This window comes from Pseudoduganella sp. HUAS MS19 (assembly GCF_053615455.1).
On the sequence record NZ_CM132133.1, the window covers coordinates 3,403,909 to 3,519,251 of the forward strand.

The following is a 115,343-nucleotide window of genomic DNA, read 5'->3' on the forward strand; positions in this document are numbered from 1 at the left end:
CGCCTACGTTTCGGTGGGCGCAGCGGAGCGTGCGATTTCGCAAGGTGTGTCGGTGCGCCTTCTGCCAATTGACGGCATTGCGGCAAGCAGCGCGAATATCCGCAACGGAAGCTATCCTGTGTGCCGTGTATTGACGCTGGCAAGCAGGGATGCTCCGACCGGTGTCGCGCGCAGCTTCTTCGCTTTCTGCCTTTCCGCCCAGGTGAACGGTATCCTGTCGGCCTTCGACTTTGTGCCTTACCTCGACTAGCCCAGGGACGCCGTCCAACTCCCGGCTGCCGACCGCCGGGATCGACTACAATGCTGCCCCTATGGAAAGCATTCAATCTCAAGGGGCTGCGATCATCGGTGGCGGGCCTGCCGGCCTGATGGCCGCCGAAAGCCTGGCGGCAGCCGGCGTGCGTGTGGACGTCTACGACGCCATGCCTTCGGTCGGCCGCAAATTCCTGCTGGCCGGCCGCGGCGGCATGAATATCACCCATTCCGAGCCTTACGAAGCGTTTGTGGCCCGCTACGGCAACCGTGCCGCGGCTTTGCGTCCCATGCTCGATGCCTTCGGGCCCGACGCTTTACGCGCCTGGGTGCATGGCCTGGGCATCGATACGTTTGTCGGCACCTCCGGCCGGGTTTTTCCGACCGAAATGAAGGCAGCGCCCATGCTGCGGGCCTGGCTGCACCGCCTGCGCGATAGCGGCGTGCATTTTCACCAGCGGCATCGATGGCTGGGCTGGGCGCCAGATGGCAGCTTGCGTTTCGAGACGCCCGAAGGCGAGCGCACGGCGCGGCATGGCGCCACCTTGCTGGCCCTGGGCGGTGCAAGCTGGGCGCGCCTCGGCTCGGATGGCGCGTGGCAGCCGCTCCTGGCCGGGCGCGGTGTTGAGATCGCGCCCCTGGTGCCCGCCAATTGCGGCTTTGATGCAGGCTGGAGCCCTCATTTCTCCGGAAAGTATGCGGGCCAGCCCTTGACCACCGTGGCAATCGGTGGCCGCAAGGGCCAGATGGTCGTCACTGCTACCGGCGTGGAAGGCAGCCTGATCTACGCGCTGTCGGCAGGCATCCGTGACCGCATTGCGGCGCACGGCAGTGCCACCATCGAGCTGGACCTGTTGCCGGACTGGCCCCTGGAGCGCTTGCAGCAGGAGCTGTCGCACCCGCGCGGCTCGCGTTCGATGTCGAGCTTCCTGCAAAGCCGCGTGCATATCAAAGGCGTCAAGACCGGCCTGTTGCACGAAGTGCTGGACAAGGAGGCCTTCCATGATCCGCAGCGTGTGGCAGCGACCCTAAAAGCGCTTCCGGTTACGCTGCGCGCGCCGCGCCCCATCGACGAGGCGATCAGCAGTGCTGGCGGCGTGCGTTTCGAAGCATTGGATGGGACGATGCTGAAGGCGATGCCGGGCGTTTTCGTGGCCGGTGAAATGCTGGACTGGGAAGCGCCAACCGGCGGCTACCTGCTCACCGCCTGCCTTGCCAGCGGCCTGGCCGCCGGCAAGGATATGCAGCGCTACTTATTGCACCCAGCTGACGCCGCCTGACCCGCTGCGGTTGACGTTGCGCTCGGCCGGGTTGCCGAATACGCGGATATTGCCGGTTCCCTTGACGGTGAGGTCGGCCGACTGCCGGGCAAAGACATTGGTGGTGCCGGAACCGAGCAGCGTTACGGCCACCTTGTCGGTCGCCAGGTGCTGCGCATCGAGCTCGCCGGAGCCGGTCACTTCGGCCGTCAGTTCCTTGCAGCTGCCGCTGGAGGTGATGGCGCCGGAACCCACCATTTCCAGCATCATTTTCTCCCCGTGGCCGGTATTCAGGTTAAGGTCGCCGCTTCCATGCACGCCGGCTTCCACGTTCTTGTAGCGGCCATTGAAGGTGAGGTTGCCCGAGCCTTGCAACTGTACGCTCAGGTGCTCGCCGCTAAAGCCATTGACGTTGCTGTCGCCGCTGCCATTGACCACCAGTTCGTGCAGGGACGGCAGCACCAGCTCCACTTCGATCGGACGGCGCGGATGCAGCAGGAGACCCTTGGAGCCGATGCGAAGGGTTGCGCCATCCTGTTCGGTTGCGATATTGCCGAGCAGGCGCTGTTCGCCGCGCACTTTCAGGGAAGCGACGTCGCCTTGCTTCAAACGCAGGTCGATCGGGCCAACCAGTTCTACATTGGTAATCGTCGCGCTTACTTCGCGCACTTCGGTGCGGGCGGCCCGGCCGGCGACGCTGGTGGGATTGGCGGCGCCCTGGGCCCGCAGCATGCTGTAGGTGACGGCAGTCAGCAGGACCGCCAGTAGTGCCATGCCAAGGCCAATCTTGAGCAGGGAACGGATGTTCATCGCTTTTCCTTTCAGCGCCCGCGCAGCAGCGAAACGTTCATCTGGATGTAGCGCTTCAGGCCAATCAGCGAATAGCGCGTAATCACGATGCTCACCAGGCTAAGCACGATACCGAGCAGTATCAGTCCGATCCCGACCGCAGTCTGCGTGGCGCGCGATTCATTATCGAGGTCGGAAGTGATGCGCACACCGCCTTCGGCCATTGCTTCTGCGCCTTCCAACCATTGTTCAGACTTGCTGTCCGCCTCATCCCACTCCTTGCGCAGGCCGGCCGACGGTTCCTGGAACACTTCAATGCCATGGTCGCTGATCGAAATCTTGGTCTGCATGCGTGCGTCGGCCCGGTCGCCCTCGTCGTCGAAAATGACGAGGTGGCGCAGCGGACCGGTCAGGACCAGTTCGTTGGCCCCGGCCATGCCGCTTGCGGTGATCGCAATCCCACTGATGTAAAGCACGAAGGCGCTGGTGTACACCGATACCAGCAACGCCGAAAAGACCGCGGCAGGCACCACCATGAAGAGGTTGAAAATACCAAGGCCGATGAGGGAAAACACCATGCGCGCCAGGCCGGCCGGCCCGCGCTTTTGTTCGAAGGCGCTGCGGTGGGCGTTGGCGCGCAGCGTCATGGCGATCTTGCGCGGTGCGTCCAGCCCGGCGGCAATTTCCTCTTCGGTCTTGCCGGCCGTCATGCCGTCGACGAAACACTGTTCGTAGTAAGCCATCGTCCTGGCCGCCACCTCGGGCGGCAAGCCGGCGAGGGACTTCTTCAGTGCGTCAAGGTACTCATTCTTACTCATTGGAAACTAATGCCTCCCGTTGTGCCATGATTGCACTGTATCGTCCGCACCGGAGCGCCTCCACTTGTTTACGACAGGATGCAGAAATGGGGGAGCAGGCGACTGAAACAGGGGACAGGCGGGACATCAGGGTTTCGCGTTCGCGAGCAGGCGGGCGGCCTGGACGCCGCTGCGGACAGCCATTTCGAGCGTGGCGGGGTATTCGCCGGCCGTGTAATCGCCCGCCAGGACCAGGCCCTTCGCCGGCGTTTCGTTGGATGGACGCACGAGGCCGGGCGTGCAGGCGTAGGTTGCGCGCTTTTCGGTGATGACCTTGCTCCAGGCAGGCTGCGCCAGTTCCGGCCGCGCCAGGTCGGCCGCGAGCTGCGCGGCGACGGCCGCGGCCAGTGCTTCCTGCGGCAGGAGGGCCGCCTCGCTGGAGACGCTGATCACGACGGCAAACAGGCCATCCTGCCTGGCGTCGAGCTGGCCGCGGTCGAAGACGAACTGGCCCCAGCGCTGGTTGGCCGGATCGTCAACCAGGGCATAGAACGGGATGTCCAGGCGTGTGCCGGGCGCGTAATGCAGGTAGCAGGTGGTGATCGGTTCGGGTGTGAACGCCGCCAGCTGGCTGGCCAGTTCGGCGCAGTCGCTTGCAGCCCCGGCGTCGCTGGCCGGCATGGTGCCGAGCAGGCTGGCTGCCGCGGCGGGCGAGGTTGCGAGCACCATGCCATCGAATTGTCCACTCCAGTCGCCGCCAAGGGTTGCGCCGCTTGCTTCGACTGCCCAGCAGCCGGCGGCGGGGCCGATTGCGCTCACCTTGGCGCCCAAGTGGATGGTGTTGCCTTTGCCCTGCAGCCAGGCCGCAGCGGCATCCGGGAAGAGGGCGGAGAGATCGGCGCGCGGCACCAGCATGTCGGACGCGGCGCGGCCGGCGCCGAGGCTGTCGCGCAGGACGGCCAGGAAAACCTGCGCCGATGCGCGTTCAGGCGGCGTATTCAGGGCGGCAAGGCACAAGGGGCGCCACATCAGGGCCACCAGCCGTGGCGTCTGGTCGAAGCGCTCCAGCAACTCGGCCACGCTGCAGTCGTGGTTCAAGCGCCAGCCCATCCAGCGTGCTGTGGTGCTGAAGCGCGCCAGCGCCATCTTGTCCTCGCGCGCCAGGCCGCGGGCGCGCAGCAGTGCAATGCCGACATGCAGCGGCGCCGGCAAACGCGGCGCCACGAAATCCATGCCGCCGCTGCCGGGCGGGTAGCGCATTTGCAGCGGCAGGGTGAGAACGGCCGAACGCAGATCCACGCCCACCGTGCGCATGATGCGCAGTGATTCGGCATAGGCCCCCAGCATGATGTGCTGGCCATTGTCCAGCCCCCGCCCATCAAGAGAAACGCGGCGTGCGCGGCCGCCCGGGATGCGGGCAGCCTCGAAAACGGTTACCTGGTGGCCGGCGCGCGCGAGTTCCACGGCGGCAGAGAAACCGGCCCAGCCCCCGCCGGCAACGGCAAAGTGCTTAGCCACGAACCCAGGTCTTCCACGCCAGCCACAGTTTGCGGATCGGCGTCAGCGAAATGCGCTGTTTGAGGACATGGTAGCCGTCCTCCTCGATTTCGTTCAGCAGGGTGCGGTAAATGGCCGCCATGATCAGTCCCGGACGCTGGGCGCGGCGGTCTTCCTGCGGCAGCAGCGCAAACGCTTCATCGTATGCCTTCTGCGCACGCGCTACCTGGAACGCCATCAATTTCGAGAAATTTTCGGTCTCACGCGCATTGAGCAGGTCCGCAGCCGTCACGTTGAACTGCTGCAGTTCGTTGATCGGCAGGTAAATGCGGCCTTTGCGGGCATCCTCACCCACGTCGCGGATGATATTGGTGAGCTGGAAGGCATGCCCAAGCTTCTCGGCATATTGCAGGGTCTCGGGGCGCGTTACGCCAAAAATCGATGCCGACAGGATGCCGACCACGCTCGCCACGTGCCAGCAATACTTCGACAGTCCCGCGTAATCGAGGTAGCGGGTCTGATTCAAGTCCATCTCCATGCCATCGATGATGGCCTGCATATGCTCCTGCTTCAGGTCATAAACCGCAAGATGCGGCTGCAAGGCCTGCGTCACCGGGTGCGTCTGTTTGCCCTCGTACATCTGGGCGATCTCATTGCGCCACCAGGCCAGCTTGATGCGCGCCAGGGACTCGTCGCTGCATTCGTCGACGGTGTCGTCGACTTCGCGGCAGAACGCGTACAGCGCCGTGATGGCGCGGCGGCGCTCCGGTGGCAGGAACAGGAAGCTGTAGTAGAAACTGGAGCCGCTGGCGGCGGCTTTCTGCTGGCAGTATTCGTCGGGGGACATGTTCTTATGGCTTGGGTAATGCTGACAAAGGCGCTATTTTATAGTGAAGAGGGCTTCATCCGAAGCGCGCGCCAGAAAACCTTGAACCAGTCGCGCTTTCCGAGCTTGGGCCGGCGCAGGAAAACGTCGTAATCGACTTCCTCGATTGCCTCCAGAATACGCAGGCCGCCCTGGACCACCATGCGCAGTTCCAGTCCGATGCGGCCCTTCAGCCGGCATGCCAGCGGGGCGCCGGACAGCATCAGGGCGCGGGCGCGGTCGACCTGGAACTTCATCATGGCGCGCCATTTGGCCCGGTTGTCGGGGCGCGCCAGGTGGGCCGGCGACAGGGCGTAGCGTGCCAGGTCTTCCATTGGCAGGTAAATGCGCTCCTTATGTTCGTCGATCGCGACATCTTGCAGGAAGTTGATGAGCTGGAGGGCAGAACAGATGGCGTTGGACTGGCGGATATTCTCTTCATCGGCTGCGCCGTACAGGTGCAGCATCAGCAGGCCGACCGGGTTGGCCGAGCGGGCGCAGTAGTCCAGCAGGGAAGCGTAGTCCTGGTAGCGGTGCACCACAATGTCTTGCTTGAAGGCCGACAGCAGGTCATAAAAGGGGCGCAGCGGCAGTTGATGCCGCTCGATGACGGCGGCCAGCCGCTCAAACAGCGGTTCATGGCCATCCTCGGCACGCTCAATGCGGCCAAGGGCTTCTTCATACGCTGTCAGGCCCGCCAGGCGCTGCGCAGGCGTGGCATCGCCTTCGTCCGCGATATCGTCGGCGCTGCGGGCGAAGGCGTAGATCGCTTCCACCGCCGGGCGCAGGCGGCGCGGCATGAGGATGGAAGCGACAGGGAAATTCTCGTAGTGGTCAACGGACATAGAGGTGCTGTTCTAAATTAATGACGCGAAAGTCATTTGCAAGTACGGTTGACCCGGCTATAATTTTTTTCTTACTAAACGGAAAGTCATTTAGTTCCAAACGGGAAATAATAATGGCAAACATGCACCCCCGGCAATTGCCAGAGACACTAAAAAGGAATTCCATCGTGTTCGTAGCGAAAAAACTACCCCTGGTTGCGGCCTGCGCCTTGCTTCTCGCAGCCTGCTCGAAAGAAGCCCCCAAAACCGAAGAAATCCGGCCGGTACGCGCCATGGTGCTGCAAAGTTCGGACATCGATGTCAATGCCGAGTTTTCCGGTGAAGTCCGCTCGCGGGTCGAATCGCGCCTCGGCTTCCGGGTTGGCGGCAAGATTATCTCCCGTAAAGTCGATGTGGGCAGCGTGGTTAAACGCGGCCAGCTGCTGATGGATCTCGATCCGCAGGACTTGAAGCTGTCGCAGGCGCAGTCGATGGCGGCCTTGCGCGCCGCCGAAACCACGCGCGACCTTGCCAGCGCCGAATTGAAGCGCTACCAGGAGCTGCGCGAGAAGAACTTCGTGAGCCAGGCTATCCTCGATGCCAAGCTGTCGGCCTACAAATCGGCGCAGGCGCAGGTCGATTCAGCGCAAGCGGCGTACCGGGGCATGAGCAACCAGGCCGGTTATGCCAGCCTGGAGTCCGACATCGATGGCGTGGTGACCGCAGTCGACGCCGAAGTAGGGCAGGTCGTATCGCCCGGCACCCCAGTCGTGCGCGTCGCCAAGACCGATGAAAAGGAAATTGTGTTTGGCGTGCCGGAAGACAAGGTCGATACGCTGCGCAACATTTCGGACGTACATGTGCGCCTGTGGGCCAGTCCTGACAAGTCCGTACCAGGCAAGATCCGTGAAATTTCGCCGGTGGCCGATCCGTTCACCCGTACTTACGCATTCCGTGTCTCGATCCCGGCCAGCCTGTCCGAAGCAAAGCTGGGCATGACCGCCCTGGTGGCCTTTGCCTCGCGCTCGCCGCAGCCGCAGATCAAGGTGCCGCTGACGGCACTGTTCCATGAGAAGTCCGCCACCTCGGTATGGGTGGTCGAAAACGGTACGGTGCGCCTGGTGCCGGTGACGGTAAGCGGTGTGTCGGGCAATGACCTGGTGCTGGGTAGTGGCGTCAAGCCTGGCCAGACTGTGGTCACTGCCGGCGTCAACCTGCTGAAGCCCGGCCAGAAGGTCACCATCCTCGGAGCCGCCAAATGAAGGGCTTCAATCTTTCGCGCTGGGCACTGGAGCACATTCCGCTCACGCGCTACCTGATTGCGGTGCTGCTGCTGGGCGGTATGCTGGCGTACAAGAACCTGGGGCAGGACGAAGACCCGCCTTTCACCTTCCGTTCCATGGTGGTGCAGGCATTCTGGCCCGGCGCCACCTCGCTGCAGATGGCCGAGCAGGTCACCGACAAGCTGGAAAAGAAGCTGCAGGAAACGCCGTTCATCAACGAGATCACCAGCTATTCCAAGCCCGGCCAGACGCTGATCATCCTCAGTCTGCGCGAATCGACGCCGCCCAAGGAAGTCTCGCAGGCCTGGTACCAGGTGCGCAAGAAGATCGGCGACATCAGGTCCACGCTGCCTTCCGGCGTGCAGGGCCCGGTGTTCAACGACGAATTCGGCGACACCTATGGTTCGATTTTCGCGCTGTCGGGCGACGGCTTTACCTACGCTGAGCTGAAAGACTATGCCGACCTGGTGCGCCAGCAGCTGCTGGGCGTCAAGAAGGTCTCCAAGGTTGAACTGTTTGGCGTGCAGGACGAGAAGATCAACATCGAGTTCTCGCACAAGAAATTCGCCCAGCTCGGGCTGACCATCGAACAGATCGCCAACCAGATCGCCACCCAGAACGTGGTCGAAGCGACCGGCGTCGTGGTGACCCCGACCGACAACCTGCAAGTGCGCGTGTCCGGTGCGCTGCGCACGGTCAAGGACCTGCAAGAGCTGGAGCTGCGCGCCAACAATACGACGTTCCGCCTCGGCGACTTCGCCACCATCAAGCGCGAATACCTGGACCCGCCGCGCGACAAGATGCGTTTTAACGGCAAGGAAGTGATCGGCCTGGGCGTGTCGATGGAGAAGGGCGGCAATATCATCCAGATGGGCAAGGAGCTGGAAAAGACCGTCAACGCCATGCGGGGCAAGCTCCCGGTTGGCATCGAGCTGGAACGCGTGTCGGACCAGCCGGCCGCGGTCACCGCATCGGTGGGCGAGTTCCTGAACACTCTGGTTGAGGCAGTGTTGATCGTGCTGGCGGTGAGTTTCCTCTCGCTCGGCCTGCACACCAAGCCGAAGCTGAGCCTCGATGCGCGTCCTGGGTTGGTGGTGGCGCTGACCATTCCGCTGGTACTGGCGGTGACCTTCCTGTTCATGCGCATTCTGGACATCGACCTGCACAAGATCTCGCTCGGTGCGCTGATCATTGCGCTCGGTTTGCTGGTCGACGACGCGATCATCGCAGTTGAAATGATGGTGCGGAAGATGGAGGAGGGGCATTCGCGGCTGGAGGCGGCAACCTTCGCCTACACCTCCACGGCCATGCCGATGCTGACCGGGACCCTGATCACCGTGGCTGGCTTCCTGCCGATCGGCCTGGCCGCTTCGGCTGCGGGCGAGTACACCTTCTCGCTGTTCTCGGTAAACGCGATCGCCCTGGTGACTTCGTGGATCGTGGCCGTGGTGTTCACGCCGTATATCGGCTACATCCTGCTCAAGGTCAAGCCGCACTCGGAAGGCGGTGGCCATCATGAGCTGTTCGATACGCCCGGCTACCGCAAGTTCCGTTCGGTCGTGAACTGGTGCGTGGATTACCGCAAGACGACCATCGTGGCAACGCTGGTGATTTTCTTCCTTGGCGTGTACGGTTTCAAGTTCATCGAGAAACAGTTCTTCCCGGATTCCAGCCGCCCGGAGTTGATGGTGGAGATGTGGTCGCCGGAGGGGACGGCGTTCGCGCAGACCGAGCGGCAAGCGAAGAAGTTCGAGGACTTCATCCGCAAGGAGCCTGGGGTGGCCAGTGTGACGACTTATGTCGGCACCGGCAGCCCGCGTTTCTACCTGCCGTTGAACCAGATTTTCCCGCAGACGAACGTGTCGCAGACCGTGGTGCTGGCGAAAGACCTGCACTCGCGGGAAGAGCTGCGCAAGAAGATCAGCAATATCTTTAAGACCGACTTCCCGGAAGTGCGCGGCCGCGTGCAGTTGCTGCCGAATGGTCCGCCGGTGCCATACCCGGTGCAGTTCCGCATCACGGGTACCGAAGTGGATAACGTGCGTTCCATCGCCGACCAGGTGAAGGACATCATGCGCGCCAATCCGAATGCGGTGGGCGTCAACGATAACTGGAACGAATCGATCAAGGTGCTGCGCCTCGACCTGGACCAGGACAAGATGCGCGCGCTGGGCGTGACTTCGCAAACCGTGATGCGCGCGGCGAACACGATCCTCTCCGGTACGCCGATTGGCCAGTTCCGCGAAGGCATCCGCCTGATCGACATCCAGGTGCGCCAGCCGCTGGACGAACGCAGTACCATCGCGGTCCTGAACGACACCTATATCCCGACCAATAGCGGGCGATCCGTACCGATTTCGCAACTGGCGCGCGTGCACTTTGTGTGGGAGCCTGGTGTTGTGTGGCGTGAAGGCCGCGAATGGGCAATCACCGTGCAGTCGGATGTGGTGGAGGGCGTGCAGGGGCCGACCGTGTCGGGCCAGATCAATCCGAAGCTCGATGCGCTGCGCGCCAAGCTGCCGCCGGGCTATGAAATCAAAGTGAAGGGGGCGGCATCGGACAGTAGCGCTGCGGAAGAGTCGATTGCAGCCAATCTGCCGCTGGCCGTGTTCATCATCTTCACCTTGCTGATGCTGCAGCTGCACAGCTTCTCGCGCGCGCTGCTGGTATTCCTGACCGGGCCGCTGGGCGTGGCAGGGGCGGCGATGGCGCTGCTGGTCATGGGGCGTCCGCTGGGCTTTGTGGCCAACCTGGGGATTATTGCGCTGTTCGGGATGATCATCCGTAACTCGGTGATCCTGGTGGACCAGATCGAGCAGGATATCAAGGCTGGCGTGCCGGCCTGGGATGCGATCGTCGAATCGGCCGTACGCCGTTGCCGGCCGATTATCCTGACCGCTGCTGCGGCGGCGCTGGCCATGATTCCCTTGTCGCGCTCCGTATTCTGGGGGCCGATGGCGGTGGCGATCATGGGCGGGCTGATTCTGGCGACGGCGCTGACCTTGCTGTTCCTGCCCGCACTCTATGCGGCCTGGTTCCGCGTGCCAAAGCCAAACCGGTAAACCAGTGTCAGACCCGCAGGGTCTGACACTGACATGCGGCGGCTGCGGGCAGGTGTCTGACCCTGTGGCTTTGACACGGGGTTGCCGGTTTTGCCCAAATGTTGCGCAATACGCAAAAAAGCACTACCGCACTCCAGAAACACCGTATAGAATGCCGGGTTGAAGTTGAAAGCCCCGGGCGACCCTGTTTTCACTTAATGGTCGCCCTTTGCTTTTGTGCAAATATGCCGCGAGGATGGCGAAATTGGTAGACGCACCAGGTTTAGGTCCTGACGCCAGCAATGGTGTGGGGGTTCGAGTCCCCCTCCTCGCACCATAAGTACACTTATTTTTATTGGACGATTTTTACAATGGCCACTGCAGTTGAAACCCTGGGCAAACTCGAACGCCGCATGACGATTACCTTCCCACTGTCGGACGTGCGTTCCGAAGTGGAAAAGCGCCTGAAAGTGCAGGCTCGCTCCGCACGTGCTCCTGGCTTCCGTCCAGGTAAAGTGCCAATGAAGATGGTTGCCGCACAATACGGCTACCAGATCGAAACTGAAGTGCTGAACGACAAGGTCGGCCGCGCGTTCAATGACGCCGCCAACGAAAACCAGCTGCGCGTAGCCGGCTTTCCACGCATCGAGCCGAAGCAGGACGCACCAGAGGGCCAACTGTCCTTCGACGCAACCTTCGAAGTGTATCCGGAAGTTGAAGTGGGCGACCTGACCAAGGTGGAGATCGAAACCGTCAAGTCCAACGTGACCGACGTAGAAATCGACAAGACCATCGACATCCTGCGCAAGCAGCGCGTGCACTTCCACGTGAAGGGCGAGAAGGGCGAACACGGCGACGGCGGCGAAGCCATCGCTGCCAACGGCGACCGCGTGACCGTGGACTTCGTCGGCTCCATCGACGGCGTTGAATTCCCGGGCGGTAAAGCTGAAGGCTACCCGTTCGTGCTGGGCGAAGGCCGCATGCTGCCTGAGTTCGAAGCAGCCACCGTTGGCCTGAAGGTCGGCGAATCGAAGACCTTCCCGCTGTCGTTCCCTGAGGACTACCATGGCAAGGACGTGGCCGGTAAAACCGCCGAGTTCACCATCACCCTGAAGAACCTGGAATGGGCGCACCTGCCGGAAGTTGATGCTGAGTTCGCCAAGTCCCTTGGCGTGGCTGACGGCGACCTGACCAAGATGCGCGAAGACATCAAAGTGAACCTGGAGCGCGAAGTTGCCGGCCGTGTCAAGGCTCGCAACAAAGAAGCCGTGATGGACACCCTGGTGAAGACCGCCACCCTGGAAGTGCCGCAGTCGCTGATCGCGCAGGATACCGAGCGCCTGGCTGAAATGACCCGCCAGGATATGGCTCAGCGCGGCATGAACGTAAAAGATGTACCATTCCCTCCAGAGCTGTTCAAGGACAAAGCCGAGCGTCGCGTACGCCTGGGCCTGATCCTGTCCAAGCTGGTGGGCGACCAGAACCTGCAGGCTACCCCTGACCAGGTGAAGGCGCAGATCGAAGACTTCGCACAGAGCTACGAAGATCCACGCGAAGTGCTGAAGTACTACTACTCCGATCGCCGCCGCCTGGCTGAAGTCGAAGCACTTGTATTGGAAGAAAACGTCGTTACTTACGTCCTGGGCCTGTGCAAGAACGTCTCGAAAGAAATTCCTTTCGACGAACTCATGGGAAGCGTACAAGCTTAATAGCTTGATTAACCGCCAAACCGGTACCCCGGGGGTCTGACCCGCAGGGTCAGACCCCAGTAACGCGGCGTGTGCCGACCGGGGTCTGACCCTGTGGATCAGACCCCGTTTTACTGGTTTTGCAGCTCAAACAAGGAATTGGAATGAATCGTAATCCCGCACTCGATACGGAAATGCTCGGCCTGGTGCCGATGGTGATCGAACAAAGCGGCCGCGGTGAGCGCTCGTACGATATCTACTCGCGCCTGCTGAAGGAACGCGTGATCTTCATGGTCGGTCCGGTCAACGACCAGATGGCCAACCTGATCGTCGCCCAGCTGCTGTTCCTGGAAAGCGAAAATCCGGACAAGGACATCTCGCTGTACATCAATTCCCCAGGCGGTTCCGTTTCCGCGGGCCTGGCGATCTTCGACACCATGCAGTTCATTAAGCCTGACGTGTCGACCCTGTGCACCGGCATGGCCGCCTCCATGGGCGCCTTCCTGCTGGCCGCAGGCGCCAAGGGCAAGCGCTTCTCGCTGCCGAACAGCCGCATCATGATCCACCAGCCGTCCGGTGGTTCGCAAGGCATGGCGTCGGATATCGAAATCCAGGCGAAAGAGATCCTCTACCTGCGCCACCGCCTGAACAGCATCATGGCGGAACGCACCGGCCAGTCGATCGAGCAAATCGCCAAGGATACCGACCGCGACCGCTTCATGTCGTCCGATGAAGCAGCGGAATATGGCCTGATCGACAAAGTCTTGACCAGCCGCGCATAAGCGTCCTTGCAAGTCGACGCCCGGACGCTACAACGTTCGGGCGTTTTGCTTTTATTTCGGGTAGCATGTGGTTGTGCGCAGGATTTCTTGCTTGTGCGCACGGTAAACTTGCACCAAAACTAAAGATTAGTCCCATGTCAGAGAAAAAATCCTCCAGCGGTGAAAAACTCCTTTACTGCTCGTTCTGCGGCAAAAGCCAGCACGAGGTGAAGAAGCTGATTGCCGGCCCGTCCGTCTTCATCTGCGACGAGTGCATTGACTTGTGCAATGACATCATCCGCGACGAGACGTCCAGCATCGAATCTGTCACGGGCGCGAAATCGGACCTGCCAACCCCGCAGGAAATCACCGATTTGCTGAACCAGTACGTGATCGGCCAGACGACTGCCAAGCGCATCCTGTCCGTGGCCGTGTACAACCATTACAAGCGCCTGAAGCACCTGGGCAAGAAGGACGACGTCGAACTGGCCAAGTCCAACATCCTGCTGGTGGGCCCGACCGGTTCCGGCAAGACCTTGCTGGCCCAGACGCTGGCGCGCATGCTGAATGTGCCGTTCGTCATCGCCGATGCCACCACCCTGACCGAAGCGGGCTATGTGGGCGAGGACGTGGAAAACATCATCCAGAAGCTGCTGCAAAGCTGCAACTATGATGTGGAAAAGGCGCAGCGCGGCATCGTCTACATTGATGAAATCGACAAGATTTCCCGCAAGTCCGACAACCCGTCGATCACCCGCGACGTTTCGGGCGAGGGTGTGCAGCAGGCGTTGCTGAAGCTGATCGAGGGCACCATGGCTTCCGTGCCTCCGCAAGGCGGCCGTAAGCACCCGAACCAGGACTTCGTGCAGATCGACACCACCAACATCATGTTCATCTGCGGTGGCGCGTTTGACGGCCTGGCGAAGATCATTTCCAACCGTTCCGAAAGGTCCGGCATCGGCTTCTCGGCTGAAGTGAAGAGCAAGGAACAACGCTCGAACAGCGACCTGATGATGGACGCCGAGCCGGAAGACTTGATCAAGTTCGGCCTGATTCCTGAACTGGTGGGCCGCCTGCCGGTGGTAGCCACCCTGGCCGAGCTGACCGAGGAAGCGCTGATCGAAATCCTGGTCGAGCCAAAGAACGCCCTGGTCAAGCAGTATTCGAAGTTGCTGGAAATGGAAGGCGCCGAACTGGAAATCCGTCCTGCTGCCTTGCACGCCATCGCCCGCAAGGCGCTGGCACGCAAGACTGGCGCCCGCGGCCTGCGTTCCATCCTGGAACATGCGCTGCTGGACATTATGTTCGACCTGCCAAACCAAACGAACGTCACCAAAGTCGTAATTGATGAAAATACGATCACCAGTGGCGCAAAACCCCTCCTGATTTATCAGGAAACCCCAAAAGCTGCAGGGGAAAACTAAATAGGGTTTTGAATCCCTGAGGCAAGGCGTTACAATCGGTCTCAATAACCAAAACGCCGGCTTCAGTCGAAAAGCCACTCGCGATCACCCGTCGCGCGTGGCTTTTTTTGTTCTAAATCGGCAATTTGTTTAGAGTGCCACTGCATTTTCTCAAAGCAAATATAATTGCAGCATAGGGCTTGTGAATTAGCCGCTGGGGCTTATATCAGATCCAAGCTTTTAAAATAAGGTACGCCATGACAACTACCAAATTAACTGAGCAAACTCAACTGCCTCTGTTGCCACTGCGTGATGTCGTTGTCTTCCCGCACATGGTAATTCCGTTGTTCGTTGGCCGACCAAAGTCCATCAAGGCGCTCGAAGCTGCCATGGAGCAGGGTAAGAGCATCATGCTGGCGGCGCAGAAAGCCGCTGCCAAGGACGAACCTTCGCCTTCGGATATCTATGAAATCGGCTGCGTGGCCAACATCCTGCAGATGTTGAAGCTGCCTGACGGCACCGTGAAGGTGCTGGTCGAGGGCGCACAGCGTGCACGCATCAAGAAGATCACTGATGGCCCAACCCATTTTATTGCCGACCTGATGCCGCTCGAATCGGAGCAGGGCGATGAGTCGGAGATCGAGGCCATGCGCCGTGCGATCGTCCAGCAGTTCGACCAGTACGTCAAACTGAACAAGAAGATCCCGCCCGAGATCCTGGCTTCGCTGTCGGGCATCGACGATGCCGGCCGCCTGGCCGATACCGTGGCCGCCCACCTGCCGCTCAAGCTTGAGCAGAAGCAGGTCATCCTGGAAATCATCGAAGTCTCGAAGCGCCTGGAGCACCTGCTCGGCCAGTTGGAAGGCGAGCTCGATATCCTGCAGGTGGAAAAACGCATCCGCGGCCGCGTCAAGCGCCAGATGGAAAAGTCGCAGCGCGAGTACTACCTGAACGAACAGGTCAAGGCCATCCAGAAGGAACTGGGCGAGGGCGAAGAGGGCGCCGATATCGACGAACTCGAGAAGAAGGTCGCCGCCGCCAAGATGCCGAAGGAAGCGCTGGAAAAAGCGCAGGCTGAGCTGAAGAAGCTGAAGCTGATGTCGCCGATGTCGGCCGAAGCGACCGTGGTGCGCAACTATATCGACACCCTGGTGTCGCTGCCATGGAAAAAGAAGTCCAAGGTCAACAACGACCTGGCCAATGCCGAGAAAGTGCTCGACCACGACCACTACGGCCTGGAAAAAATCAAGGAGCGCATCGTCGAATACCTGGCGGTCCAGCAGCGCGTGGACAAGCTGAAGGCGCCGATCCTGTGCTTCGTCGGTCCGCCGGGCGTGGGTAAGACTTCGCTGGGCCAGTCGATCGCCAAGGCCACCAACCGCAAGTATGTGCGCATGGCGCTGGGCGGCGTGCGCGACGAGGCTGAGATCCGCGGCCACCGCCGTACCTATATCGGCTCCATGCCGGGCAAGGTGCTGCAGTCGCTGTCGAAGGTGGGCGTGCGCAATCCGCTGTTCCTGCTGGACGAAATCGACAAGATGGGCGCCGATTTCCGCGGCGATCCCTCGTCGGCCCTGCTCGAGGTGCTCGATCCGGAGCAGAACCACACTTTCTCGGACCACTACATCGAAGTCGACTTCGACCTGTCCGATGTGATGTTTGTTGCGACCTCGAACTCGTACAACATCCCGCCGGCATTGCTGGACCGCATGGAAGTGATCCGCCTGTCCGGCTATACGGAAGACGAGAAGACCAACATCTCCTTGCGCTACCTGTTGCCCAAGCAGGTCAAGAACAACGGCCTGAAGGACGAGGAAATCTCCGTCAGCGAAGCGGCGGTGCGCGACATCATCCGCTACTACACCCGTGAAGCGGGCGTGCGTTCGCTGGAACGTGAGATCTCCAAGATCTGCCGCAAGGTCGTTAAGATGCTGCTGCTGAAGAAATCGGACAAGAAGGTCAGCGTTACGCCGAAAAACCTGGACAAGTTCCTGGGCGTGCGCCGCTACGATTTCGGCGTGGCCGAAAAGACCAACCAGATCGGCCAGGTGGTCGGCCTGGCGTGGACCGAAGTGGGCGGCGACCTGCTGACCATCGAATCGGTCAGCATGCCGGGCAAGGGCAATGTGATCCGCACCGGTACGCTGGGCGATGTGATGAAGGAATCGATCGAAGCTGCCCGCACCGTGGTGCGCAGCCGCGCCTCGCGCCTGGGTATCAAGAACGAGGCTTTTGAGAAGAAGGACATCCATATTCACGTGCCGGAAGGCGCGACGCCGAAAGATGGTCCATCGGCAGGTATTGCGATGACCACGGCGATGGTGTCGACCTTCACCGGCATCCCGGTCCGCGCGGACGTGGCGATGACCGGCGAGATCACGCTGCGCGGCGAAGTGCTGCCGATCGGCGGCTTGAAAGAGAAGCTGCTGGCGGCGCATCGCGGCGGCATCAAGACCGTGCTGATTCCTGAGCAGAACGTGAAGGACCTGGCCGAGATTCCGGACAATGTGAAGAACAAGCTGGAGATCGTGCCGGTGCGCTGGATCGACAAGGTGCTCGAAGTCGCGCTGGAACGCCAGCCGGAACCGATCACCGAGCCGGTGGCGCCGGTGGAAGTGCCGGCGGTTGCTGCGGCCGATGGGAGCAGTGAAGTAGTCAAGCACTAAACCGGTAAAGCAGTGTCCGACCCGCAGGGTCAGACACTGGTACGCGACGGTCGCGAGACGGGTGTCAGACCCTGAGGGTCTGACACCGAAGTACCGGTTTTTATACGGAAAAGGGCGCCAGAATCGGCGCCCTTTTTGTTTTATAACTTGTTTTGCCCTTGACACAGTGCAACCCCGGCCTGTTTAATACGGCCCTGAGATTTTTATACGCACCACAACGCGGCATAAAAAACGGTATAAACGATATAAACCTTTGTGACGGGGACTGTAATGAACAAGACCGAACTGATCGACCACATCGCGACTTCCGCTGACATCTCCAAGGCGGCTGCTGCGCGCGCCCTGGACGCAGTGATCGATGGCGTAACCACCACCCTGGCCAAGAACGACAGCGTCACCCTGGTCGGCTTTGGCACCTTCTCCGTGAGCGAGCGCGCAGCCCGTACCGGCCGCAATCCGCGCACCAAGGAAGAGATCAAAATCGACGCAGCAAAAGTTCCTAAATTTAAAGCTGGTAAAGCTTTGAAAGACGCTGTACAATAATGGCCTTCGGTAAGCAGTGATGCTTACCGGGCAGTTTAAGCGGGCGTTTAGCTCAGTTGGTAGAGCGGATCCCTTACAAGGATTAGGTCGGGAGTTCGACCCTCTCAACGCCCACCAAGCTTAAATAGAAGTGTTGTGAATGCTGGAGCGGTAGTTCAGTTGGTTAGAATACCGGCCTGTCACGCCGGGGGTCGCGGGTTCGAGCCCCGTCCGCTCCGCCAGCAAACGCACACACACTACCTGGAGCGGTAGTTCAGTTGGTTAGAATACCGGCCTGTCACGCCGGGGGTCGCGGGTTCGAGCCCCGTCCGCTCCGCCAGAATCCCGAGAAAGCCCCACATGTCCCCAAGACAGTGGGGCTTTTTCATTTGCTATTGGAGCAACTGCCCTGTAAAATCGCGCGAGCAGTTTTCACGCCTCCTCTATACGGAAAAAAATAGCTGACATGTTTGATTTTGTACGCACGCATCAAAAGCTGATGCAGATTATCCTGGCGCTCCTGATTGTGCCTTCGTTTGTGCTGGTCGGCGGCGTCAGCGGCATTACGCTGTTCGGCGAAGACGTGAACACGATTGCCAAAGTGGCCGGCTACCCGCTTACCCAGCAAGAATGGGAAGACGCGCAGCGCCGCCAGCTGGACCAGATGCGCCAGCAAATGGGCAAGAACTTTGACCAGAAGCTGTTCGATACCCCTCAGTTCAAGCAGAACATCCTGGACCAGCTGATCGCACAGCGTGCCATCAATGCGGAAATCCGCCGCGCCAACCTGACTGTGAGCGACGACAAGATCCGCCAGCAACTGTGGGCGATTCCCGGCCTGAAGAAGGAAGACGGCAGCTTCGACACGGAGGGATATCGCCGTATCCTGGATTCGATGGGCCAGAGCGTCAACTCGCACCAGAGCCAGATGCGCAATGACATGGTGCTCGAACAGGTTGCAGCCGGGGTCGAATTGAGCGGCTTTGTTCCGCGCACTGTCTCCAAGGCGATTTCCGATTTCGGTTCGCAAGAGCGCGAAGTGCAGGAACTGGCACTGCCAATGTCGCAGTTCCTGCCGAACGTAAAGGTCACCGATGAAATGGTGAAGGCCTTCTACGACAAGAACGCCAAGCTGTTCGAGATTCCGGAATCGGCCAAGATCGAATACGTAGTCCTCAATGCAGAAGCCGTGGCCGCACAAGTGAGCGTGACTGACGAAGAGATCGCCGGCTACTACAAATCGAACGAAAAGCGATTCGGCACGGAAGAAGCACGTCGCGCCTCGCAGATCCTGATCGCTGCCGAAGGCAATAAGGCCGCGGCCAAGACCAAAGCGGAAGCCGTGCTGGCCGAAGTTCGCAAGAACCCCGCCGACTTCGCCAAGATCGCAGCAGACAAGTCCGACGACGCCGGTTCCGCGGCCCAGGGCGGCGATATGGGTGTGCTCGCAAACGTTTCCAACCCTAATCCTGTAGAAGCTGCAGCCGCCAAACTGAAGCAGGGTGAGATCAGTGGCCTGGTCGAATCCGATTTCGGCTATCACATCGTTACCGTGACCGAACTGAAGCCAGCCCAGGTAAAACCGCTGGAAGAGGTGAAGGGCGAGATCGCTGCTGAAATCAAGAAGCAGAAGGGCGCCAAGCTGTACTCCGATCTGTCGGAGCAGTTCTCCGACACCGTGTACTCCCAGTTCGAGAGCCTGAAACCGGCCGCCGACAAACTCAAGCTGAAGATCGAAACCATGGAAGGCATTTCCCGCCAGCCAAATCCGGTCCTGGGTGCTGCTCCGTTCAACAACGCCAAGTTCCTGGCTGCCCTGTTCTCGGACGATTCGCTGAAGAACAAGCGCAATACCGAAGCGGTCGAAGTCGCGCCGCAAACCCTGATTGCCGGCCGCATCGTGGATTTCAAGCCAGCCTCCAAGAAGCCGTTGGCTGAAGTTGAAGCGGCCATCAAGCAGCAGGTAACGCTGGAAGAAGCAGTGAAAGCCGCGAAGAAAGCCGGCGAAGAGAAGCTGGCCGCCGCCAGGAAGTCCGGCGACGCCGCCGGTTTTGGCGAAGTGAAAACCATCTCGCGCGCCAAGACCGACGGGATCAACCCTGCGGCAATTGCCGAGGTGATGAAAGCTGACGTCTCCAAGCTGCCGGCCTACGTCGGGGTGGAGATCCCGGGCCAGGGTTACGGCGTATACCGCATCAGCAAGGTGGGCCAGCCGGCAGAGCAGGACGCTGCGCGTCGCGAGCAGGAAGGCCAGCGCATCAACCAGATCGTGTCGCAGCAAGAGATGACTGGTTACATCGACGTGTTGAAGCAAAAAGCCAAGGTCAAGATCGTGCGCCCGGTCGAAACGATCAAGAAGCAGGCCGAATAACGGTTTAAACCCTCAAGGAGCCGGGATCCGCATAAGCGGACCCCGGCTTTTTTCTTATGTGCGGGAAGTGCTTGCGGCTGGTGCTGCGCGCCGGGGTTTTCTATGCGCCATGCAGCCTGCGCGCTGCGGCAACAAAGGAGTCGGGGGTGATATCGGGCAGCGCTACTTCAATCGCCTGGCCGAACTGCACGAAATTACGGTGAATCGACTTGAGATAGGCAGGGTCGTAGTGGTCGACCAGCAGCTCGTCCACAAGTGCCGGCATTTCTCCGGCATTTGCCATCGACTGCCAGCGCTCGATGCGCTCGCGTCCGTGCAACTGCACCAGGAATTCAAGCTGGGCATTGAGGGCAGGGGCGTTGCAGGCGAAGTGCTGGTAGTCCTCGATCAGCAGTTTGACCCGATCTTCGCGCGACACCTGCAAGGAAATGCAAGGCGAAGCACGCATGCGCTCCATCAGCGCGCCTGGTACGCGCAGGCTGCCGACCTTGCGGCTTTCGGCTTCAACAAACACCGGCAGGCTCGGATCGTAGCGGCGCAGGCGGTCCCAGATCGAGGTCTCGAACGCCTTCTGCGATGGCTGCGGCTGGCAGGGAATGTTGCCCAGTACCGAGCCGCGGTGCGCTGCCAGCTGCTCCAGATCCAGCACCTGGGCGCCGATTGCTTCCAGCGTATCGAGCAGGCGGGTCTTGCCGCTGCCCGTGGTGCCGCAGATCACGCGGAAATCGAGTTCCGGGGTCTGTTCAAGCCGGGTGTTGATGGCGGTGCGGAAGGCCTTATAGCCGCCATCGAGTTGTACCACCGGCCAGCCGATCTTGGCCAGCACGGTCGCCATGGAGCCGCTGCGGTTGCCGCCGCGCCAGCAGTAGATCAGGGGCTTCCAGCCGCGCGGCTTGTCCAGCCACAGCGTTTCGATGTGGTATCCGATATTCTTCGACACCATCGCCGCACCGACTTTCTTGGCTTCGAAAGAGCCGACTTGCTTGTACATGGTGCCGACGGTAATGCGTTGCTGGTCGTCGAGCACCGGGCAGTTGATGGCATTTGGCAGGTGGTCGAGCGCGTACTCGGACGGACTGCGCGCATCGATGATGGTGTCGAAATCGTCGAGGCGGGCCAGGACGTCTTCGATAGGCAGGATTTCCGGATACTTCATTTTGCTTTCAGTATTGGCTGGAGATGGGGCCAGATATTGCCCAGGATGATAGGGTGGGCCGCCGCCAGCGGATGCATGCGGTCCGGCTGGAACAGCTCGGGCTTCTGCACGACGCCGTCGAGCATGAAGGGCGCCAGCGGCGTCTTCAGGTCCTTGCTCAAGCTGCCATACATGGCGAAAAACTTGTCGGCATAGTCGCGGCCATAATTGGGCGGGATGCGGATGCCGACCAGCAGCACCTGGGCGCCGGCCTTGCGCGATTCGCCGACCATGGCGCGCAGGTTGGATTCGGCGGCGCTGACCGGCAGGCCGCGCAAGCCATCGTTGGCACCCAGTTCGATGATCACGATACTAGGCTTGTGTTTGCTCAGCAGGGCAGGCAGGCGGGTGCGGCCGCCGCTGGTGGTTTCGCCGCTGACGCTGGCGTTGACCACGGTAGCCGGCAGTTTCTGGTCCTTTAACTTCTGGTCGAGCAGGGCGACCCAGCCGGCACCGCGCGAAATGCCGTACTCGGCCGAGAGGCTGTCGCCCACCACCAGGACGGTTTTTGATGCAGAATAGGCGTTTGTGGCGGCGCTGAACATCAGGAACAGCACCGCGAAGCAGCGGACTATATTTTTGAACATGATCATGCGAGATATTCCTCAAAGCTCCAGCCAATTGGCCAAGGCGGCTATTACCGTATCGGGCCTGGGCAAGCGGGTGGCCGACGCCAGTGGCGAGCTGACCATCCTGCATGGGGTGGATTTTACAGTGCAAAAGGCGGAAACGCTTGCCATTGTGGGGGCCAGCGGCTCCGGCAAATCGACTTTGCTTGGCCTGCTGGCAGGACTGGATACGCCGAGCGAAGGCAAAGTAGTGCTCGATGGCGTCGACATTTTCGCGCTGGACGAGGATGGCCGTGCCGCCTTGCGCAAGGAAAAGCTGGGCTTCGTGTTCCAGTCCTTCCAGCTGCTGCCGCATTTGACGGCAGTCGAAAACGTGATGCTGCCGCTGGAGCTGGCGGGCGATGGCGCTGCGCGGGAAAAGGCCGAAGCCATGCTGGGGCGCGTCGGGCTTTCCAGCCGCTTGAAGCATTACCCGAAGTTCCTGTCCGGCGGCGAGCAGCAGCGGGTCGCCCTGGCGCGCGCCTTCGTCACGCAGCCGCCCTTGCTGCTGGCCGACGAGCCGACCGGCAGCCTGGATGCAGCGACCGGCGAATCGGTCATCCAGTTGATGTTTGAACTGAACCGCGAACACGGGTCGACCCTGGTGCTGGTCACGCACGACCCCCATATCGCGGCGCGCTGCGGACGCGTGATCACCATTGCAGCGGGTCGGATCGCCTGATTCCTCAGCGGCCGTGATGGGCGGCCAGGCGATTGACGGCCGTGCGGATGGCGGGAATCAGTTCGCTGGCGGTCAGGCCGATCGGCCCCGCGCCCTCAGTCACCAGCACATCGGCTGCCATGCCGTGCAGCCAGACGCCGGCCAGCGCCGCCTCCCACTCGGGCCAGCCCTGGGCCAGCAGGCTGCCGCACAGACCCGACAGCACGTCGCCGGTTCCGGCGGTGGCAAGGGCCGGGTTGCCGGTGGTGTTGAGTACGATTTCACCGTCGCGCGCGGCAATCGCCGTTCCCGATCCCTTCAGCACGACCGTTGCTGCCAGCCGTTCGGCCAGCGCGCGCGCCGCGCCAAGACGGTCGGTCTGGACCTCGGCGGCCGTTCCTCCCAGCAGGCGCGCCGCCTCCAGCGGGTGTGGCGTCAGGATGCAAGGCGCCTTGCGCTGCGCCAGCTGGGAACGCAATGCCTCGGAGCCCGCCAGGAGGTTAAGTGCATCGGCGTCAAGCACTACCGGGCTTTGGCTGTGCAGGGCACTGGCCAGCATCTCGGCGCTCGCCGCGGACGCTCCCATGCCGGGGCCGATCACCAGAACCGCGCTATTGAAGTCATATTCCTGCGCGCTGCGGCACATCAACTCGGGCTGGGAGGCGTCAAATGGCGGCGGCTCGCCAACAAAGCACGCATAAACGCGGCCGGCGCCGCTGGCCAATGCCGTACGGGCGGCCAGGATTGGCGCGCCGGCCATGCCGCGCGCGCCGCCCACGACAGCTACACTGCCATTACTGCCCTTGTGCGAGCTGTGGCGGCGCCGGCGTGCGCAGTGGGCGAACAGCGCTACGTCATTGAGCTTCGCGTGGGCCGTGGCAAATAAATCGCGGTCGATCTCCAGGCTGCTGACGATGACAACGCCGGCGTGGTCACGCCCTTCTGCCGTATGCAAGCCAGGTTTGTCGGCGATGAAAGTGACCGTGTGCGTGGCGCGCACCGCGGTGCCCTGCGCTTCGGCGCCGACGATGGCGCCGGTGTCGGCGTCAAGGCCGCTGGGCACGTCAAGCGCCAGGATCGGGCAGGCCAAGGCATTGACCGCTGCCACCAGCTCGGCAAAGTCACCGGTGATTGGCCGCGCCAGGCCGATGCCGAACAAACCGTCGACAACAAGCGTCCAGTCGGTGCCGGCGGCAACGGCGCGTGCGTCAGCCGGGCCATTGAGCGCGGCAAAGCGGGCGGGCGAGCTGCGCGCCCGCTGGAGCGCATCGAGACGTTCTGTTGCCGGCGTGCCGGCGGGCGGGAAATGCAGGATGGTGACCTGCGCGCCGGCGTGGCCGAGGTGCGCTGCGGCTTCCAGCGCGTCGCCCCCGTTGTTGCCGGGACCGGCCAGCACCAGCACACGTGCGCGGCCGATGGTGAGTGGCAGCAGGTCGAGCGCTTCATTGGCGCCGGCCTGGCCGGCGCGCTGCATGAGCGCACCGGCGGGCAATCGCTCGGCCGCAGCGTGCTCGATCGCGCGAATCTCAGCAATCGTAAAGAGGGGCGTCATGCGGGGCATTCTAGCACTACAATTACTGCTTCACGTTTAGAGCGAGGCAGCGCGATGGATTGGCAATTCTGGATCGACCGGGGCGGCACTTTCACCGATATTGTGGCGCGCCGGCCCGACGGCAGCCTGACGACGCACAAGCTGCTGTCGGAAAGTCCCGAACATTACCGCGACGCTGCCATTGCCGGTATCCGTCATCTGCTGGGCGTAGCTGCCGGCGGTCCGATTCCGGTCGGGCAGCTCGATGCTGTGAAAATGGGCACCACGGTGGCCACCAACGCGCTGCTGGAGCGCAAAGGCGAGCCAACCGTGCTGGCGATCACGCGCGGCTTTCGCGACGCGCTGCGCATCGCCTACCAGAACCGTCCACGGCTGTTCGACCGCCATATCGTTTTGCCAGAACTGCTCTACCAGCACGTGGTGGAGGTCGACGAACGGATGGGCGCGCACGGCGAGGTGGTACAGGCGCTGGACGCGGTGGCGGCGCGCGCCGGCCTGCAGGCCCATTACGACAAGGGCTTGCGCTCGGTGGCCATCGTCCTGATGCATGGCTATCGCTACACCGAGCACGAGGCGACGCTGGCGGCGCTTGCGCGCGAGATCGGCTATACCCAGGTGTCGGTGTCGCACCTGGCCAGCCCGATGATGAAGCTGGTGGCACGCGGCGACACGACCGTGGTCGATGCCTATCTGTCGCCGATCCTGCGCCGCTACGTCGACCAGGTTGCGGTGGAACTGCCGGGTGTGAACCTGCAGTTCATGCAATCGAGCGGCGGCCTGACGGACGCGCGCACCTTCCAGGGCAAGGATTCGATCCTGAGCGGCCCGGCAGGCGGCATTGTCGGCATGGTGCGCGCCAGCCGCGCGGCCGGCTTCGAAAAGATCATCGGCTTTGACATGGGCGGCACATCGACCGACGTATCCCATTTCTCCGGCGAGTTCGAGCGCGTGTTCGAGACCCAGGTTGCCGGCGTGCGCATGCGCGCGCCGATGATGAGCATTCACACGGTTGCTGCCGGCGGCGGCTCGATCCTGCATTTTGACGGCAGCCGCTTCCGCGTCGGTCCCGACAGTGCCGGCGCCGATCCGGGCCCGGCCAGCTATCGCCGCGGCGGGCCGCTGGCGGTGACCGATTGCAACGTGATGCTTGGCAAGATCCAGCCGGCGTTCTTCCCGAAACTGTTCGGCAGCGATGGCATGCAAGCGCTCGATGCGGTGACGGTGCGCGAGAAGTTCAGCGCGATGGCTGCCGACATCCAGGCGGCAACCGGCGCGCCGTCCTCGCCGGAACAGGTGGCGGAGGGCTTCATCGAAATCGCCGTGGGCAATATGGCCAATGCGATCAAACAGATCTCCGTGCAGCGCGGCCACGATGTGACCGAGTACGCCCTGACCAGCTTTGGCGGCGCCGGCGGCCAGCACGCCTGCCTGGTGGCGGATGCCTTGGGGATGAAGACTGTCTTCATCCACTCGCTGGCCGGCGTGCTGTCGGCCTACGGCATGGGCCTGGCCGACCAGACGTCAATGCGCGAAAGCGCGGTCGAACTGCGCCTGGCGCCCGAAGCGCTGCCGGCGCTGGAGGCGCGGCTGGAGGCGCTTGGCGCCGAAGCGGCGGCGGATCTTCACGCACAGGCAGTAGCCGACGAGCGTATCAGCGTTGTGCGGCGCGTCCACCTGCGCTACGAAGGCACGGATTCCGCCCTGATCATCCTGTTCGACACCATCGACAGCATGAAGTCCCAGTTCGAAGCCGCGTACCGCAAGCGCTTTTCTTTCCTGATGCCAGGCAAGGCGCTGATCGTGGAAGCGGTATCGGTGGAAGCCATCGGCAAATCCGACGCTCCGCCGGAGGCTGCGCCACAGCAGGCGCCGCGCCACGCGGCACTGGCGCCATCACAAACGGTGCGCATGTACAGCGCCGGCCAATGGCACGACACCGGGCTGTTCAAGCGCGATGCTACCCGTATCGGCGACATCATCAAGGGTCCGGCCATCATCGCCGAGGCCAACGCCACCACCATCGTGGAACCCGGCTGGCAAGCCGAAGTCACCCCGCAGGACCACCTCGTGCTGACCCGTGTCGAAGCGCTGCCGGTACGCCGCGCCATCGGCACTACTGCCGATCCGGTCATGCTGGAGATCTTCAACAACCTGTTCATGTCGATCGCTGAGCAAATGGGCCTGCGCCTGCAGAACACTGCCTACTCGGTCAATATCAAGGAGCGCCTGGACTTCAGTTGCGCCATCTTCGATGCCGAGGGCAACCTGATCGCGAATGCCCCGCACATGCCGGTGCACCTGGGCTCGATGGGCGAAAGCATCAAGACCGTGATGCGCGAGAATGCCGGGCAGATGCATCCGGGCGACGTCTACATGCTGAACGACCCGTATAACGGCGGCACCCACCTGCCGGACGTCACCGTCATCACGCCAGTCTTCGACGAGGCGGGCGGCGAGATCCTGTTCTACGTCGGTTCGCGCGGCCACCATGCCGATATTGGCGGCAGCACGCCGGGCTCGATGCCGCCGGACTCGCGCAATATCGAGGAAGAGGGAGTCCTGATCAACAACTTCAAGCTGGTCGATGGCGCCTCCGGCGGCGAGTTGCGCGATGCCGAGGCGCGTGCCTTGCTGGCCGGCGCACGTTACCCGGCGCGCAATCCTGACCAGAACATGGCCGATTTCCGCGCCCAGGTCGCAGCCAACCAGAAAGGGGTTGAAGAGCTGCGCAAAATGGTCGCGCACTTCGGCCTCGACGTGGTGCGGGCCTATATGGGCCACGTGCAGGACAACGCCGAAGAGGCGGTGCGGCGCGTCATCAGCGCCCTGCGCAACGGCAGCTATGAGCTGAAACTCGATAACGGCGCCGTGATCAATGTCGCCGTCCGCGTCAATGCCGCCGAACGCAGCGCCGAGATCGACTTCAGCGGCACTTCCGGCCAATTGGACAACAACTTCAATGCGCCGTCCGCGGTATGCATGGCCGCCGTGTTGTATGTGTTCCGCACCCTGGTCAATGACGACATCCCGCTCAATGCAGGCTGCCTGAAGCCCCTTCACGTGATCATTCCGCCGGGTTCGATGCTGAACCCGCATTACCCCGCCTCGGTAGTGTCGGGCAACGTGGAAACGTCCACCTGTATCACCAACGCCTTGTATGGTGCACTCGGTGTGCAGGGCGCCTCGCAGGGGACGATGAACAATTTCACCTTCGGTAACGCAAAATACCAGTACTACGAAACCATCAGCGGCGGCTCCGGCGCGGGGGATGGCTTTGACGGGACCGACGTGGTGCAGACCAATATGACGAACTCGCGCCTGACGGACCCGGAAATCCTCGAGTTCCGCTTCCCCGTGAGGCTGGAGAGCTACGAAATCCGCCACGGCTCTGGCGGTGCTGGACACTGGCATGGCGGCAATGGCGGCGTGCGCAAGGTACGCTTCCTGGAGCCGATGACGGCAGCCATCCTCTCGAACAACCGCATCCACGCGCCGTTCGGCATGGCAGGCGGCGAGCCAGGGGCATTGGGACGCAATACAGTGCTCCGTGCCGACGGCAGCACCGAACAACTGGGCCATATCGGCAAGACCGATATGCAGCCAGGCGATATCTTTGTGATTGAAACGCCGGGCGGCGGAGGCTTTGGGAGCCCCGGCGCGCCGGACGCCTAGGCGGTCGTCGAAATACCGTACTTGCGCTGGGTGCCTGAATACTGCATGAGCAGGGCTTCCAGCGCAGGGCTGCCGGCATCGAGGCGGCGGATACGGTCGATCAGGGCGCCCGCCTGGTCGCCCAGCGGTGCCTCCCAGCCCAGTTCGTCCAGCTGGCGCAGGATGGCTTGCACGGCCGCATACAGCACTTTGAGGTTGCCGGGCGTACGGCGCAGGGCCTGGTGCAAGGTGGCCACCGCAGCGCGGTGGTCGCCCTGGCGCGCCATGGATTCGGCTTCGGTAACCAGTTCCTGCATGACGTTGTCGATCTTCTCGCCAACGCCCCGCGCCAGGTCGTGGCGGCCAGCCTTTTCGAAGACGCTGACCGCTTCCTCCATGGTGATCGGTTTTTCGTTGTCGTTCATCATATGCATGACGACATCGGCCGCATCCTTGTCCAGGCGGTGCTTCAGGCACGAGTCGACCAGGCCGATGCGCAGGCGGTTCGACAGGCCGCGCGCCATGCCCACTGCCGTCACGGCATTCGACAACTCGGATGCGGCCTCGGTAGCGTGGCCGGTCACGTCCAGCAGCAGGGCCGAAGAAATATGCTTGCACACTTCCGTGTTGGCGCTGGCGCGCAGGGTCCGTTCCATGTCGCGGATCACGCCGGAGGCCTGGTTGACGTCTCCCTTGCGCACCAGGGCGCGCACCAGGTTCACATGGTCTTCGGGATCGCGGAATTCCGAATAGCGTGCCTTGGTCACGACCTGGCGGAAAGCCTTCTCGGCGGCCGAGATATCGCCCGTGCCGTAAGCAACCTCGCCAAGGTGGCGCAGGCGCCGCACCATATTGGGCGACATCGCCACTGCATCTTCCAGGATCTTCTTCGCCTGCTGCGACTGGCCCATGGCCTCGTAAGAGCGCGCCAGCAGGTCATAGGCCGCCATCATGTTCGGATTGGCCTCGAGCAGGCGTTCGAGCGAACCCATCGCATCGGCATAGCGTTCCAGGCCGAACTGGCAGCGCGCCAGGCCAAGTTGCGCCCAACCAGTGGGGCGGGTGATCAGGATCGCCTGGTAGACCAGCTCCGCCTGAGCGAGCTCGCCGGCTTCGTACAGAAGCTCGGCGCGCAAGCGCGCAAACTCGGTCGCGTAGCGCGGATTGGCGCTTTCGGCTTCCTGGCAGGCGTCGATGGCTTCGCGCTGCTTGCCCTGTGCGATGAGCTGGTAGACCGGCATGAATGCAGCGCGCCGGTCGACGGCGCGGCCGATGCGCTGCATCAGGCCATCGACCGTGAAGGGCTTCAACACGTAATCGGTCGGCGTCAGTTCGGCCGCGCCAATCACCTTGGACTGCACCGCTTCCGAGGTCAGCATGATGAAGATGGTCGAGCGGTCGATCAGCTTGTGGTGGCGCAGGTCTTCCAGCAATTGCTGGCCGTCCTGGCCGCTGTCCTCATTGCCGCTGCCAAGGTCGTACTCGCACAGGATGACGTCAAAACGCTTATTGGTCAGCTGGCGGATCGCCGTGCCCGAGCTGACGGCGTACTCGATCCGCGTGATCGATGCCTGGTTCAGCATATTGTGCAGGTTGCCGCGCATCGCCGGGTTGGGGTCGATGATCAGCACCGACAGGTCGCTATACGATTGCATTCACTTCATCTCTTGTTGTTTGCCCCGCAGGGTGACATATTGTGATGATAACGCAGCCAGCATCGGATGATGGGGATCTGCCTTGCGCATCCGTATCAGCAATGCCGCACATTGTTCGCCGAGCGCCGTTTCCCAGCCGCTGTCGCCCATCAGGCGCAGCATGGCGGAGGCGAGGGCGGAGATCAGCCCGGCGTTCTCCGGCCGCCGCCGGACGGCCACCTGGAGCACCTCGATCGCGCCGCGCTGGTCGCCCTGGCCGCTGCGCGCTGCCGCCTGCCTGACCAGGCCGTCGAGGTAGCGCTCCACAGTGTCGCCCTGGTTCCGGGCCAGTTCTGGCCTGCCTGCGCGTTCGTAGACAGCGGCGGTATCGGATTCCTTGACGCCGCTGGCGGGATCGCCGGCCAGCGCATCGAGCAACTGCATGCCTTGTTCGTCCATCCCGTGGCTCAGGCAGTTCCCGGCCAGGTCCAGTAAGAGCGCGCTCGATAGCGTGCCTGCCTCGCCGGCTGCGCGCACGGCATTGGCCAGCTCCGTGCGGGCGGCCTCGGCATTGCCGTTCAGTCCTTGCAGCAGCGCGGCGGAGAATGCCTTGCAGGCATCGGTGGCCGGCCCGCTGCGGGCCGAACGATCGAGCTCGCGCAGGGCATTCGCGGCGCCTGCTGCGTCGCCTTTCCGGACCAGCGCCTGCACCAGGTTCACATGGTCCTCCGGCTCGCGGAACTCCGAGTATTTGGACTTTGCGACCACCTGCCTGAACGTCTTTTCGGCGGCATCGAGGTCGCCGCCTTCCAGCGCGACCTGGCCCAGATGGCGCAGGCGCCGCACCATGTGCGGAGAGATCGAGACGGCTGCTTCAAGCGCTGCCCGGGCCTCGGCATGCTGTCCAAGGGCTTGTTGGGTGCGTGCCATGAGGTCGTAGGCCGCCATGTACTTGGGGTTGTCGTCGATGAGGCGCTGCAGGGTGTCCAGCGTATCTGCCAACAGGCCCTGCTGGCACTGGCAGCGGGCCAGCCCAAGCTGGGCCCAGCCAAGCGGGCGCGTTTCCAGGATTTCCCGGTAAATTGCTTCGGCCTGCGCCAGTTCGCCCAGGGCCGCGTGCGCCTCGGCGCGCAGGCGGCCGCATTCGGTGGCATAGCGCGGATTGGCCGCCGCCGCGACCTCGCTGGCCAGTATTGCTTCGCGCAGCCTGCCGCGCTCGATCATCTGGTGCACCGGGAGCAGGGCGCCGCGCCGGTCCACCGCCCGCGCAATGCGCTGGGCCAGCACGTCGACGGTAAAGGGTTTGAGGATGTAATCGGTCGGCGTCAGTTCCGCTGCGCTCACGACCTTGCCGTACACACCTTCGGTGGTCAGCATGATGAAGATGGTGGAGGGGGAAATCAGCTTGTGGTGGCGCAGGTCTTCCAGCAGTTGCTGCCCGTCCTGACCCTGTTCGTTGCCCAGGTCGTACTCGCACAGGACCAGGTCGAACGCCTTCTTTTCGAGGTGGCGGATGGCAGTGCCTGCATTGACGCCGTGCTCGATGCGGGTGATCCCCAGCTGGCCCAGCATATTGTGCAGGCCGCTGCGCATATGCTGGTTGGGGTCGATCACCAGGACTGACAGGTCGCTATATTCTTGCATTTTGAAGGCAAAAGGCTGTCATAGAGGGAGGATACCCCAAGGCCGCCCAAAAAACAGGCGTAAACCCGGCAAATGTTGCTTTCGGGCCAATGAAGGAAGGGTGGGAAGTGATGCCTGAAACAAGTATAATGTCGGCAAATCGAAATACAGCAAGACCAGTCAGCTCGTGCACAGTATTCCTTTAAACCGCAGCTACGCTGCATTCTTCACGCCCCCACTATGTTGATTCTGCCGGGTTCCAACGCCCTGTCCTCTTTCCGTAGCCAACGCCTCCTCAACCAGCTCCAAGCAGTCCTGCCGGCCATTACGTCGGTCCAAGCCCGCTTTATCCACTTTGTCGACTCCGCGTCGCCCCTGACCGAAGACGACCTGAACCGCATGAACGGCCTGCTGACCTATGGCGAGCCGGCCTTGCCGGAGCATGCTGAAGGCGTGGTGGAAGAGTTTGTCGTCATTCCCCGTTTCGGCACCATTTCGCCCTGGGCTTCCAAGGCCACCGATATCGTGCACAACTGCGGCATGGCGCATATCCACCGGGTGGAGCGCGGCGTTGCCTACCGCATCAACCTGAAGGGCGGCATCCTGGGCACCGGCCTGGGCGCTGCCAAAAAGCTGGACAGCGAGCAGGCGCAAGCCGTCGCGGCGCTGCTGCACGACCGCATGACCGAATCGGTGCTGCGCCACCCGGACCAGGCTGCCGGCCTGTTCTCGAGCCTGGAAGCCAAGCCGCTGGAATCGATCGACGTGATGGGCGCCGGCCGCAACGCGCTGGAAAAGGCCAATACCGACCTGGGCCTGGCGATGTCGGACGACGAGATCGACTACCTGCTGGAAGCGTTCACCAACGCCCGGCGCAACCCGACCGACGTTGAACTGATGATGTTCGCACAGGCGAACTCGGAGCACTGCCGCCACAAGATCTTCAACGCCGACTGGACCATCGACGGCGTGGCGCAGGACAAGTCGCTGTTCAAGATGATCAAGAACACGCACGAGAAGAACCCGCGCGGCACCATCGTTGCCTATTCGGACAACTCCTCGATCATCGAAGGCGCGCAAGTTACCCGCTTTTACCCGCGCGAGGGCCATGAATATGCGCCTTCCACCGAGCTGGTGCACACCCTGATGAAGGTGGAAACCCACAACCACCCAACCGCTATTTCCCCGTTCCCTGGCGCCTCCACCGGCGCCGGCGGCGAAATCCGCGATGAAGGCGCGACCGGCCGCGGCTCCAAGCCGAAAGCCGGCCTGACCGGCTTCACCGTCTCCAACCTGATGATCCCTGGCGCCGTGCAGGCCTGGGAAAACGCCGCCAACGTCACCGCTCCGGTCGGCAAGCGCGACGAAAGCCAGGTGTACGGCAAGCCGGAACGCATCGCTTCGCCACTGCAGATCATGATCGAAGGCCCGCTGGGCGGCGCCGCGTTCTCGAACGAATTCGGGCGCCCGGTGCTGGGCGGCTACTTCCGCACCTACGAACAGAATATCGGCCAGCAGTTCGCCGGCGGCAAAGACACGGTGATGGGCTACCACAAGCCGATCATGATCGCCGGCGGCATCGGCAATATCTCCGCAGCGCATACCCACAAGAACGACATCCCGGTGGGCAGCCTGCTGATCCAGCTGGGCGGTCCCGGCATGCGCATCGGCATGGGCGGTTCGGCTGCTTCTTCCATGGCGACCGGCACCAACACCGCCGACCTGGACTTCGATTCAGTCCAGCGCGGCAATCCGGAAATGGAGCGTCGTGCCCAGGAGGTCATCAACGGCTGCTGGCAACTGGCTGACAAGAACCCGATCATCTCGATCCACGACGTGGGCGCAGGCGGCCTGTCCAATGCCTTCCCCGAGATCACCAATGACGCCAAGCGCGGCGCGATCTTCGACCTGCGCAAGGTGCCGCTGGAAGAATCCGGCATGGCCCCGAAGGAAATCTGGTCCAACGAGTCGCAGGAACGCTATGTCCTGGCCATCGCTCCGGGCGACCTGGCCGTGTTCCAGGCGCTGTGCGAGCGCGAGCGCTGCCCGTTCGCCGTGGTCGGCGTGGCAACTGAGGAACGCCAGCTGAAGGTGATCGACCAGGAGATGGGCAATAATCCGGTCGACATGCCGATGGAAGTCCTGCTGGGCAAGCCGCCAAAGATGCACCGCGACGTGAAGCATGTGCAGCACGACCTGCCGGCCATCGACCTGACCGGCATCCAGCTGGAAGAGGCCGCCAAGCGCGTGCTGCTGCTGCCAACCGTGGCCGACAAGAGCTTCCTGATCACCATTGGCGACCGCACCGTGGGCGGCATGTCCGTGCGCGACCAGATGGTCGGCCCGTGGCAGGTTCCTGTGGCCGACTGCGCCGTGACCACCCTGAGCTACGAGGGTTATGTCGGCGAGGCGATGGCAATGGGCGAGCGCACCCCGCTGGCCGTGATCGACGCAGCGGCTTCCGGCCGCATGGCGGTGGGCGAGACTGTCACCAACCTGGCAGCCGCGCCGATCAACGATATTTCCGACATCAAGCTGTCGGCCAACTGGATGGCTGCCTGCGGCCAGCCAGGCCAGGATGCGGCCCTGTTCGACACCGTCAAGGCAGTGGGCATGGAGCTGTGCCCGGCGCTGGGCCTGTCGATCCCGGTCGGCAAGGATTCCCTGTCGATGCGCACGACCTGGAAGGACGAAGGGGCGGACAAGGCGGTGATTTCGCCGGTTTCCCTGATCGTTTCCGGCTTCTCGCCAGTGTATGACGTGCGCAAGTCGCTGACTCCGCAAATCCGTACCGACCTGGGCGAAACCGCCCTGATCGTGATCGACCTGGGCCGCGGCAAGAACCGCATGGGCGCCTCGGCGCTGGCGCAAGTCATGGGCCAGCTGGGCAATGCCGCGCCGGACGTCGATTCGCCGCAAGACCTGAAAGCCTTCTTCCACGCCATCCAGCAACTGAACAAGGAAGGCAAGCTGCTGGCTTACCACGACCGTTCCGATGGCGGCCTGTACGCAACCCTGGTGGAAATGGCCTTTGCCGGCCGCGCCGGCCTGTCGGTCAACCTGGACATGCTGACCCTGGGCGAAGAAGGCAGCATGGACCATGGCGACGCCAAAAACTGGGCCGGCCAGGTGGCGGAGCGGCGCAATGAGCTGACCCTGGCGGCGCTGTTCAACGAAGAACTGGGCGCCGTGATCCAGGTGCGCGCCGAAGAGAAGTCGGCCGTCATGGATGTGCTGCGCAGCTTCAACCTGGGTGCCTGCAGTCACATCATCGGCAAGCTGAACGACCGTGGCGTGATCGAGTTCACCCGCGACGCCAAGATCATCTATTCGCAGCCGCGTGCCGAGCTGCACCGCCTGTGGAGCGAAACGAGCTGGCGTATTTCCCGCGTGCGCGAAAATCCAGCCACTGCGGATGCCGAATACGAGCGTCTGCTGGACGAGACCGATCCAGGCATGCAGCCGAAAATCGCTTTCGACATGGCGGAGAATGTCGCAGCGCCGTTCCTCGCGACCGGCGTGCGTCCGCGCGTTGCCATCCTGCGCGAGCAGGGCGTCAACTCCCATATCGAAACGGCATGGGCAATGCACCGCGCCGGCTTTAGCGCCGTTGACGTGCACATGAGCGACCTGATCTCGCACCGCGTCGCGCTGGCCGATTTCCAGGGCATTATCGCGGTCGGCGGCTTCTCCTACGGCGACGTGCTGGGCGCCGGCGAAGGCTGGGCCAAGTCCATCTTGTTCAATCCCGAAATGGCTGAACAGTTCGCCGCCTTCTTCCAGCGCAAGGATACCTTCGGCCTGGGCATCTGCAACGGTTGCCAGATGATGTCGAACCTGAAATCGCTGATTCCGGGCGCCCATGCATGGCCGAAGTTCACCACCAACAAGTCGGAGAAATTCGAGGCACGCTTCTCGATGGTGGAAGTGCTGGATTCGCCATCGATCTTCCTGCAAGGCATGGCCGGTACCCAGACCCCGATTGCCATCGCGCACGGAGAAGGTTTCGCCGATTTCAGCCAGACCGGCAATATCGATGAAGCGATCGGCGCCTTGCGTTTCGTCGATAACAAGGGCAGTGCCACCGAAACCTACCCGTACAACCCGAACGGTTCGCCACGCGGCCTGACCGCGGTGACCACGCCTGACGGCCGCTTCACCGTGATGATGCCGCACCCGGAACGCGTTTCCCGCACGGTGCAGAACTCCTGGCACCCGGACGGCTGGGGCGAGGATTCGCCTTGGGCGCGTATGTGGGGCAACGCGCGCAAGTTCATCGCTTAAGGGCTTATCCGCGCCGCCGGCGGGCCGCCAGCAAGGCGGCTACGCCGCCGAGCATCAACCAGGCCCCGCCCGGGGCCGGCACCTGGGTCGCGTCGACGAACTGGAAGTCGTCGGCGACCCAGTTTCCGTTGAGCTGTCCGAGTTCGCGCCGGTCGATGCGGTATCCGGTGATCGGTCCCAGGGCGGCGAAAATGCTGGTGTCGACGAAGGATAGCGGCTCGGGCAGTCCGGGATGACTTTCCGGCAAGTCGAATACGACCGAGGCTAGCTCGCTCACACCGTTCAGAGCGACGATCGTGACCTGGTCCGCGCCGCCTTCGCCAAACCCGTAATACTGGTTGCGGCCGAACCATGCGCCTGTCAGCACCTTGTCCGTGGTGATGGTCAAACCGGACCCACCATCCGCATTGGAAACGAAATAACGGCCGGAATGTGGGATGCCGAATAAGGGGCCGCTCGGTCCTCCAACGCGATATTGGTCACCGACGACGCCGAAGCGGGAATCCCAGGTAATGCCCTGATATTCGAGGCTGGCGCTTGAATTGGTCCATTGGATGCCGGTTGCACTATCGCGGGCCGGCGGAAACTGAAGATCGTCAAAGGTGGCGATGACGCCTGCCATGGCGGGAGATGCGGTGATCAAAACGCCGCTGACGATTAAACGCTGTAATGCGAGCTTATTCATTTCCAGCCTCCTTTTTAGTTGTCACGAGTTTAACGCGTCATTTTGAGGGGCGGCAATTGTCCGTATTAATGCTGTTGTTTTAGCGTCGGCCTGAAACTTCCGGATTGCACGCCAACTTCTGGCGTGTATATGCCAGATGCCGGCTTAGCTTCCGGGCGCGAGGTGCCTGGCGGCCTCGCGAATGCTCAATTTCGACAATGCGGTCTTGTTTTCACTAATGAATTGAGCGACATTATGTGGCGCGTGGCGCGCATAATCGCGCAAGGCCCAGCCAATTGCTTTCTGAATGAAGAATTCATTTTCATGGCCGAGCGCCAGTGAGTAGCGGAATAAGCGCATCTCGTCGGTTTTTTCGCGCCAGCCCAGCTGGTGGAGCAGGGCGATTCGCTGCATCCAGAAGTTATCGTGATTTAGAGCCGAATCCATGCCATGGTGCTCGAAACGCAGCACGTCGCCAATGATGCCGGCCATTCCATCCACCGAATCCCACCAGGATTTGCGCAATACAAAGCGCAGTAATTCCGGCACATCGCCCGCATTAAACTGTTTCCAATGTGCAGCCATCAGGTCCAGGGCTGCATATTGGTATTCGCGTTCGGGCAATTGCCAGAGCTCGTGGGAAATGCCGATCAGCTCGGCCGACGAGGCTGCTTTGAAAGCCTGCACCAGGGGCTTGATTGCGCCGCGCCGCGCCGGGGTGGCAATGCCGAGGAAGGGAAACTGGTCGCGCATATAGGCGCCCATCGCTGGAGCCCGGGTGGCATCGGCCAGCGGGGCAAGGGCGGAGGTGAAGTCTTTGATCGTTGGCATAATAAAAAAGCGCCCCGTGGGGCGCTCGGTCAAGGCGGCCGCTGCAGGCACACCAGGGAATTACTGTACTTTGGCCTTGGCAACCAGCTGGTCACGGTAGGCCGCCACTTTACGCTGGGTCAGGGACTCGGCGATCTGTGGCTTGACTTCTTCCAGCGACGGCACCTTGGCGGCGCGCGAGCCTTCCAGCTTGATGACGTGGTAGCCGAACTGCGATTGCACTGGCTTGTCGGTGATCTGGCCGTCTTTCAGGGCGACCATGGCGTCAGCGAACGGTTTCACGTAGTTGCCCGCTGCCGCCCAGTCCAGGTCGCCGCCGTTGGCAGCCGAACCAGGGTCTTGCGAGGCCTTGGCCAGTTCTTCAAACTTGGCGCCGCCCTTTAGCTTGGCGATGATGTCGGTCGCTTCCTTCTCGGTCTTCACCAGGATGTGGCGGGCGTGATATTCCTTGTCGCCCTTGGAAGCTTTGAACTGTTCGTAAGCGGACTTGATTTCGGCATCGCTGACCGGATTTTTCTTCACATAATTCACCAGCAGGGCGCGGATGATGATTTCCTGGCGGGCTTGTTCCAGGGCTTCTTTCACTTCCTTGTTGGCAGCAACGCCTTGCTTGGTGGCTTCCTGCACCAGCACTTCGCGGCCGATCAGGGATTTCTTGATCATGTCGCGCAGTTGCGGCGAGTCCGGCTGGCCTTGGGCAGCAGCTTGCTTGACAGCGGCTTCCATCTGGGACGATGGGATAGCTTTACCGTTCACGGTAGCGACGGTCTGGGCAAAAGCTGGAGTAGCTGCAACTGCGATCAGGGCCAACAGCAGGGTGGCTGGTTTAAATTTCATTGAGTGTTTCCTTAGTTAAAATAAATCCGGCGCCGCTCGGGCGCCGGATCGGGTCCGTGACGGATTATTGTACTTTGGCTTTCTTAACCAGCGATTCCTGATAGGCCTGCAGTTTCTCGCGCATCAGGGAATCGGCGATACGTGGCTTCACTTCTTCCAGCGGCGGCAGCTTGACCGGACGGGTGTCGTCCACCTTGATCACGTGGAAACCGCTTGGGGTTTGCACCGGCTTCTCGGTTACCTGGCCTTTTTGCAGGGCGGTGAACGCATCAGCGAAGACTTTAGGGAAATTCTTTGGCGTACCCCAGTCCAGGTCGCCGCCATTGGCTGCGGAGCCGGTGTCCTTGGAGTTTTTGGCCAGGTCTTCGAACTTGGCACCGCCTTTCAGTTTGGCGATGATGTCGGTCGCTTCTTTTTCGGTCTCGACCAGGATGTGGCGCACGTGGTATTCCTTGTCACCCTCTTCGGCAACTGCACGGTCATAGGCGGCCTTGATGTCGGCATCGCTGATCGGGTTCTTCTTCACGTAATCAGCGGCCAGGGCGTTCAGCATGATGTCCTGGCGGGCCTGTTCCAGAGCGGTGGTAACGTCCTTGCTCTTGGCCAGGCCTTGCTTTTCGGCTTCCTGGATCATTACTTCGCGGCCGATCAGGGACTTCTTGATCATTTCGCGCAGTTGTGGGGTGTCTTGCTGCTGACCTTGGGCAACGACTTGCTTGACCAGGGCGTCAACTTTGGCGGTCGGGATGGCTTTGCCATTGACGACAGCGGCGTTCTGGGCGAAAGCTGGTGCAGCGGCAACGGCGATAAGTGCGAGCAGCAAGCGGGCTGGCTTGAAAGTCATTTAGTTTAATTCCTAGGGAAAGTTTACTGAATTGCGGGGATTTTGGGCTGGTTCGCCGAGATGTCTCTACTATTCAACGATCGAGGTTCTTTTTGATGTTTCCCAAAAACTCCGCGCATATCATACTTCGGACGGTGCCAGTGCGGTAATGGCCAATGCATGAATTTCTTTATGCATCATATCGTGCACGGAATCATACACCAGACGATGGCGCATGACGAGTTTCACACCCTCGAATTTAGCGGAGACAATTTTCAGCCTGTAATGGCCACCGCCAGAGGCCGCACCGGCATGGCCGGCGTGCATCGCCGATTCATCGTCCAGTACAATTTCCGTTGGTGCAAGCGAGGCTTCCAGGCGCTCGCGAATCCTGGCCAAGCGCGGGTCCGTCATACTTCATCCTTAATATGTTTAGAAAGGTAGAAAGCCTGGGCGATAAAGAACACCAGCATCAAGCCGGTAACGCCGAACGCCTTGAAATTGACCCAGGCGTCGTTATCCGACTTGAACAGGATGAAGGCGACAAACAGGTTGACGAAACCGAGCACCAGCCAAAAGGTAATCCACATGAAATGCAGGCGCACCCAGACATGTTCGGGCAGCTGCACCTGCTTTTCCATCGCCAGGCGAATCATGTTCTTATCGAAGAAGCGGTAAGCTACCAGCATGGCGGTGGCCAGCGACCAGTAGATAATGGTCGGTTTCCATTTGATAAAGTCATCGTCGTGGAAATAGATCGTCATGCCGCCGAATACGATAAACACTACCAGGGAAACCCATAGTGCACCGTCGACTTTCTTGCGGCGAGCTAAGAGATATAACACCTGGGCGGCGGTGCCGATAATGCCGACAATCGTGGCCACCACAATCGGCGCCTGGGACGCCGGTATTGCGCCGCCGGCTACCAAGCCGCCCAGGTTGGCATTCAGCATGGCATGTGCCGCTTCCTGGTGGCTGCCAGCGAATTTATAGCTGACAAAGAACAGAATCAGCGGGAACAGGTCAAAAATAATCTTCATCTTTATCAGGGCATTGGTTCAAAGCGCAGCGAGGCCGAATTAATGCAATAGCGCAATCCGGTTGGCGGCGGACCATCGGGGAAGACGTGGCCCAGGTGGGCGTCACATACTGCACAGATGATTTCGGTGCGCAGCATACCATGCGACCGGTCCGTTTTCTCGATGATATTCGCTGGATTGAGGGCCTTGAAGTAGCTCGGCCAGCCGCAGCCGGAATCGAACTTGGCGTCCGATTCGAATAGTGGGGTGTTGCAGCACACGCAGGTGTAAATGCCGTGCTCGTGGTGGTCCCAGAATTTACCTGTGAATGCACGCTCGGTGGCTGCGTGGCGGGTCACCTGGTACTCCATCGGATCGAGCTGGGCACGCCATTCGGCGTCGGTCTTGACCACTTTGTCATTCATCTTAATATCTCAGGAAGAGCAGCTGACCGAAAGCTGGCTGGACCAGTCCGGCGGGAAGCCTGCATATTGTTCATTTTCGGGTTGCTCGTCGAAGGGGCGCGCTAGCAGGGCCAGCAGGCGCTCAACTTCGGAAAAGTCCTTATTCTGGGCCCTTTCGATGGCGACCTGTGCCATGTAGTTTCGCAGCACATACTTGGGGTTGACCTGATCCATCGCAAGTTTTCGAACGGCATCGTCGCTGTTTTCGGCTCGCAGGCGCGCACGATAAGCTTCGGCCCAGGTGTCGAACGCCGGGCGGTCAATGAACAGGTCGCGCAGTGGTTCGTCACCTTCCGCGCTGCCAGCACGCAAGCCGCTCAGGCGGCGGAAGAAAATCGTGAAATCCGTGTGGTTGGCCTGCAGCACAGCGAATAATCCGTCCAGCAATTCGCGGTCGCCTTCCTGCGTGCTTGTCAGTCCGAGTTTGGCGTGCAGCAGCTTGTCAATATGGCGGGCGAACTCGGGCTGGTAGACGTCCAGCGCTTCCTGCGTCAGCTCGACTTCGCCGATCAGTGGCAACAACGCCTGCGCCAGGGCGTAGCAGTTCCAGTGACCGATTTGCGGCTGGTTGGAGTAGGAGTAACGGCCGTGATCGTCGCTGTGGTTGCAGATCTGATTGGCGTCGAAGCCATCCATGAAGCCGAAGGGGCCATAATCCAGGGTTTGCCCCAAGATCGACATATTGTCGGAGTTCATTACACCATGCATGAAGCCGACTGCTTGCCAGTGCGCGATCATGCGTGCCGTGCGGCGGGTCACTTCTTCCAGCAACGCTGCGTAGGGGTTTTCCTCCTCGCGCAGGGAAGGATAGAAGCGGTCGATAACGTAATCGGCCAATTGCTTCAGTTCTTCCGGCTTGCGGTTGTAATACCAGTGTTCGAAAGAGCCGAAGCGGATGAAGCTGGGCGCCATGCGCACGACGACGGCTGCTGTTTCGATCGATTCGCGTACCACGCCCTGGTCCGAGCCGACTACCGACAAGGCGCGGGTGGTGGGAATGCCGAGGCCATGCATCGCTTCCGAGCACAGGAACTCGCGGATGGACGAACGCAGCACGGCGCGCCCATCGCCCATGCGGGAGTAGGGCGTCATGCCAGCCCCTTTGAGCTGCAATTCCATCGGGCCTTCTGCCGTGGCGATATCACCCAGCAGTATGGCGCGGCCGTCCCCAAGTTGTCCGGCCCAGACGCCGAACTGATGGCCGGAATAAACAGCTGCCAGGGGCGTGGAGCGTTCAGCCACGCGGTTGCCGATCAGTATCTCGACAGCTTCCTGCGTTGCCAGCGCGGCCGGATCGCTGCCGATCAGGCGCGCCGCGGAAGGGCTGATGGCGATGAGATAAGGCGCCGGCAATGGCGTCGGCATCAGGTGCGTGTAGAACGCAGGCGGCAAACCTGCGAAAGAATTTTCAAACTGGAAGTTAGTCGCGCTCATGTCAGCGCATTGTAACGCAGGCGCCGACTTGCCGCGTGTGTCCTAAGGGAAAGCTAAGTATCTGCAAGGAACCACTAAATTCTTGATTTTTAATGGCTTTCTGTCGGAAAGTCTTACACTTGATGACTGCGAAATCAAACTGCTGAGAGTAACTCTTTGAATCTAATGGCCCGCTACCATTAGGCATGCTTTATGCCTCCACCTAAGTTGCAACTAACAAAAAGGGGGTGTCATGAAACGCTTAAATCGAATGATTGCCACGATTGCCGCAGCTGCGGCGTTGTGCAGTCCGCTTGCCCAGGCCACAACCTGGACCCTGTTTTTCAACAATGCTGGACTCTACACAAACAATGGAACCAATCCGCCTTTGATGCCGGGGATGACCGACACCGATACTTGGGCGACACTAACCTTTACCGATCATAACACCAGCGTTGTCGACATCACCCTTCATGTGTTGTCTGGCGTTATGCAGCCCGGACCTTATGTCAACGACTGGTGGTTTAACGGAAATGCGTTGGCCCAGTCAGCGACTTTCCTTAACGTCGGTGGGGTTGATGCCAACCTGACAATTTGCCCGAACTGCTCCAACGGTGCAGCATCTGGTAAATATGATGGGGTCTTCCACTTTGCGAACGCCAACCCTGGTGAGTTGGGGCAAGGTAACACTTCGTCATGGACCGCAACGATCGACTCTGGGATTCTTTCGGTGTCAGACTTCCAGTTCTTGTCAGCCCCCCAAGGAGGACAGGATGAATATTATGCAGCAATTCACGTTCAGGGAAGTGGCGTTTCTGAGAAGGGTGGCGCTTGTGTCCCAGGTGAGACCGACTGTGAGCCACCGCCTGAATGCCCCCCAGGCGACACCAGTCCTGAATGCGGTGGCGGGGAACAGGAAGTTCCAGAGCCTGCAACGCTGGTCATCCTCGGTACCGGCATGCTGGGCATGGCGCTAGCAAGGCGTCGTCGTGTTCGCTGATCGAAATAACTCCCCAAAAAAACGGCAGCCGCGGCTGCCGTTTTTCATGGTCGCGATGCTTATTTGCGTACGCTGACGGTGCTGGTGGAGGTGTTGCCCGCGCGGTCGCGTGCCACGGCCTTCAGGGTATGGCTGCCATTGCTCGGCTTCCAGCTGTAGGACAAGCTCGAGCCGCTACCGGAAGTGGCCAGCGCGCCATCCACGTACAGCGACATCGAAATGCCCGCCGCACCGCTGTTGTCCGATGCATTCACGGTAACGTTGACGTTGCCGCGCACCGTGCCGCCATTGGTCGGGTTGGTGATGCTGACCTTGGGAGCGATGGTGTCGGTCGTTGGCGTAATCGTGGTCGTGGTGTTCGACACGTTCACACTGATCGGTGTGGAGGCGGCCACGTTGCCGGCTGCATCATAGGCGATCGCGGTCAGCGTAGCCATGCCGTTTGCTACGCCTTTCGAGTCCCAGGAGAAGCTGAACGGGCTGCTGATATCGCTGGCGACCACGGTGCTGTTGACTTTCAACTCTACGCGCGTCACGCCGACGTTATCCGAAGCGTTGACGTTCACTGCCACCGTACCCGATACCGTGCTGCTGCCCAGCGGGGCGGCAATGGCAACCGTGGGGCGGGTGGTATCGGCCGTGGTGACGGTGCCGGTGGCTTTCGCGACTGCCGCCGCGGCATTGACGCGGCCGTAGCCGAAGTAGATGTCGCGGCCGGCAGTGCCCAGGTCGACAGCAGTGGTGTACAGGATGTTCTTCACCTGGTCCGCGCTCAGGGAAGGATTGGCCGACATTACCAGCGCTGCCACGGCAGCAGCGACCGGGCTGGCGAAGGAGGTGCCGTTGACGGCGCCGTAGCCGCCGCCCTGCACGGTGGTGTAGATGCCCGAGCCAGGCGCCGACAGCGAGACGAAGGAACCGTAGCTGGAGAAGCTGGAACGGTTGTCGGCGGAATCGGTGGCCGAAACGGCAATCATGGTCTCGGTCGGGGTAAAGCCTTCATTGCGGTTGTAGTTGCCTGCCGAGACGAACAGCAGGCCGCCTTTGCCCTTCAGGTAGTTGGCGGCGCTTTGCACGGCCGAGCTGGTTGGGACGTTGGCGTAGCTGATGTTGACGACGCGGGCGCCATGGTCGGCGGCCCAGGTCACGCCGCTGGCCATGGTGGAGAAGTAGGCGTAGCAGGAACCGGAGTTGTTGTAGGCGATACGCACCGGCATGATCCTGGCCTGGCCGGCGACACCGGCGACACCGATTGCATTGTTCGAAGCGGCGGCAGCGGAGCCGGCAGCCTTGGTGCCGTGGCCGCAGACGTCGGCCGTGTTGGTGTTGTTGTCGTAGCTGTTGTAGCCCGCGACCAGGCGGCCGGCGAAGTCCGGATGGCTGGCATCGATGCCGGAGTCCAGGATGGCGATGGTAATGCCGCTGCCCTGGGTCTTGTCCCAGGCAGTGTTCGCGCCAATCTTGTTGATATGCCATTCGCTGCCCAGGTATGGGTCGTTGGTCGTGGCACTGACTTCGACACGCTGGTCCAGTTCAGCAAACTTGAAGTGGGGATTGTGCTGCAACTTGTTTGCCAGGGCCTTCTCGGAGCCATGCGGCACTTCGATCACGTGGATGTTGCTTTGGCCAAGCTTGTAGGCTTTGCCTGCGCCATGGGCTTTCAGGCTCTTGGCGAATTCATCGATGGTCAGGCCGGCTTGCGGCTCGACCAGGAGACGGCCTTTGGCAAATTCGGGTTCGCCGTGGTTTGGGGCGGAAAATGCCAGTGGGGTTGCAGCAGCGAGGATGAGGGCGATGCAGGTGCGGTTCTTCATTAAAAGCGAGTCCTGTTTTCAAGGTTTCAGAAAAAGGGACTGCCGGCCGCCCCGGACAGGGGGGTTGAAGAGCACACCGGGGACTTCAGGGTCACCTGTGTATCTGGCAGTCCAGCCGTCATAGACGCCATGGCGTCGTTAGACCGTTGACTTTGCGTCCCGTGCTTTCGCGCGGTTTGCCTTTGTCAGACTTCAGGGAAGATAGTAATAGACGATTTGCCGTGTGGCAAATGAATTTTCTCGAAAATTACATCCTGAAACAAATCGGCCTGAGCATTTGTGCAAAGTTGGCTTGCAAGATTGTAGCGATTAATAATATTCAGTCAAATCAATGAGTTAACTAATGGCGCGCAGAAATGGTTATTAACTCGTTTTCATTTGATCGGCAATTAATGCTTATTTCTTTGAGATAATAAAAAAGCCCGGCCGAAGCCGGGCTGAAACAGGGTTCGTATTAATTAGCGGGTCACTTGCACGCTGGTGGTAGTGGTATTGCCGGCAGCATCTTTGGCGACAGCCTGGACGGTGTGGGTGCCGGCAGCGATCTTGCGGGTGTTCCAGCTGTAGGACAGGGAGGAACCGGCGCCGGACGCCTTCAGCTGGCCGTCGATGTAGAGGCTCATGTTGATGCCGGCGGCGCCGCTGTTGTCGGAAGCATTCAGGTTCACGCTGACGGTGCCGGAAACCATGCCCGAGGTCGGGTTGGCGATGACGAGCACAGGAGCGGTGGTGTCGGCCACGACAACTGGTGCGGCGTTAGCGACGTTGACGGACACGGTGCTCGAGCTGGCAGCATTGCCTGCGGCGTCATAAGCGATGGCCACCAGGTTGTGCATGCCGTTGGCGACGCCTTTGGAGTCCCAGCTGAAAGCGTAGGGGCCGGCGTTGTCGGAAGCGACCACGGTGCCGTTCACCTTCAGGTCGACGCGGGCCACGCCCACATTGTCGGCGGCGTTCACGCCGACCGAAACCAGGCCGGAGACGGTGCTGCCGCCAACCGGGTTGGCGATGGCAACGGTCGGTGCGGTGGTGTCAGGCGCTGGCATGGACTTGGCGGCAGCAACAGCGGCGGCGGCATTGACGCGGCCGTGGCCGAAGTAGATGTCGCGGCCGGCAGTGCCCAGGTCGACAGCAGTGGTGAACAGGATGTTCTTCACCTGGTCGGCGCTCAGGGAAGGATTGGCCGACATTACCAGGGCTGCCACGGCAGCGGCGACCGGGCTGGCGAAGGAGGTGCCGTTGACGGCGCCGTAGCCGCCGCCCATCACAGTGGTGTAGATGGCCGAGCCAGGCGCCGACAGCGAGACAAAGGCGCCGTAGCTGGAGAAGCTGGAGCGGTTGTCGTAGGCGTCGGTGGCCGACACGGCAATCATGGTGTCGGTCGGGGTGAAGCCTTCGTCGCGGTTGTAGTTGCCGGCCGAGACGAACAGCAAGCCGCCTTTGCCCTTCAGGTAGTTGGCGGCGCTTTGCACGGCCGAGCTGGTTGGGACGTTGGCGTAGCTGATGTTGACGACGCGGGCGCCATGGTCGGCGGCCCAGGTCACGCCGCTGGCCATGGTGGAGAAGTAGGCGTAGCAGGAACCGCCGTTGTTGTAGGCGATACGCACCGGCATGATGCGGGCCTTGTTGGCGACGCCGGCCACGCCGACGGCGTTGTTGGCGGCAGCAGCGGCGGAGCCGGCGGCCTTGGTGCCGTGGCCGCAGACGTCGGCGGTGTTGGTGTTGTTGTCGTAGGAGTTGTAGCCGGCCACGGTGTTGCCGGCCAGGTCAGGGTGGGCCGAATCCATGCCCGAGTCCAGGATGGCGATGGTGACGCCGGCGCCTTGCACGCTATCCCAGGCGGTGGACGCGCCGATCTTGTTGATGTGCCATTCGCTGCCCAGCATCGGGTCGTTGGTGGTGGCGGATACGGCCACGCGCTGGTCCAGTTCGGCGAACTTGAAATGCGGGTTGTGCTTCAGCTTGTTGGCGATGGCTTTTTCCGAACCATGCGCGACGTCGATGACGTGAATGTTGCTCTGGCCCAGCTTGCGTGCCTTGCCGGCGCCGTTGGCCTTCAGGAGCTTGGTGAATTCTTCCACGGTCAGGCCGGCGCGCGGTTCCACGATGATGCGACCGGCGGCGAAATCTTCGCTTTGGGCGGCGAAGGCTGGAGCGGCCAGGGTAGCGATGGCGGTAGCGATTGCGGCGGAGAAGGTGGTGATGGTTTTCATGGTGCGAGTCCCTGTTTTCAAAAAATAAAAAAACGAGGACTGCCCGCCGGTCTATGCCGGTAGAAGACTGCATCACAACCCGCACAGGCGACCAGGCGCCCATGCTGAGGGGATACTTTTGTCTGGCAGTCCTGCCGTCATGGAGCCGAAGCTCTTTAGACCGATGACTTTGCGTCCCACCGTTTCCAGTGGTTTGCCCTTTTCAGATCTTGCTGTACGGAATCTTATGTCGCTAATTGCCGCATGGCAAGCACAATTCTTAAAACTTTTTTTGAATGTCGCAATTAAGTCTGAAATTAAAGAAATCTTCGTTAACTCAATGGCTTGGTTTATTTCCTATGGTCACTTTTACTTTCGAAGTCTCAATAATGATAATAAATAAAAAAGCCCGGCCGAAGCCGGGCTGAAACAGGGGTTCGTATTAATTATCGGGTCACTTGCACGCTGGTGGTAGTGGTATTGCCGGCAGCATCTTTGGCGACAGCCTGGACGGTGTGGGTGCCGGCAGCGATCTTGCGGGTGTTCCAGCTGTAGGACAGGGAGGAACCGGCGCCGGACGCCTTCAGCTGGCCGTCGATGTAGAGGCTCATGTTGATGCCGGCGGCGCCGCTGTTGTCGGAAGCATTCAGGTTCACGCTGACGGTGCCGGAAACCATGCCCGAGGTCGGGTTGGCGATGACGAGCACAGGAGCGGTGGTGTCGGCCACGACAACTGGTGCGGCGTTAGCGACGTTGACGGACACGGTGCTCGAGCTGGCAGCATTGCCTGCGGCGTCATAAGCGATGGCCACCAGGTTGTGCATGCCGTTGGCGACGCCTTTGGAGTCCCAGCTGAAAGCGTAGGGGCCGGCGTTGTCGGAAGCGACCACGGTGCCGTTCACCTTCAGGTCGACGCGGGCCACGCCCACATTGTCGGCGGCGTTCACGCCGACCGAAACCAGGCCGGAGACGGTGCTGCCGCCAACCGGGTTGGCGATGGCAACGGTCGGTGCGGTGGTGTCAGGCGCTGGCATGGACTTGGCGGCAGCAACAGCGGCGGCGGCATTGACGCGGCCGTGGCCGAAGTAGATGTCGCGGCCGGCAGTGCCCAGGTCGACAGCAGTGGTGAACAGGATGTTCTTCACCTGGTCGGCGCTCAGGGAAGGATTGGCCGACATTACCAGGGCTGCCACGGCAGCGGCGACCGGGCTGGCGAAGGAGGTGCCGTTGACGGCGCCGTAGCCGCCGCCCATCACAGTGGTGTAGATGGCCGAGCCAGGCGCCGACAGCGAGACAAAGGCGCCGTAGCTGGAGAAGCTGGAGCGGTTGTCGTAGGCGTCGGTGGCCGACACGGCAATCATGGTGTCGGTCGGGGTGAAGCCTTCGTCGCGGTTGTAGTTGCCGGCCGAGACGAACAGCAAGCCGCCTTTGCCCTTCAGGTAGTTGGCGGCGCTTTGCACGGCCGAGCTGGTTGGGACGTTGGCGTAGCTGATGTTGACGACGCGGGCGCCATGGTCGGCGGCCCAGGTCACGCCGCTGGCCATGGTGGAGAAGTAGGCGTAGCAGGAACCGCCGTTGTTGTAGGCGATACGCACCGGCATGATGCGGGCCTTGTTGGCGACGCCGGCCACGCCGACGGCGTTGTTGGCGGCAGCAGCGGCGGAGCCGGCGGCCTTGGTGCCGTGGCCGCAGACGTCGGCGGTGTTGGTGTTGTTGTCGTAGGAGTTGTAGCCGGCCACGGTGTTGCCGGCCAGGTCAGGGTGGGCCGAATCCATGCCCGAGTCCAGGATGGCGATGGTGACGCCGGCGCCTTGCACGCTATCCCAGGCGGTGGACGCGCCGATCTTGTTGATGTGCCATTCGCTGCCCAGCATCGGGTCGTTGGTGGTGGCGGATACGGCCACGCGCTGGTCCAGTTCGGCGAACTTGAAATGCGGGTTGTGCTTCAGCTTGTTGGCGATGGCTTTTTCCGAACCATGCGCGACGTCGATGACGTGAATGTTGCTCTGGCCCAGCTTGCGTGCCTTGCCGGCGCCGTTGGCCTTCAGGAGCTTGGTGAATTCTTCCACGGTCAGGCCGGCGCGCGGTTCCACGATGATGCGACCGGCGGCGAAATCTTCGCTTTGGGCGGCGAAGGCTGGAGCGGCCAGGGTAGCGATGGCGGTAGCGATTGCGGCGGAGAAGGTGGTGATGGTTTTCATGGTGCGAGTCCCTGTTTTCAAAAAATAAAAAAACGAGGACTGCCCGCCGGTCTATGCCGGTAGAAGACTGCATCACAACCCGCACAGGCGACCAGGCGCCCATGCTGAGGGGATACTTTTGTCTGGCAGTCCTGCCGTCATGGAGCCGAAGCTCTTTAGACCGATGACTTTGCGTCCCACCGTTTCCAGTGGTTTGCCCTTTTCAGATCTTGCTGTACGGAATCTTATGTCGCTAATTGCCGCATGGCAAGCACAATGCTTAAAACTTTTTTTAGATGTCGCAATTAAGTCTGGAATTAAAGAAACATATATTGATCTAATGGTTTTGAATATTTCCGATGGTCACTTTTACATTCGTAGTTACAATAATGCTTTTAAATAAAATGCCCGGCAAGTGCCGGGCTAAAGGGGGGTATTCAGGTATCGGTCCATTATCTGGAGGCATTGGCGACATTCACTTGTACGACGCGGGAAGCAGTAACATTGCCGGCTGCATCGTAGGCGATGGCAAGCAGTCCGTTCATGCCATTCGATACGCCTGTGGAATCCCAGCTGAAGCCAAATGGGCTGGAACTGTCGGATGCGACCAGGGTGCCATTTGCCCTCAGTTCGATGCGTGACACGCCCACATTGTCCGACGCCGCCACGTCGACCGGTACCAGGCCCGATACGGTGACGTTCGCTGCCGGCTTGGCGATGGAAACGCTCGGCGGTGAGGTATCGCGCGCTGGCGCAGCCTTGGCCGCGGCGACGGCGGCTGCGGCGTTGACCCGGCCATAGCCGAAGTAGATGTCGCGGCCGGCGCTGCCAAGATCCACGGCGGTGCTGAACAGGACGCCCTGCACCTGGTCTGCAGTCAGGGCCGGATTGGCGGACATGACAAGTGCGCCGACGGCAGCAGCAATAGGGCTCGAAAAGGACGTACCGTTCACACCGCCATAGCCGCCGCCTTTGACCGTGGTAAAGATTCCGGCCCCCGGAGCAGACAAGGCCACGAACGCGCCATAACTGGAAAAGCTGGCGCGCGTGTCATTGGTGACGGTCGCCGAAACCGGAATCATGGTGGGAGTGGGGGTAAAGCCTTCGTCGCGGTTGTAGTTGCCTGCTGAAACGAAAAGCAAGCCGCCTTTGCTGCGCAGGTAATTGGCTGCGCTCTGGACGGCCTGGCTGTCAGGCACGCCCGTGAAACTGATATTGGCAATCCTGGCGCCGTGGTCGGCAGCCCAGGTGAGGCCGCTGGCCATAGTGGAGGTATAGGCGTAGCAAGCGCCGCCACTGAGAAAGGCGATGCGGATGGGCATGATCCTGGCTTTGCCAGCAACGCCCGCCACACCCAGCGCATTATTGGTTGCCGCGGCTGCGGAACCGGCGACCTTGGTGCCGTGGCCGCATAAGTCGGCGGTATTCGTGTTGTTGTCGTAGCTGTTGTAGCCCGCGGTGAGGTTCGCTGCCAGGTCGGGGTGGCTGGCATCGACGCCGGAATCGAGTATCGCAATGGTGACACCCGAGCCCTGTGCCGTATCCCAGGCCGTGTTGGCTGCGATCTTGTTGATATGCCATTCGCTGCCGAGATAGGGATCGTTGGCAGTGGCGGCGATTGGCAACACCCGGTCCAGCTCGGCGAACTTGAAATGCGGGTTGTTTTTGAGCTTGTTGACCATGGCTCTTTCCGAGCCCTTGGCCAATTCAATGATATGGATATTGCTGTTGCCCAGTCTTAAAGCCCTGCGGCTCCCATCCGGGGCAAGCATCCTGGACATGGCACTGGCTGCCAGTCCGGCCCGGGGTTCCACCAGGATGCGGCCGGGAGCAAACCATTCTGGCTGGTCAGCGAAGGCCCGGACTGAAAAGGCGGCGAGGGCAAGGACAACAATAGATTTCATGGTGCGAGTCCTTTTCTTGAACACGTATCAGAATCCAGAATCCGATATTAGGCTCGCGGCAGTTGCCTCGCAAGCGCTATTGACGGTTTATTGCGTAAAATCAGATACTTACAATATTCAAGTGATGAAAAGCTGCGCACGACCGTACTATTTCTGGGGTATAGTATCTGCTCGGCACCACCACCAATCTAAGAAAGAAGAGACAATCCATGAGCGCAGATTACGCAGTCCACGGTTCCATTGCCGTCATTTCACTGAACAATCCTCCGGTTAACGGCCTCGGCTTGGCGACCCGTACGGCCGCGATCGAAGGCATTCGCCGGGCGCAAGAGGATAGTGCGGTCAGGGCTGTGGTGCTGACCGGCGCCGGCAAGGCATTTTCCGGCGGGGCCGATATCAAGGAATTTAACTCTCCCAAGGCGCTGACCGAGCCGACCTTGCATAGCCTGATCCGCGCGGTCGAAGGATGCAGCAAGCCGGTGGTGGCTGCCATCCATTCGGTTGCCATGGGGGGCGGCCTGGAACTGGCCCTTGGCTGCCATTACCGCGTTGCATTGCCCGGTGCCCAGATTGCTTTGCCTGAAGTGAAACTTGGCCTCTTGCCGGGTGCCGGCGGCACCCAGCGCTTGCCGCGTGTGCTTGGCCTGGAAATGGCGCTGAATATGATTGTCTCCGGCACGCCAGTGCTGTCGGAAAAGCTGGCCGATACGGCGTTGTTCGACAAGCTGCTGCCTGCCGGTGCCGATTTGCTGGCCGAAGCGAAGGCGTTCGCCGAGACCATCGCCAATGTGCGCCCGCTGCCGAAAGTGCGCGACCGCAAAGTCGATTATCCGAACCATGAGGCTTTCCTTCAATTCAGCCGCAATACGGTGAAATCCGTCGCTGGTCCGTTCCCGGCGCCGCTGGAGTGCCTGGAAACCGTGGCGGCTTCGGTGAGCATGGAATTCGAAGCCGGGCTGAAGTTCGAGCGCGAACGCTTCCTGCACCTGATGCAGACCACGGAATGCAAATCGCTGCGGCATGCCTTTATTTCCGAGCGCGCGGCCAGCAAGATTCCTGATGTGCCGGCCGAGAACCCGGTGCGTGAGATCCGCAAGGCGGCAGTGGTTGGCGCCGGCACCATGGGCGGCGGCATTGCAATGAACTTTGCCAACGCCGGCATCCCGGTCACGCTGCTGGAAACTACACAGCAGGTGCTGGACAAGGGGTTGGCGACCGTGCGCAAGAATTACGAAAACACCCTGAAAAAAGGCAAGCTGAGCCAGGAGAAATTCGAGCAGCGCGTCGCCTTGATCGGCGGCACCCTCGATTACGCCGCCATTGCCGATGCCGACATTGTGATCGAAGCCGTATTCGAGGACATGGGCGTGAAGGAAGCCGTATTCCGCAAGCTCGATGAGGTAATGAAGCAGGGGGCGATCCTGGCCTCCAATACCTCCACCCTGGACCTGGACAAGATTGCCGCATTCACCAGCCGTCCGCAGGACGTGGTTGGCACGCATTTCTTCAGCCCGGCCAACGTCATGAAGCTGCTGGAGGTGGTACGCGGCAAGGCAACCGGCAAGGACGTGCTGGCGACCACCATGGCGCTGTCGAAGAAGCTGAAAAAGACCGGAGTTGTTTCCGGTGTGTGCGACGGTTTCATTGGCAACCGCATGATCGAACAGTACTTCCGCCAAGCCGGTTTCCTGCTGGAGGAGGGCGCTTTGCCGGAGCAAGTGGACAAGGCGATCGAGAAGTTCGGCTTCCCCATGGGGCCGTTCCGCATGAGCGACCTGGCCGGCAACGATATCGGCTGGTACATCCGCAAGCGCCGCTACGTCGAAAAGCCGGAAGTCGTGTATTCCAAGACCGCCGACCTGCTATGCGAGATGGGCCGCTTTGGACAGAAGACAAGCGGCGGCTGGTACGACTACAAGGAAGGCGATCGCCAGGCCTATCCAAGTCCGGTCGTGAACGAGATGATCGTCAGGCATTCGGCAGAGCTTGGCGTCGAGCGCCGTCCGATCGGCGAGCAGGAGATCGTCGAACGCCTGGTCTACGCGCTGGTGAATGAAGGCGCCCTGATCCTCGAAGAAGGCATCGCCTTGCGCGCATCCGACATCGATATGGTCTACCTGACCGGCTACGGTTTCCCGCTGTATCGCGGCGGCCCAATGTTCTATGCCGATACGGTGGGCCTGGCCAATGTGCTGGGAACTATTGAGCAGTTCGCCCAAAGGCGCCACGGTGAGGCGTGGAAGCCGGCGCCGCTTCTGGTTAAGCTGGCCGCCGAAGGCAAGGGTTTCAATAGTTGAGGCCGGTGTACAGAACTTTTGCAAAAGGGGAACAACCGTCAGCTAAAACATGTAAAATTCGCAATTCTTGAACCGATAGGAAGTGATGATGATCAAAGTTTTCATTGCAGCTGCGTTGTCCCTATTATTTGTTGGCTGCGCCAATGTTGCGGAGCCGGCTGTCGGCGGGCAGCAGCACGCATCGCAAGATGAAATGGTGGAGCAGACCGGCTCGCACCTGAAGCGCAAGCGCCAGACCGGGAACGTGGACGTGATTGACCGTGATGCCATTCAGCGCGCTGGCCGTCCGCACCAAGGGGCTTCCTCGGCAGGCAAGTGATCAGGCAATGTGCTTGCGCATGCGTGACAGCGGTACCGAAACCTTGCCTGGCAGCGCCAGCGCAAAATCTTCCACCGGCTTGAAACCGCAGGCAGCGTAGAGCGGCACGCCTGGCATGGTGGCTGCAAGTTCCATAACCAGGAATCCTGCCTGCGCCGCCTCGCGCTCGCAGTGTTCCATCAGCATGCGGCCCAGTCCCTGGCGCGGCACCGATGGATCGACAAAGAAGGCCCGGATGCGGGCAGGCTGGGTCGCCGGATCGAGCAGCGGGTCCGGCCCCGTCTTGTGGCGGTCGCCGCCAAACAGCGTCGCGCGCTTGCTCCAGCCGCCGCAGGCCCGCAGTTCGCCATCGCGCTCGATGACAAAGTAGGTGCCATCGTCCACCAGTTGGCTATCGACGCCGAACACGTGGCGCGTCACTGCGGCGGCCTGCTCGTCCGTATAGAAACCCTTGCTGAGTTCAATGCCCGAGCGCCGGATCAACGCTTCCATGGCCGGAATATCGGCTGTTGTGGCGGCGCGCAGGGTGGCTGGATTTGTCATTCGGAAATGCTATCATAGGGTGGCACCGAGGGAGAAATCATGCGCAAATTCGCTGCTGCCATCTTCACCTTGTTTTGTTGCCTGCCGGCGGGCGCCCGCGACCTGCTGGTGATCGGCACGCATTTCGAACGCGTCTACGAACGCGGCCAGGAAGGCGAGATTGTCGGCCTGGGACCGGAAGTGGTGCGCCTGATTGCCCAGCGCCTGGGGCACCGCGCGGTCTTTGAGCTTTATCCGTGGGCCCGCGCCCAGGCCCTGGTTGCACAGGGCAAGGCCGATATCCTGGTCGGTCCCTACAAGACTTTCGAGCGCCAGCAGCTCATGTCGTTTTCAAAGCTGCCGTTCTACCAGGACCAGATGGTGTTCTACGTCCGTAAAGGGTCGATGCCGGATTGGAGCGGGGATTATGCTTCCCTTTCCGAGCAGCGCATCGCGATCGTCAATGGCTGGTCTTACGGTGCGGCCTTTGACAAGGCGCGGCCGCAATTGCGGCTCGATGTGGTGAACAGCGTCGATAGCGGGTTGAAAATGCTGGCGGCACAGCATGCGCAGATGTTTGCCAGTAACCGCCGCAATACGGAGCCGGTCCTGGGCCGGCTCGGGCTGTCCGGCCAACTGGCCATGCTGCCGCGCGTGATCGAGGTGCAGGAGGGCTATTTTGCGTTCCCGAAGCGTCCCGCCGCCGATGCCTTGCGCAAGGAATTCGACGCCGAGTTCCAGCGCCTGGCCGATAGCGGCGAGCTGAAGCGCCTCGGCTTGCGGCACGAGGTGAATGTGCCTTAGCGGCGATCCGGCGTGAGCACGGTCGGCAGCGCTTTCGGCAATGTGGCCGGATAATCGCGGCTGAAATGCAGCCCGCGGCTTTCGCGCCGCTGCAGGGCACTGTTGACGATCAGTGAGGCTACTTCCACCAGGTTGCGCAGTTCCAGCAAATCGCTGGTGATGCGGAAATGGCGGTAGTACTCGTCGATTTCCTCTTTCAGCAGCGCGATGCGGTGCTGGGCGCGTTCCAGCCGCTTGGTGGTGCGGACGATGCCCACGTAGTTCCACATGAAGCGGCGCAGTTCGTCCCAGTTGTGGGCGATGACCACTTCCTCGTCGGCATCGGTGACGCGGCTTTCATCCCAATCCGGCAGATAGGGCGTGCTTTCCTTGTCCTGCGCCAGGATGTCCTGTGCGCAGGCGCGGCCGACCACCACGCATTCGAGCAGCGAATTGCTGGCCAGGCGGTTGGCGCCATGCAGGCCGGTGCATGCCGTCTCTCCAACCGCATACAGCCCTGGCAGGTCGGTACGGCCAAACAGGTCGGTCACGACGCCGCCGCAGGTGTAATGCGCTGCCGGCACGATAGGGATCGGCTCTTTGGTGATATCGATGCCCAGTTCCAGGCAGCGCGCATAAATGGTCGGGAAGTGTTCGATCAGGAAGGCGGCAGGCTTGTGGCTGATATCGAGGTGTACGTAGTCCAGGCCGCGCTTCTTGATTTCAAAGTCGATGGCGCGTGCCACCACGTCGCGCGGCGCCAGTTCGGCCCGTTCGTCGTGGGCCAGCATGAAACGCTGACCGGCCGCGGCGCCGGCTTCCGGCGGCAGCTTGAGCAGGCCGCCTTCGCCACGGATCGCTTCCGTGATCAGGAAGGACTTGGCATACGGGTGGTACAGGCAGGTCGGGTGGAACTGGATGAATTCCATGTTCGATACGCGGCAGCCGGCGCGCCACGCCATTGCGATGCCGTCGCCGCTGGCGGTGTCGGGATTGGTGGTGTACAGGTAAACCTTGCCGGCGCCGCCGGTTGCCATCACCGTGTGTTCGGCCGAGACGGTGTGCACCTGGCCAGTCGTTACGTCTTGTACATATAAGCCGTGGCAGCGCGGCTGAGCGCTGGCGGGGCGCGGGCCCAGCTTGTCGGTGGTGATCAGGTCAATCGCGCAGTGCTGCTCGAACAGGCTGATATTCGGATGCGCACGCACTTTTTCTTCCAGCGTTACCTGTACGGCGTGGCCGGTGGCGTCGGCGGCATGGATGATGCGCCGCTGGCTATGGCCGCCTTCGCGGGTCAGGTGGAAACCGAGTTCGGCATTGGCGTCGCGGGTGAACGGCACGCCTAAGCCGATCAGCCACTCGATGGCTTCGCGGCCGTGTTCGACGATAAAGCGGGTGGCGCCTTCATCGCACAAGCCGCCGCCGGCCACCAGGGTGTCGGCGATGTGCTGCTCATGGCTGTCGCCGGAGTCGAGTACAGCGGCGATGCCACCCTGGGCCCAGTTCGAGGCCCCATCGAGCAGGGCGCGTTTGGAGATGATGGCTACTTTGCGGCTTTCCGCCAGGTGGAGTGCAACAGAGAGGCCGGCCAGGCCGCTGCCGACAATCACGACATCGAATTTCATGGGGTTTCGGGCTGATTTTTCGCGTAATAAGCAACAATATAAACTATTTGCCGTTGCGCTGCCTCAAAAGCCCCACTGGCGGCATGCTGCATGATGGCCGCATGACCAAGAAAAAGCTGCTCGTGGTGGAGGACGATCTGGGCCTGCAGAAGCAGTTGCGTTGGGCCCTGGATGCGTATGAGGTCGTGTTTGCGGGGAACCGCGATGCTGCCCTCGGGCAGTTGCGCCGGCACCAGCCGGCGGTGGTGACGATGGACCTCGGCTTGCCCCCGGAACCCGATAGCGCCAGCGAAGGCCTGCTTTTGCTGCAGCAGATGCTGGCGATTGCCGCGGACACCAAGGTGATTGTCCTGTCCGGCAACCAGGACCGCGAGAACGTGCTGAAGGCGATGGCGCTAGGCGCCTATGATTTCCACCAGAAGCCGCTGGATGGCGACATGCTGCGCCTGATGGCCGAGCGCGCATTCTTCCTGCACGCGGTGCAGCAGGACAACCGGCGCATGCTGCAGACCGAGGCCGATTCGCCGCTGGCAGGACTGGTGACGCGCGACCCGGGCATGTTGCGCGTGTGCCGCAGCATAGAGAAGGTGGCGCCCAGCTCCGCGACAGTGATGTTGATGGGCGCCTCCGGTTGTGGCAAGGAAGTCCTGGCGCGCGGCCTGCACCAATTGAGCGCGCGGCACGGCCGGCGCATGGTGGCCATCAATTGCGCGGCCATTCCCGAACACCTGCTCGAGAGCGAGCTGTTTGGCTACGAGAAGGGCGCCTTCACCGGTGCCGAGCGGCAAACGCTGGGCAAGATCGAGCTGGCGGCCGGCGGCACCTTTTTCCTCGATGAGATCGGCGACATGGCGTTGCCGCTGCAGGCGAAGATGCTGCGCTTCCTGCAGGAACGCGTGATCGAGCGCCTGGGCGGGCGCAGCGAAATCGCAGTGGACGTGCGTATCGTCTGTGCCACCCACCGCAACCTGAAGGCGATGGTGGATGAGGGCCGCTTTCGCGAGGACCTGTTTTACCGCCTGAGCGAGATCGTACTGGTGGTGCCTCCGCTGCGCGAGCGGGTCGGCGACGCCGTGCTGCTGGCACAGCACTTCCGGCACCGCTTCCTGCAGGCCGAGGGACGCCCGGCCTTGCCGTTCCATCCGGACGCGCTGGCCGCCATCGAAGCCTATGGCTGGCCGGGCAATGTGCGCGAGATCGAGAACTGCATCAAGCGTGCTGCCATCATGAGCGAAGGGCCGCACATCACGCTGGAGGACCTGGGCCTGCCGCCCGGCGCGGAGCAAGCGGAAAACATCGATCTGCGCGATGCACGCAATGCCGCCGAATACCGGGTGATGGTGAAGGCGCTGGCCAGGACTGGCGGTAACATTGCACGCGCTTCCGAGTTGCTTGGGGTGAGCCGGCCGACACTGTACGACCTAATGAGCCACCACGGGATCAAGTGATTCAGGTTCGCGCCATTGGCGCGCGGACTTCAATTGCTGCCGCAGGCCCGGCAGCGGGAAGCCCAGCCCATACGCTTTGTGTGCGGCTTCCAATGCCTCCGGCCATTGCTTGCGCCGCACCCTGGCCAGCCCCAAGTTGTACCAGGCCGCCGCATTGCCGGGCTGCACCTGCAGTGCCTCTTCCAGCTGCCTGATCGCATCGGCGTCGCGCCGCAGCGACAACAGGTAGGCGCCGAATAGGGCCCGTGTCACACCGTCCTTGGGCAGGAATCCGATGGCACGCTGGAAGTAGCATTCCACAGTGTGATGCGCACCGGGCGCCTTGGCCTGCTTTGCCCGCAAGCCGAGCCGCGCCATGGCAGCCAGGGCGCGCGGATGGTTGGGGAAATGCTCCAGCGTGTAGCCGATGTCGCCCCCCAGGGTGCCTGAGATGCCCCGTTGCAGGGCCTCCACCTGCTGGCCGAAATGGAAAGTCTCGACCACGGCCAGACCTTTGGCGTCTTGCGCGTCGTAATAATCGCCGCCAGTGGCGCCCTTGGTGTAAGGCGGACAGTCGGCCGCCAGGGCCGCGAGCAGGATCAGGTAGGCTGGCATCGCTGTTCTCCAAGTTCAAGCGGCCGCGTGTCGAAGACAAGTTGTGGCCGGGAGCGGGGGCCAAGGGATAAATGAAGGTATGGCAGCCGGCTTGCAAGCATCAGTTGCCAGGCTCCGGCCGCGACGAACGTGGCGCTGCCAAGATGGACGGCACCGATGCGGCGATGCGCCCGCAGCGAACCAGGATTGAATGCGGAGATCCGGCTGCAGGTCCATTGGATTCCACGCGCATGCATGCGGCGGTGCGCTTCGTCCCACAGCCGGCAGAAGGCGGTACCGTGGCGCATGTGGGGCTGCACGAAAACATCGTAATCCCAGCATGAGCGCGGCGACGGCAGGCAATAGCGCGCACGGACCTCATCCTCCTCATAGGCGCCGAGCTGGTACCAGAGGATCGCTGCAAGGTCGTTGCCTTTCCAGGCGGCGATGCTACAGCCGCCCTGGCGAAAGCGCGCCGCGACAACTTCACGGGGACGGGGATAGTGCGGCGGCAACTCGGCCAGTTTGGCGATGGGGGCCATCACGAGCTTGCCGGGGGCGCCACGCATTGCGGCCGCTGCCACGCGCTGCGCCACGAAATGATAGCGCCGCAGATGCACGCCCAGCAGGCCCAGAAGGCGCGCGGCGGCATACCAGGCCGTATTTCCGGCGCCGAGTTCCGAGACAGTGTGCAGGATGCGCGTGGACATGAAACCATTACAGCAAAGCTTCGCGCGGACTCTTTGAGATAGCGCAAGCAGCGTCGCCGGGGCCTTGCATAGACTGGGACCTCCAAGGGAGGAATCATCATGCTGACTGTGCTGATGGCTACGTTCAATGGTGTGCGCACCTTGCCGCAGGTGCTTGACGCCTACACGCAGTTGCACAGTCCGGAAGAAGGCTGGCGCCTGCTGGTGGTCGACAATGGCAGCAATGACGGGACGCGCGAACTGCTGATGTCCTATACCAGCAGGCTTCCGCTGCACTATGCCTATGAGCCTCGGCGCGGCAAGAATGCCGCCCTGAATCATGGCCTGTCCCTGGCGCTGAAGGGCCCCGAGACACGCCTGTTCGTCTTCACCGACGATGACGCAACGCCCGAACGCGACTGGCTGTTGCGCTATGCCGATGCCGCGTCCGAGCGCCAGGGTTTTGCCATCTTCGGCGGCAGCATCGTCCCCGACTGGAGCGAAGCGCCGCCGGAATGGCTGTTGCGGCTGGTGCCCTGCGGGCTGACGTATGGGCTGACGGACCCCATGCTGCCCGAAGGACCGGTCTATCCGGGGCTTGTCTGGGGCGCCAATATGGCGGTGCGCGGCGAGGTATTCCGCCATGGCTACCGCTTTGACGAATCGATCGGGCCTGCCGCCGGTGAATATGCGATGGGCGGGGAGGTCAGTTTCACACGGCTGCTGGAGGGCGCCGGATTCCAGTCCTGGTTCTGCCCGGCGGCCCGCGTGGCCCATCACATACGCCCGGTGCAGCTGACGCCCGACTGGGTCATGGCGCGCGCCCGGCGCTATGGCCGCGGCGCCTGCCGTTTGACCAGGGCCGGCCAGTTTCCCGAGCTGTTCGGCGCGCCGCGCTGGATGCTGCGCAAGTACGTGGAAGAACTGTGCGGCCTGGCTGCGGCCCTGCTGTTGCGCCAGCCGGAGCGTATCTTCCAGCGCCGCTGGGAGCTGGCTTATCTTGGTGGCTATATCGCGGAGGCAACTGCAGCCACCAGGCGCCCGTCCAGCCGGCGCATCGTCCTTACCAGCTTCTCAGGTGAGCTTGGCGGCATGGAGCTGCGCATGCTGGACGAGGCCCGATTCCTGAAGGGGGTGGGCTATGACTGCGTGCTGGCGCCGCCGCGCTTCGCCGGCGATGAACGCTGGCGCCAGTGCGCGCAGGACGAGTGCGTGGAGATAGCCGACCTGAAGGTGCCGCCCATGGTGGAGGAGTGGCCCTGGCGGCGCCTTAACCGCTTGCGGGCGATGGCGCTTAGTGCCCCGGCACTGCGCAAGCTGCGTCCTGACCTGGTGCATGTGGCATTTTGCTGGACCACCTACGGCGCCAGTGCCCTGTGGCTCGCCCGGTATTGCGGCGTGCCGGCGGTGATCAGCGTGCACAACGCCTTTCCGCATACCGAGTTCAACGCCTGGCAGCGTGGCCTGCTGCAGCGTGCCATGGGCGGCGTGAGAGGGGTCTACGCCGTTTCCGATTCGGCCATGCACCACTTCCTGGCGCTGTACCGCCCATGGCTGCCGGCCGATGTGCGCCTTGCGGTGATTCCGAACTGCGTCGATTTGCAGCGCTTCCAGGCTTCTCCGCTCCGCCGGTCAGCCGCACGCAGGCAATGGGGAATCGCCGACAACGATGAAGTGATTGGAAGTGTAGGGCGGCTGTCGGCGCAAAAGCGCCCGGAAGAGCTGCTGGCGATCTTCGCCCACTTGGCCAAACTGCGGCCACGGCTGAAGCTTTTGCTGGTGGGGACAGGTCCGCTTGAATCGTCGCTGCGCGACCTGGTCAGGCGCCAGCGCCTGACACGGCGCGTCATTTTCACTGGCTTCCAGGCGCGGGTGGAGTCGATCATCCCGGCAATGGACCTGCACCTGTTGGTCAGCCGGCGCGAGGGATTCGGCATTGCGACCATCGAGGCCATGGCCTGCGGCGTGCCGGCCCTGGCGACACGGGTGCCGGGCAGCGAAGACATCCTTGACGGCAGCGCGGGCGGCCTGCTGCTGCCGCCCGGCGATATCGATCATGCCGTCAGCATCATCGCGGCCTTGTTTGACGATCCCGTGCGCCGCGCCGATATGGGACGCCGGGGCAGGGCCGAAGTGGAAGCCCGTTATGCGGTGCCGGTGATCAGCGCGCAGGTGGAGGCCTTCTACGACGGGCTGGCATGAGATGCCTGGGATCGCGCGCAACTTTGCCTTCGGCTTCGCTGAGAAGTACCTGCAAGCGGCGCTGGCACTGGCGTCTTCGATCATCCTCGCCCGGCTTCTGTCGCCGGCCGAGATCGGGGTCTACTCCATCGCAGCCGTGCTCACCGGGCTGGCGCAGGTGTTCCGCGACCTTGGGACCGGGCAATTGCTGGTGGCGCGGCCAGGGCTGTCAGCCGCTGAACAGCGCGCCTTGCTGACGATCTCGATTGCCATGGGCTGGGGCCTTGCAGCGATGCTGGCCCTGCTGGCCGGGCCATTGGCCGCGTTCTATCGCCAGCCCGAACTGGCCAAGGTTCTGCGCATCCTGGCATTGAATTTCGTGCTGGTTCCATTTTCTTCGCAAGTGAGCGCCATGCTGCGCCGCGAGATGCACGCCGCTGCCTTGCTTCGGGCATCGGCATGCTACAGCGCGACGCAATTCGCAGCAACCATTGCCTTGGCCGCGAACGGCATGGGGCCGTGTGCACTCGCGTGGGGCAGCTTTGCTGCGACTTCGGCGGGCTTCGCCGCCGCCTGCATCCAGCGGCCGCCGGGTATGGTTTTGCGCCCCGGGCTTAGAGGCATTTGTAAGCTGCTGCGGCCGGGCGGCCTTGCGGTCACTGCCAATGCAATCGACGAAGTGGGCGTGGTGGCGCCGGACCTGATTGCCGGCAAGTTGCTGGGTGCGGAGCAGGTGGCCTTGCTTGGCAAGGCGCAGTCGGTGCTGGCCCTGTTCAACCAGGCCGTGACCAGTGCGGTCACGCCTGTCATATTCCCGCTGTTCGCCAGGCATGCCCGCGAAGGGGGCGATCCCGTCCAGGCATACATCTCGGCCGCCACCTGCATCACGGCACTGGCCTGGCCCTTCTTCCTGATGGCTGGCCTGTTCGCGGAACCCCTGGTGGCACTGTTGTATGGGCACCAGTGGCAAGGCTGCGTACCTTTGATACGGATCATGTGCGGTGCTGCTGCGCTGTATAGCATGTTCAATATGGCGCGCTATCTGCTGCTGGCCACGGGGCATATAGCCGAACAGGCAAGGATCGATGCGATGGCGGTCGCCGGGCGCCTGGCGCTGCTGGTGCCGGCCGGACTGGCGGGACTGGAATGGCTGGCGGCGGCTATTGCGCTAAGCCTATTGTTGCGCAGTTGGCTTGTATTGCGATGCCTGCACAAGTTGTACGGGCTGGAGCTGACGGCGTTGCTCCAGGCCTCGCGCAAGAGTGCCTGGGCCACTGGCGTGGCAGTCGCTCCGGCCTGCGTACTGCTTGCCGCCACCGGCAATGAGGGACCGGGAGTACCGCACCTGCTGGCAGCTGCCTTGGCAGGAACCCTGGGCTGGGGATTGGCGATCTGGCTGCAACGCCATCCCTTGGCCGGTTTTTTACGCCGCACTGGCTGGCAGCAATGAGGGGAGGTCCTATGCGCATCGGAATCCTGTCTTATCCCATGTTGTTCCAGCGCGAAGGGGGCCTGCAGATACAGGTACGCGAGACGGTCGCGGCGCTGAACCACCTGGATGCTTCGATGTCGGCAGAACTGGTGGATCCGGCGCGCCAGAAACTGAGCGATTTCGATCTGATCCACGTTTTTTCCGCCTTCAACGGGAATTTCCGGGTGGTCGAATCGGCAGTCGAGCTGGGTCTGCCAGTCGTGCTTTCGCCCCTCGTGTCGCCCACCTGGAACCGCAATGCAGGCTTTCGCGCGCGTGTCGCCGACCGGCTGGCGGGGCGCATCTGTTCCTATAACCTGCAGACAAGCTACGCCCAGACCAAGCGCGCGCTGCAGCTGGCCGACCTCGTGATTGCGCTTGGCGAGGCGGAACGGGAAGCGATTGTCAGTGGCTTCCTGACTGATCGCACCAAGATCCGTGTCTTCCCGAATGGAATCAGCCGCCAGTTCTTCACCGCGAAAGGCGAAATGTTCCGCCATCGCACCGGCATTGTCGGCCCGTTCGTGCTGTCGGTCGGGGCGGTCTCGTCATACAAGAACCAGCTGGGGCTGGCCCAGGCACTGGCAGGGTGCGAGCTGCCGCTGGTGATGATCGGGCCTGTCGCCCGGGAAGAGCACGATTACCTGCAGAATGTGCTGAAGTCTCCCTGGACGCGCTGGCTCGGCGCGCTGGACCATGAAGACCCCCTGCTGGCCAGCGCCTACGCCGCCGCGTCCGTGGTGGCGCTGCCAAGCCAGGGCGAAATCTTTCCCCTGTCGGTCCTGGAGGCGCTGGCTGCCGGTACCCCGGTGGTCATGACGCAAGACAGTGCGCTGCAGCTGGAGGGCTCCGAGAGCATGCTGCGCAAGGTCGCCTGGGACGACCAGGCGGGCCAGCGGGAAGCCATCATCAGCCTGGCCACCCGGCCGCCGGAACGTACCAGCGTCCAGTCGATGGTCGAGCAGTTTACATGGCAGCGCGTGGCTTCCCAGGTCGCTGCCTGCTATCGCGAGCTGGTCCACGTCCAGGCGGCCTGAACCTCAGGCCCTGGGCCGGTAGCGCAGCATCGCGGCGCCTTTCTCGCACGGCAACGAGCTGATTTCGAGTTCCGGGAATTCGGCAGCCCAGCGCTGCAAGGCGGCGCGCTCGCCGGGGCGCATGGCATCGTCGAGGAAGATGGCGGCACCGGGCGCCATGCGCGGGAAGAGGGTGGGGCCAGCCGGATAGCGCGCGGCGTCGCTTGTCGCTTGCGGCGGCCCGTCGATGACGACCATCTCGATCGGCTGGCCGGTTTTCAGGCCGCTGCAATCGTACCAGGGCTGCTGGCGGTCGCCGAAGGTCTGTGTCAGCAGGGGCGCGTCGATCACGGTTGCCCAGTCCGCCAGGCCGTGCAATTCCAGCTGGCGCCGGGTGCGCCGGGCATAGGCGGGATCGTGTTCCAGGCTGAACACCTTGCCGGCGCCATTGATCTGCATGCAGCGCGCCAGGACCAGGGTTGAGGTGCCGCTGCTGCATTCGACGACGCAGGCCGGCTTTTCATCGAGCGCATGGGCCGCCAGTTCCTGCAGGAAGTCAGGCGATGCGGCCCATCCGCGCGTCAGTGGCAAAGCGCGTTGCAGTCCGAGGCTGATATACAGGCCTTGCAGCGCTTCCAGCTGGCGGAAGAGCGAGGCATGCTCCTGCCTGGAATCGTCCTTCATCTCATGCACCAGCAGGTGCATGTTGCGCACCTTATGCAAGATGTAGGCGCATAGGAACAGCACGCCAATGGCAGCCGCATCGATCATTCGTAGTACCCATAGTATTGGGCGCCAAGAAAGGCGCGGGATTTGTTGTAGACCAGGTTGACGTGCCGGCAATGCTCGATGCGCTGCAGGGCCGCCTGCACCGCGGACTGGGTGGTGGTCTCGGCCTCGACCACCATGACCACCTGGCCCATCTGCGACACCAGCACACTCGCTTCTGTGGTCAAGAGCAAGGGCGGCGAGTCGAACACGATGATACGGTCGGGATAGCGGCTGGCGAGTTCTTCCAGCAGGCGGCTCATGTTGTGGCTGGCGAGCAGCTCGGTCGCATGGCGGCTGGCCGGTCCCGCGGGCAACAGCGTCAGGGAAGGCACGTTGGTGCGCATGATAACGTCGGAAAGCTCGACGCTGCCATCGAGCAGCACATTCATCAGGCCGCGCTCGGCCTGCAATCCCAGCACTTTGAGCACCGAAGGGCGCGCCACATCGGCATCGACCAGCAGCGCGCGCGCGTCCTTTTCCATCGAAATGCTCATGGCCAGGTTGACCGCGCAGTAAGTCTTGCCCTCGCCCGGCAGGGCGCTGGTCACGACGATCAGGTTGCCATGCGGGATGGCGCCGGCGCCACTGGCGCGCGCATCGTTGAGCAGATGGCGCTTGACGATGCGGAAGTCTTCGGCAACGGGGGTGCGTCCGCTTTCATGTGTGACCATGCCCCGCTGGCGCATCCGGACCAGGTTGATGTCGGCATAGCCTAGCTCGGCGGGCGGCGCAACTTCCAGCAAACTGGGGGGCAATTGCATGGAACCTCCACTTATTGGTAAAGCAGGGTAAAGGCCATCACACCGCTATAGCCCAGCAGCAGGCAGGCGCTGCCTGCGCCGAAGCCGAAGCGGTCGCGCAGATGCCGGCGCCTTTCGTCCTCGGTCCAGTTCATGCCGATGGTGCCGAGGACCCGCAAGCCGGTTGCGGCGCGCAGTTCTGCAGGACTCAGAAAAGTTGGGCGCAATTCCGACAGGCCCAGGGCCGCCGCGGCGCCGCCGAGCAGGCCGGCGGCCAGGACGGCGCTGTAATATAGGGCGCGGTTGGGTCCGGTGGGGCGCTGCGGCATGGTAGGAGGGTCGATGATCTTGAAGCTCATCATCTCGGTGGTGGTTGTCAATTCCCCCGACAGCTTGGCAGCCTCGCGGCGGGCAATCAGCTTCTCGTAATTGTCCTTGTTGACCTGGTAGTCGCGAGTGAGCTGGCCGAGCTGGGACTCCAGTTCCGGAACGGCATTGCGCTGCTGCTGCAATTGCGATTGCCGCTCCCGCATGGTTTCGACGCGCGCCCGCAGCGCAGCGACACGCGCTTCCGATTCGGCCAGGGCGACCTTCATCTGCTGGAACAGGGGATTGTACTGCCGGGCCGTATCGGCCGGGTCCGCGTGTTTCTCGCGTTCCTGCTGTCGCTTTTCTTCGAGCTGGGCAATGAGGCGCAGGGCAGCCGCCACATCGGGATGCTGGTCGGTGTACTGCATGCGCAAGGTGTCGAGATTCTTGTTCAACGCGCTGATCCGGGCGTCGAGTTCGCTTACTTCGCCGGGCGTAGCGATGGCGGCAAGCAAGGGCTCGTCGCCGCCGAACTGGGCCTCGATCGCCTTGCGCGCCTGCTCCGCTTCGGCCAGTTCGAGCTGTGCGCTGGCCAGCGACTCGGTGGCTGTCAGCAGCTTGCCGCCGTAGTCCTGCCCTTCGCGTGGCAGGAGATAGTTGTGTTTCAGGCGGAATTCCTTGACCGAGTTTTCCGCCGCGAGCAGGCGCTCTTCGTAATTCCTGATCTGCTCGTCGATAAACTGTACGGCCTTCTCCGAGTCGCCTTTTTTTCCTTTGAAGCTGCCTTCGACGAAGATGGACAGCAGTGCCTGCACCACATCGCGCACCTGGCGCGGGTCGGAATGGGTGTAGTTGATGGTGTAGATATCGTAGGTGCCGGTGCCGTTGATGCGGATCCGTTTCAGCATTTCGTCGACCATCGCGTCGTGCTCGCGCGCCGACACGGTGCGCACATCGAGATCGACCATGCGCAGCACCCGTTCGATATTTGGACGGCTGAGCAGGGTGCGGCTCATGATGGCCACCTGCTGTTCCACGTTGGGCATGCTGGTCATGCCGACCATCAGCGGTTTGAGGATGCTCTGGGTGTCGACGAACACCCGCGCTGTGCTCTGGTACTCGTCGGGCAGGGAATAGACCTTGGCCCAGCCCACCAGCACAATCAGCCAGGTGATGCTGATTCCCGCCCAGCGATGTTTCCACATGCCTTTCAGGCTGGACAGCAATTGGCTGAAGAGATGCTCCATGCTGCGCTCCTGGTGGTGCCTTGGTCCTTTGGATTATATGGGCGGGTTTGCGGCCCCGCTGGCGAACCCGCCCGAACTTTGAGGCCTGTCAAGAAGCGGTCAGGATTTGCGGCGGCGCAGCGCCAGCGACATTGCCAGCATGCCGGCGGCCAGCACCGCCAGCGAATCCGGTTCCGGCAGTTCCTGTTGCAGGGCGTTGGCCAGCGTGTTGTGCTGGATCGTGATCTGGTAGCTGTTGCCAGCCGTCAGCAGAGGTGAGACGGCCGAGAACGGCGAACCAACGGGCGTCGCAAAGGTGTAAGTCAGGATGCCTGGCGCGCCGTCGGTACGGCTGCGTACGCTGTCTTCATTCAGTTCCGACGGGGCGTACTCGAAGATTCTTGCAGAGGTAGTGAGGTCGACGATATTGATCGACCAGGACAGGCGCGCATTGGCGTTGGCGTTGGGTCCCGAACCCATCGAGACAAAGGCCTGGGTAAAAGCGTCGGCACTGAATTCCACGGTCATGGTGTCCGACGCGCCGAGGGTGAACCTGAAGGTGGTCGAGGTTCCGACATCGGAATTGCCCGAGGCAATCGCATTCAGGGCGGTCGAGGCGTCGGCGCGCGTGCGCGCGTGGGCGCCGGCCGGGTTGCCGTTAATCGTGATCGAGGCGCCGGTCAAGTCCTGGTCGGCATAGCCAAAGGTACCTGGGACAGGCGGGGGGTAGGGGAAGGGCGTGAAATTGTTCGGGGGCAGGGCCGGGCACGGCGCCCCGACACATTGCTGGGCAACATTTGGCGTACCGGTCAGGATGGGGATGGAAGACGCCCCGTTGGCGAAGACACCGTTCAGCGAGGCCGTTGCGTGGGCATCATTGGTCCCCTGCAGGATGGTGAAGTCGGCCGTGCTGTAGGCGGTACTGTCCGAATGCAGCAAGCGGAAATTGTTGATGTCGAGGATGGCCGAAGCGAACGTGGAGGCCTGGGCCGGTAGGCTGGCAATTCCGGCCGCCACCAAGGCAGCAGTTGCCAGTAGGGACTTGCAGAAGGTAGTCATAGCGAGGATCTCCGATTGGTTTGCGGCGGGTTTGCCGGCATGTGGGTACGAGCAGCATCCGTGCCATGCATCGGCGCCCCGCTGGCCCAGGACCGTGAAAAGAAATCCGACGCGTGCGGAACCTAGCGCCAGGCCGAGCGTCCAAGCCCTATTCCGATAGGAGGACGCACCGTGGACGAAGACACCATTGTTTCCCTGTTGATTGACGAGGCCGCCGGCGGCGAGCAGGCGCTGCACGGGATCGACCAGCAACTGTTCCATATCCGGCTGGCCAATTCGGCCGGCAAGCGCGAGGCGGCCAGCGTGCTGCTGCAAAAGATGTATGGATGGCGCGGCTATGAAGTGGACCCGAACGCACCCCACGAACCGAACCGCATCACGCTGGCAGCAGACAGCCAGGGGGAAACGGTGGCAACCATGTCCTTATGCCTGGATGATCCCGCCATTGGCCTGCCTGCCGATGAAAACTTTGGCGACATTCTGGCTACCCTGCGGGCGCAGGGACGGCGCCTGTGCGAGCCGGCACGGCTGGCGATTGACCGCAATGTCAATATGCGCGTGTTCGCCGCCTTGATCCACATCTCCTATGTGTATGCCCACAACCTGCATGGCAGCACCGACTATGTCATCGAGGTCAATCCGCGCCATGTGCGCTTCTACAAGCGTATGCTGGGCTTCCAGGACGCCGCAGCGGAGCGGCATTGCAGCCGTGTCGGCGCGCCGGCCGTCCTGCTGCGGCTGGACCTGACGCATATGGCGCGGCAGATCGCGCTATATGGCGGGCGCATGGAATCGGTCCCCGACGAGCGTTCCTTCTATCCCTTTTTCTTCTCGCCACAGGATGAGGCGGGTATCACGGTGCGCCTGCGCGAAGGGAGGGACTGAGATGAGCTCCCTGGAACCAGCGCTGCAAGCCTGGCGCCTGCTGCTTGGCCCCGCCCGTGTCCTTACCGCGCCGGCCGATCTCGGCCCCTATGCGGCGAGCACTGCGGCCAGCCCGGTTATCCCGCTGGCGGTACTGCGCCCCTTATCGCACGGGGAGGTGGTGGCGGTGGTGCGCAGCGCCGCCGATTTTGGCATTGCCCTGTATCCCTTAAGTACCGGGCACAACTGGGGCTATGGCGATGCCAATCCAAGCGGCGAAGGCCAGGTCATCGTTGACCTGGGCGGCATGGACCGCATCCTCGAGATCGACCGCGAACTGGCTTATGCCGTGATCGAACCGGGCGTCACGCAGGCCCGGCTTGCTGCCCGCCTGGCAGAGCTGCAATTGCCCTTGTGGATGGATTGTACCGGCGCGGGACCGGATACCAGCCTGATCGGAAACATCCTGGAGCGCGGCTTCGGCCACAGCCCTTACGGCAACCGGATGCTGCACATGGCCGGCATGCGCATCGTGCTGGCCAGCGGCGACACCCTCGAAACCGGCTTTGGCCACTTTGCCCACGCCACGGCGGCCCACCTCTACCCGTATGGTGTCGGGCCATGGCTCGATGGCCTGTTCACGCAAGCGAACTTCGGCATCGTTACCAGCCTCGGCCTGTGGCTGATGCCGCAAACCGAGGCGCTGAGCCACCTGGTGGCGAGCGTGCCTGGCTTCGACGGCATCGCTGCCGTGGTCGATGCGCTGCGCCCGCTGCGCATGGATGGCACCTTGCGCAGCGTGGTGCATATCGGGAACGACCTGCGTGTGTTATCGGGTGGCATGGTCTTCCCGGCTGCGCAGGTGCCGCAAGGGCCGCCAGTGCCGCCGCCCTTGCGCGCCCGCCTGTGCCGGCAAGCGGGAATTGGCGCCTGGACCGTGTCAGCCGCGCTTTACGGCCGGCCGGCCCAGGTGGCGGATGCGCGGCGCAGCCTGCGCCGCGCGATCGGCACGCTGGCCCGGCTGCGTTTTATCGATGAGCGGACACTGGCCGTGGGGAGCATGGCAGCGCGGCTGATGGGAGGGGGCAAGCGCGGCGCACGCCTATCGGCGCAAGTGGACCTTGGGCGTTCCTTGCTGAACATGAATCGGGGCATCCCGGACGGGCGCTTCCTGGCGGGCGCCTACTGGCGCCGCCGGGGCGGCTTGCCGCCCGGCTTTCCGCTTGGCGCCAATCCGGCGCGCGACGGCTGCGGCATGATGTGGTTGGCGCCGGTGCTGCCGATGCGCGGCATCGACTTGCTGCGGGTGCACGCGCTGGTGGAGCCGGTCTTTGCCAGTCATGGCTTTGACCTGTTCGAAACCTTCAGCATGATTAACGAGCGAGCGCTGGGCGGCGTGCTGACCATCTGCTTTGACCAGCAGGATGCCGCCGACGCCGCTCGTGCCAGGCAGTGCTATGAAATGTCGTTTGCGCGGTTGATGGGAGCGGGCTATATTCCCTACCGCGTAGGCCCGCAATCGATGCGGGCGCTGGATAACGGGCACGATACCTACTGGAGCACGGTGGCCCGCATCAAGGCTGCACTCGATCCGCAACAGATCATCGCCCCGGGACGCTACCAGCCGCGCTGACGGCGCCGCCGCACCAGCAACAGCAGGGCCCCGCCCAGCGGCAGCAGGGCAATGCCGGGCGGCTGGGCCAGCGCGACCTGGGCGATCACCGGGTCCGACAGGCGTGCGCTCCAGCCGTTCTGGCCAATGGCAGTCAGGGCCAGGATGCTGGTCATGGTGTTGGTACCATAGAAGTCGGCCCCGGCCTGCTGCATGCCGTTGCTGAAGTAGCGGCAGGCCGGACCGCCCGCGCAGCGCGCCAGGTAGCTGCCAAAACCGGAAGAGGGCGAGGTGACGCCGCTCAGTTGCTGCACTAGCGTGACCGGCGTTCCGCCCGGGGCGCCAGGCGCCAGGCCGGGCACGAACTCCCAGCGCATCAACAGGGCGCCATCGGTGATGCCGCCCAACTGATTGAAGCCCTGGCGCTGCGAGGCGCGGAGCCCGCCAATGCCGAAGCCGGGATTGGTGCCGCCGCTTTGCTTGTCGAGATAGAAGTCGAGGTGGATCTTGCCGTCGCAGCCGAAGGCGGCATGCGTACACCCGGTCCCGAACACCTGGTTCGCTGACGAGCCCGCCACGGGAAGCACTGTGGCATCGGCCGCGCCATACATCATGAAGGAAATGCTCTGATTGTCCTGTCCGCTGCGCCAAAGCTGCCGGGCAGGGTTGCCAAGCTCGTGGATGCTGGTCATATAGCCGGCGCCGAAGCTGGCTTCGCGTATTCCTGCACCGCCGGCATCGCTGCTGCGCGCCAGGTAGCCGCTGAACTTGATCTCGACGGCGCCCGGCGTATGCAGTACGAACGGGGCGAGCGGTGCGGCAGCGGCCGGTCCGGCGCCCGCCAGGGCCGACAGACAGGCGATACCGCAGTAGAAGGCACTCTTGAACATGGTGGACTCCCGGTAGTGGATAAGGCCCACGTTGCAAGGAGCGCGCCAGCACCGGCGCCGGGGCGGGCTGGCCATTGCGTAAAGGGCGCCGACACCCTATAGCTTGGCCAGCAGGCCCTCGACCTCGGCGCGCTGGGCCAGACCCTGGACCGCAAGCAACAGTTCGCACTGGCTGCGCGCGCCGCGCTTGTCGCCGCTGCGGAACAGCGCGTGCGCGTAATGCAGGCGGATGTCGGCTGCTGTCGGAGCGGTTTCCAATGCCTTCTTCAACAAGGGCAGGGCACGCGCAGGTTTACCATTTTCCGCCAGGATCCAGGCCAAGGTATCGGCCACTGCCGGGTTGCCTGGGGCGAGGCGGTAGGCGCGCTCGGCCAGCGGCAGCGCATTGGCATCCCTGGTCTGGAGCAGCGCCCAGGCCAGGTCGTTCAGGGCCAGTACATTGTCGGGATCGCGCTGCAGGATGGTTTCATACTCGCGCCGTGCCGCGCCAAACCGGGACTGCTGCAGTAAATGGCTGGCGTAATACAACCTCGTTGGCTGGTCGGCAGGAGTCTTGCCGAGCCAGTCTTGCATGCGCTCTTCTGCGGCCGTCCCTTTGCCGGCGGCATGCAGGGCGCGGTGCAGGGCGATCAGCAGCGGACCGCTGCGCTGCAGCTCATAAGCACGCTCGTAGAGGCCGACGGATTCGGCTGCCTTGCCTTGATGCAGCAGTGCATCGCCCTCGAGCTTGAAGCCGATGGCGGCGCCGGGTTGGCGCTGTTGCACCGTCCGCGCCAGCTTCCGGGCCTCCTCGGCCGCACCGTTGTCGAGCATGAGCGCGCTGGCAAGCACCAGGGCATCTTCCCTGGCCGGGGCGAGCGCAATGGCCTTGCGGGCAGCCTGCAAGGCAGGCGCGGTTTGCTTCAATGTCAGCGCGGTCCGGGCAATGCGCAGCTGGACATCCGATTCGGCAGGCCGCAGGTGCGCCAGTTTCTGCAGGCTGTCCAGGGCCAACGCGTGCTGGCCGGCCGCGGTGGCAGCCTGGGCCAGCAAGTCCAGGCTGGCCGGCTGGTTTGGGTCAAGCTGTTGCAGGCGCTGCGCCTGCCGGAGCGCTTTGACCGCCTGTCCATGGCGCAGGTGGAGCGCCGCCAGCGTCTGCACCGGCCCGATGGCATCGGGCGCCGCCGCCATGGCCCGTTCCAGCCAGCCGATGGCTGCCGGCAGTTTGCCTTGGCGCGCTTCCAGCCTGGCGAGCGCCATCATCAGCGGCAGGCTGCCGCGGTTGCGTTCCAGTGCGGCTTCGTAGCGCTGGCGCGCCAGCGGCACTTTCTTTTCCAGCCAGTCGAGTTCGGCAAGGTTGTCCAGGGCTGGCATATGGGAGGGGTCCAGTTGCAGGGACCGCGAAAACGCCTGGCGCGCGCCGGCCAGGTCGCCGCTTGCCAGCAGCACGCCGCCTTTCAGGTTTTGCACGGCAGGATTCTCACCCAGCGCCTCCATTTGCCGGATCTGCTCCATCGCCTTGCCGAAGTTGCGGTTGCGCAGGTAGCTCATCACCAGCAAGGAGCCGGCGCGCGACGCTGCCCCGCCTTCCTTCTGCGTGGCCTGTTGCAACGCCTCGATTGCCCGCGCGTCCTGCCCCTGGCTAAGCAGGCTCAAGCCATTGGCGGCCAGCAGGCTGCCCGATTCCGGCGCCAGGCTGCTGGCGCGGCCAAACCAGCGCGCGGCCAGTTCATGTTTGCCGGCGCGCATTGCCACCTCGCCGCCCAGGGCCAGCAAGTCGACCTCCTGGGGGTGTTCGGCGATTGCCGGCTCCAGCAAGGCCAAAGCTTCCAGCACTTTGCCCTCACGCACATCGCATTGGGCTTGCAAACGCAACGCAAAGGCTTCCTTCGGGTGGGACTGGCGATAGCGCATGATATGGGCGCGCGCCTGCGCGGTTGCGCCGGACTCGAACTCCACCGTAGCGGCCAGCAGCATGCTGGGCAGGTGATCCGGGGCGGCGCGCAGCACCATTTGCGCCCGTTCGAGCGCTGCCTTGTGCTTGCCTTCCGCCAGGTCGAGCAATCCTTGGGCGTAGAGGATGACCAGGCTGGCCGGCTGGATCTTGCGGGCTGCGTCGAGCTGCTCGCGCGCCAGCGCCGGCTTGCCCTCCAGCAGGTGGACTGCGGCAATGTCGGCGAACGCCTGCAGGTTGCTCCTGTTTTGCCTGAGGATGGCGCGATACGCGGCCAGGGCGCCAGCGACATCGCCCTGGGCGCGCAACAGGTCGCCCTGGAAGCGCAGGGTTTCGATATTGTGCGGATCGGATGCTAGGGCGCGCTGCACCGATTCTGCCGCCGCGGCCGAATCGCTGCGCAGCAGCGCCAGCCTGGCCTGGCCCAGGTGCGCTTCAACCAGCTTGCCATGCTTGTGCAAGGCTTGCGTGTAAAGCTGGCTGGCATCTTCCGCCTTCCCCAGCCCGAGCATGGCATGGCCGCGCCAGGCGAGCACGGCGGGGGTATGGGATTCCTCCTGCAGTTCGTCCAGCAGGCCCTGATAGGCCCCCTGGGCGAGCATGGCCTGCACCAGCAGCGGCAAGAGGTCCAGGCGGGGCTGGCCAAGGGCCAGCGCACGGCGCAGCTCCTTTTCTGCCGACACCGCATCGCCCAGCGCCAGGTGCAGTTCGCCCAGCATGCGTCGTGCGGCGGCATGGCCAGGCTCCCGTTGCAACAGGTTCTTGAGATGGATGACCGCAGCCCGCTGCTCGCCACTTTCGTGCGCCTTCCGCGCATCGGCCAGTACATCTGCCACGGGCTTGATACGCTGGCAGGCGAGCAGGGCAACAAGCGCGATTCCTGCCGTAACAGTAATCAGTCGAGACATGACAAAACTCCCAGGCTGGTGAAGTTTCCAGCGTAGGGAGCTCCTGAATCCGCTTGTTGATCGCGCTCAAGAAAGCGTGCGATCAGGGGGAGGGGTTTATTTGGCTTGCTGCTGGTTAGCCAGCTGGACGTACAGCGGCCAGCTGCGCGAGCCATCGGCATTGGCCACGGTCGCGCTCGAGCGATAGCGGGTAGACAAGTAATCGACTGAGACGGCATCGCCCGCCAGGGCAGCCTTTTCCAGCAGGCGCATGGCTTCTTTGTGCTTTGCAGCATCCAGGCTGTACAGCAGACCCAGTTCTCGCGCAGCAACAGGCGAGCCTTGCTCAACCCATTCGCGCAGGCGGCGTTCTGCCGCGGCACCGCCGTGTTCGGCTAATTTCTTTGCCACCGCTTCCACCACGGGCGCCGGCGGCTGGACTTCTTCCTTGGCTTGGCAGGCAATCAACATGCCGACCATGACAAGCGTAGATGTCACTATCACTCCCGCCTTGTTGAAAATTTCCATATTTCCTATTATTTCCCGAACGGATGGCATTATATCAATTAATTGCCCGGCGTCAAGTCGCGGGCAACTTTCAGGATTTTATGAAATGCGAGTAAAAAAAGGCGCACGGCTCGCAAAACTCTGCCAAATCTATAATTGTTCCGGATCTTAACATGCGGGTATTGCGCCGCACAAAACCGCTTCGGGTAACAGATGTAAGCAATCGTTAGCGGGCGGCGGCACGTCCGCTATGCTGGTCAAGCCATGCCCCGGCGTGGTCGTGCACCAGTTTCAACTCCCCTTCGAGCGCGGTAAACAGGAGCGGTATTTCGACAATTCGCCCTTCCTGCAGGGCCAGTTCAAGCGCCAGCGAGGCGGCCACAAAGCGCTTGGCGCCCAGGTTGCCGATCGAACCGCGCAGGTTATGCAGGATGCGCCGCGCTTCCATGAATTTGGCGTCGCGGATCGCTTCGCCGGCCATATTGAGCGGTTCAACGCCCGGACCGATGCCGTCGCGGACGATCTTGACGACCGTATTAAGGGCTTTTTCATCCTGCCCCATGTATTCCAGAAGTTTGTCGACGCAAAAGACCGCCTCATCCGGCGCACTAGCATAACTCATAAATACAGTCCCCTTTTTATACGCGGAACGTCCAATAGCGTCCCATCGCTCCTTCCACCGCCTGTAAGCCGAACCGTTCAGCGGCCCTGGCATGTTTCTGGATCAGGTAATACATATCGCTTAAGGCCGAGCGCTGCTCGGCAAAATACGTGTGGCCGATAAAACTCGTGTCCACTTTGCTGGCGTCGATCGTCTCGACCCCCGGCGCTGTCACCAGGCCAGGCCCGCTCTCGCCGGCGCGGGCATAGCCATGAACGGCTTTGGATACGCGTAAGGCGCTGTCGTCGGATGAGGCATACAACGTCAACGGGTTCGTCACGGCCGAGAGCGCCGGCAACAACTGATGACGGAAAACATCTGCATCGATATCGGGTGCGGCCAGGATGACTTCCCGGATCCGGCTGGCCAGTTCCGGCCGGGCTGCAATCACACTGGCTGTTGCATGGGCCAGGGCCCGGTTGCCCATGCTGTGCGCCAACAGGTAGACATGCTCGGCGTCCGCCTGCTGCAAAACGTCGGCCAGGAATGCCGCCAGGTCGGCCTGGGTCCATTCCACATTGGCTTCATCTAATATATATCCTGCGAGCTTGCCTTGCGAGGGCCAGCTGTAAAAAATTGGCGCGCCCTGGAAGCCCAGGTCGTACGACAGCTGTCCGGTTCGCCGGGCAGCGTCTTCGAAGGTGGTGCGGTAACCGTGAATGAAAACCAGGGCGCTGCGGCTACCGCTGGCGGCGATTGCATGGCGCAGTTCGGCGAGATAGTTGTCGCGCTCAGCCAGGTCGGCCGAAAGCAACACCACGTGCTGTTCGGGATCCTGGCGAAACTCCAGCCGCAGCAGGGACGGCGACTCCATCTCGCCCATCCTGTGGTCGCGCGGAATACTGACCTCGCAGCTTCCATAGCGCAGCTGGCCGCGCGCGCTGCCGAACAGGCGGGCAGGATGGCGGTCGCCGCTCAGTTCGCGGTCGGTGGCAAAGAAGACTTTCATGACGGCATGGTCGGGCGCGCCATCGAGTTTGGCGGTAGGCGAAGTGCGGGCATTGCGGCGCCGATCGACTTCATCGATCAGGTTGCGGGCGGCCGCGCGCAAATAGCGGTCGCCAGCCAGGCCGGCGGAGGCCAATGCATCGCTCAGCGCGAACTGGCGCGAACGCGAACCCGGATCTTCTTCCACATCGGCAATGGCATCGGCGACCGTAGGGGACTGGGCCGCCAGGCGGGACTTCAGCATCTGGTAGGCGGCACTGATGCCACCCTCGCCGGCACCTGCCGTCACCGCTGTCGTAATGACGTCCATGCTCTTCTCCTGGCTGATTAATGCATATCTGACCACACACACAACGCCAAGTCCAGCGCCGCGTGAATCTAGCGCTCAGGAGCCAGTTCAAGCCGGTTGATGCGTGCCGCCTTGTTGAAGTCGACGGCGATGCGCAAGGCTTGCGGCTGGCAATTCGCACGGTACACGTAAAGCCGGTCTTCGCCGTTTACGTTTCGCGAAAGCAGCTCGAGCCTGAGGGGGCGGGGACAGGCTTTCAGCAATGCCGGCAGGCCCGGCACTTCAAGGTAGCTGGCGCCGCGTTCGGTGAAGGGCTGTGCCGCCGGCTTGCCGTCGGCGATCCCTTCCAGCACCTCGACAACCTGGGCCGTTACCTCGGGTTCCACGTCGGGGATGGCCGCGGCCGCCAGCATGCAGGACAGGCCGGCAAAAAATAACAGAATGTTCAATTTCACTGACGACTCCTTCTAACGTTGCGCGTGCGGTCTTGACTCATTTCTTTTGCGTTTTCAATCAGCCATCCAGGCAAAACCGCCAACTTTTCATAGTTATACTCGCCGATCACGCTGTTGAGTGCTGAGCCCGGCGGGGCTTGTTGGTCCTTCGAAAAGTACACCTATAACCGCTTCAGGAGAGATTTACAACATGCGCTACACAACCCGTACCACGATTGCCTCCATGGTCATGCTGGCCTGTGCCAGCCTGGCGCAGGCCGGCGAAAAAACCGTCGACAACCTGACCTTCTTCACCAACACCAAGGCCGCCTCGCCCGAAGGCGTGCTGAAGGTGAACGCTGCACGCTTCGGCCTGCCGGCGAACCTGAAAAACCTGGAACTGGTGGAGGTCAAGGAATCGCTGACCGCCAAACACTACCACTACCAGCAGATGTTGCGCGGCCTGCCGGTGGACCGTGCCCAGATCGTCGTGTCGATCGGCAAGAACGGCGAGCTGCAAAAGATCTTCAACGAAACCCGCCACATCTCGGCCAAGGCAGATGCCGACGCCGTCAACCAACTGTACAACAAGTCCAAGATCAGCGACGACGAAGCACTGGACAAAGGCTGGCAGAACATGAAGGTACAGCATAAGCTGGTTGCCCTTCCTTCCACCTCGCTGGTCTGGGTCGCAAGCAAGGATGGCGTGCAACTGGCGCGCAAGGTCAGCATCGAAGCTGAAATGCCGACCGGCGGCTTCGTGCAATATCTGAACGCCCATGATGGCAGCCTGATCGATTCCTACACCACCTCCCTGCCACGCACCAACAAGGGCGGCGAGCGCAGTCTCGCCGCGCGCGCCGCCGCGCCTGGCCAGATGCTGGACCGCAAGGCTGCCATGGCAACCGCGGTCGCCGAGGGCAAGGCCAGCGGTGGCGCGAGCAAAGCCGGGGCCAGCGCCGATGCGGTCGCGCCCCTGGCAGCATCCGGCATCAACGGCAGCGGCTATGCCTTCGATCCCGATCCACGCACCAGCCTGAACAACGACTCACTGACCGATACCTCGTCTGCCGCCTCCTTCGACCCGGCATACTCCAACAAGACCCTGCGCGACCTCACCGTCACTGCCGGTGTCTACAAGTTGACCGGTCCCTACGTCAACATCAAGAATATCGAGGCGCCAAACACGGCGCCAAGCACCACCACCAATGGCGTGTGGACCGCCAAGCGCGGCAACAACGCCTTCGACGACACCAATGTCTACTTCCATCTGGACCAGAACCAGCGCTACATCCAGTCGCTGGGCTTCACCGGCACCAAGGGCATCATCGAGCGCCCCTTTGACGTCGACACCGACGGCCTGAACGGCGACGACAACTCGCACTACAGCTACGGCGGCGCCACCGACTACCTGGCTTTCGGTCACGGCTGCGTCAACGACAGCGAAGACGCCGATGTCATCCTGCACGAGTACGGCCATGGCATCCAGCGCAATATCAACTCCAGCTGGTCCGGCGGCGACACCGGCGCCATGGGCGAGGGCTTCGGCGACTACTGGGCAGCGTCCTATTCCTACAGCACCCCGAACGGCAAGGTCTACCATCCCGAGTGGGCCTTCAGCTGGGATGGCCACAACTCGTGCTGGGGCGGCCGCATGATGAACCGCACCGACGCCAAGTACAACAGCAGCAAGAGCTATGGCGCGCATACCTCGGTGACCGAGAACGGCGTCACCTTCCAGTCCGACGAACTGTGGTCGGCACCGCTGTACGCTTCGATGGTGTCCCTGATCGCCGCCGGCAAGCCGCGCGCCAACATCGACAAGATCATCCTGGAAGCGCATTTCGGCCTGGGTTCGAACATCAAGATGCCAGCCATGGCGACGGCCATCGTGAACGCGGCCAAGACCCTGTTCCCGTCCGACCTGAGCTACGCCAACACCTTCCAGGCCAAGTTCGAGGCGCAGAACATCCTGTCGGCCAGCTGCACCCCGGTGAACATGTCTGAAACGGAAAGTAATAACACCATTGCGACGGCCAACCCGATCACCCAGTCGTGCACCACCGCCAGCGCCAACATGAGCGCCAGCAGTGACGCCGACTACTTCGCCATCACTGTTCCAGCAGGCAAGACCCTGACGGCTACCCTGACCCCGAATGCCTCTTCGGACTACGACTTGAAGCTGTACAACAGCGCCGGCACCGAATTGGCATCGAGCGTGAAAGGCACCGGCCAGGTCGATGCCGTAACGCGCGCCAACACGGGCTCGACTGCTGTAACCTTGTATGCCAAGGTGTATTACTACTCGGGTGGCACCGGTTCTTCCGGCGGCACCTACACCTTGAAAGCCTCCTGGTAATTTACAGCGCTCCCCCGCGCTATCGACCGCCTGGCCCCCGAGGGCCGGCGGTTTTTTTTCGTCCGATTTCGCTTACAATGGGTTCCGCTGAGTCCGTTAAGAGACCGAAAATGCAAACTGACCTGGGCAAGTTCATCCTCGAAGAAGCTCCCGGCGGAATCATTGCCACGGACGGTCACGACACCGTGATCTTCTGGACCAAGGGCGCGACGGAAATCTATGGCTACAGTGCGGACGAGGCGCGCGGCCAGCGGCTGTCGGAGCTGATCGGCATGCCGGGCCACCCGGTGCGCCAGGAATTCGGCGCCGATTTCGAATACCTGCGCCGTCGCAAGGATGGCCAGGCCGTATATATCGGCGCCGCCTGCAAGCCGGTTTACACCGCCCAGGGCGAGATCCAGTACATCATCCATAGCCAGAACGATATAACCGATGCCAAGGCGCTGCGCGATGCGCGCCAGGTCGAGTCGCGCTACCGCGGCTTGCTCGAGTCGATGCCCGATGCGATCGTGATGGCCAACTCCACCGGCCGGATTGTCCTGGTCAACAGCCAGGCCGAACGCCTGTTCGGCTTCGAACCGCGCGAACTGTTGGGCAAACCCGTTGAAATACTGCTGCCCAACCGTTTCCGCGGCGGCCATGTGGCACACCGCGCGCAGTACTTCGTGCAGCCGCGCACGCGCACCATGGGGGCGGGATTGGAACTGTACGGCTTGCGCAAGGATGGACTCGAGTTTCCCGTCGAGATCAGCCTCAGCATGATTCAGATGGAGGAGGGCGCCATCGTCATGAGCGCGATCCGCGATATCGGCGACCGCAAGAAGGCCGAGCAAAAGTTCCGCGGCCTGCTCGAATCGGCCCCCGACCCGATGGTGATCGTCAACGCGCGCGGCGAAATCGTGCTGGTCAATACGCAGACCGAACAACTGTTCGGCTACCAGCGCCAGGAACTGCTGGGCAAGCCGATCGAGATCCTGATCCCGGCCCGCTTTGCCGGGCGCCACCCGGCGGCGCGCAGCAGCTTTTTCGCCAAGGCCCAGCCGCGCGCCATGGGCGCCGGCGCCGAGCTGTATGCGATGCGCCGCGACGGCTCTGAGTTCCCGGTGGAGATCAGCCTCAGCCCCTTGAAGACTGAGGACGAACTGCTGGTTTCGAGCGCCATCCGCGACATCAGCGGGCGCCGCCAGATCGAGCGCAAGCTGCTCGATCAAAAGCTTGAACTGGAGCAGGCGAGCAAGGCCAAGGACCGCTTCCTGGCCAGCATGTCGCATGAGTTGCGGACCCCGCTGAATGCCATCCTCGGTTTCGGCCAGCTGCTGCACAATGAAAAGCTGCCGCTGTCGCAGCAGCAGCGCTACGCCTTTGCCGGCAACATCGTGCAGGCCGGTCAGCACCTGCTGCACCTGATCAATGAAACCCTGGACCTGGCCAAGATCGAGGTCGGCGCCGTCACGCTCTCGCTTGAACCTGTTGCGCTGGACGACCTGCTGCATGAAGCGAGCAAGATGATTGAGGCGATGGCCGATGCGCGGCAGGTGGCGGTTTACCTGTCCGAGCCGCGCGGCTTGTGTGTCCGGGCTGACCGCATCCGGTTGCGGCAGATCGTGCTCAACCTGCTGAGCAACGCGGTCAAATACAACAGCAAGGGCGGGCACGTCTGGATCGCCTGCGGCGAAGGCGATACGGGGCGCGCCTGGCTGGCCGTGCGCGACGACGGTCCCGGCCTTAGCGGGGAACAGATGGCCGGCCTGTTCCAGCCGTTTAACCGCCTCGGCCAGGAAGGTGGATCGGAAGAGGGCAGCGGCATCGGCCTTGTGCTGAGCAAGCGCCTGGCCGAGTTGATGAACGCGACCATCAGCGTCACGAGTTCGGTCGGGCAAGGCAGCACCTTTACGGTCGAGATGGAAACCACTGAACCGCCGCAACTGCCTCAGCAGCTAACGGAAGAGGGCGTCCCGGCCCTGGTACGCGGCTATCACAGCAAACCCCTGCTGTTGTACGTGGAAGACAATCCCGCGAACCTGAGGCTGGTGCAGGAAATTGCCAAGCTGCACCTTAACGTCGAGCTTCTGTCGGCAACGGATGGCAATGCCGGGGTCAGCATGGCGCGCGACTACTTGCCGGATGTGATCTTGATGGACATGAACCTGCCAGGCATCAGTGGGCGCGAAGCCCAGCGCCGCCTGCGGCAGGATACGGCCACGCGCGACATCCCCATCATTGCCCTCTCGGCGAATGCCATGCCGCTTGATGTGCAGGCCGCGCTGGAGGCCGGCTTTTTCCGCTACCTGACCAAGCCGCTTAACATCGGCGACTTCCTGGAAGCGGTCGGGGAAGCACTGGAACAGTCGCGTTAAGAACAGGTTTCACGTGTAACGGAGTCTGGAGTGAAAATCAATATTGCAGTCTTGCTAGCGGCCGGGGCGCTGTCCGGGGAAGCGAAAATGCTTGAAGTCAGATTTGCCGTCAAAGACACTGCGGGCCAGCCGGTGCTGCACATCGCGTTGGCCAACCATGCGGCGCAGCCGGTGAAAGTCTTGCACGCCCTGGCAAGCGAGGAGGAAATGTTCGGCAAGCTGTTCGAGGTGCGCGATGCGGCCACTGGCCAGTTGCTCGATTATCAGGGCATCATGGTCAAACGCGGGCCGCTGACCGAGCAGGACTACCTGTCGATGTCTCCGGGCGCGCATCGCAGCAACGCCATCGACCTGGGCCCTGCCTATGCCTTCAAGCCCGGGCGGCACGCCTACACCATCAGTTACACCGGGCATTACCTCATGGGAGGGAAGAAAGTACCGCTCACCGTGGGGCCGGTACGCTTCGAGCACACCGGCCGGTGAGCGGCAAGCCGCCGCTTATTGCAGGGCAGGCGTGTTTTCCGCGAAGTATTCGTGCGAATCGGCGTTGTCCACCGCCTGGCTCGGATTGCTGATCGCCAGCGCCGCCGCTGCCGATTGGCCGTAGGCGTGATCGTCGGTGCCCGCCACCACGTTGAAGTGGCTCATCTCGTGCACCAGCGTGCCGCCCTTGGAGTCGGTGCCGGTCATCGGAGCGCTCCAAAACGCCTTGCAAACATAGATCTTGTAAGGCTGGTTCGGATACACATAGGCGTAATAGCTTTGCTTGCAGCCGCAATCGACCGTGACCGGTTTGGTGTCGAAGGCGCTCTTGATGGCCGTGAAGTGGGATTTCACGGTGCTGTAGCGGCTCGAAGTATAGGTGCCGAACCACTTGGTGTAGCGTGGGCCGGTGTTGTTCGCACCCAGGTAGGCGTTGGCGTTGTTCGACATGCCTTGCGCCGCAGCCACGGCATTGGTGATGGTGGACTGCTGCGAGGTGGTGCAGCGGCTGAAGCTCAGGCCCGCAGTGGCGGTCGGTTCAGCGGGCGCCTTGGCCACGCTGCCGCGCGGCAGGGTGCCTTCGATCGAAATGGTCAGCGCATCCGAGCTCAGGGTGTCAGGCTGCTTCTTGTCCATGACCTTGCCCATCGGGTCCATGTGGCTGAACAGCTTGGCGGACTTGGTCTTGTAGCGGATCGTATAGTCGCCCGAGATGCTCATGTTATACATCTGCGACAGTTCGACCTGCACCTTGTACGACTTGCCCGGCTGGATCACGTAATAGTCCGCTGGGGTTGGCGCGGCACGCTTGACATGCATGCCTTCGTACGCCACCTTGGCGCCGTCGCGGGTCACTTCAAACAGGGATTCTTCAATATCGCCGAACGGGGTATGCCACTTCAGGACGTATTGCGGCACCGAGGAGGTATTGGTCAAGGTGACGTGAACGACCACGTCATCGCGCGGGCCCAGGGCGCGCTTGTCCATGCTGATGCTGGCAGACAGGCCGTCGGCCGCATACGCGCCCAGGCTGAAGGATGCTGCAAGTGCGAAAGCGCCAAGGTGTTTCAAGTTCATTCGTCTCTCCGTCCGGTTGTGGTTGGGGTGACCCAATCTTGACGGGGAGGCCGCGCCAATTCAATCGAAATCGGCGACGTGTCGCCATTTCAACAACGGTTCCGTTATGCCCTGGACACCAGGCGGCGGATTTGTCCAAAGCGGGACATTTGTAACGGGCTCAGGCCAGGCTCTGGCGCCGGATCGACATCAAAATGCCGCAGCCGATGCCGAGCGTTACCAGGGCCGTGCCGCCGTAGCTGAAGAACGGCAGGGGCACGCCGACCACCGGCACCACGCCGCAGACCATGCCGATATTGATGAAGGCGTAGGTGAACAGGATCATGGTGATTGCACCACCGAGCAGGCGCGAAAACGGTGTTACCGCGCCGGCGGAAATCTGCATGCCGCGCCAGACCAGCAAGGCGTACATCAGCAGCAGCGCAATCCCGCCCAGTAGGCCGAATTCCTCCGCGAAAACGGAGAAGATGAAATCGGTGGAGCGTTCGGGGACGAAACCCAGGTGGCCCTGGGTCCCGTCCATCCAGCCGCGGCCCGCCACGCCGCCGGATCCGATGGCGATCTTGGCCTGCGCAATCTGGAAGCCCTTTCCCGTCGGATCGGCATCGGGATTCAGGAAAGTCAGCACCCGTTGGCGCTGGAAATCGTGGAACAGGTGCCACACCAGCGGCACCGCCGCGATAGCGGCGGCCGCCAGCGCGGCAAGTGCCTTCCACGACAGGCCCGCCAGCACGATGACATAGAAGCCCGCCGCCAGCACCAGCATCGCGGTGCCGAAATCGGGCTGCTTGGCGATCAGGCCGACCGGAATGGCCAGCAGCAACGCCGCGGCAACGAAGACTTGCCAGCCCCGGGCGCCATCGAAGCGGTGGAAGAACCAGGCCAGCATCATCGGCATGGCGATCTTCATCATCTCCGATGGCTGGAAATCGTGGCCAAGATGCAGCCAGCGCGTGGAGCCCTTCTTCGTGACGCCGAACAGGAATACCGCCACCAGCAAGCCGACGCCAAGCGAATACAGCGTTACCGCATGGCGCATCAGCATCTGGGGCGGAATGCTGGCAACGGTCCACATCAGGACCAGCGCCATCAGCATATTGCGCAACTGGAGTTCAAAGCGGCCGGGAAAGTCGGCTGACGCAGAATACAGGGTGACCAGGCCGGTCGCCATCAGCATGCCCAGGATGGCCGCCAAAGGCGCGTCGACCGCCAGCACCGACCGCAGGCGGCGCCAGGAAATGAGGGTATTGTTCATTGGAGTGCCTGCAGCCAGATGACGCGGCCGGCCAGGACGGCGAAGCCTGCGAGGGCGAGCACGCCAAGCACGGCAAGGCGACGGCGGAATTGTTTCTGATCATTTTCCATGGCCGAAATTATAAGGCCAGGATTAGCGTTCCCGCACGTAACTTCCGGGCGCTTCGCATAGCCAGGGATAGGCCGGATGTGGCCCCGGCGCGGGGACGCGCCATTCGCCGCAGCGCGCATGCAGCCATGCGGCCCAGTGCTGCCACCAGGAACCGGGCACCGGCGTTTGCACCGCCAGCCAGTCCTTGGGGTCGCGGCCGGCGACCAGGGGCGCCGACCAGAATTGCTGCTTGGCGCTGCCGCCCGGTGGATTGATGATGCCGAGGATGTGGCCGGAGGCCGTCAGCACGAAATGCGCCGGTGCGCCGGCCAGGGCCGCGCTGCGGTAGGTGCTGCGCCAGGGGGTGATGTGATCGGCTACCGCGCCAACGGCGTACAGCGGCTGCCGGATGCGGCCCAGGTCCAGCTTCTGTGCGCGGATTTCCAGCGCATCGGGCTGCGCCAGTTTGTTCGCCTGGTACAGCTCGCGCAGGCAGAAGCTATGCGTGGCGTGCGGCTGCCGCGTGCCATCTGCGTTCCAGGCCAGGGGAGCGAGTGCGGGAGTGGGTTCGCCGAGCAGGTATTTGTGCACCACGTAGCGCCAGATCTGCGTGTTAGGGCGCAGCATGCGGAAGCTCCAACCTATCTGCTGCGAGTCGAGAAAGCCCTGGCGCGCCATCAGGCTTTCGAGCAGCGCTACGCTCTCGTCGTTAATGAAGCTGGCGATATCGCCAGGCTTGGAAAAGTCCGTGAGCGTGGCCAGGAGGGTCCAGTGAGCAACCGGAATATCGCCTGGTGCTTCGTAGCGGCGGTTCAGCCACGCCATCAGTGCCGCCAGCGCAGTGCCGCCAATGCAGTAGCCCACCGCATGCACCTGGGGCGCGCCCGCGATGGTGCGCGCCGCTTCGATTGCCGCCAGGATGCCGTCGAACAGGTGGTCTTCAAAGCTGACCTCCCGCATATTGGCACGCGGGTTCTTCCAGCTCATGACAAACACATCGAAACCCTGCTCCACCAGGTAGCGCACCATGCTTTGCCGCTCGGTCAGGTCGAGGATGTAGTATTTGTTGATCCAGGGTGGCACCAGGAGCAGCGGCATGGCCCGCAGCTGCGGGCATACTGGCGTGTACTGGATCAACTCCATCATCTGGTTGCGCAGCACCACCCGGCCTGGTGTCGCAGCAAGGTCGCTGCCAAGCCGGAACTGGGCCGGATCGACCATGCGCAAGTCGCCTGCCAGCAGGTCGCGCAGCCATTCCTCGAATCCACGCTTGAGGCTCGTGCCGCCACTGTCGAATGCGCGGCGTAGTACTTCGGGATTGGTCAGTGGGAAGTTGCTCGGCGCCACGGCATTGCACCAGTGGCGCAGCCAGAAGGCAGCGCTGTGGGCTTCGCGCTCTTCAACGCCGGGCGTATCGTAGACCTGACGTTCGAGCGTGCGGGTGAAACCGAGGTATTGCTGCATCAGGCTGTGGAAGAAGGGATTGTCGCGCCAGGCATCGTCGCTGAAACGGTCGTCACCCTCCGCGGCTTCGGCCAAGGGCGCGGGCATGCCCGTGGCCCAGGCCACCGTGGCCAGCTCCTGCCACGCCCGGGCCATTTCCACGGGATGCGCCAGCCATGCGGCGGCGACATTGGCAAATGGATTTGGCATGCAGGCCAGTATAGACCTAATGCGCCATCAGGACAGGAAGCGTCATGCTTTGCAGGACAGTGCGGGAGGTCCCGCCCAGCATGATCTCGCGAAAGCGGCTGTGGCCATAGCAACCCATGACCAGCAGGTCGGCATCGATATCCGCAGCGAAGGAGAGCAGGGCCGAGCCGACGTCGATCGCAGTCGCCTGCGAAGAGACTTCAACCCTGATGCCATGCCGGGCGAGATAGAGCGCCATATCAGCTCCCGGTTCGCCGCCGTGGGTGTCCGGCTCACGGCCGGCATTGAACACGGCCAGGGTGACTTTGGCTGCGCCCTCTATCAAAGGAATGGCGGCCGTGATGGCACGTGTGGCTTCCATGCTGCCGTCCCAGGCGACAAGTATGCGCTGGAAGGGCGCCTCGAAATGCCCGGCATAGGGCACCACCAGTACCGGCCGTGCGCTGTTCATGGCGACATATTCGGGTGTCTCTTCCTCCATTGGCGAGATCGGATCGTCTGGATTGACCTGGCTCAGGACAACCAGGTCGCCATAGCGCGATTGCAGCACCAGTCCATCCGCCGCCTGGTCATCGAGCAGGCGTGACTCGAAAGACGGCAGGTCGAGCATCTGGCACTGCGATTCGAACTTGCGCAGGCTGGCCCTGGCGTTCTCCCTTGCTTCGTTGATGCACTGGGCGGCCATGCTGACGCCCATGGCCGTGGCGTGGTCGGCATACAGGAAGCGCGAGATCCCGCTCATCGCGGCGCCGACAAGGCGCCCCTTCGACATGCGAACGACCTGGGAAGCAAGCCGCACACGGCGCTCGCTATCAGCGGAACTATTGACATGCACTACGACAGTCTTGAACCCCATGGCAGCCTCCAGGATGGATAGATGGGAAAAAGTCTAGGCTTTCGCGCAATCCAGCGGCATGATCTGGGTCAATTTCACTCTAATCCAGTAACTTGCATTAGCAAGAGTTGACTTTTAGATGAGAATGGTTATCATTTGCGCTTTCATATAAGAGCCAGCCTGTCCGCCAGCTATTAAACGTTTAACTAGCTGAGGTAACAATGGATAAGAAGAAGTTGGCGGTACTGCTTGGGCTGGCGTTTCCGGTCGCGGCATTGGCAGAGGAGGCGGCTGTGATGCCGCAAATCCAGGTCACGGCGCAAAAGCTGGACTCCTATACGACCGACCGCAGCAGGAGCGCAACGCCGCTGAACATTTCCGTGCGCGACACCCCGCAATCGGTATCCGTGGTGACCCGGCAGCGCATTGAAGACCAGGCGCTGCAGACCGTGACCGATGTCGTCAACAATGTGACCGGCGTGTCGGTCAACCAGTATGAAACCCACCGCGCCGGGTTCACCGCGCGCGGCTTCGACATCGATAACCTGCAGATCGACGGCGTGCCGACTACCTGGGACCAGCCCTGGAGTTCCGGTGAGGTCGTGGGCAGCCTGGCCAGCTATGAGCGCGTGGAAGTGGTGCGCGGCGCCACCGGCCTGATGACGGGCGCCGGCAATCCTTCCGCCGCCATCAACCTGGTACGCAAGCGAGCGGCCAGCAAAGAGCTGACCGGCAGCGCCGAACTTGCAATGGGCCGATGGAACGAGCGCCGGGCCTTGCTGGACGTTTCGAGCGGCGTCAATGCCAGTGGGTCGGTGCGGGCCCGCGTGGTCGGCGAGTACCAGCGTTCCGATAGCTGGGTCGACCTCTTGAAGAGCAAGAGCAACACTTTCTACGGCACCGTGGAAGCCGACCTGGGCCCGCGCACCGTACTGTCGGCCGGTTACAGCCGCCAGAAGAACGAGCCGAAAGCCCCGATGTGGGGCGGGCTGCCGTACTGGTACGCCGACGGCAGCAAGACCAATTGGGATGTCTCCAAGACGTCCGCCGCCGATTGGACCCGCTGGGAAACCGAATACGAAAACGTGTTCGCCAACCTGGAGCACAGTTTCGATAACGGCTGGAAGGTGCGCGCAAGCTTAAGCCAGAGCGACCGTAAGGCCGATTCCGCCCTGCTGTACCTGTCCGGCGTGCCTGACCGCGTGACTGGCCTGGGCGTGAGCGCCTTTGCCGGGTCCTACATCACCCACACCAGGCAGGACGACTTCAGCCTGCATGCAGGCGGCCCGTTCGCATTCGCAGGCCGCAAGCACGAGGCGGCGATTGGCTACATGCACTCGAAGCAGGAATTCAACGCCGACAGCCGTGCCGCCGATTACGGCATTGGCGGCCACCCGCCGGTGGGGAACTTCAACACCTGGAATGGCGCAGCCTATCCGGAGCCGAATTGGGGCGCGCCGACGTTCTATGAAAGCAGCGTGACCAGGCAGGCAGCGGTGTACGGCGTGGCGCGCTTCTCGATGACGGATTCCTTGAAAGCGATTATCGGCGCGCGCGTCACCAACTACGACAAGAGCGGTGTTGGCGCGTGGAGCCCGGCTTACCGGATGAAGCACGATCGCGAGCTGACCCCGTATGCCGGCGTGGTGTACGACATTAGCGAAAACCTGTCCGCTTACGCCAGCTACACCGACATCTTCCAACCGCAGAACCGAAAGGACCTGGCCGGCAATATGCTCGATCCGGTCGTCGGCAAGAGCTACGAAACCGGCCTCAAGGGCGAATTCCTCGACGGCCGACTGAATGCATCGTTCGCCGTGTTCAAGATCAAGCAGGACAAGCTGGCCCAGGAAGCAGGCACGGTTGACCGCGACGGCGCCGGCCCGCTGGCGAAGGAAGCCTATTATCGCGCCGCCAACGGCGCCAAGAGCGACGGTTTCGAGTTTGAGGTGTCGGGCGAACTGACACGGGGTTGGAACGCGACCGCCGGCTACTCGCAATTCAAGGCCAAGGATGCCGCAGGCTCCGACATCAACAGCGTCTATCCACGCAAGCTGTTCCGCGTCTTCACCACGTATCGCCTGGATGAGTTGACGCTGGGCGGCGGTGTGAACTGGGAAAGCCGCACGTATACGGTGGACCCGGCCGCACCGGCCGGCATGACAGGCCTGATCGAACAGGATTCGTTCGCGCTTGCCAGCCTGATGGCCCGCTACGACATTACGCAGCAACTGTCGGCACAGGTGAATATCAACAACCTGTTCGACAAGAAGCACTTCGGCATGTTTGCTGCCTATGGCGCCATTACGTACGCTGCACCGCGCAGCGTATCGGCCAGCCTGAAGTACCGTTTCTAAGGAGAGGCCGGCATGCGCGCAACCTGGACGCTGGTACACCGCTACCTTGGGCTGCTGACGGCTGCATTTCTGTTCGTCAGCGGCCTGACCGGCGCCATCATCTCATGGGACCACGAGCTGGACGACCTGCTCAACCCGCACCTGATGGAAGCGCGCACGCCCGGCACGCCGCAATCGTCGCTGGAACTGGCGCGCCAGCTCGAACAGCGCCATCCTGAGGCACGAGTGTCTTACATCCCGCTGCATGCAGGGCAGGGAAAGTCGCTCGGCTTTGGCGTCGATGCAGCAGGCTTCAACCAGGTATTTGTCGATCCGGTCACGGGCGCGGAACTTGGCAAGCGCGAATGGGGCGCAGTATGGCCGATCAGCAAAGAGACGCTTGTTTCGTTCCTGTACCGGTTGCACTATTCGCTGCATATCCCGGAAATGTGGGGCATCGACCGCTGGGGCCTCTGGTTGATGGGGGTGATTGCGATGGTGTGGGTGGTGGACAGCTTTGTCGGCTTCTACCTCACGCTGCCTGTGCGTGCACGCACGCCATCGGCCCGCGGCTGGTGGCAGCGCTGGAGCCCAGCATGGAAAGTACGCTGGAACGGTGGCAGCGCCAAGCTCAATTTCGACCTGCACCGGGCTTTCAGCCTGTGGACTTGGGGCCTGCTGTTCATCCTCGCTTTTACAGCGTTCTCGCTGAACCTGTACCGGGAGGTCTTCTACCCTGTGATGAAGACAGTCTCCGAAGTGACGCCAACGCCATTCGATACCCGCGTGCCGAGGGATCTGCGCAACCCGATCCTGGCCAGTATCAGCTACGGGAAGGTCCTGCAGCAGGCGGCCCATGAGGCGCAGCGCCGCGATTGGAAAGATCCGGCGGGAAGCGTGTTCTATTCTCAAGCCTATGGCATTTATGGCGTCAGCTTCTTCAAACCCGGTGACGACCATGGCGCCGGCGGGGTCGGGCCAGCGGTGCTGTATTACGACGGCGTCGACGGCCGTCTGCTCGGCGACCGCCAACCGTGGAAAGGCACGGCAGCCGACATCTTCGTCCAGGCGCAGTTCCCCTTGCATTCCGGGCGCATCCTGGGACTGCCGGGACGCATCCTGATCTCGGTGATGGGTCTCGTCGTCGCGATGCTGAGTGTCACCGGGGTGGTGATCTGGTGGCGCAAGCGTTCTTCACGCGAAAGGGCGGCATCGGTGCAAAGGAATGCGATCCGGTCCGCACTATAGTCCGGTCGCCTGGCGCCGCTGCTCCCGGCGGCGTACGCCCGCCAGCGCCAGCAGGCCAAGCCCGAATATCGCGATCCCTAGCGGCTCGGGAACAACCTGGATCGCGCCGCCAGTGGCCGCGAGCAGGTAATCCAGGTAGCTGTTCAGGGCGATCCCACCGAAATAGCTGCCGAACGCGCCGGGCGCAATGCCATCGGGAGTGCCGCCGAAGGTGTTGGTGGCGATCAGCATCAACTCGCCATATTGCTCGATGAAGGAGGGGCCGCCCGAATCCCCGCCGCCTATGCCCGATTCACGGTCGTTTGGCAGCTGCTCCGAGCATGCCAGGCCCCATTCGCAGAAAGAATCGCGGCCGTTGCCGTCGAAATCGGCGTACCAGACCTCTTTCGGGCCATTGAAGCCGTTCTCGTCGTCGCCATCGAACAGGTCGACAATATTTTCACCGGTGCGCTTGATGCGGAAATCGGGGCTGATGGTGTAGCCATTGATGCCGTCGCCCGAGGTGCCGTAGCCAGCCATGATGAGGCGGGTGTTCGCCTGCAGCTGCTGGCCGGCCACCTTATAGATTTTGGCTGAAGCGGGTGCATCCTGGCCAAGGGTGATCACGGCCAGGTCATCATTGACGCAAAAGCCCGATACGCCGGGCGGGCAGTTGCCGAAGCCGCCATAGTTCGGGTTCATCTGGACCTTGGACGCTGTGACGACAGCCCGGCCAGGGTCGCCCGGAGTGGAAGAGGCATTGAACACCACGCGCACATCGTTGCCTGGCTTGTTGAGGTCGATCAGGCTGCCTTTGCCATCGGTGTCCACGCAATGTCCGGCCGAGACCACCTGACGTTTGCCAACCAGTGCGCCGGAACAGATATAGCTCAAGCCGTCGTAGCGGATATTAATGCTGACTACGCCGGAGAACGGGGAGGCCGCGTTATTGGGGTCAACGTGGGCCGCCGGGGTATCGGGCAGGGCTCCCGAGGTAACAAGTGGGGAAATGGCGCCGTTCGGCACCGCCTGGGCAGTACCGCTGACGGCAAGGACTGCCAACGCGAAGCCGAGCAGCTTTTTTGCAAAGTGTTGTCGCACGTCATTACCTCCCGAGATTATTGCTCAGTGAATGAATACGTCGGGTATTGTTTAGCAATAAACGGGCCTGGCGAACATCTGCTTTGCTATCAGATACTTACCTTGAGGACGGGGGAGGGTGCTTGAGATAATGTAAAGCTTTCCGACATTACATTGCAAATTGATACAGATGGGAGCTCACTGCCGTGCTGCCAGCCTGCGCCGCGCGGCGATCAGTGCGTCGGTAATGGCACCGATACTGAAGGGCTTCACGATGAAACCCATTGCGCCACGCGAGACTGCCGACTGCACAATGCCCTGGTCGTTATGGCCGGAAACCACGATGATGAAAACATCGGGTATCCGCTCCCTGAGCTGGGACAGGAGTTCGAGGCCGTCGCCGTCGGGCAGGCCCAGGTCCAGCAGGACGATATCTGGCGCCAGTTGCGCGCAGCGTGCAAGTCCGGCCTGGGCGGTACCAGCTTCGCCCAGTACCGCCAGTTCCGCTTCATTCGCGCCGAGGCGCAGCATCGAGCGCATCATTGCGTTGTCGTCGATGATGAAGACGCTTTTCGGCTGCTGCTTATGAAACGGAGCGATGGTAGCGGAATGCATGCTGGCCCCTGCGTGGTGGCTATTTGCACAGGGCAGGCTAACACCATGCAGCGCCTGGCGGCGCGCGCATCGTCAAATCAGAAGCGGTAACCTATGTTCAGCCATGCGATGGGCTGGCTGTTGCGGGGTTCCGAACGTGGCGGTCCGCCGCGGGTGCGCCAGGCCGCAACCAGCGAGGCGTTGAAGGCGCGGTTGTCGTAACGCAGGCCCATACCGGCACCGGCCAGTGTGCGATGGTTGCCGTCGCTGGTCCAGGGCTCGCGGTTGGCGGTAATGCGGCCGGCATCGTAGAACAGGTAGGGCATCAGCGCACCGGCGGCGTAGCGCAACTCAAGCTGCAGCAGCGCGCCGGCATCGCCGTAGCCTTCTCCTGCCGGATAGGCGCGCACGCCATTTCGGCCGCCCAAGCCAAACTTCTGCGACGAATCCAGGTTCTTGCTGGCCCATTGCGCCGAAAGCCTTCCAAATGCATCGACGTGTTCGGCAACCGACTGGATGCGGGCGAGGTCGAGGTTGAGCTTGGAGAAACGGCCGGCGCTGCGGGCCGTCGTTGCGTCGGATTCGCGCATGGCGCCATCGAGGCTGAGCCGGCCCGGCGTCCAGGAGATCGCGCCATAAGTCACGCCGCCGCGCAGCAGCTTGTCGCGCACGTCGAAATTCACGGCAATCGGCAGGCTGTTACTGGATTTGTCGCTGCTGCTGTCGGTGGCGCCTTGCTGGTCGCGCAAGCGCTTGTGCTCGAACGTTGCCGACAGTGTGATGTTGCGCCGCTGCGAACGTACCAGTGGATAGCTTAGGCCAGCACTGCTGACGTTCGCCGTGCCGGTCGCATTCAAGGCGGCGAAACTATCCGCCAGGGCATAGTAGGATTTGCTGTAGCCGACGCGGCCGCGCAAGCCGGTGGCGCCCAGTGGCATGGCGTATGCGGCCGCGCCAAACCACATGTGCTCGTTGGTGTACATGCCTTGCAGCGAGATCTGGTCGCCGAGCGTGAATGGGCTGTCGACATCCAGGTTGGCATGGGCGCGCGTGCGGCCGGTGTAGCGCGTGCCATTGTTGTCGAGGCCAATCTCTCCCGCATAGCGATGGTGGCGCTGTACTTCAATTGCGAGGTCGCCGGTGCCGATTTCCCTGCCAGGACGGACCACAGGAATACTGCGTACACCCGGCTGGTCATCGAGAATCAGGGTCACACGTTCGAGTTCGTGGCTTTCAATGACGCTGCCCGGCTGCAATGGCGACAGGAAGCGCTGCGCGCCCGGGCTCAGTGACTTGTCGCCGTTCGCGGTGATTGCACCATAGCGGCCTTCCAGCACTTCGATGCGAAGCACGCCTTGCTGCAGGTCTTGCTGCGGCAGGTAGGCGCGTGCAAACGGATAGCCCGCTGCGCGGTAGTAAGCGGAAAGCTTGTCGGCTAAACCGCTTAAGCCGGCAAAATCGAAGGTCTTGCCAACCACTGGACCCAGTTCACGCAGAAGTTCATCCTGCGTGATCCGTGTATTTCCCGTAACGCTTACCTGTTTCAGCGTTACTGTCAAACCGCCAGGTGGTACTGTGGCGGCAGGTGGTGGAGGTGGCAGCGCGAGGGCCGGAGAGGGAACCGGTTCCCGCAATTCCCGCTGCCCGTTTTCCTGCAACGATTGCGCACCTTGCTGCGCAAGGGCGGCCTGGGCGAAGGCGTTAAAGATGGCGATGGTCAGAATGGTGTTGGCTGGTCTCATGTCGGCTTTCAACGCTGTCTGATTGGCAACATCATTCTATCGCTACTTTTGGTCGCTTGTAGCGTTTGCTTCATTCGTTGCGGTGGCAGCTGGCATATGGATGCCACCGGAGACGACGAATACGCTCAGGAACTTGACGTCGCGGCCAGCGGTGAGACTTTGGGTCGCGGGCATGTTGTCACGGCTGGCGGAGCCCCCTTGCGCGCTGCCCGAATCACTTACATCGGTGTAGTTCAGTCCACCGACGCTCAGCGATGGCAAGGCCGGAGTCGAACCGCCAATCACCACAGGACTCGCGGCCTGGGCGGCGATAGCGGTCCTGGCGTCAGGGGCTGCCGAGGGTTGGCTAGCCAGTGGCGCCGGCGCCGCGGCGGGCGCTGGTTCAGGCGTCGCGACTTGGGCGGGCGCAGGTGCGGCCGCTGGGGTTGGGGCCGGGTTAGGCGTTGCGACTGGCGCTGCTTCAGGCACGGTGACCGTGAGCGGAGCGGCCGGTATGGTCGAGGGGACGGTTGACGGCGCGGGTGCGGCCACCGGTGCTGGCGCTGGCACTGGCGCCGCTACGGGCACGACGATCGGTGAGGGCGCAGGTGTTACGACAGGCGTTGCGGCAGGTGCTGCGGCAGGTGTTACGACAGGCGTTACGACAGGCGTTACGACAGGCGTTACGACAGGCGTTACGACAGGCGTTACGACAGGTGTCGGCGTAGGAACTGGAGCCGGGGTCGGCGTTGTTACCGGCGCGGGCGCTGGTGCAGCAGTGATATTCGCCGTCGTCACACCGCTGCCTGAGAAGCTGTAGTTGCCGGCGTCGCTGCCTGCCAGGGTAAGCCCAGCCACACTCACCCCGAGGGCGGTCCCCGCTGTGGCTTGCGCAAAGTGTGCAGTCGCTGCGCTGCTGTCGATTAGGACATCGTCACCACTTACCACGCCTGCCAGCGAGCCAGCGGAAGTCAATACTGCGACAGTATTGCCGTCTTCAATTTTGTCTGCCACGCCTAGATTGGCCAGCGTCAGTGCTTTCGGAATGACCGACGCCGTAATCCCAGTCGGATTCGCAAGCTCATAGTTCGAAGCGAGGCCAGTGCCATCAGCCAGTACGATGCCGTTGACGGAAACGGACTTGCTGCTGCCCACACTGCCATCCGTGAACGCACCGGTTTGTCCGGAGAAGGACAAGGTCTCTGAACCAACCAACCCGCTCAAGGAGCCGCCAACCAGAGTGGCGCTGGTGGTCGCATCATAGGTTTTGTCAGCCGCCGACATTCCGACGATCGTCAAAGCCTTGCGCGCAATCGAGGCGGTGCTGCTGGCCTGGCCGGTAATGACGTAGTTGCCTACGTAGTCGCCAGTGTAATTGCTGGCGATGTTGACCTGCTTTCCGCTGCCTGCATTTGCATCGGCAAAGGCGCCGGTAGCCGACAGGCCGATCCACTCTCCGGCAACCAGGTTGGAGAACACTGCGTTGCTGGTATCGAGAACTGCCGCGGCGGTTCCATCATACGTCTTGCCCGCAGCACTAATGCCTGTCACTGAAGTTGCACGTGGGGTGATCGAACCCGTCAGGCCAACAGGGTTAGCAATGGTGTAGTTCGAAGCAAGGCCAGTTCCGTCCGAAAGCAGCAGGCCGCTAGCCGTCACGGCCTTTGCGGTCCCCACATTCTTGTCTGCGAACACGCCGAGCAGGCCGGAGAAGTTCAAAGTCTCCGTTCCCACCAAGCCGCTCAGGAAGCCACCGCTCAACGTTGCCGAAGTGTTGCCGTCATAAATCTTGTCGGCCACAGTAAGTCCGGCCAGGCTCAAGGACTTTGCCGAGACAGAAGCACTGTTCGCCACGCTCGCAGAACCCATACCAGGCAAGGTGTAGTTGGCGGCGAGGCCATTGCTGCCGTCCGTGAGCGTAATCGCATTCAAATAGCTTGCGCCGGCGACATGGGCACTGTTCACGGTGGCGCCGGTGTAGTGAAGGGTCTCACCCGACACCAGGTTGCCCAGCGTGACATTGCCGCTCATATCCGTGCCGCCGTCATAAGTCTTCGCCGCCATCACCGTGACGGCGCGCGGGGTGATGCTGGCGGAGGCGCTGGCGGACGTGCTGGCCAGAGAGTAGTTGCCCGCATCAGCGCCGCTGAGGGAGATATTGGTGATGTCAACGGTGTAATTACCGACGTTCTTGCTACCGAATGCTCCAGTGCCGTTCAGGGTCACGGCATCGCCGGCCACAATGCCGGTAGCGGAGAGGGCGGCGGCGGTCGTTCCGTCATACACTTTGCCGGAGGCGGTCGGCGTCAGGTTTTTGGGCGTGATGGTATAGCTGCCGGTGTTGAAATAGCCCACGGCGTAGGTCGTTCCGCCGCTGGTATAGCTGGTTGGGTTGCCGGCATCGGCGTTCAGGCCAACGTAATGGCCGGCATTCTTGCTGTTGGTGGTGTACGCCACTGCCGGAGTGAGTGCTGCGACCGAGAATCCGCCGGGCCCGCCCATAGTGGTGAACGAAAGGCCGGTAGCGACGTTATTGCCGTCATAAGTCTTGCTGCCAGCTGCGTTCTGGATCACGTAGATCGGCTGCGTCGACATGCTGACGGCCTGGTAGGTCGCGTACAGATAGCTGTTGTTCGAACCTGGGATCACGAGTGTGCCGCAGTTCGGATAGGGTGTCGCGCAGCTCGACAACTGCGGCGACTGGGTGTATGCGGACAGTTGCGGCACGCCGTTGACGAACACCAGCCAGCTGGCGACCGAGTTGCCCTGGAAGGCGACGCGCGCACGGTTGCCGTAAGAGACCAGCCCAATGGCGCCCTGGTCCAGTACGGCCTGGGTGTTGCCCGGCGTGGTATTCACGGCATTGAGAAGCATGCCGCCGCCAGCCGAATTGCCGATCGTAGTGAGCGTATTGGAGTTGCCTTCGAACGCGACGCCGAAAGTCTTGTTGCCGGCAGTGCTGGCGCCGGTGATGAACAGGTTGCCCGTGCCGGAGTTGATCGTCGCATTCGACATGATGTACACGCCGCCGGTGACGCCGGAATAGCTGCCGTTGTTGGATCCAACCAGCGATTTTCCGTTGATGACGATGTTCCCACCGTCGGACAGGATGGACCTGGCGCGCTGCACCACAACCGCAGCGGTGGAGGAACTGGAATTGAGCGCATAACCGATGCCGTTGGCCTGGCTGCCGGCATTACTGCCGACCATGATGTTGCCGCCGTTGGACTTGATATTAGCGTTGATATTGACGCCACCCAGCGTGGCATTGGCGGCATTGGCCGCGCTCAGGGTAAGACCCAGCTTGCCCGAGGTGGAAGTAATGTCGCTGTTGACTGCGATATTGCGGTCGGCGCGCAATGTCAGCGTGGCGTCGCCGCCGCTTGTCTTGTTGATGGCGCTGGCAACGGTGATGTCGCCACTGCCGGTGCCGGTGCTGCCGTAGCTCGCGAGGCCGGTTTCGGTGGTGATGGTGACGCTGGTGCCGAGGTTAAGGGCGCTGACGATATTGCTGGCCGCGCTGGCATCGATCGTGTAGTCGTAGGGGTCGATCAGCCAATGGCCACCCTGGCCGTGTGCCGCGCTGGCGTCAATCTGTACTGCGCGCGCGGTGGCGACGTAACCCGCCGACGTCTCGATAAATCCGCCATTGCCGCCATCCGGCGCGCTGGCATCAAGTTTGCCGGCGATGTCGATGCGGCCGTTCTGCATATCGCCCAAGAGTAAGATCTGGCCTTCTTCACCAGTGGCCATGGTGCGGGCCTGCACCAAGCCTTCGTTGTTGATCACAGTACTCACCAGGTCGCCGGCAGCCTTGGCGGTCAGCAGCACGTTGCCGCCGTCGGCACGGATTGCACCGCCGTTCTCGATCAGCGCATCGATCGCACCTTTCCTGATCTGCAGTTTGATCGGGCCGCCCAGGTCCAGCAGCACGTCGCTGGCGGCGCCAAGGAGCACATTGCCCCGCTCAGCAGAGATCTCGCCGATATTGCTCACGCGTGCCGCGACAAGTGCAACCGTGCCGCCGTTGATAGCCTTGATGTTGCCCTGGTTGATCACCGCGTTTGCGCTGGCGCCTTGCAGCTTATAGTCCCCGGCCATGAAGTCCTGGTTGCTCATGCCGAGGGTCGACGCCAGCAGGCCGCCGACATTGACTTGTGCGGTCGGCGAGAACAGGACACCGTTTGGATTCAGCAGGAATACCTGGCCATTGGCCTTCAGGGCGCCTTGGATTTGCGACACGTCGCTGCCGGTGACGCGGTTCAACGCAACAGAGGTGGAAGAGGGCTGCACGAAATTGACGGTATTGCCTTTACCAATGGAGAAGGATTGCCAGTCGAGCGCCATCCGGGCGCTGCCCTGCTTGATCGTCATCGCGCTGCCTTGCTGGCTGATGTTGCCCTGGCCGGCAACGACCACGCCACCGGTCGGCAAATCGGCCGCCAGTGCCGCCCCGCCAACCAACGCCAGGCCTGCTGCAGCCAGTGTGCGGCGCGCAGCGCGCGCGCTGCGCGCTTTGCCATGCGCGCCGCCCAGTTCGGAACGTACTTGCCAAATTCCCATGCTGGCATTCCATACCACTCGGAAGATCCTGTTCATAACGCTACCTCTGACGTTGAGATGAAACGGATCTGGCCAACGCGTTCAAAGATGCGGTGCCAGACTCGGACAGCAGGATGCAGGGCTGTGGGATTGATTCGCCTTGGCGGCGGAGCGGTGCGCAGAGGTAGGGCGTCACCTGAGGGAAGCAATTTCTGTACGGCAATGACGATATTACGCACTTTTGATTAGTTTTTACACGGCAACGTCGAAAAATAGCTCCGGCGTTGGCAAGGCGCGTCACCTTTCATCTATGTAGCCACAGCGCGATGAAAAAATAGGTGGAGCTGCCGGGGGAATTTAGGTGGCAGCACCAATTCGCCCGATGCCGGTCTCTTCTAAAGTTGGCTGTACACCCTGACAACTTTGGCTTATCAGCCGGGAGGAAATATGACTACCCCTCGTTTCTCGACCTCGGTCGGCATTGCAATGTTCCTTAACGCCTGCGTCGCCCTGGCGGCACAGCTCGACGGCACACGTGCTCCACGCCAGGCGCCGTCGGCAGCAGTTGCCAGCGCCATGGCCGAGTACCGGCGGCTCGACGTCGACGCATCGTTTACTTTTGCCGGACCGCATATCGATAGTTTCGTAACGAAGGCGAAGCCCCAGGTTCCCGACTATGCATTGCCGGTGCTGGCCAGCCTCGGTTTGCCGGCTGCCGCGAAGCCGGTGCGCAGCCTCCTGTTGCCGGCAAAAGGGCCGGCCCCCAGCCGCGACCTCGAATCGAGCGGGAGTGCATTGCCCTTCGTCGCGGAAGGCGGCAGCACGCAGGGTACATCGCTGGGGGGTGCCGATACGGTAGATCCAAGCAGGGACGGTACGACCGTGCCGCGCGAGGTGCGGCAGGGTCCCGCGCCGGATCCAGACCGCATGATCGAATGGGAGAGGCCGACTGCCACCACACTGGCACTTGAGAAGCGCGCAGCCATGCCGATACTCTCAGCCTTCCTGGCGCGCCATGCCAAGCTGTTCGACATCGATCCGGGCAGGATCGGCCAGTCCTTGCGCGTGAAGGAGTTTCATACCTCACCGCTATTCCGCAAGCTGACGCTGGAGCAGTACGTTGGCGAGGAAAAGGTACTGTATGGCCGCACGCTGGTGCATTTCGACCTTAACTGGAACGTCATCGGTGTCAGCCGGATGCTGCTCACGCCGGCGAAGCTGCAGCTCAATGCTGCCAGCGCCGGCATCCTTGGCGGGACCAGTCCCTCCCTGGCCGCGCGCTCTGCGCTGGCGGAGCCGGCCGAAGCGCGGTGTAAGGAGATGCAGGTCCGCACACTCCGCAACGAACGCGCGATCGACATTGCCCGCGGCCTTCGCGTCTACGATATCGAGTCCGCATCGAGCGACGGCGAATGCCACTGGCGCACCATCGTCGATGCGGCGAGCGGGCGCATTCTCAATGTGAGCGACCTGGTCAACAACGCTTACACGGACGCACAGGTGAACCGCTGGCGTTACCCGAGCGGCAACCTGTTCACGCCACAGCAGCTCGTTTCGACCGGCCAGTACACCCGCAACGACCGCCGCCTTGAACACGATTTCTTCTATATGATGAACGACCACCGCTGCGAAGGCGCGGCAGAAACCACCTGCGGCGAGACCAGTTTTGCAAGTACCTGGTGTTCGGCCGCATACGGTACCGACAGCGGCAGTTCATTCATCCGTGCTACCCGCAGGCTCGACCGCGATTTCACGCCATACTTCCCAGGCGGCGCCAGTGAGACGTTTGGCGAAACGAATGCCTATTACTGGGCACGCCAGTTCTCGCAATGGCTGAAGCCCTCGCTCGATGCGATGGGCGTACTGCCTGGTTCGGCAAGCGATTTCCCGCGCGTGCTGATGGTATCGGATGCTTGCCGATCCGGCTCCGCGCATAACTCCTCTTTTGCCGTGACCACCGACGAGAACAAGGGCGAGGGCGGGCATGTGATTCGTCTCGCGCATCGGAATCCGGCCGGCTCGTCCAACCATAATGCATCATGTGAAGGTGGCGGCTGCTATGACAATCCAAGCAATATTCACCACGAGCTCAATCACTTCTTCCTGAGCCGCTATTATTCCTTCGGTTCCGACTTGGATTGCGGCGGCAATAACCAGATGAAGTTCATTCACGAAGGCGCGCTTGGCACGGCGGTACCGCAAGCATTCTGGCATAGCTATTACGGGGTCGGCTACAAGCCTTCCAGCACCAACAAGCTCTACTTCTCCCACCTGGAGACTGGCCGCGTGCATGATAGCGACTCGAACCGGATGACGGTGGGCGGCTACCTGTGCGTCAACCAGACCACGGGACAGGGGCCGTATCACGCCGGACGTGTCGTCGGCCAGGCGTTGTGGGAGTTCTACCATGGCATCAAGGTGACGGGCTCCACCCAGAACGGCACCTGGCGGCCGACCACCGATACCGATTTCAACTGGATCGTGTATTGGGCAGCCGACCTGATGGCCGCGTCGACTTACAAAGACCGCTATGAGTATGCCAACCGCTTCATGGAAATCCTCGACAAGCACACCAACTGGTCAAGCAGCGGGAAACAGGACTACTGCGAGATCTTCGAGCACCATGGTTTGCGGGACTTCATCAACGCGGACTACTGCAATTGACAGGGCAAGTTCTGCCCGGGGCTCACGGCAGCCAGTTGATGCCGCCGCACGCGGCCAACGGCTTGCGCTCCCCGGGTAGTAGGACTGCTCGGCGTTCCTCGCCTTCGGCGTCGCCAACCTGATGCGCGGCGCCGTCGAAGGGGATTACCTGAACGCTTTGGCAAGCCTGGTAATAGCCGGGGGCGCCCGGGTTGAGACCACGGATGACGAAAGCGATCCAGCGTCCATCCGGTGACCAGCTCGCACCTTGCAGAGACAGCCGGACCAATCCGTTTGCCAGGCGTGGCGCCGGCTGGGTCAGCAAGCGCACTTGACTGTCGCCGATGCGCACGGCGTATAACAGGCCCAGGGCAACCTTGCCCTGTGTTTCCAGGGTCAGAAGAAGATGGCGGCCGTCCGGGCTGACTTTCAGGCTCGCTCCTTCAGTGTCCACGCCAGGCGGCAGCTCAAGCCGGGTCTGCGAGACAATGCCTTCGCCTGGCTTGGCAATCACCACGTTGTCGCCGGCCAGGTACAGATAGCGCCCGTCGGGCATCCAGTCCAACGCATTCGTCGCCCCTTGGGCCCGATAGCGCAGGGGCGAGCCGTTCTCGATCAGCTTCAGCTCTCGCCCGATCACATACAGGCGCGGCTGCCCTTCCTGGTTGGGCTGCCAGTATCCGAGCAGGTATTTGCCGTCAGGTGAAGGTATCGCGGAGCGGAACTGCGGATCCAGGCCCCTTTCGCGTAGCGGTACAAGGTTGATGGAGGCGAGGACATTCATTGTGGCCCCTTCCAGGAATGCCAGGTTGCCGAGTGGGTCGGTCCGCAACAAGGTACCGCTGCCGGCGGGTTGGCCCGCCGCCCAGGTATCCGCGCTGGTCCGTGACCGGGAGAGTTCACTGCGCGGCATCCGCCGCGTTTTGCCCGTCGACAGCTCAACCAGGCTGGTCTCGAAGGACTGCTGGCGACCGTCCTCAATCAGTAGTTTCCCCGGCAGTGGTGGCAGAGGCCGGCGCGCTTCGGCGGCCATGCCCGTGGCTGTGTTGAAGACGATAGTCGTAGCAATCAGCTTGCGAGTCAGCGCGCTTTTCGGCATGGGCTTTGCAGTGTGGTTGGTGACAGTCCATGTTAACAACGTTATGGCCCGACCGCCATCCATGCCGAAATTTGGGGGGAGCCAGCGCCAAATCTGGGTGCCAGCACCAATTCGGAGTTCGCCTGCCGCATCTAAAGTGCATGACATGCAGCTGCGCCAGCTCGCGTCGCCAGCATGTTCACAGCACTTTTCCTGTCCCGAGTCCAAACAAGGAGCCAAGCAATGGATGCCCAAAACAATGCTTCCACTATGCAATCGAACCAGATGTTTCCGCCAATGCCAGATGCAATGGAGATGCCGTCGCCCCAATCCGCTGCCGACATTCGCCCGCAAATTCCAGGGCCCGGCGAGATTGTCAACCCGGCATTCCCGCTGATCAAGAGCGTTCGTCCAGGCTGCTACCTGCTGAACTACACGCCAAGCGGCATCAGCCTGGTTACCTACGACGGTACGATGCGCGTTGAAAAGCATGCGGATGGGCGCACTGCGAGCGGCGACCTGTACCAGCGCCCGGTACTGATCCTGCCACTGAAAAGTGCGCTCCCGGCCGACCTTACGCGGCCTTTGCTGCTGGCGGGTCCCAACCCTGCCAGCGGCATTCCTGTCCTGTCGCGCAGCCGTTACCGCTATTACCTGCGGGTCACCAAGATCCTCGAGAACTTCACCTTCGGTAACAGCTTCACGCTGGGCTTTGAGATGTGGCGCTTCACCAAGAATCCCGGCGCGTGGAATACCGGCGGCACCTGGAGCAAGGAAGAAGTGACGGCCCTCATGAGCTGGCAGCCAGCACCGGCCGGCTTCCCGGCACCGGCACACTACCTGGCCGGCGACGTCAAGAATGCTGCCAACGTGATTGTCGGCCGGCTGACCATGGGTTGGGTTTCCGACTTCCTGCGCAAGGCAACGATCGAAGTGGACCGCGTCAGCCACTCCGAAGCCGTGGTCAGCAACGGCGCCGGCATCGATTGGGCCGCGGTAGGCAAGAGCGTTGACTGGGATCTCACCGCCATCCAGAGCAACAACAACGTTCCGGAACCAAGCGGCCCTTCGTGGTCCAACGGCGAAGCCCACGCCGCCATGCTGGCCAAGCGCGACGCCTCCAACCTGGATGTCGAATGGCGCTACCACGTGCTGGCCATGCGCCGGCTGGATGCAACCGAACGCGGCATCATGTACGACAATGGCGGCACGGACTCCAACAACGTCCCGCGCGAAGGCTGTGCAATTTCTTCGCACTGGACCATACCGAACACGGCAGAATGGGGCAGCGTTGCGGGCCAGCGTTTCGGCACTGCCGCCGCGCCATACTTCCGCACCGCGGTGCACGAGATCGGCCATGCCATGGGCTTGTACCACAACACGGCAGATAATGGCTACCTGTGCACCACCGACGTGATCGCATCGCGTTCGCTCAATCCCGGCAGCCTGCCGTTCCCGGCCAATATCCAGTGGGCGTATAACCCGGACGATGCCAAGCGCCTGCGCCACATGCCGGACATTTACATGCGTCCGGGCGGGCTGCCATTCGGCACCACTTACGGCTCGACGCCAATCAGCCCAACCGATATGGAGCTCGAAGTTGACGGCCTGAGCATGTTCGTGATGCCGGTCGCCAGCGCGGTCCCGATCGGCGCCCCGGTGCGGGTAAATATCACGCTGCAAAACCAGACCAGCGCCCCGATTGCGGCCCCGAACACGCTGAGCATGAAGAGCGGCATTGTGCGCGGCAAGGTGATCGACCCTTGCGGCACCGTACGGACGTTCTCGCCAATTGTGATCTGCGTGGAAGACGACCAGGTCCAGCCGCTGGCCGCGCAAGACACCATCGAACACTCGCTGACCCTGCTGCGCGGCGGCCAGGGGGCCTTGTTCCCGATGCCGGGCGCCTACCGGATCATTGTGGAAGCGCACTGGGACAATGGTGGCCTCGAATGCACCTGCACCGGCGAAAACACGGTGATGGTGACGTCCGCAGTCGACCAGGCCCATGCGGAGGCCGCGCTGAAAGTGCTGTCCACGCCGGACACGCTACTGTCGCTGGCGATCGGCGGCGACCACCTGCTCGAAGGCATGGCTGCCATCGATGCGGCGCTTGCCAACCCGGTGCTGCGTCCGCACTTCGCCTACGTCGAGGCGAAGCGCATGGCGACACGCTTCTGCGAACGCAAGGCCGACTTCGCCGCAGCAGCCAGGCTGATCGACAGCAGCACAGTCATGAGCCCGGCTGAACTGAAGCGGGCCGCGGCCTGGGTCAAGGATGCTGGTCCGGCCACAGCACCAGGCAAGCAATTGGCGAAAGAGCTGTCCCACAAGGCCAAAGGCCTGAAGGTGAAGGATGGCCTGAAGGACCTCGCCGAACCGGCTTGATGCGGAAAAAAAGGGGGGGCGGTGCCCCCCTTTGCCGGCACAGCAACGCTTGAACCATGCAACTTGCCATCGCAGGGGCGCTCACTAAGCTGATAGATGGCCAATCAAGGAAAGATCATGAAGAAACTGGCAGCGGGAAGCGTCAGCGCGCTGATCGGCGGCATGCTTGCCTACCTTGTCCTGGCATTCGCATTTCCAGGAATTGATCCGCGCGATTTTGCCAACCTGATCGGGCTGGCGGCGGTAATCGGTGCCATGGCAGGCGCATGGCTGGGCCGATCAGGCAAGCCGGGAGAACCATCGTGAGAAAAAAATTGGGGCTGCTCTGGCCACTCCTGCTCCTGCTTGCCGTGGCCGGTTGCGTAACCGGCTCCGGACAGCGGGCCGGGGTTGATTTTCACACCTGGTCCACCCTGGGCGCTAAGGTGGAATCTCCCTGGACGGGCCCGCGCAGCCTGTTGTACACCTATGTCCTGTCCGGCGATGCGGCAGGCGGCACCCCCGATGCCGCCACCACCAAAGAGCGCACCGATGCACGACGAGCCCTCGGGGTCCTGATCGCCGAGCTGCAGGCCAGCCAGGCCGCGAGCACAGTCGGGGAAGCCGGCCTGCTTCAACATGCCAACCAGTTCGTGGTGCCGGTGCAGAATTATCAGGGCGGAAAACTGGCGCTGGAGCACTATGATTTTACGCGCTCCGTCGCCATTCTCAATCGCGTTCGTCCGGCGCTCGAACCGGACATGCGCACCAGGCTGGATCGGCCCGGGCCATTCCTGCTGGCGATGCGCCGCCCAATCAATGAGTTCTCGGTGGCGGCAAACGAAACGGCGAAGCCTGCATTGCTGGTTCTTCTGGTCGACATGAGTGGTGCCCATCCAAAGGCCGTTCCCGTCTACATGAACGGCTTCAAAGCTGCAGTCGTCAAAGGTTTGCCGGAGAACTTCAGAAGCGCGCCCGTATTGCGGGCTGAACTCGCTTCGGCCGCGCTCAAGGCGAATGAAGCGATACCATTTATCGCAGCGGCATACGCGGAAACCGGCAAGCTGCTTTCGCACAAGCCCGGAGGGCAAGATGGCGCGGACGGCAAACTGCATTAGGCCAATCCTGGTTCTCGCTGCGCTGTTGATAGCGGCGTTCCATCGGCCGGCCAGCGCAGGCCTGGAGCTGGCCGACATGGCGCGGCTCGCATCGCCCCAATTCTGCGACATCGCACGATGGGACCGCGCCGCTGACGTGGACAGTGCGGCGGCAAGCTATAGCCAAGGGCGAAGCAGGGCTGCCGCCAGCGAATTCGCCGCTGTGAAAGCGCGCGCAGGCGACCTGGAAACACGCTATCTCGCAGCAATCCTGGAAGCGCGCGCCCTGAAGGCCATGGCTTGCGACGACGCTGCAATGGACTTGCTCGGCAGCCTGCTGCGTTCTGCGGAACTGCGCCCTGCGGACCGCAAGCTGAAATGCCTTGCGTTGAGCCGCCTTGCCAGGCTGACGGTGACGCGCCGGATGGAGGAGGCCATGGACGTTGCGCGGCAGGCGAAGGAATGCGCAGAAGCTGCGGGTCAGAACGAGGTGAGCAGCGAAGCTGTCAACACGCTGGCCATCATCTCGCTAAGCCGAAGTGCTTGCCAGGATGCGGGGAAGCTGGCACGCGCTGCGCTCTTCGCGGCCCCCGACGCACTGCGCAAGGCTGAGGCGCTGCGTACGCGAGGCCAGTGGTCGGAACTTTGCGAGCATGATGTCCGGGCGGCGATATCGGACTACGAAGCAAGTGAACGCGAGGCGATCGCTGCGCGCGATCCGGAAGCGTTGGCCCTGGCGCAGGTCTTTTCATCGACGGCAGTCATGAAAAGCAGCGCTCCTTCGGCGGCGGTGCCCGCAAAGCTGGAGGCGGCATTCCTGTCGGCCCGGGAGGGCGAGCTGCGCAGGGCAATCGGTGCTGCATTGGCATACCACGCATTTGCGATCGCCCACAGCGAATACGGAAGCCTGCTTGCGGTCGCAGCGCGGGAGCTGAATCTCAGCGCCGTCCTGCATGCTGCGATCGGCCACGCGTCGCAGGAACGAATGATACAGATCGCCCTTGGCGGCTACCTGGTCAAGCTGGGGCGTTATGCGGAAGCACAAACCGCATTTGAGCGCGGCAGGCGATTGGCCGTTGACAGCGGGTTGCCAGCGGAAGCCGCCAAAGCACTCCAGGGCCTGGCCGCCATTGCGCGCCTTTCAGCGCCGCCCGATCCCGCATTGGCTGCGAGCCTGATGCGAAGCGCGCTGGTGGAGCTGCGCGCGGCTGCGCATACCCCCGGCGACCTCGCCCGTGCACTGTATGAGGCAGCGACCATCGAAGCCGAATCCGGAAACTTTTTCAAAGCGAGCGAAGATTTCAGGGAGAGCCTGGCGTACGCGGTGCAAGGCGGCGATAGCGATGCCAGCGCGATGGCGCAGGCCGGCCTGGGCTGGGCCGATTGGCGTGCCGGCAATTCCATTGGCGCCGGCCTGGCCTGGCGTGCTGCAGTGCTGGGACGGTCGCCGCAGGCACAAGCATTGGGCTGGTGGGGCCTGGCGCGGTCCAGCCGCCAGCGGCATCCGGCGGTGTCGGCTGGCCGCTATGCCCGCGTGATCGCCATCGTCGAACAGATGCGGCCTGCGGGGCAGGACGATGAAGCGCAGCGGTCGTTCGACAGGCGGTTTTCGGAAGCCTACCGCGAGTTCCAGGCCTTGCTGATGGATTTGCAGTGGTACAAGCAGGCACACAGGCTTGCGTTACTGATGAATCGGCGTGAACTGGTCGAACGGCGCTGGGTAAAGGGGACCCGTTCCGCAGACGAGGGAAAGGCTGCTGCTCCCGTGGTCATGCCCGATCCCCTCGAGCAGTGCAGTCCCCACACTACGCAACGGGAAAAGGGTGTGCTTTCACAACTGGAAAAGCTTGCCCTCCTGTCCAAAGGGTTGCCCACAAACTGCTGCGCCGAGGACGGCTCAGTCAGGGCTGCTGCGCAATGCAGCGCCAATAGCGGCCTGAAAGAGTACTGCGAAGCGCGCCATTCGGCCAATGTGGCGGCAAAGGCCTTGTCGCGTGAGCAGGACGATTGTGTTGCCGCAATCGCCGGCAGGGCCAAGGCCGATGAATTGGTGCGCCGTGCCCTTGACACCGATGGACTCGAGGATTGGCAGCGCGCCCTCAAGCGTGTACCCGGCTACGTTGTCGTCACGGTGATCGACCAGGGGGAACTCAGGGTGCTGGTTGGCGTGCCGGAGCTCGAAGGATACCGCTCGACCAGGAAGGCGATCGATGTCAAGAGGCTCGACATGCTGTCGGCTGCGTTGCAAAGCTCCTGGGTGAAGGCCTCGGAGGCGGCGGAATCTCCCGGCCCTGGCAGTAAAGCGAAGCTGGCCGACGAGATGGCGAAGCTTCGCGAAGGGCCGCTGCGCGAGTTGCACAGGCTATTCTTCGCAGGCTTCGACCCACCGGCCCTGCCTCTTGACCCGCCTGCAGGAGCGTTGATCGTCTTCATCAACGATCCGCGATTGCGCGACCTGCCAATGGCGGCGCTGTATGACGGGCAGCGCTACATCGGTGAGCGCTACGCGATCGTCCATCCCACCTTGCGCACGCTGCAGCGTGGCAGGCACGCCGCGGGCGTCACGGATTCATTGGTCATGGGGGTCTCGAAGCCCGACCTGCCCAATGTGGCAGGGGAGGTGAGGACAGTCGCTGCCGCGCTGAAGACAGACGGTTTCCTGGACGAACAGAGCACGCGCGAGCGCCTGTTCGACTGGCTGAGCGATGGGTCTGCCGAAGGGCTCGCCCTACATCTGGCCTCGCACGGCGAGATGGGCGGGACAAGCGCCACATCCTTGATCAGGCTGTGGAACGGCGAGGTCCTGAACGGCGACGATTTGTCCGACAGGCATAAGCGGCCCCGGGATATCCAGCTGCTTACTTTAAGCGCCTGCAGGAGCGCCGTGTCCGGCGATGGCGTCATGGCGCTCGGTCTGGCAGGGCTGGCGCATAACTTTGCATCGAGCGCCATTGGCAGCCTGTGGAAGGTTGACGATAGAAGTACGGGCCGCCTGATGGGGGCTTTCTATGGCCATTGGCGCCACAAGCCGGGAGATGGCGTGGCAAGTGCTTTGGCTTCCGCCCAGCGGGAGCTGATGAAGGAGTTCGCCCATCCTTATTTCTGGGCTTCCTTTATTGTTGTTGGGAGGTGGGACTGATGAATACCTTTTACAGAAGCGACAGGTGGGCATTGATGCTGACACCTTTGTCCCTGGCCTTGGCTGTCTTGCCTGGGTGCGGGCCGATGCCATTGCGGGATTACGGCGGCGCAGGCTGGCCCGGCCCATATTCCTCAGCGCCAGTGTCTTATGGGGAATCGGCGCCCCCAGCTCCGGCGGGCAGTGGCAGGCCAGCCGATTCCGGCTACAGCCCCGTCGATCCAGGGCCAGGCCCGAAGACGGCCGGCGAAACACCCGGCCGTGTCCCGAATTGCGCGAACCCGCCGAATTGCACCTACCAGGCGCCAGTCGTAGCAGCGGGCACTTCGATCAAGCCGAGCGAGATGGGCAAAGCGGCAGTGGTGCGGCCCGGTGTGGCGACGGGGACGAAGGTGAGCCCCGTGATGAAAGTGGACAAGGCCGTGGCACCGAACCTGGCCAGGAAAGCGCGGCAACCGGATCTGCGCCAAATCAAGCCCGGATACTAAGGAGAACGTGTTGAACGAAGAGCAGCTCATCGAGTTTCGCGCGGGCGATGGCCGCATGTGCAACCTGGTTCATGTGAAGGGACCGCGCGGCCCATCGCGCGGCCCCGTGCTACTGGTTCATGGTGCGGGCGTTCGCGCCAACATATTTCGCCCACCGAACAGCACGAACTTTGTCAACGCCTTGCTGGAACACGGCTACGACGTCTGGCTGGAGAACTGGAGGGCCAGCATCGACTTGCCGCCTTGCGAATGGACATTGGACCAGGCCGCGCTTTACGACCATCCGGCCGCGGTGAACAAGGTGATCGAGCTGACCGGAGCAAGGACCATGAAGGCGGTCGTGCACTGCCAGGGTTCGACCAGTTTCATGTTGTCCGCGATCGCGGGCCTGGTGCCCCAGGTCGAAACCATCGTGTCAAACGCGGTATCGCTGCACCCACAGGTGTCGTGGATCTCGCGCCAGAAGGGGCGCTTTGCGGTACCGTTGATCGGCAAGGTGACGCCATACCTGAATCCCCAATGGGGGAAGCAGGCACAAGGTTTTGTGCCACGGGCGTTGCGCGGCCTGGTCCGGCTCACGCACCACGAATGCGATAACGATGTATGCCGCTTTTCCAGCTTTACTTATGGCACCGGCTTTCCTGTCCTGTGGCGGCATGAAAACCTCAATCCGGAGACGCACGCCTGGATCGGCCAGGAGTTCGCCAACGTGCCGCTGTCGTTCTTCCGCCAGATGTCGCGTTGCCTGGAAAAGGGGCACCTGGTCTCCGACATGGCTGGCTTGCCTTCTTCAAGCATCGCCGCCAGGCCCCGGACCGAAGCGCGGATTGCCTTCATCGCCGGGGAGATGAACGACTGCTTCAAGTGGCAGAGCCAGCAAGCCAGCTTCGACTGGTTTGACCGGTATCGCCCGAACTTCCATTCCCTGCATGTGCTGGGTGGATACGGGCATCTCGACATATTCATTGGCAAGAATGCCGACCGGGACACTTTCCCGGTACTGATATCGGAACTGGACGCCCAATCATGAACGCTCCCGACCGACAAAAACGCCTGGCGGGCCGTTACGGCCTGGTCGATGGCATTCCCTTCGAAATGCCAATCAACTCGGAACAATCGCCGGCACTGATGGCAGTGTTCTCGATCGATGCGGAGGCCGCGGCGCGCCTGCTGCCGGGCGGGGAAATCCATCCTTTGCGCCTGTGGAAGCGCGGATTGCTGGTCGTTACCGTGATCCACTACAAGATCACCGACATCGGCAGCTATATCGAGTACTCCATTGCCATTGCATGCACGCATGGGCGCCGGCCGGCGCCGCGCCTGCTGCCGGCGATGATGATGAAAACCTTCGGCACGGGCCAGTATGTGCTGGACCTGCCGGTTTCCACCGAGGTATCGGTGAAGGGAGGCAAGGGTATCTGGGGCATGCCCAAGCACCAGGCCAGCCTCGATTTTGTCATCGGCGAGCGCTGGGTAAGCAGCCAGTACGACCTCGACAACCAGTTGATGATGCGGCTGGATGTGGCAAAGCCTGGCTCGGCCTGGCTGCCAGTCAGCATGGGAGCAGCCAACTACTGCGCCTTCCGCGGCATGCTGATGAAGTCCTTCATCTACTTTAAAGGCAAGCTCGGCTTGAGGCTTTTCGATCCAACCGGAGCGCGGCTGCTGATAGGCGACCATCCGCGCATGGCCCCCTTGCGTACCCTGGATATCCATCCGGTGCCCATTGCGGCCGGATTCTTCCCATCGACGCAAGGCGTGCTGGACGACCATTTCGAATGCTGGTTCATCACGGAACCGGACAAGCGCATGACGCCGATGCAGGGCCTGGAATCGACCTTTCCACTGGGCCAGTCGCAAACCTGGCTGCCGGCGCCGGCGCGTGCACAAGACTGGGAAGGTGTACGGTCATGAACGCGCCGCACACACCGCCGATTGCCAATGCCATCCCGGGTCCGCGCCGCGCCCTGGTGCTCGGGGGAGGCGGGATGCGCGTCGCCTACCAGGCCGGAGCGGTAAAGGCGCTACATGAGGAAGGAATGCGATTCAGCCATGCGGACGGCGTCTCCGGCGGAACGATCAACCTGGCGGCGCTGCTTTCCGGAGAGTCGCCCGATTCCCTGTGCAGCCGCTGGCGCGCGTTGCGTCCGCGCGACTTCGCCGCCCTGCGACCGGTTTCGGAATACCTGCACCTGGCAAGAATGCGTGCGCTGGGCAGTGCCGATGGCATGAGGAAGAAGGTGTATCCCGCGCTGGGCATCGACATCGACCGTATCCGGGCTGCGGATGGCATCGACGCATCGTTCAGTGTTTGCCGGTTCGATGACAAGATCGTCGTTGCCTTGCCCCATAAGGAACTGGACCTGCCGCGACTGGTGGCTGCGGCATCCTTGCCGATCCTGCTGCCGGCGGTGCAGGCGGCTGGCAGCACCTGGACCGATGCTGCCTGGATTAAGGACGCCAACCTGCTCGCCTGCGTCGAGCGCGGAGCGCGTGAGCTATGGCTGATCTGGTGCATTGGCAATACACCGGTCTATCGCAACGGTGCCTTCAACCAATACGTCCACATGCTGGAAATGAGTGCCCTGGGCGCCCTGCATGCCGAACTGGCGACCATCGCAGGCATCAACCGGCGCATAGCTGCGGGGGAAGCGGTGTGGGGACACCGGGAGCCGGTCGTCGTTCACATCATCAAGCCAGAAACTCCGCTGCCGCTTGACCCGGACTTCTTCCGCGGCCGGATCGATGCGGCCACACTGATCAACCTTGGCTACCGTGATGCGCAGCGGGCCCTGCGCGCAAGGCAACCGGCACCGCTCGATCCAAGCGCGACATTGATGCGCGAACCGGGGACGGGCCTGAGTTTCCGCGAAACCATGGCCGGCCCCTTCAAGCTGGGCAAAGCAGGAGCGGGACGGCTGGCTATGCACGCCACCATCCATATCGACGATATGCATGCTTTTGTCGCCTCCAGCGACCATAAGGCAGGCTTGTCGGGCCATCTCGATATCGAACCCTGGGGCCGCGCCATCCCGGCGCAGTCCGGGGTGTTCGGCCTGTTCAGCCCCAGCGGCGATCCGGCGCTGACTTATATGGTGTACGAGCTTGGATTCCGGCACCAGGGCAGCGACTACTACCTGGCAGGGAAAAAGCACGTGCGGCTCGGCGCACCATGGCGGCTGTGGAAGGAAACCACCACCCTGTACACCCAGCTGCACAAGGGAAGCGACGCCAGCGGCGAGATCGTCGGCGCAGGAACCCTCAGCCTCGGCGTGCCCGACCTGCTTCGCCTGCTCGGCACCGCACATGCCACCAATGCAGCAACGCCGTCGGCGCGGGCGATGGCTGTGTGGTGCTTCTTCCGCTTCTTCGCGGGGGAACTGTTTCGAACTTATATCCGGCGCTCACCGCGTCCCTCATCATGAATGCAAACACAAGCCCAGGCAGGACCGAGCTTTACACCCAGGAGCTGATGGTCAACTGGCTCGGGCCACTCCAACTGCTGCGAACCGGCATGCGCTCGGCAGCGGCGACGACAATGGGCGCCTTTGCGGACCCGCGTGAAGTGCAGGCCGCGCTGAAACCTGCCCAGGCCAACCCTGCCATCGCAGTCAGTGCCGATGGCGACAAGGGAATATGGGTCGACTATCTGTCCGATACGGGCGACGGCTGGGACTCGACTTACTCGATGGCTTTGTGCGTAAGCCAGGCCGTCAAAGCGGGCGGGGCAACGCAAACGCTTCCTGCCGCACAGGTACTGTTGCTGGGTGGAGACCAGGTGTATCCGACTCCCGCCCAGGGCGGCTACCGCACACGCTTCCTGGACCCGTTCCGTGCCGCATTTCCGGCCCCGGTACCAAGCAATCCCCATGCGGATGACAAACAGGTCGTGCCGATCAAACGTGCCCCGCTCATGGTGGCTACGCCAGGCAACCACGACTGGTACGATGGCCTGCGCGGTTTTACGCAGTTGTTCTGTAATGGCGATCCCGTCGGCGGCTGGGTCACGCGCCAACGCACCAGCTACTATGTTTTGAAGCTGCCGGGTGGCTGGTGGATCTGGGGACTGGACTTGCAGCTCGAATCGGCAATCGACCGCCCTCAGCGCGAATACTTCGAGCAGATGGCCAAGGAAGTGGGGCCCAACGACCGCGTGGTGCTGTGCACGCCGGAGCCGAGCTGGGTAGACGAATCGGAGCGTGTGAAGCGCCAGTCCCGGGTGGCCTTGCGTTCACTGGAAACCCAGACGCCGCGCTTCCGCAGCCTGAGTGAGATCGAACAGATCCTGGGTCCGCGGCTGGCACTGGTCCTGGCTGGAGATTCCCACCACTATGCGCGTTACGAGCCGGCGCCAGGAACAGAGGCTCCGCATCGCATTACTTGCGGCGGCGGTGGCGCTTTCCTGCACGGCACCCATCAGTTGCCGGATCCCCCCGAGCCTATTAGCGTGGCGGGTGAGAAGCAGCAATATCGCCTGGCCCAGGCCTATCCGGACAAGAAAACATCGCGCCGCCTGCGCAATCGGGCCGGACTTCTACCGGCGGGTAATTTGTCCTTCTGCTCCTTGCTGGCGATGTTCTATCTCCTGTGCATCTGGGTGATTGAAAGCGCCAGCAAAGTGCGCCATCCGGAATTGGGCTCGGCCAGCCTGATGGAGAACCTGGCGAGCCTGGAATTGACTGCCGGCCATATTGGTGAGGCATTGCGTTGCCTGTTTGTCGTCGCCGCACATAGCCCGTCAAGCGTCGTTCTTGCCCTGCTGATCGTTTGTGGTTGCGGCGTCTTCTCGGCCGCTGGCGCGAACCGTGCCCCACGCCTGGCCTTCCTGGCGGGATGCGTTCACGGACTGCTGCATTTACTGTTGGCGGCAGTCATTGTGTGGTTCATGGGGCGCGTGAATGTTTTCCACCTCGGGATGGACACGAATGACCTGGGCCAGGTCGGGCTGTTCATTCTTGAGACCCTGCTGCTTGGCGGCATACTGGGCGGTTTGCTGTTCGGCTTGTGGATGGTGCTGATGAACGCCGCCTGCGGTTTGCATTACGAGGAGGTGTTCTCATCGCAGCGCATTCCGGACCATAAATGCTTCCTGCGCATGCACTTTGAGGAAGGCAAGGTAACGATCTACCCACTGAAGCTGGAAAAGATCTGCCGGCACTGGCTATTGAGTACAAATGGCCTGGAACAGCTGGCGCGCGTCAAGCGCACCTTCAAGATAAGGGCAACACCGGCAGCGCGCGGCCCCCGATTCGTTCCCGCACCAGGTAACGCCAATCCAGCCGAAGGGCTTCAACTGATTGAACCGCCGATCACCGTCGCGCGCAAAGGGGCCAGCTATGAGCAAGCCAGACTTTGACGCCATAGTGATTGGAAGCGGCTTCGGAGGAGCTGTGTCGGCGTGCCGGCTGGCGCAAAAAGGGCGTAAAGTCCTGGTGCTCGAACGAGGACGAAAATGGACGACGCAAAACTATCCTCGCGCCGCGAGCGATCCCTGGTTGTGGAATCAGGACCGGCCGGACAAATTTCATGGCTGGGCTGACTTGCGCGCCTTTTCCGATATGTGGGTCGTAGCGGCAGCGGGCGTGGGCGGGGGATCGCTCATCTACGCCAATGTGTCGGTAGAGGCCAAGCCAGAAGTTTTCAAACGCGGCTGGCCGAAGGAGATCACCTACGAAGCCTTGCAGCCACATTACGAGGAAGTCGGGCGCATGCTGGGCGTGCAGGAAGTGCCGGATAACCAATTGAGCCAACGCACGCGCCTGATGCGTGAGGGCGCCGAGGCCTGCAACTGGGGCGGCCGATTTCGCAAGTTGCCGCTGGCCGTGCGCTTCGATCCGGATTGGAATCCGGACCGGCCGGACACGCGGATCTCCGTCAACGCGCATGGGAAAGAGCAGGGCACTTGCGTCCATTGCGGCAACTGCGATATAGGTTGCCAGGTAGCGGCCAAGAATACGCTCGATCTCAATTACCTGGCCGAGGCCGAAAAGAACGGCGCCGAGATCCGCCCGCTTCATCTGGTCAACAAACTGGAACCGCTGGCACAAGGCTGGCGCGTCCATTTTGACATCATCGACGAGCAGAGCGGGCGCCTCACCCCTGGTTGCCTTAGCGCGGCAACCGTATTCCTCGCAGCGGGCTCCATCGGCAGCACGGAGCTGCTTTTACGCTGCCGTGACGAGCACCGCACAATGCCCGGCCTTTCCTCCAGGCTGGGACATGGCTGGGCACACAATGGCGATTTTGTGACGCCGGCTTTCTACGACGGCCGCCTGGTCAGCCCATCCCATGGCGTGACCATTTCTGCAGCGATAGACCTGCTTGACCATAGCGGCCCGGACGGCCAGGCGCTGTTTGTGGAAGACGGCGGCGTCCCCAACCTGGCCGGCAACTTCCTGCGCAAGCGGCTCGAGCGCCTGCCGCGTGGAAAACTCAGGGGATTCTATAAGGAGCTGCGCGAACTGGTTGACGACGGCGATCCGCTGGAGCATATGATGCCCT

The 115,343-nt window shown here is 62.3% G+C and carries 84 protein-coding genes, 4 tRNA genes and 3 riboswitches (2 of these 91 only partly in view); of the genes, 43 read left to right on the forward strand and 45 right to left on the reverse strand.

What is annotated here, in order from left to right; genetic code table 11:
- Both ACWBU6_RS15545 and ACWBU6_RS15550 read left to right on the forward strand, forming a co-directional pair.
- On the forward strand, positions 1-250 hold the 3' end of the coding sequence (locus ACWBU6_RS15545; protein WP_452644322.1) for a substrate-binding domain-containing protein. The gene continues 569 nt to the left of window position 1, outside the view; 250 of the gene's 819 nt are visible here — the last part of the coding sequence; its start codon lies off the left edge, out of view; the stop codon is at positions 248-250.
- A gap of 61 nt (positions 251-311) precedes the next feature.
- Positions 312-1,532, forward strand: a complete 1,221-nt coding sequence (locus ACWBU6_RS15550) for a TIGR03862 family flavoprotein (protein WP_452644323.1) — start codon at positions 312-314, stop codon at positions 1,530-1,532.
- On the opposite strand, the gene ACWBU6_RS15555 is transcribed toward ACWBU6_RS15550, so the two are convergent.
- The 5 genes from ACWBU6_RS15555 to hpnC all read right to left on the reverse strand — a co-directional run bounded on the left by ACWBU6_RS15555 (position 1,506) and on the right by hpnC (position 6,304).
- Complete coding sequence (locus ACWBU6_RS15555; protein ID WP_452644324.1) at positions 1,506-2,321, reverse strand: head GIN domain-containing protein; 816 nt, start codon at positions 2,319-2,321, stop codon at positions 1,506-1,508. The two genes, ACWBU6_RS15550 and ACWBU6_RS15555, sit on opposite strands and share 27 nt — an antisense overlap.
- Positions 2,322-2,332: 11 nt before the next feature.
- The gene (locus ACWBU6_RS15560) at positions 2,333-3,118 is read right to left on the reverse strand and encodes a DUF1700 domain-containing protein (RefSeq protein ID WP_452644325.1); all 786 of its coding nucleotides are present in this window, start codon (positions 3,116-3,118) and stop codon (positions 2,333-2,335) included.
- A 126-nt stretch (positions 3,119-3,244) separates the two neighbouring features.
- A complete protein-coding gene (hpnE, locus tag ACWBU6_RS15565; RefSeq protein ID WP_452644326.1) occupies positions 3,245-4,615 on the reverse strand; it encodes a hydroxysqualene dehydroxylase HpnE in 1,371 nt (456 codons plus the stop codon).
- Positions 4,608-5,441: a presqualene diphosphate synthase HpnD gene (gene hpnD / locus ACWBU6_RS15570; RefSeq protein ID WP_452644327.1), complete on the reverse strand. Its 834-nt coding sequence runs from the start codon at positions 5,439-5,441 to the stop codon at positions 4,608-4,610. Before hpnD ends, hpnE begins: the two co-directional genes overlap by 8 nt.
- 38 nt (positions 5,442-5,479) lie before the next feature.
- Entirely contained in the window at positions 5,480-6,304 is an 825-nt protein-coding gene (gene hpnC, locus ACWBU6_RS15575) for a squalene synthase HpnC (RefSeq protein ID WP_452644328.1), read from the reverse strand.
- A 167-nt stretch (positions 6,305-6,471) separates the two neighbouring features.
- Here hpnC and ACWBU6_RS15580 point away from each other — a divergent pair, with 167 nt between their 5' ends.
- The 12 genes from ACWBU6_RS15580 (at position 6,472) to ACWBU6_RS15635 (ending at position 20,018) form a co-directional block, all read left to right on the forward strand.
- The gene (locus tag ACWBU6_RS15580) at positions 6,472-7,545 is read left to right on the forward strand and encodes an efflux RND transporter periplasmic adaptor subunit (protein ID WP_452644329.1); all 1,074 of its coding nucleotides are present in this window, start codon (positions 6,472-6,474) and stop codon (positions 7,543-7,545) included.
- Complete coding sequence (locus tag ACWBU6_RS15585; RefSeq protein ID WP_452644330.1) at positions 7,542-10,628, forward strand: efflux RND transporter permease subunit; 3,087 nt, start codon at positions 7,542-7,544, stop codon at positions 10,626-10,628. Before ACWBU6_RS15580 ends, ACWBU6_RS15585 begins: the two co-directional genes overlap by 4 nt.
- Before the next feature lie 229 nt (positions 10,629-10,857).
- Positions 10,858-10,944 (forward strand) — tRNA-Leu (locus tag ACWBU6_RS15590).
- 34 nt (positions 10,945-10,978) lie between these two features.
- Positions 10,979-12,316 carry a trigger factor gene (tig, locus tag ACWBU6_RS15595; protein ID WP_452644331.1) on the forward strand — a complete coding sequence of 446 codons (1,338 nt, stop codon included), beginning with the start codon at positions 10,979-10,981 and terminating at the stop codon, positions 12,314-12,316.
- A 143-nt stretch (positions 12,317-12,459) separates the two neighbouring features.
- Positions 12,460-13,077 carry an ATP-dependent Clp endopeptidase proteolytic subunit ClpP gene (gene clpP, locus ACWBU6_RS15600; RefSeq protein ID WP_055927915.1) on the forward strand — a complete coding sequence of 206 codons (618 nt, stop codon included), beginning with the start codon at positions 12,460-12,462 and terminating at the stop codon, positions 13,075-13,077.
- 134 nt (positions 13,078-13,211) lie between these two features.
- Positions 13,212-14,480, forward strand: a complete 1,269-nt coding sequence (clpX, locus tag ACWBU6_RS15605) for an ATP-dependent Clp protease ATP-binding subunit ClpX (RefSeq protein WP_452644332.1) — start codon at positions 13,212-13,214, stop codon at positions 14,478-14,480.
- A gap of 236 nt (positions 14,481-14,716) precedes the next feature.
- The gene (gene lon, locus ACWBU6_RS15610) at positions 14,717-17,125 is read left to right on the forward strand and encodes an endopeptidase La (protein WP_452644333.1); all 2,409 of its coding nucleotides are present in this window, start codon (positions 14,717-14,719) and stop codon (positions 17,123-17,125) included.
- Positions 17,126-17,395: 270 nt separating this feature from the next.
- Positions 17,396-17,668: an HU family DNA-binding protein gene (locus tag ACWBU6_RS15615; RefSeq protein WP_055927923.1), complete on the forward strand. Its 273-nt coding sequence runs from the start codon at positions 17,396-17,398 to the stop codon at positions 17,666-17,668.
- 41 nt (positions 17,669-17,709) lie between these two features.
- Positions 17,710-17,785: transfer RNA gene (locus ACWBU6_RS15620), tRNA-Val, on the forward strand.
- A gap of 27 nt (positions 17,786-17,812) precedes the next feature.
- Positions 17,813-17,889, forward strand: a tRNA-Asp gene (locus ACWBU6_RS15625).
- Between the two features lie 21 nt (positions 17,890-17,910).
- Positions 17,911-17,987, forward strand: a tRNA-Asp gene (locus tag ACWBU6_RS15630).
- 126 nt (positions 17,988-18,113) lie between these two features.
- Positions 18,114-20,018: a SurA N-terminal domain-containing protein gene (locus ACWBU6_RS15635; protein WP_452644334.1), complete on the forward strand. Its 1,905-nt coding sequence runs from the start codon at positions 18,114-18,116 to the stop codon at positions 20,016-20,018.
- Between the two features lie 100 nt (positions 20,019-20,118).
- Here ACWBU6_RS15635 and mnmH read toward each other — a convergent pair whose 3' ends face one another.
- A complete protein-coding gene (gene mnmH / locus ACWBU6_RS15640) occupies positions 20,119-21,174 on the reverse strand; it encodes a tRNA 2-selenouridine(34) synthase MnmH (protein ID WP_452644335.1) in 1,056 nt (351 codons plus the stop codon).
- A complete protein-coding gene (locus ACWBU6_RS15645) occupies positions 21,171-21,800 on the reverse strand; it encodes an arylesterase (protein WP_452649573.1) in 630 nt (209 codons plus the stop codon). Before ACWBU6_RS15645 ends, mnmH begins: the two co-directional genes overlap by 4 nt.
- Positions 21,801-21,804: 4 nt before the next feature.
- Between ACWBU6_RS15645 and ACWBU6_RS15650 the strand changes: the two genes are divergently transcribed.
- Positions 21,805-22,503 carry an ABC transporter ATP-binding protein gene (locus tag ACWBU6_RS15650; protein WP_452644336.1) on the forward strand — a complete coding sequence of 233 codons (699 nt, stop codon included), beginning with the start codon at positions 21,805-21,807 and terminating at the stop codon, positions 22,501-22,503.
- Between the two features lie 4 nt (positions 22,504-22,507).
- Here ACWBU6_RS15650 and ACWBU6_RS15655 read toward each other — a convergent pair whose 3' ends face one another.
- Positions 22,508-24,034 carry an NAD(P)H-hydrate dehydratase gene (locus ACWBU6_RS15655; protein ID WP_452644337.1) on the reverse strand — a complete coding sequence of 509 codons (1,527 nt, stop codon included), beginning with the start codon at positions 24,032-24,034 and terminating at the stop codon, positions 22,508-22,510.
- A 54-nt stretch (positions 24,035-24,088) separates the two neighbouring features.
- Here ACWBU6_RS15655 and ACWBU6_RS15660 point away from each other — a divergent pair, with 54 nt between their 5' ends.
- Positions 24,089-27,706: a hydantoinase B/oxoprolinase family protein gene (locus tag ACWBU6_RS15660; protein ID WP_452644338.1), complete on the forward strand. Its 3,618-nt coding sequence runs from the start codon at positions 24,089-24,091 to the stop codon at positions 27,704-27,706.
- Here ACWBU6_RS15660 and ACWBU6_RS15665 read toward each other — a convergent pair.
- Positions 27,703-29,340 carry a tetratricopeptide repeat protein gene (locus ACWBU6_RS15665; RefSeq protein ID WP_452644339.1) on the reverse strand — a complete coding sequence of 546 codons (1,638 nt, stop codon included), beginning with the start codon at positions 29,338-29,340 and terminating at the stop codon, positions 27,703-27,705. The genes ACWBU6_RS15660 and ACWBU6_RS15665 overlap by 4 nt on opposite strands.
- Entirely contained in the window at positions 29,341-30,963 is a 1,623-nt protein-coding gene (locus tag ACWBU6_RS15670) for a tetratricopeptide repeat protein (RefSeq protein WP_452644340.1), read from the reverse strand. It lies immediately after the preceding gene.
- A 219-nt stretch (positions 30,964-31,182) separates the two neighbouring features.
- Between ACWBU6_RS15670 and purL the strand changes: the two genes are divergently transcribed.
- Positions 31,183-35,226 carry a phosphoribosylformylglycinamidine synthase gene (purL, locus tag ACWBU6_RS15675; protein WP_452644341.1) on the forward strand — a complete coding sequence of 1,348 codons (4,044 nt, stop codon included), beginning with the start codon at positions 31,183-31,185 and terminating at the stop codon, positions 35,224-35,226.
- Between the two features lie 4 nt (positions 35,227-35,230).
- Here purL and ACWBU6_RS15680 read toward each other — a convergent pair whose 3' ends face one another.
- The 8 genes from ACWBU6_RS15680 to ACWBU6_RS15715 all read right to left on the reverse strand — a co-directional run bounded on the left by ACWBU6_RS15680 (position 35,231) and on the right by ACWBU6_RS15715 (position 41,298).
- On the reverse strand, positions 35,231-35,911 hold the full coding sequence (locus tag ACWBU6_RS15680; RefSeq protein ID WP_452644342.1) for a hypothetical protein: 681 nt from the start codon (positions 35,909-35,911) through the stop codon (positions 35,231-35,233).
- A gap of 144 nt (positions 35,912-36,055) precedes the next feature.
- Positions 36,056-36,754, reverse strand: coding sequence for a DNA alkylation repair protein (locus tag ACWBU6_RS15685; RefSeq protein ID WP_452644343.1), 699 nt, complete (start codon positions 36,752-36,754; stop codon positions 36,056-36,058).
- Positions 36,755-36,781: 27 nt separating this feature from the next.
- Positions 36,782-37,558, reverse strand: a complete 777-nt coding sequence (locus ACWBU6_RS15690) for a peptidylprolyl isomerase (RefSeq protein ID WP_452644344.1) — start codon at positions 37,556-37,558, stop codon at positions 36,782-36,784.
- A gap of 64 nt (positions 37,559-37,622) precedes the next feature.
- A complete protein-coding gene (locus ACWBU6_RS15695) occupies positions 37,623-38,402 on the reverse strand; it encodes a peptidylprolyl isomerase (RefSeq protein ID WP_452644345.1) in 780 nt (259 codons plus the stop codon).
- Between the two features lie 120 nt (positions 38,403-38,522).
- A complete protein-coding gene (locus ACWBU6_RS15700) occupies positions 38,523-38,795 on the reverse strand; it encodes a BolA family protein (protein ID WP_452644346.1) in 273 nt (90 codons plus the stop codon).
- On the reverse strand, positions 38,792-39,421 hold the full coding sequence (locus tag ACWBU6_RS15705) for a septation protein A (protein ID WP_452644347.1): 630 nt from the start codon (positions 39,419-39,421) through the stop codon (positions 38,792-38,794). The genes ACWBU6_RS15700 and ACWBU6_RS15705 overlap by 4 nt, the downstream gene beginning before the upstream one ends.
- Before the next feature lie 5 nt (positions 39,422-39,426).
- Positions 39,427-39,825, reverse strand: a complete 399-nt coding sequence (gene msrB, locus ACWBU6_RS15710; RefSeq protein WP_452644348.1) for a peptide-methionine (R)-S-oxide reductase MsrB — start codon at positions 39,823-39,825, stop codon at positions 39,427-39,429.
- A gap of 9 nt (positions 39,826-39,834) precedes the next feature.
- Entirely contained in the window at positions 39,835-41,298 is a 1,464-nt protein-coding gene (locus ACWBU6_RS15715; protein WP_452644349.1) for a protein adenylyltransferase SelO, read from the reverse strand.
- 232 nt (positions 41,299-41,530) lie between these two features.
- On the opposite strand from ACWBU6_RS15715, the gene ACWBU6_RS15720 reads away from it, so the two are divergent.
- A complete protein-coding gene (locus ACWBU6_RS15720; protein ID WP_452644350.1) occupies positions 41,531-42,277 on the forward strand; it encodes a PEP-CTERM sorting domain-containing protein in 747 nt (248 codons plus the stop codon).
- Between the two features lie 59 nt (positions 42,278-42,336).
- On the opposite strand, the gene ACWBU6_RS15725 is transcribed toward ACWBU6_RS15720, so the two are convergent.
- From ACWBU6_RS15725 to ACWBU6_RS15740, 4 genes are all read right to left on the reverse strand, one after another.
- Positions 42,337-44,091, reverse strand: a complete 1,755-nt coding sequence (locus ACWBU6_RS15725; protein ID WP_452644351.1) for a S8 family serine peptidase — start codon at positions 44,089-44,091, stop codon at positions 42,337-42,339.
- 102 nt (positions 44,092-44,193) lie between these two features.
- A riboswitch (cyclic di-GMP riboswitch) is annotated at positions 44,194-44,282 on the reverse strand.
- A 267-nt stretch (positions 44,283-44,549) separates the two neighbouring features.
- Entirely contained in the window at positions 44,550-46,304 is a 1,755-nt protein-coding gene (locus ACWBU6_RS15730) for a S8 family serine peptidase (protein WP_452644352.1), read from the reverse strand.
- A gap of 121 nt (positions 46,305-46,425) precedes the next feature.
- Positions 46,426-46,512: riboswitch (cyclic di-GMP riboswitch) on the reverse strand.
- A gap of 217 nt (positions 46,513-46,729) precedes the next feature.
- Positions 46,730-48,484: a S8 family serine peptidase gene (locus ACWBU6_RS15735; protein ID WP_452644352.1), complete on the reverse strand. Its 1,755-nt coding sequence runs from the start codon at positions 48,482-48,484 to the stop codon at positions 46,730-46,732.
- 121 nt (positions 48,485-48,605) lie between these two features.
- Positions 48,606-48,692, reverse strand: a riboswitch (cyclic di-GMP riboswitch).
- Between the two features lie 223 nt (positions 48,693-48,915).
- A complete protein-coding gene (locus tag ACWBU6_RS15740) occupies positions 48,916-50,367 on the reverse strand; it encodes a S8 family serine peptidase (protein WP_452644353.1) in 1,452 nt (483 codons plus the stop codon).
- A 209-nt stretch (positions 50,368-50,576) separates the two neighbouring features.
- Here ACWBU6_RS15740 and ACWBU6_RS15745 point away from each other — a divergent pair, with 209 nt between their 5' ends.
- Both ACWBU6_RS15745 and ACWBU6_RS15750 read left to right on the forward strand, forming a co-directional pair.
- A complete protein-coding gene (locus tag ACWBU6_RS15745) occupies positions 50,577-52,664 on the forward strand; it encodes a 3-hydroxyacyl-CoA dehydrogenase NAD-binding domain-containing protein (protein WP_452644354.1) in 2,088 nt (695 codons plus the stop codon).
- An 85-nt stretch (positions 52,665-52,749) separates the two neighbouring features.
- On the forward strand, positions 52,750-52,983 hold the full coding sequence (locus ACWBU6_RS15750; RefSeq protein ID WP_452644355.1) for a hypothetical protein: 234 nt from the start codon (positions 52,750-52,752) through the stop codon (positions 52,981-52,983).
- Here ACWBU6_RS15750 and ACWBU6_RS15755 read toward each other — a convergent pair whose 3' ends face one another.
- The gene (locus tag ACWBU6_RS15755) at positions 52,984-53,526 is read right to left on the reverse strand and encodes a GNAT family N-acetyltransferase (protein ID WP_452644356.1); all 543 of its coding nucleotides are present in this window, start codon (positions 53,524-53,526) and stop codon (positions 52,984-52,986) included.
- A 39-nt stretch (positions 53,527-53,565) separates the two neighbouring features.
- On the opposite strand from ACWBU6_RS15755, the gene ACWBU6_RS15760 reads away from it, so the two are divergent.
- Positions 53,566-54,309, forward strand: a complete 744-nt coding sequence (locus ACWBU6_RS15760; RefSeq protein WP_452644357.1) for a substrate-binding periplasmic protein — start codon at positions 53,566-53,568, stop codon at positions 54,307-54,309.
- Here the strand turns inward: ACWBU6_RS15760 and nadB are convergent.
- Positions 54,306-55,913 carry an L-aspartate oxidase gene (gene nadB, locus ACWBU6_RS15765; RefSeq protein ID WP_452644358.1) on the reverse strand — a complete coding sequence of 536 codons (1,608 nt, stop codon included), beginning with the start codon at positions 55,911-55,913 and terminating at the stop codon, positions 54,306-54,308. The two genes, ACWBU6_RS15760 and nadB, sit on opposite strands and share 4 nt — an antisense overlap.
- Before the next feature lie 101 nt (positions 55,914-56,014).
- Here nadB and prsR point away from each other — a divergent pair, with 101 nt between their 5' ends.
- Positions 56,015-57,361 (forward strand): PEP-CTERM-box response regulator transcription factor, encoded by a 1,347-nt coding sequence (prsR, locus tag ACWBU6_RS15770; RefSeq protein ID WP_452644359.1) that lies wholly within the window; start codon positions 56,015-56,017, stop codon positions 57,359-57,361.
- On the opposite strand, the gene ACWBU6_RS15775 is transcribed toward prsR, so the two are convergent.
- Both ACWBU6_RS15775 and ACWBU6_RS15780 read right to left on the reverse strand, forming a co-directional pair.
- The gene (locus tag ACWBU6_RS15775; protein ID WP_452644360.1) at positions 57,335-57,955 is read right to left on the reverse strand and encodes an ABC transporter permease; all 621 of its coding nucleotides are present in this window, start codon (positions 57,953-57,955) and stop codon (positions 57,335-57,337) included. The two genes, prsR and ACWBU6_RS15775, sit on opposite strands and share 27 nt — an antisense overlap.
- Entirely contained in the window at positions 57,940-58,644 is a 705-nt protein-coding gene (locus tag ACWBU6_RS15780) for a hypothetical protein (RefSeq protein WP_452644361.1), read from the reverse strand. The genes ACWBU6_RS15775 and ACWBU6_RS15780 overlap by 16 nt, the downstream gene beginning before the upstream one ends.
- Before the next feature lie 99 nt (positions 58,645-58,743).
- On the opposite strand from ACWBU6_RS15780, the gene ACWBU6_RS15785 reads away from it, so the two are divergent.
- The 3 genes from ACWBU6_RS15785 to ACWBU6_RS15795 are packed head-to-tail and all read left to right on the forward strand — an operon-like array spanning position 58,744 to position 63,312.
- The gene (locus ACWBU6_RS15785) at positions 58,744-60,825 is read left to right on the forward strand and encodes a glycosyltransferase (protein ID WP_452644362.1); all 2,082 of its coding nucleotides are present in this window, start codon (positions 58,744-58,746) and stop codon (positions 60,823-60,825) included.
- A 1-nt stretch (position 60,826) separates the two neighbouring features.
- A complete protein-coding gene (locus ACWBU6_RS15790; protein WP_452644363.1) occupies positions 60,827-62,254 on the forward strand; it encodes an oligosaccharide flippase family protein in 1,428 nt (475 codons plus the stop codon).
- Between the two features lie 11 nt (positions 62,255-62,265).
- On the forward strand, positions 62,266-63,312 hold the full coding sequence (locus tag ACWBU6_RS15795) for a glycosyltransferase family 4 protein (protein WP_452644364.1): 1,047 nt from the start codon (positions 62,266-62,268) through the stop codon (positions 63,310-63,312).
- Between the two features lie 3 nt (positions 63,313-63,315).
- Here ACWBU6_RS15795 and ACWBU6_RS15800 read toward each other — a convergent pair whose 3' ends face one another.
- The 4 genes from ACWBU6_RS15800 to ACWBU6_RS15815 all read right to left on the reverse strand — a co-directional run bounded on the left by ACWBU6_RS15800 (position 63,316) and on the right by ACWBU6_RS15815 (position 67,396).
- The gene (locus ACWBU6_RS15800) at positions 63,316-64,062 is read right to left on the reverse strand and encodes a class I SAM-dependent methyltransferase (protein WP_452644365.1); all 747 of its coding nucleotides are present in this window, start codon (positions 64,060-64,062) and stop codon (positions 63,316-63,318) included.
- Complete coding sequence (locus ACWBU6_RS15805; RefSeq protein WP_452644366.1) at positions 64,059-64,823, reverse strand: XrtA-associated tyrosine autokinase; 765 nt, start codon at positions 64,821-64,823, stop codon at positions 64,059-64,061. The genes ACWBU6_RS15800 and ACWBU6_RS15805 overlap by 4 nt, the downstream gene beginning before the upstream one ends.
- Positions 64,824-64,834: 11 nt before the next feature.
- Complete coding sequence (locus tag ACWBU6_RS15810) at positions 64,835-66,358, reverse strand: XrtA system polysaccharide chain length determinant (protein ID WP_452644367.1); 1,524 nt, start codon at positions 66,356-66,358, stop codon at positions 64,835-64,837.
- Between the two features lie 99 nt (positions 66,359-66,457).
- Positions 66,458-67,396, reverse strand: a complete 939-nt coding sequence (locus ACWBU6_RS15815) for an EDSAP-1 family PEP-CTERM protein (protein WP_452644368.1) — start codon at positions 67,394-67,396, stop codon at positions 66,458-66,460.
- A 171-nt stretch (positions 67,397-67,567) separates the two neighbouring features.
- Between ACWBU6_RS15815 and ACWBU6_RS15820 the strand changes: the two genes are divergently transcribed.
- Entirely contained in the window at positions 67,568-68,281 is a 714-nt protein-coding gene (locus tag ACWBU6_RS15820; protein WP_452644369.1) for an N-acyl amino acid synthase FeeM domain-containing protein, read from the forward strand.
- A 1-nt stretch (position 68,282) separates the two neighbouring features.
- Entirely contained in the window at positions 68,283-69,893 is a 1,611-nt protein-coding gene (locus ACWBU6_RS15825; protein WP_452644370.1) for an FAD-binding oxidoreductase, read from the forward strand.
- Here ACWBU6_RS15825 and ACWBU6_RS15830 read toward each other — a convergent pair.
- The 6 genes from ACWBU6_RS15830 to ACWBU6_RS15855 form a co-directional block, all read right to left on the reverse strand.
- On the reverse strand, positions 69,878-70,762 hold the full coding sequence (locus tag ACWBU6_RS15830; protein WP_452644371.1) for a hypothetical protein: 885 nt from the start codon (positions 70,760-70,762) through the stop codon (positions 69,878-69,880). The two genes, ACWBU6_RS15825 and ACWBU6_RS15830, sit on opposite strands and share 16 nt — an antisense overlap.
- Before the next feature lie 96 nt (positions 70,763-70,858).
- Positions 70,859-73,603 (reverse strand): XrtA/PEP-CTERM system TPR-repeat protein PrsT, encoded by a 2,745-nt coding sequence (prsT, locus tag ACWBU6_RS15835; protein WP_452644372.1) that lies wholly within the window; start codon positions 73,601-73,603, stop codon positions 70,859-70,861.
- A 96-nt stretch (positions 73,604-73,699) separates the two neighbouring features.
- Positions 73,700-74,080, reverse strand: coding sequence for a hypothetical protein (locus ACWBU6_RS15840; RefSeq protein ID WP_452644373.1), 381 nt, complete (start codon positions 74,078-74,080; stop codon positions 73,700-73,702).
- Between the two features lie 235 nt (positions 74,081-74,315).
- Positions 74,316-74,711 carry an Hpt domain-containing protein gene (locus ACWBU6_RS15845; protein ID WP_452644374.1) on the reverse strand — a complete coding sequence of 132 codons (396 nt, stop codon included), beginning with the start codon at positions 74,709-74,711 and terminating at the stop codon, positions 74,316-74,318.
- 16 nt (positions 74,712-74,727) lie between these two features.
- Entirely contained in the window at positions 74,728-76,008 is a 1,281-nt protein-coding gene (locus ACWBU6_RS15850) for an alpha/beta hydrolase (protein WP_452644375.1), read from the reverse strand.
- A gap of 68 nt (positions 76,009-76,076) precedes the next feature.
- Positions 76,077-76,442: a hypothetical protein gene (locus ACWBU6_RS15855; RefSeq protein WP_452644376.1), complete on the reverse strand. Its 366-nt coding sequence runs from the start codon at positions 76,440-76,442 to the stop codon at positions 76,077-76,079.
- A 190-nt stretch (positions 76,443-76,632) separates the two neighbouring features.
- On the opposite strand from ACWBU6_RS15855, the gene ACWBU6_RS15860 reads away from it, so the two are divergent.
- The 3 genes from ACWBU6_RS15860 (at position 76,633) to ACWBU6_RS15870 (ending at position 81,620) form a co-directional block, all read left to right on the forward strand.
- Positions 76,633-78,780 (forward strand): hypothetical protein, encoded by a 2,148-nt coding sequence (locus ACWBU6_RS15860; protein WP_452644377.1) that lies wholly within the window; start codon positions 76,633-76,635, stop codon positions 78,778-78,780.
- A gap of 110 nt (positions 78,781-78,890) precedes the next feature.
- Positions 78,891-81,137 (forward strand): PAS domain S-box protein, encoded by a 2,247-nt coding sequence (locus ACWBU6_RS15865; RefSeq protein ID WP_452644378.1) that lies wholly within the window; start codon positions 78,891-78,893, stop codon positions 81,135-81,137.
- 30 nt (positions 81,138-81,167) lie between these two features.
- Positions 81,168-81,620, forward strand: coding sequence for a hypothetical protein (locus ACWBU6_RS15870; protein ID WP_452644379.1), 453 nt, complete (start codon positions 81,168-81,170; stop codon positions 81,618-81,620).
- A gap of 15 nt (positions 81,621-81,635) precedes the next feature.
- Here the strand turns inward: ACWBU6_RS15870 and ACWBU6_RS15875 are convergent, their stop codons facing one another.
- The 4 genes from ACWBU6_RS15875 to ACWBU6_RS15890 form a co-directional block, all read right to left on the reverse strand.
- Positions 81,636-82,697: a M35 family metallo-endopeptidase gene (locus tag ACWBU6_RS15875; protein ID WP_452644380.1), complete on the reverse strand. Its 1,062-nt coding sequence runs from the start codon at positions 82,695-82,697 to the stop codon at positions 81,636-81,638.
- 160 nt (positions 82,698-82,857) lie between these two features.
- On the reverse strand, positions 82,858-83,952 hold the full coding sequence (gene rodA, locus ACWBU6_RS15880; protein WP_452644381.1) for a rod shape-determining protein RodA: 1,095 nt from the start codon (positions 83,950-83,952) through the stop codon (positions 82,858-82,860).
- Positions 83,953-84,084: 132 nt separating this feature from the next.
- Positions 84,085-85,695 carry a PHA/PHB synthase family protein gene (locus ACWBU6_RS15885; RefSeq protein ID WP_452644382.1) on the reverse strand — a complete coding sequence of 537 codons (1,611 nt, stop codon included), beginning with the start codon at positions 85,693-85,695 and terminating at the stop codon, positions 84,085-84,087.
- A 16-nt stretch (positions 85,696-85,711) separates the two neighbouring features.
- Positions 85,712-86,551: a universal stress protein gene (locus ACWBU6_RS15890; RefSeq protein ID WP_452644383.1), complete on the reverse strand. Its 840-nt coding sequence runs from the start codon at positions 86,549-86,551 to the stop codon at positions 85,712-85,714.
- Between the two features lie 200 nt (positions 86,552-86,751).
- Between ACWBU6_RS15890 and ACWBU6_RS15895 the strand changes: the two genes are divergently transcribed.
- Together ACWBU6_RS15895 and ACWBU6_RS15900 are read left to right on the forward strand one after the other, a co-directional pair.
- Positions 86,752-88,887 (forward strand): TonB-dependent siderophore receptor, encoded by a 2,136-nt coding sequence (locus tag ACWBU6_RS15895; protein WP_452644384.1) that lies wholly within the window; start codon positions 86,752-86,754, stop codon positions 88,885-88,887.
- 12 nt (positions 88,888-88,899) lie between these two features.
- On the forward strand, positions 88,900-90,114 hold the full coding sequence (locus ACWBU6_RS15900) for a PepSY-associated TM helix domain-containing protein (protein ID WP_452644385.1): 1,215 nt from the start codon (positions 88,900-88,902) through the stop codon (positions 90,112-90,114).
- Here ACWBU6_RS15900 and ACWBU6_RS15905 read toward each other — a convergent pair.
- The 4 genes from ACWBU6_RS15905 to ACWBU6_RS15920 all read right to left on the reverse strand — a co-directional run bounded on the left by ACWBU6_RS15905 (position 90,109) and on the right by ACWBU6_RS15920 (position 98,087).
- Positions 90,109-91,194, reverse strand: coding sequence for a trypsin-like serine protease (locus ACWBU6_RS15905; RefSeq protein WP_452644386.1), 1,086 nt, complete (start codon positions 91,192-91,194; stop codon positions 90,109-90,111). The two genes, ACWBU6_RS15900 and ACWBU6_RS15905, sit on opposite strands and share 6 nt — an antisense overlap.
- 177 nt (positions 91,195-91,371) lie before the next feature.
- On the reverse strand, positions 91,372-91,788 hold the full coding sequence (locus ACWBU6_RS15910) for a response regulator (RefSeq protein ID WP_452644387.1): 417 nt from the start codon (positions 91,786-91,788) through the stop codon (positions 91,372-91,374).
- Positions 91,789-91,865: 77 nt separating this feature from the next.
- Positions 91,866-93,509: a ShlB/FhaC/HecB family hemolysin secretion/activation protein gene (locus tag ACWBU6_RS15915; RefSeq protein WP_452644388.1), complete on the reverse strand. Its 1,644-nt coding sequence runs from the start codon at positions 93,507-93,509 to the stop codon at positions 91,866-91,868.
- A 42-nt stretch (positions 93,510-93,551) separates the two neighbouring features.
- Positions 93,552-98,087: a YDG domain-containing protein gene (locus ACWBU6_RS15920; protein WP_452644389.1), complete on the reverse strand. Its 4,536-nt coding sequence runs from the start codon at positions 98,085-98,087 to the stop codon at positions 93,552-93,554.
- A gap of 390 nt (positions 98,088-98,477) precedes the next feature.
- Here ACWBU6_RS15920 and ACWBU6_RS15925 point away from each other — a divergent pair, with 390 nt between their 5' ends.
- On the forward strand, positions 98,478-100,694 hold the full coding sequence (locus ACWBU6_RS15925; protein WP_452644390.1) for a hypothetical protein: 2,217 nt from the start codon (positions 98,478-98,480) through the stop codon (positions 100,692-100,694).
- Between the two features lie 22 nt (positions 100,695-100,716).
- On the opposite strand, the gene ACWBU6_RS15930 is transcribed toward ACWBU6_RS15925, so the two are convergent.
- Entirely contained in the window at positions 100,717-101,772 is a 1,056-nt protein-coding gene (locus tag ACWBU6_RS15930; protein ID WP_452644391.1) for a TolB family protein, read from the reverse strand.
- A gap of 222 nt (positions 101,773-101,994) precedes the next feature.
- Between ACWBU6_RS15930 and ACWBU6_RS15935 the strand changes: the two genes are divergently transcribed.
- From ACWBU6_RS15935 to ACWBU6_RS15980, 10 genes are all read left to right on the forward strand, one after another.
- Positions 101,995-104,139 (forward strand): hypothetical protein, encoded by a 2,145-nt coding sequence (locus ACWBU6_RS15935; RefSeq protein ID WP_452644392.1) that lies wholly within the window; start codon positions 101,995-101,997, stop codon positions 104,137-104,139.
- A 117-nt stretch (positions 104,140-104,256) separates the two neighbouring features.
- Positions 104,257-104,445, forward strand: coding sequence for a hypothetical protein (locus tag ACWBU6_RS15940; protein ID WP_452644393.1), 189 nt, complete (start codon positions 104,257-104,259; stop codon positions 104,443-104,445).
- On the forward strand, positions 104,442-105,236 hold the full coding sequence (locus tag ACWBU6_RS15945) for a hypothetical protein (RefSeq protein WP_452644394.1): 795 nt from the start codon (positions 104,442-104,444) through the stop codon (positions 105,234-105,236). The genes ACWBU6_RS15940 and ACWBU6_RS15945 overlap by 4 nt, the downstream gene beginning before the upstream one ends.
- Positions 105,211-108,354, forward strand: a complete 3,144-nt coding sequence (locus ACWBU6_RS15950; RefSeq protein ID WP_452644395.1) for a CHAT domain-containing protein — start codon at positions 105,211-105,213, stop codon at positions 108,352-108,354. The genes ACWBU6_RS15945 and ACWBU6_RS15950 overlap by 26 nt, the downstream gene beginning before the upstream one ends.
- 86 nt (positions 108,355-108,440) lie before the next feature.
- Positions 108,441-108,842, forward strand: a complete 402-nt coding sequence (locus ACWBU6_RS15955; protein WP_452644396.1) for a hypothetical protein — start codon at positions 108,441-108,443, stop codon at positions 108,840-108,842.
- 10 nt (positions 108,843-108,852) lie between these two features.
- Positions 108,853-109,872 (forward strand): esterase, encoded by a 1,020-nt coding sequence (locus tag ACWBU6_RS15960; protein ID WP_452644397.1) that lies wholly within the window; start codon positions 108,853-108,855, stop codon positions 109,870-109,872.
- Positions 109,869-110,756: an acetoacetate decarboxylase family protein gene (locus ACWBU6_RS15965; RefSeq protein ID WP_452644398.1), complete on the forward strand. Its 888-nt coding sequence runs from the start codon at positions 109,869-109,871 to the stop codon at positions 110,754-110,756. Before ACWBU6_RS15960 ends, ACWBU6_RS15965 begins: the two co-directional genes overlap by 4 nt.
- Positions 110,753-112,267, forward strand: a complete 1,515-nt coding sequence (locus ACWBU6_RS15970) for a patatin-like phospholipase family protein (RefSeq protein ID WP_452644399.1) — start codon at positions 110,753-110,755, stop codon at positions 112,265-112,267. Before ACWBU6_RS15965 ends, ACWBU6_RS15970 begins: the two co-directional genes overlap by 4 nt.
- Entirely contained in the window at positions 112,264-114,198 is a 1,935-nt protein-coding gene (locus ACWBU6_RS15975; RefSeq protein WP_452644400.1) for a preprotein translocase subunit YajC, read from the forward strand. The genes ACWBU6_RS15970 and ACWBU6_RS15975 overlap by 4 nt, the downstream gene beginning before the upstream one ends.
- On the forward strand, positions 114,179-115,343 hold the 5' portion of the coding sequence (locus tag ACWBU6_RS15980; protein WP_452644401.1) for a GMC oxidoreductase. The gene runs 407 nt beyond the window's last position; the window shows 1,165 of its 1,572 coding nt (coding positions 1-1,165); the start codon lies at positions 114,179-114,181; the stop codon falls past the right edge of the window. Before ACWBU6_RS15975 ends, ACWBU6_RS15980 begins: the two co-directional genes overlap by 20 nt.

Bases quoted from the DNA above. Each gene is read 5' to 3' on its own strand.
- ACWBU6_RS15940 (WP_452644393.1), top strand. From the start codon at position 104,257: ATGAAGAAACTGGCAGCGGGAAGCGTCAGCGCGCTGATCGGCGGCATG.
- ACWBU6_RS15725 (WP_452644351.1), bottom strand. From the start codon at position 44,091: ATGAAGAACCGCACCTGCATCGCCCTCATCCTCGCTGCTGCAACCCCA.
- ACWBU6_RS15950 (WP_452644395.1), top strand. From the start codon at position 105,211: ATGGCGCGGACGGCAAACTGCATTAGGCCAATCCTGGTTCTCGCTGCG.
- ACWBU6_RS15700 (WP_452644346.1), bottom strand. From the start codon at position 38,795: ATGACGGACCCGCGCTTGGCCAGGATTCGCGAGCGCCTGGAAGCCTCG.
- ACWBU6_RS15745 (WP_452644354.1), top strand. From the start codon at position 50,577: ATGAGCGCAGATTACGCAGTCCACGGTTCCATTGCCGTCATTTCACTG.
- ACWBU6_RS15965 (WP_452644398.1), top strand. From the start codon at position 109,869: ATGAACGCTCCCGACCGACAAAAACGCCTGGCGGGCCGTTACGGCCTG.
- ACWBU6_RS15760 (WP_452644357.1), top strand. From the start codon at position 53,566: ATGCGCAAATTCGCTGCTGCCATCTTCACCTTGTTTTGTTGCCTGCCG.
- ACWBU6_RS15955 (WP_452644396.1), top strand. From the start codon at position 108,441: ATGCCATTGCGGGATTACGGCGGCGCAGGCTGGCCCGGCCCATATTCC.
- ACWBU6_RS15655 (WP_452644337.1), bottom strand. From the start codon at position 24,034: ATGACGCCCCTCTTTACGATTGCTGAGATTCGCGCGATCGAGCACGCT.
- msrB (WP_452644348.1), bottom strand. From the start codon at position 39,825: ATGAATGACAAAGTGGTCAAGACCGACGCCGAATGGCGTGCCCAGCTC.
- ACWBU6_RS15585 (WP_452644330.1), top strand. From the start codon at position 7,542: ATGAAGGGCTTCAATCTTTCGCGCTGGGCACTGGAGCACATTCCGCTC.
- ACWBU6_RS15750 (WP_452644355.1), top strand. From the start codon at position 52,750: ATGATGATCAAAGTTTTCATTGCAGCTGCGTTGTCCCTATTATTTGTT.
- rodA (WP_452644381.1), bottom strand. From the start codon at position 83,952: ATGAACAATACCCTCATTTCCTGGCGCCGCCTGCGGTCGGTGCTGGCG.
- prsR (WP_452644359.1), top strand. From the start codon at position 56,015: ATGACCAAGAAAAAGCTGCTCGTGGTGGAGGACGATCTGGGCCTGCAG.
- ACWBU6_RS15560 (WP_452644325.1), bottom strand. From the start codon at position 3,118: ATGAGTAAGAATGAGTACCTTGACGCACTGAAGAAGTCCCTCGCCGGC.
- ACWBU6_RS15860 (WP_452644377.1), top strand. From the start codon at position 76,633: ATGCGCTACACAACCCGTACCACGATTGCCTCCATGGTCATGCTGGCC.
- ACWBU6_RS15885 (WP_452644382.1), bottom strand. From the start codon at position 85,695: ATGCCAAATCCATTTGCCAATGTCGCCGCCGCATGGCTGGCGCATCCC.
- clpX (WP_452644332.1), top strand. From the start codon at position 13,212: ATGTCAGAGAAAAAATCCTCCAGCGGTGAAAAACTCCTTTACTGCTCG.
- ACWBU6_RS15895 (WP_452644384.1), top strand. From the start codon at position 86,752: ATGGATAAGAAGAAGTTGGCGGTACTGCTTGGGCTGGCGTTTCCGGTC.
- ACWBU6_RS15845 (WP_452644374.1), bottom strand. From the start codon at position 74,711: ATGAGTTATGCTAGTGCGCCGGATGAGGCGGTCTTTTGCGTCGACAAA.
- ACWBU6_RS15665 (WP_452644339.1), bottom strand. From the start codon at position 29,340: ATGCAATCGTATAGCGACCTGTCGGTGCTGATCATCGACCCCAACCCG.
- ACWBU6_RS15660 (WP_452644338.1), top strand. From the start codon at position 24,089: ATGGATTGGCAATTCTGGATCGACCGGGGCGGCACTTTCACCGATATT.
- ACWBU6_RS15825 (WP_452644370.1), top strand. From the start codon at position 68,283: ATGAGCTCCCTGGAACCAGCGCTGCAAGCCTGGCGCCTGCTGCTTGGC.
- ACWBU6_RS15875 (WP_452644380.1), bottom strand. From the start codon at position 82,697: ATGAACTTGAAACACCTTGGCGCTTTCGCACTTGCAGCATCCTTCAGC.
- purL (WP_452644341.1), top strand. From the start codon at position 31,183: ATGTTGATTCTGCCGGGTTCCAACGCCCTGTCCTCTTTCCGTAGCCAA.
- ACWBU6_RS15615 (WP_055927923.1), top strand. From the start codon at position 17,396: ATGAACAAGACCGAACTGATCGACCACATCGCGACTTCCGCTGACATC.
- nadB (WP_452644358.1), bottom strand. From the start codon at position 55,913: ATGAAATTCGATGTCGTGATTGTCGGCAGCGGCCTGGCCGGCCTCTCT.
- ACWBU6_RS15705 (WP_452644347.1), bottom strand. From the start codon at position 39,421: ATGAAGATTATTTTTGACCTGTTCCCGCTGATTCTGTTCTTTGTCAGC.
- ACWBU6_RS15735 (WP_452644352.1), bottom strand. From the start codon at position 48,484: ATGAAAACCATCACCACCTTCTCCGCCGCAATCGCTACCGCCATCGCT.
- ACWBU6_RS15695 (WP_452644345.1), bottom strand. From the start codon at position 38,402: ATGACTTTCAAGCCAGCCCGCTTGCTGCTCGCACTTATCGCCGTTGCC.
- ACWBU6_RS15720 (WP_452644350.1), top strand. From the start codon at position 41,531: ATGAAACGCTTAAATCGAATGATTGCCACGATTGCCGCAGCTGCGGCG.
- ACWBU6_RS15930 (WP_452644391.1), bottom strand. From the start codon at position 101,772: ATGCCGAAAAGCGCGCTGACTCGCAAGCTGATTGCTACGACTATCGTC.
- hpnD (WP_452644327.1), bottom strand. From the start codon at position 5,441: ATGTCCCCCGACGAATACTGCCAGCAGAAAGCCGCCGCCAGCGGCTCC.
- ACWBU6_RS15650 (WP_452644336.1), top strand. From the start codon at position 21,805: ATGCGAGATATTCCTCAAAGCTCCAGCCAATTGGCCAAGGCGGCTATT.
- ACWBU6_RS15555 (WP_452644324.1), bottom strand. From the start codon at position 2,321: ATGAACATCCGTTCCCTGCTCAAGATTGGCCTTGGCATGGCACTACTG.
- ACWBU6_RS15920 (WP_452644389.1), bottom strand. From the start codon at position 98,087: ATGAACAGGATCTTCCGAGTGGTATGGAATGCCAGCATGGGAATTTGG.
- clpP (WP_055927915.1), top strand. From the start codon at position 12,460: ATGAATCGTAATCCCGCACTCGATACGGAAATGCTCGGCCTGGTGCCG.
- ACWBU6_RS15690 (WP_452644344.1), bottom strand. From the start codon at position 37,558: ATGAAATTTAAACCAGCCACCCTGCTGTTGGCCCTGATCGCAGTTGCA.
- ACWBU6_RS15830 (WP_452644371.1), bottom strand. From the start codon at position 70,762: ATGTTCAAGAGTGCCTTCTACTGCGGTATCGCCTGTCTGTCGGCCCTG.
- ACWBU6_RS15775 (WP_452644360.1), bottom strand. From the start codon at position 57,955: ATGCCAGCCTACCTGATCCTGCTCGCGGCCCTGGCGGCCGACTGTCCG.
- ACWBU6_RS15715 (WP_452644349.1), bottom strand. From the start codon at position 41,298: ATGAGCGCGACTAACTTCCAGTTTGAAAATTCTTTCGCAGGTTTGCCG.
- ACWBU6_RS15915 (WP_452644388.1), bottom strand. From the start codon at position 93,509: ATGAGACCAGCCAACACCATTCTGACCATCGCCATCTTTAACGCCTTC.
- ACWBU6_RS15635 (WP_452644334.1), top strand. From the start codon at position 18,114: ATGTTTGATTTTGTACGCACGCATCAAAAGCTGATGCAGATTATCCTG.
- lon (WP_452644333.1), top strand. From the start codon at position 14,717: ATGACAACTACCAAATTAACTGAGCAAACTCAACTGCCTCTGTTGCCA.
- ACWBU6_RS15975 (WP_452644400.1), top strand. From the start codon at position 112,264: ATGAATGCAAACACAAGCCCAGGCAGGACCGAGCTTTACACCCAGGAG.
- ACWBU6_RS15910 (WP_452644387.1), bottom strand. From the start codon at position 91,788: ATGCATTCCGCTACCATCGCTCCGTTTCATAAGCAGCAGCCGAAAAGC.
- ACWBU6_RS15810 (WP_452644367.1), bottom strand. From the start codon at position 66,358: ATGGAGCATCTCTTCAGCCAATTGCTGTCCAGCCTGAAAGGCATGTGG.
- ACWBU6_RS15925 (WP_452644390.1), top strand. From the start codon at position 98,478: ATGACTACCCCTCGTTTCTCGACCTCGGTCGGCATTGCAATGTTCCTT.
- ACWBU6_RS15680 (WP_452644342.1), bottom strand. From the start codon at position 35,911: ATGAATAAGCTCGCATTACAGCGTTTAATCGTCAGCGGCGTTTTGATC.
- ACWBU6_RS15780 (WP_452644361.1), bottom strand. From the start codon at position 58,644: ATGTCCACGCGCATCCTGCACACTGTCTCGGAACTCGGCGCCGGAAAT.
- ACWBU6_RS15935 (WP_452644392.1), top strand. From the start codon at position 101,995: ATGGATGCCCAAAACAATGCTTCCACTATGCAATCGAACCAGATGTTT.
- ACWBU6_RS15730 (WP_452644352.1), bottom strand. From the start codon at position 46,304: ATGAAAACCATCACCACCTTCTCCGCCGCAATCGCTACCGCCATCGCT.
- prsT (WP_452644372.1), bottom strand. From the start codon at position 73,603: ATGTCTCGACTGATTACTGTTACGGCAGGAATCGCGCTTGTTGCCCTG.
- tig (WP_452644331.1), top strand. From the start codon at position 10,979: ATGGCCACTGCAGTTGAAACCCTGGGCAAACTCGAACGCCGCATGACG.
- ACWBU6_RS15970 (WP_452644399.1), top strand. From the start codon at position 110,753: ATGAACGCGCCGCACACACCGCCGATTGCCAATGCCATCCCGGGTCCG.
- ACWBU6_RS15785 (WP_452644362.1), top strand. From the start codon at position 58,744: ATGCTGACTGTGCTGATGGCTACGTTCAATGGTGTGCGCACCTTGCCG.
- ACWBU6_RS15755 (WP_452644356.1), bottom strand. From the start codon at position 53,526: ATGACAAATCCAGCCACCCTGCGCGCCGCCACAACAGCCGATATTCCG.
- ACWBU6_RS15850 (WP_452644375.1), bottom strand. From the start codon at position 76,008: ATGGACGTCATTACGACAGCGGTGACGGCAGGTGCCGGCGAGGGTGGC.
- ACWBU6_RS15900 (WP_452644385.1), top strand. From the start codon at position 88,900: ATGCGCGCAACCTGGACGCTGGTACACCGCTACCTTGGGCTGCTGACG.
- ACWBU6_RS15805 (WP_452644366.1), bottom strand. From the start codon at position 64,823: ATGCAATTGCCCCCCAGTTTGCTGGAAGTTGCGCCGCCCGCCGAGCTA.
- hpnC (WP_452644328.1), bottom strand. From the start codon at position 6,304: ATGTCCGTTGACCACTACGAGAATTTCCCTGTCGCTTCCATCCTCATG.
- ACWBU6_RS15865 (WP_452644378.1), top strand. From the start codon at position 78,891: ATGCAAACTGACCTGGGCAAGTTCATCCTCGAAGAAGCTCCCGGCGGA.
- ACWBU6_RS15800 (WP_452644365.1), bottom strand. From the start codon at position 64,062: ATGATCGATGCGGCTGCCATTGGCGTGCTGTTCCTATGCGCCTACATC.
- mnmH (WP_452644335.1), bottom strand. From the start codon at position 21,174: ATGAAGTATCCGGAAATCCTGCCTATCGAAGACGTCCTGGCCCGCCTC.
- ACWBU6_RS15740 (WP_452644353.1), bottom strand. From the start codon at position 50,367: ATGAAATCTATTGTTGTCCTTGCCCTCGCCGCCTTTTCAGTCCGGGCC.
- ACWBU6_RS15815 (WP_452644368.1), bottom strand. From the start codon at position 67,396: ATGACTACCTTCTGCAAGTCCCTACTGGCAACTGCTGCCTTGGTGGCG.
- ACWBU6_RS15790 (WP_452644363.1), top strand. From the start codon at position 60,827: ATGCCTGGGATCGCGCGCAACTTTGCCTTCGGCTTCGCTGAGAAGTAC.
- ACWBU6_RS15670 (WP_452644340.1), bottom strand. From the start codon at position 30,963: ATGCAAGAATATAGCGACCTGTCAGTCCTGGTGATCGACCCCAACCAG.
- ACWBU6_RS15645 (WP_452649573.1), bottom strand. From the start codon at position 21,800: ATGTTCAAAAATATAGTCCGCTGCTTCGCGGTGCTGTTCCTGATGTTC.
- ACWBU6_RS15795 (WP_452644364.1), top strand. From the start codon at position 62,266: ATGCGCATCGGAATCCTGTCTTATCCCATGTTGTTCCAGCGCGAAGGG.
- ACWBU6_RS15550 (WP_452644323.1), top strand. From the start codon at position 312: ATGGAAAGCATTCAATCTCAAGGGGCTGCGATCATCGGTGGCGGGCCT.
- ACWBU6_RS15890 (WP_452644383.1), bottom strand. From the start codon at position 86,551: ATGGGGTTCAAGACTGTCGTAGTGCATGTCAATAGTTCCGCTGATAGC.